Source organism: Vibrio sp. Vb1018, assembly GCF_033338775.1.
Lineage (GTDB): Bacteria > Pseudomonadota > Gammaproteobacteria > Enterobacterales > Vibrionaceae > Vibrio > Vibrio alginolyticus.
The window spans coordinates 267215-382557 of record NZ_JAWOTI010000002.1; the positions used below are offsets into that span (position 1 = coordinate 267215).

The 115343-nt window shown below is 44.4% G+C and carries 102 protein-coding genes and 1 tRNA gene (1 of these 103 cut by a window edge); 32 read left to right on the forward strand and 71 right to left on the reverse strand.

The genetic code is table 11. The features are described from left to right. A partial coding sequence (locus R7Z10_RS03560; RefSeq protein WP_318104127.1) for a retention module-containing protein occupies positions 1-4574 on the reverse strand: 4574 nt, incomplete at its 3' end. An 861-nt stretch (positions 4575-5435) separates the two neighbouring features. Here R7Z10_RS03560 and R7Z10_RS03565 point away from each other — a divergent pair. After that, complete coding sequence (locus R7Z10_RS03565; RefSeq protein ID WP_005376619.1) at positions 5436-5687, forward strand: YgjV family protein; 252 nt, start codon at positions 5436-5438, stop codon at positions 5685-5687. A gap of 88 nt (positions 5688-5775) precedes the next feature. Here R7Z10_RS03565 and R7Z10_RS03570 read toward each other — a convergent pair whose 3' ends face one another. Together R7Z10_RS03570 and R7Z10_RS03575 are read right to left on the reverse strand one after the other, a co-directional pair. Next, positions 5776-6057, reverse strand: a complete 282-nt coding sequence (locus R7Z10_RS03570; protein ID WP_005376622.1) for a DUF2218 domain-containing protein — start codon at positions 6055-6057, stop codon at positions 5776-5778. A gap of 41 nt (positions 6058-6098) precedes the next feature. Further along, positions 6099-8105 carry a TonB-dependent siderophore receptor gene (locus R7Z10_RS03575; RefSeq protein ID WP_005382608.1) on the reverse strand — a complete coding sequence of 669 codons (2007 nt, stop codon included), beginning with the start codon at positions 8103-8105 and terminating at the stop codon, positions 6099-6101. Between the two features lie 116 nt (positions 8106-8221). On the opposite strand from R7Z10_RS03575, the gene R7Z10_RS03580 reads away from it, so the two are divergent. Both R7Z10_RS03580 and cueR read left to right on the forward strand, forming a co-directional pair. Beyond that, on the forward strand, positions 8222-9190 hold the full coding sequence (locus R7Z10_RS03580; RefSeq protein WP_005376626.1) for a helix-turn-helix domain-containing protein: 969 nt from the start codon (positions 8222-8224) through the stop codon (positions 9188-9190). A gap of 87 nt (positions 9191-9277) precedes the next feature. Then, a complete protein-coding gene (cueR, locus tag R7Z10_RS03585; RefSeq protein WP_005376627.1) occupies positions 9278-9664 on the forward strand; it encodes a Cu(I)-responsive transcriptional regulator in 387 nt (128 codons plus the stop codon). 42 nt (positions 9665-9706) lie between these two features. Here the strand turns inward: cueR and vctC are convergent, their stop codons facing one another. The 13 genes from vctC to rbsD form a co-directional block, all read right to left on the reverse strand. Continuing rightward, positions 9707-10462, reverse strand: a complete 756-nt coding sequence (gene vctC, locus R7Z10_RS03590) for an iron chelate ABC transporter ATP-binding protein VctC (protein WP_017635379.1) — start codon at positions 10460-10462, stop codon at positions 9707-9709. A 2-nt stretch (positions 10463-10464) separates the two neighbouring features. Next, the gene (vctG, locus tag R7Z10_RS03595) at positions 10465-11415 is read right to left on the reverse strand and encodes an iron chelate uptake ABC transporter permease subunit VctG (RefSeq protein ID WP_262649603.1); all 951 of its coding nucleotides are present in this window, start codon (positions 11413-11415) and stop codon (positions 10465-10467) included. Beyond that, positions 11408-12343 carry an iron chelate uptake ABC transporter permease subunit VctD gene (vctD, locus tag R7Z10_RS03600; protein ID WP_318103986.1) on the reverse strand — a complete coding sequence of 312 codons (936 nt, stop codon included), beginning with the start codon at positions 12341-12343 and terminating at the stop codon, positions 11408-11410. Before vctD ends, vctG begins: the two co-directional genes overlap by 8 nt. A gap of 22 nt (positions 12344-12365) precedes the next feature. Continuing rightward, on the reverse strand, positions 12366-13274 hold the full coding sequence (locus R7Z10_RS03605) for a siderophore ABC transporter substrate-binding protein (protein WP_005376635.1): 909 nt from the start codon (positions 13272-13274) through the stop codon (positions 12366-12368). Positions 13275-13437: 163 nt separating this feature from the next. Then, entirely contained in the window at positions 13438-14118 is a 681-nt protein-coding gene (locus R7Z10_RS03610; protein WP_318103990.1) for a Crp/Fnr family transcriptional regulator, read from the reverse strand. A gap of 134 nt (positions 14119-14252) precedes the next feature. After that, positions 14253-14984: a nucleoside phosphorylase gene (locus R7Z10_RS03615; RefSeq protein ID WP_017635382.1), complete on the reverse strand. Its 732-nt coding sequence runs from the start codon at positions 14982-14984 to the stop codon at positions 14253-14255. Between the two features lie 10 nt (positions 14985-14994). Then, positions 14995-15726, reverse strand: a complete 732-nt coding sequence (gene pnuC / locus R7Z10_RS03620; protein WP_318103993.1) for a nicotinamide riboside transporter PnuC — start codon at positions 15724-15726, stop codon at positions 14995-14997. A gap of 499 nt (positions 15727-16225) precedes the next feature. Continuing rightward, positions 16226-17248: a substrate-binding domain-containing protein gene (locus R7Z10_RS03625; RefSeq protein ID WP_005373138.1), complete on the reverse strand. Its 1023-nt coding sequence runs from the start codon at positions 17246-17248 to the stop codon at positions 16226-16228. Positions 17249-17283: 35 nt separating this feature from the next. Continuing rightward, positions 17284-18201 carry a ribokinase gene (gene rbsK / locus R7Z10_RS03630; protein ID WP_047101385.1) on the reverse strand — a complete coding sequence of 306 codons (918 nt, stop codon included), beginning with the start codon at positions 18199-18201 and terminating at the stop codon, positions 17284-17286. Positions 18202-18424: 223 nt separating this feature from the next. After that, positions 18425-19303 carry a ribose ABC transporter substrate-binding protein RbsB gene (gene rbsB, locus R7Z10_RS03635; protein WP_005373143.1) on the reverse strand — a complete coding sequence of 293 codons (879 nt, stop codon included), beginning with the start codon at positions 19301-19303 and terminating at the stop codon, positions 18425-18427. A gap of 87 nt (positions 19304-19390) precedes the next feature. Continuing rightward, a complete protein-coding gene (rbsC, locus tag R7Z10_RS03640; protein WP_005373145.1) occupies positions 19391-20374 on the reverse strand; it encodes a ribose ABC transporter permease in 984 nt (327 codons plus the stop codon). Then, entirely contained in the window at positions 20371-21876 is a 1506-nt protein-coding gene (gene rbsA, locus R7Z10_RS03645) for a ribose ABC transporter ATP-binding protein RbsA (protein ID WP_005373147.1), read from the reverse strand. The genes rbsC and rbsA overlap by 4 nt, the downstream gene beginning before the upstream one ends. Positions 21877-21899: 23 nt before the next feature. Continuing rightward, positions 21900-22319, reverse strand: coding sequence for a D-ribose pyranase (gene rbsD / locus R7Z10_RS03650; protein ID WP_005382620.1), 420 nt, complete (start codon positions 22317-22319; stop codon positions 21900-21902). Positions 22320-22792: 473 nt separating this feature from the next. Between rbsD and R7Z10_RS03655 the strand changes: the two genes are divergently transcribed. Then, positions 22793-25153, forward strand: a complete 2361-nt coding sequence (locus R7Z10_RS03655; RefSeq protein ID WP_318103996.1) for an EAL domain-containing protein — start codon at positions 22793-22795, stop codon at positions 25151-25153. A gap of 139 nt (positions 25154-25292) precedes the next feature. On the opposite strand, the gene R7Z10_RS03660 is transcribed toward R7Z10_RS03655, so the two are convergent. Next, positions 25293-25868 (reverse strand): DUF1629 domain-containing protein, encoded by a 576-nt coding sequence (locus R7Z10_RS03660; RefSeq protein WP_318104129.1) that lies wholly within the window; start codon positions 25866-25868, stop codon positions 25293-25295. A gap of 837 nt (positions 25869-26705) precedes the next feature. On the opposite strand from R7Z10_RS03660, the gene R7Z10_RS03665 reads away from it, so the two are divergent. The 3 genes from R7Z10_RS03665 to R7Z10_RS03675 all read left to right on the forward strand — a co-directional run bounded on the left by R7Z10_RS03665 (position 26706) and on the right by R7Z10_RS03675 (position 28544). Next, the gene (locus tag R7Z10_RS03665) at positions 26706-27347 is read left to right on the forward strand and encodes a murein L,D-transpeptidase catalytic domain family protein (protein ID WP_318103999.1); all 642 of its coding nucleotides are present in this window, start codon (positions 26706-26708) and stop codon (positions 27345-27347) included. Between the two features lie 328 nt (positions 27348-27675). Continuing rightward, positions 27676-28134 (forward strand): hypothetical protein, encoded by a 459-nt coding sequence (locus R7Z10_RS03670; RefSeq protein ID WP_017633653.1) that lies wholly within the window; start codon positions 27676-27678, stop codon positions 28132-28134. Between the two features lie 86 nt (positions 28135-28220). Next, positions 28221-28544, forward strand: coding sequence for a hypothetical protein (locus R7Z10_RS03675; RefSeq protein WP_005373158.1), 324 nt, complete (start codon positions 28221-28223; stop codon positions 28542-28544). Positions 28545-28669: 125 nt separating this feature from the next. Here the strand turns inward: R7Z10_RS03675 and R7Z10_RS03680 are convergent, their stop codons facing one another. From R7Z10_RS03680 to R7Z10_RS03690, 3 genes are all read right to left on the reverse strand, one after another. Beyond that, the gene (locus tag R7Z10_RS03680) at positions 28670-29350 is read right to left on the reverse strand and encodes a DedA family protein (RefSeq protein ID WP_318104001.1); all 681 of its coding nucleotides are present in this window, start codon (positions 29348-29350) and stop codon (positions 28670-28672) included. Between the two features lie 50 nt (positions 29351-29400). After that, positions 29401-29781: a hypothetical protein gene (locus R7Z10_RS03685; RefSeq protein WP_318104003.1), complete on the reverse strand. Its 381-nt coding sequence runs from the start codon at positions 29779-29781 to the stop codon at positions 29401-29403. A gap of 144 nt (positions 29782-29925) precedes the next feature. After that, positions 29926-30444 carry a DUF4136 domain-containing protein gene (locus R7Z10_RS03690; RefSeq protein WP_005382627.1) on the reverse strand — a complete coding sequence of 173 codons (519 nt, stop codon included), beginning with the start codon at positions 30442-30444 and terminating at the stop codon, positions 29926-29928. Positions 30445-30815: 371 nt separating this feature from the next. On the opposite strand from R7Z10_RS03690, the gene R7Z10_RS03695 reads away from it, so the two are divergent. Then, a tRNA-Gly gene (locus R7Z10_RS03695) sits at positions 30816-30890 on the forward strand. A 16-nt stretch (positions 30891-30906) separates the two neighbouring features. On the opposite strand, the gene R7Z10_RS03700 is transcribed toward R7Z10_RS03695, so the two are convergent. Both R7Z10_RS03700 and R7Z10_RS03705 read right to left on the reverse strand, forming a co-directional pair. After that, the gene (locus tag R7Z10_RS03700) at positions 30907-31764 is read right to left on the reverse strand and encodes a sterol desaturase family protein (RefSeq protein WP_005373167.1); all 858 of its coding nucleotides are present in this window, start codon (positions 31762-31764) and stop codon (positions 30907-30909) included. Positions 31765-31771: 7 nt separating this feature from the next. Further along, positions 31772-32782, reverse strand: coding sequence for a DUF2804 domain-containing protein (locus R7Z10_RS03705; protein WP_064354710.1), 1011 nt, complete (start codon positions 32780-32782; stop codon positions 31772-31774). Positions 32783-33087: 305 nt separating this feature from the next. Here R7Z10_RS03705 and gdhA point away from each other — a divergent pair, with 305 nt between their 5' ends. Further along, a complete protein-coding gene (gene gdhA / locus R7Z10_RS03710; protein ID WP_318104006.1) occupies positions 33088-34440 on the forward strand; it encodes an NADP-specific glutamate dehydrogenase in 1353 nt (450 codons plus the stop codon). Between the two features lie 76 nt (positions 34441-34516). Here gdhA and R7Z10_RS03715 read toward each other — a convergent pair whose 3' ends face one another. From R7Z10_RS03715 to R7Z10_RS03725, 3 genes are all read right to left on the reverse strand, one after another. Then, a complete protein-coding gene (locus tag R7Z10_RS03715) occupies positions 34517-34984 on the reverse strand; it encodes an OsmC family protein (protein WP_005373176.1) in 468 nt (155 codons plus the stop codon). A gap of 99 nt (positions 34985-35083) precedes the next feature. Next, positions 35084-37441, reverse strand: coding sequence for an ATP-binding protein (locus R7Z10_RS03720; protein ID WP_250654669.1), 2358 nt, complete (start codon positions 37439-37441; stop codon positions 35084-35086). After that, positions 37434-38324 carry a cytochrome-c peroxidase gene (locus R7Z10_RS03725; protein ID WP_225466146.1) on the reverse strand — a complete coding sequence of 297 codons (891 nt, stop codon included), beginning with the start codon at positions 38322-38324 and terminating at the stop codon, positions 37434-37436. The genes R7Z10_RS03720 and R7Z10_RS03725 overlap by 8 nt, the downstream gene beginning before the upstream one ends. Before the next feature lie 576 nt (positions 38325-38900). Here R7Z10_RS03725 and R7Z10_RS03730 point away from each other — a divergent pair. Both R7Z10_RS03730 and R7Z10_RS03735 read left to right on the forward strand, forming a co-directional pair. After that, the gene (locus tag R7Z10_RS03730; protein ID WP_053307604.1) at positions 38901-40277 is read left to right on the forward strand and encodes a nodulation protein NfeD; all 1377 of its coding nucleotides are present in this window, start codon (positions 38901-38903) and stop codon (positions 40275-40277) included. 10 nt (positions 40278-40287) lie between these two features. After that, entirely contained in the window at positions 40288-41070 is a 783-nt protein-coding gene (locus R7Z10_RS03735) for a slipin family protein (protein WP_005373196.1), read from the forward strand. A gap of 41 nt (positions 41071-41111) precedes the next feature. On the opposite strand, the gene R7Z10_RS03740 is transcribed toward R7Z10_RS03735, so the two are convergent. Next, positions 41112-41546 carry a globin gene (locus R7Z10_RS03740; protein WP_017633662.1) on the reverse strand — a complete coding sequence of 145 codons (435 nt, stop codon included), beginning with the start codon at positions 41544-41546 and terminating at the stop codon, positions 41112-41114. Between the two features lie 243 nt (positions 41547-41789). Here R7Z10_RS03740 and R7Z10_RS03745 point away from each other — a divergent pair, with 243 nt between their 5' ends. Further along, positions 41790-42446, forward strand: a complete 657-nt coding sequence (locus R7Z10_RS03745) for an NAD(P)H-dependent oxidoreductase (RefSeq protein ID WP_064354707.1) — start codon at positions 41790-41792, stop codon at positions 42444-42446. A gap of 96 nt (positions 42447-42542) precedes the next feature. On the opposite strand, the gene choV is transcribed toward R7Z10_RS03745, so the two are convergent. From choV to R7Z10_RS03815, 14 genes are all read right to left on the reverse strand, one after another. Further along, positions 42543-43721, reverse strand: coding sequence for a choline ABC transporter ATP-binding protein (choV, locus tag R7Z10_RS03750; protein WP_042523602.1), 1179 nt, complete (start codon positions 43719-43721; stop codon positions 42543-42545). A 2-nt stretch (positions 43722-43723) separates the two neighbouring features. Beyond that, positions 43724-44566: a choline ABC transporter permease subunit gene (choW, locus tag R7Z10_RS03755; protein WP_005392552.1), complete on the reverse strand. Its 843-nt coding sequence runs from the start codon at positions 44564-44566 to the stop codon at positions 43724-43726. Positions 44567-44641: 75 nt separating this feature from the next. Then, the gene (locus R7Z10_RS03760; protein WP_005382646.1) at positions 44642-45580 is read right to left on the reverse strand and encodes a choline ABC transporter substrate-binding protein; all 939 of its coding nucleotides are present in this window, start codon (positions 45578-45580) and stop codon (positions 44642-44644) included. A 36-nt stretch (positions 45581-45616) separates the two neighbouring features. After that, complete coding sequence (gene betA / locus R7Z10_RS03765) at positions 45617-47332, reverse strand: choline dehydrogenase (protein ID WP_005373209.1); 1716 nt, start codon at positions 47330-47332, stop codon at positions 45617-45619. 180 nt (positions 47333-47512) lie between these two features. Beyond that, entirely contained in the window at positions 47513-48973 is a 1461-nt protein-coding gene (gene betB / locus R7Z10_RS03770; protein ID WP_025767886.1) for a betaine-aldehyde dehydrogenase, read from the reverse strand. A gap of 18 nt (positions 48974-48991) precedes the next feature. Beyond that, positions 48992-49591, reverse strand: coding sequence for a transcriptional regulator BetI (betI, locus tag R7Z10_RS03775; protein ID WP_017820329.1), 600 nt, complete (start codon positions 49589-49591; stop codon positions 48992-48994). A gap of 605 nt (positions 49592-50196) precedes the next feature. Continuing rightward, entirely contained in the window at positions 50197-52137 is a 1941-nt protein-coding gene (locus tag R7Z10_RS03780; protein WP_318104011.1) for a diguanylate cyclase, read from the reverse strand. 435 nt (positions 52138-52572) lie between these two features. Continuing rightward, positions 52573-53331, reverse strand: a complete 759-nt coding sequence (locus R7Z10_RS03785; RefSeq protein WP_318104014.1) for an SDR family oxidoreductase — start codon at positions 53329-53331, stop codon at positions 52573-52575. Between the two features lie 9 nt (positions 53332-53340). Continuing rightward, positions 53341-54237: a 3-hydroxyisobutyrate dehydrogenase gene (gene mmsB, locus R7Z10_RS03790; RefSeq protein WP_318104017.1), complete on the reverse strand. Its 897-nt coding sequence runs from the start codon at positions 54235-54237 to the stop codon at positions 53341-53343. Positions 54238-54256: 19 nt separating this feature from the next. Then, complete coding sequence (locus R7Z10_RS03795; RefSeq protein ID WP_171343166.1) at positions 54257-55387, reverse strand: enoyl-CoA hydratase/isomerase family protein; 1131 nt, start codon at positions 55385-55387, stop codon at positions 54257-54259. Between the two features lie 10 nt (positions 55388-55397). Continuing rightward, positions 55398-56174 (reverse strand): enoyl-CoA hydratase, encoded by a 777-nt coding sequence (locus R7Z10_RS03800; protein ID WP_017633670.1) that lies wholly within the window; start codon positions 56172-56174, stop codon positions 55398-55400. A gap of 49 nt (positions 56175-56223) precedes the next feature. Beyond that, complete coding sequence (locus R7Z10_RS03805) at positions 56224-57378, reverse strand: acyl-CoA dehydrogenase family protein (RefSeq protein ID WP_005373226.1); 1155 nt, start codon at positions 57376-57378, stop codon at positions 56224-56226. A gap of 93 nt (positions 57379-57471) precedes the next feature. Further along, positions 57472-58965 carry a CoA-acylating methylmalonate-semialdehyde dehydrogenase gene (locus R7Z10_RS03810; protein ID WP_047101355.1) on the reverse strand — a complete coding sequence of 498 codons (1494 nt, stop codon included), beginning with the start codon at positions 58963-58965 and terminating at the stop codon, positions 57472-57474. 70 nt (positions 58966-59035) lie between these two features. Beyond that, complete coding sequence (locus R7Z10_RS03815) at positions 59036-60214, reverse strand: thiolase family protein (RefSeq protein ID WP_318104021.1); 1179 nt, start codon at positions 60212-60214, stop codon at positions 59036-59038. Between the two features lie 209 nt (positions 60215-60423). Between R7Z10_RS03815 and R7Z10_RS03820 the strand changes: the two genes are divergently transcribed. From R7Z10_RS03820 to R7Z10_RS03850, 7 genes are all read left to right on the forward strand, one after another. Beyond that, complete coding sequence (locus R7Z10_RS03820) at positions 60424-60810, forward strand: MerR family DNA-binding transcriptional regulator (RefSeq protein ID WP_005373242.1); 387 nt, start codon at positions 60424-60426, stop codon at positions 60808-60810. A gap of 45 nt (positions 60811-60855) precedes the next feature. Then, a complete protein-coding gene (locus R7Z10_RS03825; protein WP_213869863.1) occupies positions 60856-62025 on the forward strand; it encodes an isovaleryl-CoA dehydrogenase in 1170 nt (389 codons plus the stop codon). A gap of 115 nt (positions 62026-62140) precedes the next feature. Beyond that, complete coding sequence (locus R7Z10_RS03830) at positions 62141-63748, forward strand: carboxyl transferase domain-containing protein (protein WP_053349203.1); 1608 nt, start codon at positions 62141-62143, stop codon at positions 63746-63748. Between the two features lie 104 nt (positions 63749-63852). Continuing rightward, positions 63853-64635, forward strand: a complete 783-nt coding sequence (locus tag R7Z10_RS03835; protein WP_256900924.1) for an enoyl-CoA hydratase-related protein — start codon at positions 63853-63855, stop codon at positions 64633-64635. Continuing rightward, the gene (locus R7Z10_RS03840) at positions 64628-66676 is read left to right on the forward strand and encodes an acetyl/propionyl/methylcrotonyl-CoA carboxylase subunit alpha (protein WP_318104023.1); all 2049 of its coding nucleotides are present in this window, start codon (positions 64628-64630) and stop codon (positions 66674-66676) included. The genes R7Z10_RS03835 and R7Z10_RS03840 overlap by 8 nt, the downstream gene beginning before the upstream one ends. Next, on the forward strand, positions 66657-67559 hold the full coding sequence (locus tag R7Z10_RS03845; RefSeq protein WP_062731026.1) for a hydroxymethylglutaryl-CoA lyase: 903 nt from the start codon (positions 66657-66659) through the stop codon (positions 67557-67559). The genes R7Z10_RS03840 and R7Z10_RS03845 overlap by 20 nt, the downstream gene beginning before the upstream one ends. 173 nt (positions 67560-67732) lie before the next feature. Then, positions 67733-68053: a DUF1840 domain-containing protein gene (locus tag R7Z10_RS03850; RefSeq protein ID WP_005373256.1), complete on the forward strand. Its 321-nt coding sequence runs from the start codon at positions 67733-67735 to the stop codon at positions 68051-68053. 98 nt (positions 68054-68151) lie between these two features. Here R7Z10_RS03850 and R7Z10_RS03855 read toward each other — a convergent pair whose 3' ends face one another. Then, positions 68152-69018 (reverse strand): mechanosensitive ion channel domain-containing protein, encoded by an 867-nt coding sequence (locus R7Z10_RS03855; protein ID WP_318104025.1) that lies wholly within the window; start codon positions 69016-69018, stop codon positions 68152-68154. A 337-nt stretch (positions 69019-69355) separates the two neighbouring features. On the opposite strand from R7Z10_RS03855, the gene R7Z10_RS03860 reads away from it, so the two are divergent. Then, positions 69356-69904, forward strand: coding sequence for a sugar O-acetyltransferase (locus tag R7Z10_RS03860; RefSeq protein WP_005373259.1), 549 nt, complete (start codon positions 69356-69358; stop codon positions 69902-69904). A 9-nt stretch (positions 69905-69913) separates the two neighbouring features. Here R7Z10_RS03860 and R7Z10_RS03865 read toward each other — a convergent pair whose 3' ends face one another. Continuing rightward, positions 69914-71347, reverse strand: a complete 1434-nt coding sequence (locus R7Z10_RS03865) for a PLP-dependent aminotransferase family protein (RefSeq protein ID WP_318104133.1) — start codon at positions 71345-71347, stop codon at positions 69914-69916. Between the two features lie 136 nt (positions 71348-71483). Between R7Z10_RS03865 and R7Z10_RS03870 the strand changes: the two genes are divergently transcribed. Genes R7Z10_RS03870 through R7Z10_RS03880 form a run of 3 tightly spaced genes read left to right on the forward strand, consistent with a single transcriptional unit; the run spans position 71484 to position 74033 of the window. After that, positions 71484-72848, forward strand: a complete 1365-nt coding sequence (locus R7Z10_RS03870) for a cytochrome ubiquinol oxidase subunit I (RefSeq protein ID WP_017633681.1) — start codon at positions 71484-71486, stop codon at positions 72846-72848. Between the two features lie 28 nt (positions 72849-72876). Continuing rightward, the gene (gene cydB / locus R7Z10_RS03875) at positions 72877-73884 is read left to right on the forward strand and encodes a cytochrome d ubiquinol oxidase subunit II (protein ID WP_017633682.1); all 1008 of its coding nucleotides are present in this window, start codon (positions 72877-72879) and stop codon (positions 73882-73884) included. A gap of 20 nt (positions 73885-73904) precedes the next feature. Further along, the gene (locus tag R7Z10_RS03880) at positions 73905-74033 is read left to right on the forward strand and encodes a DUF2474 domain-containing protein (RefSeq protein WP_005373267.1); all 129 of its coding nucleotides are present in this window, start codon (positions 73905-73907) and stop codon (positions 74031-74033) included. 69 nt (positions 74034-74102) lie between these two features. On the opposite strand, the gene R7Z10_RS03885 is transcribed toward R7Z10_RS03880, so the two are convergent. The 4 genes from R7Z10_RS03885 to R7Z10_RS03895 all read right to left on the reverse strand — a co-directional run bounded on the left by R7Z10_RS03885 (position 74103) and on the right by R7Z10_RS03895 (position 76951). Next, positions 74103-74858: a PhzF family phenazine biosynthesis protein gene (locus tag R7Z10_RS03885; protein WP_318104030.1), complete on the reverse strand. Its 756-nt coding sequence runs from the start codon at positions 74856-74858 to the stop codon at positions 74103-74105. A gap of 134 nt (positions 74859-74992) precedes the next feature. Further along, complete coding sequence (locus R7Z10_RS23790) at positions 74993-75082, reverse strand: DUF6119 family protein (RefSeq protein WP_347879297.1); 90 nt, start codon at positions 75080-75082, stop codon at positions 74993-74995. A gap of 201 nt (positions 75083-75283) precedes the next feature. After that, positions 75284-75940, reverse strand: a complete 657-nt coding sequence (gene hxpB / locus R7Z10_RS03890) for a hexitol phosphatase HxpB (protein WP_318104031.1) — start codon at positions 75938-75940, stop codon at positions 75284-75286. A 129-nt stretch (positions 75941-76069) separates the two neighbouring features. Then, positions 76070-76951: a LysR family transcriptional regulator gene (locus R7Z10_RS03895; RefSeq protein ID WP_318104033.1), complete on the reverse strand. Its 882-nt coding sequence runs from the start codon at positions 76949-76951 to the stop codon at positions 76070-76072. 97 nt (positions 76952-77048) lie between these two features. Here R7Z10_RS03895 and budA point away from each other — a divergent pair, with 97 nt between their 5' ends. From budA to R7Z10_RS03910, 3 genes are read left to right on the forward strand one after another with little or no spacing between them, the layout of a single operon-like run. Then, entirely contained in the window at positions 77049-77834 is a 786-nt protein-coding gene (gene budA, locus R7Z10_RS03900) for an acetolactate decarboxylase (RefSeq protein WP_017633685.1), read from the forward strand. 29 nt (positions 77835-77863) lie between these two features. Continuing rightward, positions 77864-79567 (forward strand): acetolactate synthase AlsS, encoded by a 1704-nt coding sequence (gene alsS / locus R7Z10_RS03905; RefSeq protein ID WP_213869872.1) that lies wholly within the window; start codon positions 77864-77866, stop codon positions 79565-79567. Beyond that, positions 79564-80322, forward strand: a complete 759-nt coding sequence (locus tag R7Z10_RS03910; RefSeq protein ID WP_017820351.1) for an SDR family NAD(P)-dependent oxidoreductase — start codon at positions 79564-79566, stop codon at positions 80320-80322. The genes alsS and R7Z10_RS03910 overlap by 4 nt, the downstream gene beginning before the upstream one ends. A 288-nt stretch (positions 80323-80610) precedes the next feature. Here the strand turns inward: R7Z10_RS03910 and R7Z10_RS03915 are convergent, their stop codons facing one another. The 9 genes from R7Z10_RS03915 to R7Z10_RS03955 form a co-directional block, all read right to left on the reverse strand. Next, positions 80611-81207 (reverse strand): methyltransferase domain-containing protein, encoded by a 597-nt coding sequence (locus R7Z10_RS03915; protein ID WP_318104035.1) that lies wholly within the window; start codon positions 81205-81207, stop codon positions 80611-80613. A gap of 136 nt (positions 81208-81343) precedes the next feature. Continuing rightward, positions 81344-82546: an AMP-binding protein gene (locus R7Z10_RS03920; RefSeq protein ID WP_318104036.1), complete on the reverse strand. Its 1203-nt coding sequence runs from the start codon at positions 82544-82546 to the stop codon at positions 81344-81346. 9 nt (positions 82547-82555) lie between these two features. Continuing rightward, positions 82556-83377: an ABC transporter ATP-binding protein gene (locus R7Z10_RS03925; RefSeq protein WP_005373283.1), complete on the reverse strand. Its 822-nt coding sequence runs from the start codon at positions 83375-83377 to the stop codon at positions 82556-82558. Between the two features lie 80 nt (positions 83378-83457). Further along, entirely contained in the window at positions 83458-84702 is a 1245-nt protein-coding gene (locus R7Z10_RS03930; protein WP_005373285.1) for an ABC transporter substrate-binding protein, read from the reverse strand. 45 nt (positions 84703-84747) lie between these two features. Beyond that, entirely contained in the window at positions 84748-85815 is a 1068-nt protein-coding gene (locus R7Z10_RS03935; protein WP_005382737.1) for a branched-chain amino acid ABC transporter permease, read from the reverse strand. An 11-nt stretch (positions 85816-85826) separates the two neighbouring features. Next, the gene (locus tag R7Z10_RS03940; RefSeq protein ID WP_005373295.1) at positions 85827-86720 is read right to left on the reverse strand and encodes a branched-chain amino acid ABC transporter permease; all 894 of its coding nucleotides are present in this window, start codon (positions 86718-86720) and stop codon (positions 85827-85829) included. Further along, entirely contained in the window at positions 86720-88672 is a 1953-nt protein-coding gene (locus R7Z10_RS03945; RefSeq protein WP_005382741.1) for a long-chain fatty acid--CoA ligase, read from the reverse strand. The genes R7Z10_RS03940 and R7Z10_RS03945 overlap by 1 nt, the downstream gene beginning before the upstream one ends. Next, positions 88672-89472, reverse strand: a complete 801-nt coding sequence (locus R7Z10_RS03950; RefSeq protein ID WP_005373297.1) for an ABC transporter ATP-binding protein — start codon at positions 89470-89472, stop codon at positions 88672-88674. Before R7Z10_RS03950 ends, R7Z10_RS03945 begins: the two co-directional genes overlap by 1 nt. 242 nt (positions 89473-89714) lie before the next feature. Then, a complete protein-coding gene (locus R7Z10_RS03955; RefSeq protein ID WP_318104037.1) occupies positions 89715-91352 on the reverse strand; it encodes an electron transfer flavoprotein-ubiquinone oxidoreductase in 1638 nt (545 codons plus the stop codon). Positions 91353-91507: 155 nt separating this feature from the next. Here R7Z10_RS03955 and R7Z10_RS03960 point away from each other — a divergent pair, with 155 nt between their 5' ends. From R7Z10_RS03960 to R7Z10_RS03970, 3 genes are all read left to right on the forward strand, one after another. Then, positions 91508-92260: an electron transfer flavoprotein subunit beta/FixA family protein gene (locus R7Z10_RS03960; protein WP_054576078.1), complete on the forward strand. Its 753-nt coding sequence runs from the start codon at positions 91508-91510 to the stop codon at positions 92258-92260. Beyond that, entirely contained in the window at positions 92257-93183 is a 927-nt protein-coding gene (locus tag R7Z10_RS03965) for an electron transfer flavoprotein subunit alpha/FixB family protein (protein WP_054576079.1), read from the forward strand. The genes R7Z10_RS03960 and R7Z10_RS03965 overlap by 4 nt, the downstream gene beginning before the upstream one ends. A gap of 87 nt (positions 93184-93270) precedes the next feature. Next, positions 93271-95301 carry an acetoacetate--CoA ligase gene (locus tag R7Z10_RS03970; protein ID WP_318104039.1) on the forward strand — a complete coding sequence of 677 codons (2031 nt, stop codon included), beginning with the start codon at positions 93271-93273 and terminating at the stop codon, positions 95299-95301. Between the two features lie 178 nt (positions 95302-95479). Here the strand turns inward: R7Z10_RS03970 and R7Z10_RS03975 are convergent, their stop codons facing one another. Together R7Z10_RS03975 and R7Z10_RS03980 are read right to left on the reverse strand one after the other, a co-directional pair. Further along, the gene (locus R7Z10_RS03975) at positions 95480-97030 is read right to left on the reverse strand and encodes an alpha-glucoside-specific PTS transporter subunit IIBC (RefSeq protein ID WP_318104041.1); all 1551 of its coding nucleotides are present in this window, start codon (positions 97028-97030) and stop codon (positions 95480-95482) included. 55 nt (positions 97031-97085) lie between these two features. Beyond that, positions 97086-98414 carry a 6-phospho-alpha-glucosidase gene (locus R7Z10_RS03980; protein WP_005373308.1) on the reverse strand — a complete coding sequence of 443 codons (1329 nt, stop codon included), beginning with the start codon at positions 98412-98414 and terminating at the stop codon, positions 97086-97088. 180 nt (positions 98415-98594) lie between these two features. Here R7Z10_RS03980 and R7Z10_RS03985 point away from each other — a divergent pair, with 180 nt between their 5' ends. After that, a complete protein-coding gene (locus R7Z10_RS03985) occupies positions 98595-99302 on the forward strand; it encodes a GntR family transcriptional regulator (protein ID WP_005373312.1) in 708 nt (235 codons plus the stop codon). Between the two features lie 19 nt (positions 99303-99321). Here the strand turns inward: R7Z10_RS03985 and mnhG are convergent, their stop codons facing one another. The 9 genes from mnhG to R7Z10_RS04030 form a co-directional block, all read right to left on the reverse strand. Further along, positions 99322-99615, reverse strand: a complete 294-nt coding sequence (gene mnhG, locus R7Z10_RS03990) for a monovalent cation/H(+) antiporter subunit G (protein ID WP_005373314.1) — start codon at positions 99613-99615, stop codon at positions 99322-99324. Further along, positions 99615-99893, reverse strand: coding sequence for a cation:proton antiporter (locus R7Z10_RS03995; protein WP_005373317.1), 279 nt, complete (start codon positions 99891-99893; stop codon positions 99615-99617). Before R7Z10_RS03995 ends, mnhG begins: the two co-directional genes overlap by 1 nt. Next, positions 99886-100362, reverse strand: coding sequence for a Na+/H+ antiporter subunit E (locus R7Z10_RS04000; RefSeq protein WP_005373320.1), 477 nt, complete (start codon positions 100360-100362; stop codon positions 99886-99888). The genes R7Z10_RS03995 and R7Z10_RS04000 overlap by 8 nt, the downstream gene beginning before the upstream one ends. Beyond that, positions 100359-101855, reverse strand: a complete 1497-nt coding sequence (locus R7Z10_RS04005) for a proton-conducting transporter membrane subunit (RefSeq protein WP_318104042.1) — start codon at positions 101853-101855, stop codon at positions 100359-100361. Before R7Z10_RS04005 ends, R7Z10_RS04000 begins: the two co-directional genes overlap by 4 nt. Then, positions 101852-102205: a Na+/H+ antiporter subunit C gene (locus R7Z10_RS04010; RefSeq protein WP_017633704.1), complete on the reverse strand. Its 354-nt coding sequence runs from the start codon at positions 102203-102205 to the stop codon at positions 101852-101854. The genes R7Z10_RS04005 and R7Z10_RS04010 overlap by 4 nt, the downstream gene beginning before the upstream one ends. Then, on the reverse strand, positions 102205-104874 hold the full coding sequence (gene mbhE, locus R7Z10_RS04015; RefSeq protein WP_017820361.1) for a hydrogen gas-evolving membrane-bound hydrogenase subunit E: 2670 nt from the start codon (positions 104872-104874) through the stop codon (positions 102205-102207). The genes R7Z10_RS04010 and mbhE overlap by 1 nt, the downstream gene beginning before the upstream one ends. Before the next feature lie 164 nt (positions 104875-105038). After that, positions 105039-105230 (reverse strand): hypothetical protein, encoded by a 192-nt coding sequence (locus R7Z10_RS04020; RefSeq protein ID WP_005373328.1) that lies wholly within the window; start codon positions 105228-105230, stop codon positions 105039-105041. 109 nt (positions 105231-105339) lie between these two features. Then, complete coding sequence (locus tag R7Z10_RS04025; protein WP_005373330.1) at positions 105340-106275, reverse strand: universal stress protein; 936 nt, start codon at positions 106273-106275, stop codon at positions 105340-105342. Positions 106276-106668: 393 nt separating this feature from the next. After that, on the reverse strand, positions 106669-107388 hold the full coding sequence (locus tag R7Z10_RS04030; RefSeq protein WP_318104043.1) for an SDR family oxidoreductase: 720 nt from the start codon (positions 107386-107388) through the stop codon (positions 106669-106671). Positions 107389-107523: 135 nt separating this feature from the next. Between R7Z10_RS04030 and R7Z10_RS04035 the strand changes: the two genes are divergently transcribed. Continuing rightward, on the forward strand, positions 107524-108432 hold the full coding sequence (locus R7Z10_RS04035) for a LysR family transcriptional regulator (RefSeq protein ID WP_262649202.1): 909 nt from the start codon (positions 107524-107526) through the stop codon (positions 108430-108432). A 90-nt stretch (positions 108433-108522) separates the two neighbouring features. Here the strand turns inward: R7Z10_RS04035 and R7Z10_RS04040 are convergent, their stop codons facing one another. After that, positions 108523-109296: a helix-turn-helix domain-containing protein gene (locus R7Z10_RS04040; RefSeq protein ID WP_017820362.1), complete on the reverse strand. Its 774-nt coding sequence runs from the start codon at positions 109294-109296 to the stop codon at positions 108523-108525. Between the two features lie 99 nt (positions 109297-109395). Between R7Z10_RS04040 and R7Z10_RS04045 the strand changes: the two genes are divergently transcribed. Continuing rightward, positions 109396-110532, forward strand: coding sequence for a multidrug effflux MFS transporter (locus tag R7Z10_RS04045; protein ID WP_054577797.1), 1137 nt, complete (start codon positions 109396-109398; stop codon positions 110530-110532). Between the two features lie 224 nt (positions 110533-110756). On the opposite strand, the gene R7Z10_RS04050 is transcribed toward R7Z10_RS04045, so the two are convergent. From R7Z10_RS04050 to icmH, 4 genes are all read right to left on the reverse strand, one after another. Then, positions 110757-111404, reverse strand: a complete 648-nt coding sequence (locus tag R7Z10_RS04050) for a hypothetical protein (RefSeq protein ID WP_115386567.1) — start codon at positions 111402-111404, stop codon at positions 110757-110759. Beyond that, the gene (locus tag R7Z10_RS04055; protein WP_262649199.1) at positions 111401-113503 is read right to left on the reverse strand and encodes a hypothetical protein; all 2103 of its coding nucleotides are present in this window, start codon (positions 113501-113503) and stop codon (positions 111401-111403) included. Before R7Z10_RS04055 ends, R7Z10_RS04050 begins: the two co-directional genes overlap by 4 nt. A gap of 12 nt (positions 113504-113515) precedes the next feature. After that, positions 113516-114973, reverse strand: coding sequence for a DUF4150 domain-containing protein (locus tag R7Z10_RS04060; protein ID WP_318104047.1), 1458 nt, complete (start codon positions 114971-114973; stop codon positions 113516-113518). Between the two features lie 147 nt (positions 114974-115120). Beyond that, positions 115121-115343 carry the end of a type IVB secretion system protein IcmH/DotU gene (gene icmH, locus R7Z10_RS04065; protein ID WP_258453783.1) on the reverse strand. Its footprint extends 569 nt past the window's final position, so only the last 223 of its 792 coding nucleotides appear in the window; its start codon lies beyond the right edge, outside the window — the gene reads right to left on this strand; it ends in the stop codon at positions 115121-115123.

Here is a 115343-nt window from a genome sequence, read left to right on the forward strand (position 1 = left end):
GACATAAACGCATCATCGTTCTGGTCTGAGCCAATTGAGGCAAGGTCATCTTCGTCCACCGTAAGTGGGACAACGTTGTCAATGGTTGGAACGTCATCAGTAATCGTGACGGGAATGGTCGCGGTCGTCGTATCGCCATCAAAATCTGTTGCAATGATTAGGAAGTTCAGAACTAATTCATCGCTGTTTAACGCATGATCCACCGGACCTTCTAGACGGAAGTTGTATGTGCCGTATGCATTCACATTCATGGTGAAGACAGGGTTGCCATCCGCGGTAGCCACGTAAGTAAAGCTGCCATCGACATTCGCAGTCTCTACCAAAGTAACAGGCTCACCTTGGGAGGTTAATCCCGAAACAGGATCAGAAGTTGAATCAAGTTGATAGCTCACCACACGGTCTGAACCTTGAGTAGTCGTAAACGCGCCTTCCACAAACACAGCGTCGCTTTGGTCTGAACCAATGCCTGATAAATCATCTTCGTCTACAGCCAGAGGCACAACATTATCGATGATTGGTGCATCATCCGTAATGGTGACTGGAATGGTCGCCGAAGTCGTATCACCATCAAAATCGGTGGCAATAATTGGGAAATCAATCGTCAGGCTGTCGCTGTTAGCTGCATGGTCAATCGGGCCTTGCAGCGTAAAGTCGTAAGTACCATCTGCTGCTACATTCAACGTGAAGACAGGATTGCCATCTGCGGTCGCAACATAAGTAAAGCTGCCGTCGCCATTCGCGGTTTCCACCAAGGTAATCGCCTCACCTTGAGACGTTAGCCCCGCAACAGGATCAGCCGTTGAATCCAGTTGATAGCTCACCACTCGGTCAGAGCCTTGAATAGTGGTAAACGCGCCTTCAACGAACACAGCGTCAGTTTGGTCTGAGCCCACGCCGCTAAGGTCATCTTCATCGACACTCAACGCATCCACCGCTGTGATGGTCGGTACATCATCAACAATCGTGACTGGAATGGTTTCAGTAACGGTGTCGCCATCGAAGTCGGTTGCGATAATTGGGAAGTTGAGTGTCAGCTCATCACTATCCACCGCGTGATCAATTGGCCCTTCTAGCGTGAAGTTGTAAGAGCCATCAGTATCTACTGTCAGAGTAAATACTGGGTTGCCACCCGCAGTCGCTTCATAAGTGAAACTACCATCACCATTTGCGGTTTCTATCAGTGTGACAGCCACGCCTTGCGATGTTAAACCTTCCACTGGTGTTGCTGAAGCATCGAGTTGGTAGCTCACCACTCGGTCAGAGCCTTGTGTGGTAGTAAAGTTGCCATCAATAGAAATTGGATTGCTTTGGTCTGAGCCAATTGACGCTAGATCATCTTCATCAACCGTAATGGTGTCGACGTCGGTAATCACAGGCTTATCGTCCACGATTGTCACTGGGATAATGGCATTTGTGGTGTCGCCATCAAAGTCTGTTGCGATGATTGGGAAGTTGAGTGTCAGCTCATCGCTATCTACCGCGTGGTCGATTGGACCTTCAAGCGTGAAGTTATAGCTACCATCAGTATTCACCGTCAGCGTAAAGACCGCTTCACTACCCGCTGTCGCCTCGTAAGTAAAGCTGCCATCAGCGTTTGCGGTTTCAGTCAGCGTAACTGCCACGCCTTGTGATGTAAGGCCGTCAACTGGTGTTGCAGAAGCATCAAGCTGATAACTTACCACTCGGTCAGAGCCTTGTGTGGTGGTGAAGCTACCATCAATAGAAATCGGGTCAGTCTGGTCCGAACCAATCGTGCCTAAATCATCTTCATCAACAGTAATCGCATCAACATCGGTAATAGTTGGCTTATCATCCACGATGGTAACAGGCAATACGATTTGGCTTGTGTCACCATCGAAGTCTGTAGCAATAACGCTAAAATCAAGGGTTAAGCTGTCGCTATTTGCCGCATGGTCAATTGGACCTTGCAGCTCAAAACTGTACGAGCCGTCGGTATTCAAAATTAATGTGAAAACTGCACTGCCATTTGCCGTTGCGCTGTAGGTATAGCTGCCGTCTGCATTTTGCGTTTCGGCAATGGAGACGGTTTGACCTTGAGATTGCAGGCCATTTAAAGGATCAGCGTTTACATCCAACTGATACTGTACGACGCCATCAGAACCCTGAGTCGTCGTGAACTGACCTTCAACCAGCGTTGGCTGTGATTGGTCAGAGCCTACCGAACTTAAGTCATCTTCATCGACGGTAAGAGCAACAACGTCGTTAATGGTTGGCACATCATCAGTAATGGTAACCGGTAGAACAAGTGAACTGGTGTCACCGTCAAAGTCCGTTGCGACAATAGTGAAGTCTAGAGTTAAGCTATCGCTACCCGCAGCATGATCGATTGGACCTTCAAGGGTAAATGAATAAGAACCGTCAGGGTTCACTTGTAAGGTGAAGATAGCGTCCCCTTCTGCCGTTGCAGAATAGGTAAAGCTGCCATCTGAATTGGTTGTTTCCGTCAGAGAGATAGATCGCCCCTGTGATTCCAACCCATTGAGTGGATCAGTGCCGATCTCTAATTGATAACTTACGACACGGTCTGAGCCCTGAGTCGTCGTGAAGTTGCCTTGCGCGAGCACAGAGTCGCTTTGATCGGAGCCGATGCTTGATAAATCATCTTCATCGACGGCGAGTGCATCAACGCCATCAATCGTAGGAACGTCATCTTGAACTTGAATGACAATTTGCGCCGCTTCTGGTGTGTTCGAACCGTCGGTAATCGAGGAGCGATCACCATCCGCATCTACTGCGTAAACTGGCAGTGAGAAAGTAAGCGAGTCATCGTTAGCACCCGTATGGTCAAGTTGTTCATACAAGTTGAATTGGTATTCGCCCAATGCAGGCGCATCAATCGCCACATCAAATACGGTGATACGCACACCATCCAGCTCGATGAAGCCTTCGTAAGTACGTACGCCGTTACTCTCGGACGCTAGTTCTAGTTGAACAACCTGCCCTTGAGATTGGAGTTCTCCACCAACATTGAACTCTGTAGGTTCCAACTCATAGTGATCAATGATGTCACTTCCGACCGCTGTCGTGATCGACCCAGTACCACTTGTTACTGCCGCGCCTTCCTGTGAACCTTGGTCAACCCCCGCCTCGTCTAAAGACAAGCCCGTCACGTTCTCAATCACTGGATTATCGCCATCGAGGATGGTCATCGTAAAGGTGTTGCTTGCCGTATCTTGGTCGAAATCGACGATTGTGGTTGGCAAAGAGAGCTCAATCGTATCTTCACCGTTTGCTTGTTCTAACGGCTTAAATTGCTCAAATTGGTAGGTACCATCGGTGTTCAGACTGATGGTTAAGACGGTTTCATTCGAGCCAGCAATGGACAAGGTGATAGTACTGCCGTCTTCAGAGAGTACCGCTTCTGTCGCCTGATTATCACTCAGTAGGCCATCAAACTGACTAAGTCCTTCTTGATTAAACGTGACCGTTGCCAATTGATCACTACCAATATCAACAAAGGCGCCAGTGATTGGTGTAGAAGAAGATTCAACGTTTTCAAAAGTAACGTTTTGCGGCGCAGGATCATCGCCATCAATAACGGTTGTCGTAAAATCGATAGGCGCTTGAATGCTATTACCACCAATATCTGCGCCTGTAATGTCAAAAGCGATATTGATTTGATCACCGACGATAGATACTTGGCCATCAGCGATGGACGCCACATGGTCAATACCCTGGCTAATCGTGGTAACGACCTCTAACTCTAAATCACGGCCTAAAGATGTCGCTTCGATCTCGATACGAAGCACTTCGTTACCACCTTGAGTGCCGATAATGGCATTTTGCGCTTCGTCGTAAACGAACGCCACTGGCTGACCACCAGAGGTAATGTCACTATTTAACTCGGTTAACAAAGACTCTAATGAGGACGTTTCAGGTACAAATGAAGCAGTATCAAGTGCGAGATCCCCTGCTTCAACCAGCACACTAGAAGAAATGGTTTGCGGGTAGCTAGATAGAGAAATTGAGCCTTCTGTTACGTTAGATTGCAGTGACTGCCCACCATCAGCAAAGATCGTGACATTCAAACCGTCATCTTCGTCGCGATCATCTTCTCCGCTGCGAGTCGCAGACGTTTCAAAAAAAGTAGACGCGAGTACTTCCGGGTTATTATATTCAACCGTCACGTAGCCAGCATTAGCCGAGCCTTCAGCACCTGTGCCAGCAGCTGTTGCTTCTAAGATAGCGGTAGGGTCAGCTCCGTCTAAAATAGCTTGCTGGATAGCGGCAATATCGTTGGCGTCGAAGTCAGCACTTCCAATAGCCGTTGGGTCAAAAGTCACTAAGCCATTAACTGGAGATTGTACCAATACTGGTTCTAACGGTTCAGAAGAAGGCACAGGAAGACAAGCAACACAATTTGCGTCGACCAGATAAAGCTCATTATTTATCTGTACGTCGAGAGAGGCATTATTTTCTGTGATAATAATCTCGCCAGGTCTTAACTCATCCCCCGCTTTTATGACCTTAACGTTTCCATCCAGGCCCAAAACCAAAACTTCACCTTTGACAGCATTTACAATCGCGCTCTGCGGTACCGTGTGCGTACTCATCTGACCTCCGCTAATGGCTTACGTTTCCCATTAACCTTTTTAGATAATTTCTTATTAATTTAGTGCGGCATACTGCACACCTTTATACGATTAAACTAAGTATTGAATCATTAAACAATCGATAAATACCCTACTACCGAGCAACATAAGTAAAACTTACTCGTAGTCACAGAAATGTGACACATGTGCTGACGCGTAGATATCGAATAATTATATGAAATTGATACCTTATTCTGATTAAGTGTAGTTGTTTTAAGAAAAGAAGATAGATGAAATCATTCAGCTAAACGCCAGACTGCCGGTTGCGATCAATAATGGAAGAAAAGCAATGAGAATGTTGTATACACCGGAGCGTGATGACATCTTAATCAATATCGGTGACGAAAAAAACGTAACGATTAAATATTGAACAACATAAATTGCAGGACAAAATGCAACGATACAAAAGTGGCTTACGATATGAATCCCCGCACACCACGAGTTCGGTTTTGTTCTGATATACAGCAAAAAAAACACGACCAAGCTAATAATAAAATACATAAACACAGCACTTGAAAATAATTATCATTTTCAATCATATGTAAATATTCCCTTACTTTCAATGGTGTTTGAGCTATTAATGTCATCGTTATTATCAATCAACACAATAAGTAAAATTATCAGTAATTCCAGTCCTAAACGTTTGCGTAATCGCTAACCTTCTCTTAACCTTGATTTGAGGCTTTTATCACGGTTTTTCCATTGATATAGTGCGTCCATACAACAAAAAAAGACCATTCGAGGCATGGAGCTTCCTCATTAATCTCAAGATGAGAAGAATTGGTACCGACAAAATTCGGCAGATTTTAAGAGGGTCAAAAAATGGACATGAATATGGTTGAGATTTTAGGTTATGCAGCTTCAATCATGGTCGCTATTTCGCTAACTATGAAAGATATTGTTAAGCTTCGTATCCTTAACTTTATTGGTTGTGCGCTATTTACTGCTTACGGACTAATGATTGATTCTTGGCCTGTAGTACTAACTAACGGTTTTATAGCTTGCGTTAACATCTACTTCCTAGCAAAAATGCAGCAGGAAAAAAAAAGCCTAGAGCCTGAGAAAGCGCAATAGCATTCAAACAATAAAAGCCCGCAAATCATAAGATTGCGGGCTTTTGCTTTTAACATTCCCTTTCTATCACAGCATCCTTAAACGAGCGCTAACGAACCCAGCTAAGTGCTAATGTTTCTCGACGAGAAAACATGTCCACATGCGATGAAATGATCGCCTTAACCGTATTCAGTTTCTCTTCTGAATCCGCCTCACAGGTTATAGTTAGGCTAGATGCACAAAGGTTAAACTCCGCTTTTCCCGTCGGAAATGTCACCAAACCGCTATTTTCATTCCAAGTAGCGGGAACCTTTCGTCCAAAATGCCGACAAAGCGTCACTAAGTATTTGTCAGCGTGTTCACTATCTATTCGGGTGCTTTCTTTAATCATGAACTTACTCGTTACTTTGAAACGTCCTATGAAGAACCTTGTTAGAATTGATAAGCTGCAGAGAGCTTGAAGTTGCGACCCGGCTCGTAGTCATCAAGCGTGAAGCCACGTGCAGTACCCGAACGAGACGCATGAGAGCTGTACAACTCGTCAAATACATTATCAATACCAAAGGTCACCGACAGTCCATCAATATCAGACGGCACCCATTGAGCGTATAGATTATGCACATCATAACTTGCTTTCTTTGGCTGACCATCAAAGACGTTGTCTTCCTCTAGAACAAACATTGAGTTCCACCCGAAGATCGTTTCTAAAGCGTCTGACTGGTAATCCAAAGTTAGAGCAATGCTATCACCCATATCAATGCTACGCCCATTGCCCCCAGCAACAGGACCACCAGTATTCTTGTTTTTGGTGTCCGACTTAGAGTAAGAAAGTTTGCTGTTAAACTTGTCGTAACCATAAGAAGCACTTGCCTCAAAGCCTTTAATCTCAACATCACCTAAGTTGTAAATCAGGTAAGTTTGAGTCGCGTTTTGGTACTGGTCTGCAATGTAATCATCAATTTCCGTTTGGAATACCGTAATATTCGCCCCAAAGAAATGCTTATCAAAGGTTTTATCAAAACGAACACCACCCTGCGTGTTCAATCCCGTTTCTGGCTTTAACCCATCCTCTAAAAATGCAACGTCTTGGTAAGCAATAAAGGTTTCCATTAGCTCTGGACCTTTAAATAGAGAACGTGCACTCGCAAACAACGTCCAATCTTGCGTCACCGCCCACTCTGCAGCTAGAGCCCAAGTCACATCATCATAATTACTGGTTCCTGTCTCAGCTTTGCGTTTGTAATCATCAAAGCGCATACCTGCGGTAATAAAGAAGGCATCAGAGAAGAAGAACTGATCTTCTACAAACAGTGCGGTTGAAATCGCCGATTCGTCCATAAACTTACGACTACCGTAGTAACTCGAAGACGTTTTATCCATGTAGTCGAAGCCATAAGTGACTCGATTATCAAACTCACCTAACATAACATCTGACTGGAATTTGCCATTCAAACCAAAGTTTTGGTTTTTGGCGGTGTTCTTTGATAAACGGTTCGAGGGCCAACGAGGGGCCATCACCGTTTCGTCACGTTTAATTTCTGTCTCGGTATTATAAAGAGTGACGTTTCCTTGGTGTTGTTCGCCTCGCAACTCGTAACTCAAGGTAACGGTATCGCGGTCATAATCCGTAGGGATAAGTAACTTGCTCGACAGGCTATTATTTGCACTACCCGACATATCAGGACGCGGACTGTAATCTCCACTGTCTCGGTACATGTCATAAGAGAGCTCAAAACGATGGATGTCATTTAGTTCATACCCTAGCTTAGCCAGAATGTTGTAAACATCACCTGCAGCACCATAGGTTTTATTGCCATCACCATCTTCAAAATCATCACGCGTAACGTAATGGCCATAGACCATCGCATCAATGTTTTCGGACAAAAGTCCGTACAGTGTCAACGAACCTTGTTGGTTGTCGTTGGATGCATAGCCGCCATAAACACGCGCACCAAACTTTTCATCGTAACGAAGTAAGTCACGAGCGTCTTTCGTTTCAAAGTAGACCGAACCGCCTAACCCGTTTTGAGTCACAGAGTTATTACCTACCTGAATGTCCGCAGATTTGAGAATGTCAGGGTTCAACGTCAAGTTACCAATATGATGGAACATGCTCGCATGCTGAGAAGCACCGTCAAGACGAATGTCCAAATCGGTTTCGCTCAAACCACGAATCGTAATACGTTGATTCACAGAGTGTGTGCCACCAACATCCACACCGGGAATATCGCGCAGTAAATCAGACATATGATCCGCTTGCTTCAGTGACATGTCGTCCGCAAACATCGACTCAGTGTTGCTGGAAACTTTCGTTCCCCATACAACGACCTCTTCAAAATGTGACTCAGTATCTTGAGCTAAAACAGGGGTTGATAGCGCCATTCCCACTGCAAGGCAAAGGCTTGAAAGCTTGATAGGTGAACAAGCAGGGCTTTCCATAACTTCATTCCTAAATATTAATGATAATAATTCTCAGGTATAATAAGCATGAGTTTTATAAATACAAAGGCGATTTGGTTATGCGAAATCGCACAAGTGTTATGAGGAAGTGTCAAATGCAGGAAGTCACAACAAAACGAACTAAAATTGCCAAGATAGCTTTAACCCAAAGACTAGAGGCGACAGAGAAACAATGGATTGTCACGCAAGGCCAACCTTGTCAAACTCAACTGGCCGAAGGTAAGTTCCTATCATATCAGTACAATGATCAAATTTTTGTTCATGGCGGGCGCTGTCTAGAACTTATTGATTCGAATATTGTTTCTACTGCACACGCCTCACTGCTGGTCACTATTCTTTTAGAAGGTAGACTCTCGTTTGGCTACGACGATTTGCAATTTGATTTAGACGCGAGCGACGGCCCTAAGGGTGTAGTGGTGAACTTACTCAAACCTGCAAATTTTCGTCGTTCACTGCTCAAAGATAACCTCATTAATAAGATCAACATATTGGTTAAGCCCCAATGGCTAGAGGCCCGCCTTGAGCAAAATTGTAGCCATCGAGCCTTTTTTAACTCTCATCAGGCGTTTCAACAGTTGGAGCTTAACCAGACGCTATGCGAGCTGGCTGACACGTTAACAAATAGAGAAACACCGCAAGAGTTCCAAGAGAAGCTAGAGGTCGAAAGCTTGATCTATCAAATATTACATCAAGCCACCAAGCAAATTCCTAAGAATTTCAGTGCTAAAAACAGCAGTATTGAACGACACATTGATGGTCGGATTGAGGATATTGTCAGCTATATTGAAACTCACCTTGATCAAGAACTACGCTTGGAAAAGTTGGCGAGCCAATTCTCAATGAGTGTTTCAAACCTGCAGCGCCGATTTAAACAATCACTTAATATGACCATAAACGGCTACATTCGTTTTCGACGTCTTGAGATTGCTAGGCAACATTTGGAACGTGGCCTAGTGACGATAACAGAAGCCGCCTATGAAGCCGGATACCACCACCCTTCTAACTTCACTTATGCCTTCAAAAAGGCATTTGGTGTGCCACCACATGAAGTGATTAAAGAGTAAGGGGACTCTAGGTAACTGACTGTTATTTAGGAGTGTCTTATCCACAACATCGGTATATACTCGCCTTAAACGTTATGGAGGTTAAACATGAATATTGGTGCTGTCGCGAAGCTCACAGGGCTTTCATCTAAGTCGATTCGATTATATGAAGACAAAGGGATCATATCTCCACCAGCGCGTAGCGACTCTGGCTATCGCGAATATTCAGATAATCATATTCAAGAGCTTAACTTGGTATCACGCGCAAAAAGCGCAGGCTTTTCGTTGCAAGAATGCAAAGAGTTCGTACAACTTGCTCATAACCCCAACCGCAAAAGTAGTGAAGTAAAAGCAAGAACCATGGACAAACTGAGAGAGGTTGAAGAAAAAATTGCACACCTCATGGAGATCAAAACGCAACTTGAAGGTTGGGTTTCTTCTTGTCCTGGAGATGCAGAGAGCCGATGCCCAATCATAGACGAGCTCACCAAGTAAGCCCGCCTATCTATTGATCTCGTTAAAAACGAACTAGCTCGCTTAATGATAAGTACACATGCGCTTACCGTTCAATTCTATGATGTTAAATGGCGTTTCGTAGATGTCCTCTAGCGTAGACGCTTGAATAACCTCTTCAACCGCACCACTCGCCACAACCTTGCCTTTCTTAAGCGCCAATATGACATCTGAGTAACACGCCGCGAAATTAATATCATGAATCACGACCACCATGGCTTTATTCATGTCATGGGCTAACTGCTGCACAACTTTCATGATCTGAAGAGAGTGTTTGATATCTAAGTTATTAAGAGGTTCATCAAGAAAGACATAATCTGTATCTTGTGCAATCACCATAGCAATAAATGCAAGCTGTCGCTGACCACCACTTAATTCATCCAAGTATTTGTCTTGAATATCTTGCAAATCTAAGTAGTCGATCGCTTGTTCTATGACCTCATGATCTTCTTTAGTCAGATTTCCTTTAGAGTATGGGAAACGACCAAAAGAGACTAACTCTTTTACGGTAAACCGCATTGTAATCGAGTTAGCTTGGCGAAGTACTGCCAGTTTTTTCGCTAGCTCTTTTGTGTCCCATTCCGCGATTTCCTTGCAATCAATGATAACACTACCGCCATCTCGCTCCGTTAAGCGCGAGGCCATAGATAACAGCGTGCTCTTTCCCGCGCCATTTGGACCGATAATCGATGTTACCTTGCCCTTTTCAAACTGAGTATTGGCCTCGTCTACGACTTTGTTTGAACCGAAAGCCTTCGTTAATTTGTCTATTACTATCATATTTATACAACTTTGTTTTTCAGCAGCAGGTATAAGAAATACGCACCGCCGATAAAGTTAATTACGACACTCAACGTCGTCTCAAAACTGAACACGTTTTCGATTATCCATTGCCCAGCAAGTAGTGAACTTATGGATAGAAACGAACATCCGACCAATAGCGTTTTATGTTGGTAACTTCGGAACATTTCTCGGCTTAAGTTGGTCACTAGTAAACCAAAGAACATGATTGGCCCTACCAAAGCCGTAGAAATAGCAATCAAAACCGCCGAGATAATAAACACATTTCTCGTCACTTTAGGTACATCAACACCCAAACTTTTCGCATTGTCTTGGTCGAGCCAAAACACATCTAAAGTGCGATGCATCCTAAACAACAACCAACATGCAAACATCAAAGCCGGAGCACTAAAGTAAACCAAGTTCACTTTGACATTATTGAAACTGGCGTACAGTTTCGACTGAACAAATGCATATGTGTTTGGGTCCATCAGCAAAGAAAAGAATGACGCCGCATTGGAAAATAGCTGACCAAAAATCAAGCCGACCAATAGCAACGTAATCAGGTTCTTGCTGCCTTTTGAAAAGTAAAACCCAAACAGCAGTAGCGAAAACGACACCATTACAATGACTGCAATCGCGAAATTGACGTACAAGTTAAGCACCAAGGTACTCAACCCACCAAAAATCAACACGATCAATATTTGGGTTAACACATACAGCGCATCAAAACCCATGATACTTGGCGTTAAAATTCGGTTGTGCGTAATGGTTTGAAATACAAGTGAAGACTGAGCAATGGCCACACCCGCTAGCACTATCGCCAATACTTTAGGAACTCTACGAGACAAAAAATATTGGTAGTTGTCAGCCGTTAGCCCAATACCAATAAACAGACACGCGAAAAGAATCGCAATGCCACCTAGCATCAGGATCTTCGTTGAATCACGCATGTTGCTTACCTCGCAACAACATAGCAATGAATACCACGCCACCCAATATGCTGATCACGATAGAGATTGGCATTTCATGAGGGAAAATAATTAAACGACTCACCAAATCGCAACACAACACTAAAATGGCCCCATACATGGCCGTAAGCGGAATGTTCTTTTTGAGGCTATCGCCATAAAAGTGACTCACGAGATTCGGTACAATCAGCCCCAAGAATGGCAACTGGCCAACAATCATCACGACACTTGCTGACATGATGGACACCAATAGCACGCCAATCGTCACAACCTGCTGATAATTCAAACCCAAGTTAATCGCGAAATCTTTTCCGATACCTACGGCAGAGATCCTTGCGGCAAAAAGATAGCTGAGGATAACCATTGGTACCGCGATGTACAGCAGTTCAAAATCACCACGCAAGATGTTGGCGAAGTTTGCGACTGTCCAAGCATTCAGACTTTGAAGTGCATCATATTTGTAAGCGACAAACGTAGTCATGGATTGGATGACATTGCCGAAAATAATCCCGACAAGAGGCACAAAAACCACGCTCTTAAATTGAATGCGCTGAATAAAGAAAACAAACGCTAGCGTCCCAAATACCGAGATGCCGAATACGAGCCAAAGGTGATTATCATTACCAAAGAAAACCACGCTCAGTACGTAGCCCAACATGGCACATTCGATCGTACCGGTTGTAGAAGGTGCAGCAAATCGGTTCTGGCTGATTTGCTGCATGACAAGTCCCGCAATACTCAAGCCAGCACCAGCAAGCAGTATGGCAAATAAACGTGGTATACGGCTGGTAAAGAAAAGCTCTAATGCTTTCTCATCACCTGAAAAGAGTTGTTGGGGCGTCATGTTTGCCACCCCAACAAATAACGAAACCGTGTTTAAAACCACAAGGGTTAGCAATAACTTCTTCAAAGTTAACCTCTGCTATCTTGGATTACAGTTCAACGGTTTGCTTTATCTCACTGACCATTTTTTCTGTTGCTGTCACACCAGACATCGACAAGTACCACGCGTCCACATCTAAATAAGTGATTTTATGATTTTTATATGCCGCAGTAGCTTTGACTAAGTCGTTATCCATGGATTTACGAATATCGTTATCCGGCGTACCTGTCAGAGAATTTCGGTCAACCACGAGAATATTTTTCGGGTTAGCTTCACGAATAAACTCATAAGAAATGACATCTCCGTGAGTGCCCGTTTTCACGTGCTCAACCGTTTCCAAGAAGCCAAAGTCGTTATAAATGACGCCAAATCGCGACTGGGCACCAAACGCGCTGATGTTGTCACCCATGCTCAAAATCGTTAATGCATCATTTTTGTTCGATTGGTTGTAGTCACGGATTGCTTTGAATTGAGCATCTAGCGCTTCAATTTTCTGCTCTACTTTTTCTTCGATATTAAAGATCTTACCAATATTGCGCCATTGCGCTTGCGTGCCTTCCCAATAGCCTTGGTTCTCTTTCGCCGCAAAAACAACTGTAGGGGCAATTTCACTCAGCTCTTCATATTTCGCAGACGCTCGCGGACCAACCAAAATCAAATCCGGTTTTTGCATGTAGATGGTTTCAAAATCAGGTTCAAACAAACTACCCGCAGAGGTGTAGTTATCTTTGCTGTATTTTGAAAGGTAACTAGGAAGATTAGAAGAGTTAGATACTGCAACAGGATCGATACCAAAGTTGTCCAACGCATCTAGCGGGCCAAAGCCAATCACAACCACACGCTCTGGGGATTGTTCTAGCTCTGTTTGACCCATGTAGTGGTCAATCACAACTTTAGCAGCGAAAGAAGGAGAAACAGTAAATAACGACAGCATAGCCGCACCAACGAATTTTTTCATTTTGTTAAGCCTTAATGAGATCTATTATCATACGCGTTCGCAATATAACGCTACTCTTTAATGCATTCAACAAAATTTAAGGTACTTTACATTAGTTACGTTTACTCAAGACTTAGATATATCAAAGACTTATAAAACCCATCAGTTCCAATACCTGGGCGTATCATTCATGCGCTTCAATAAACGCTTTGAGTGCCAGCTCATCAATAATCTCCAAACCGTTGTCCGTTTTTGTAATCAATCCCTTTTCAATCAAGTCCTTAACTGCACGTCGATAGACTCGGCCTGAGGTACCAAACCGCTCAGCCTCTTGGTTCACTTTATCAAAACCACCAAGCAACTTATCCGTCTGATTACGGACGAGAAGATCATAGGCAATGTTGTAAGTAATGGGATGCAACAAACGATTAGTGTAGATATCCATGGAGTCTTGATAATCCTCAGCCAATGCTGAAGCGAAGAACACCATCATTTGGGGATGATTTTGCAGTGCTTCGGTTAGTTTTTGGATACAGATAACATCAACCTGCATATGTTCATCTGCTATCACATTCCATTGACAAGGAGTCTGAGTGAAGAACTCCATTTCACCATAAATATGATAGTCGCAGTTAGCTTCCCCTAATTGAAAACGTCGTCCATTTGCGGCCAATATGTTCATCGAGACTCGACCTACTGGCACAACATACAAGTACTGAAGTTGCTCACCTTGGCGGAGAATTGCTTCCCCAGTATCAAAGTAACGCGAATTTATTTGGCATTGATAAATCAAATCGCGAAAGGTGGCACTCTTTTCTTCAAGGTATGTTTTGAAGCGACCAGTCGGATAAGGGCTGATTTTCATTTTCTGCTCTCTCAGAAAAAGTTACGGACAACTATTTAAGGTGGATTGTACCCCGTAACTCCAAATAAAAAAGCGACAGTGAGCTGTCGCTTTACATCTATTCTGTTTATGTGACTTACTGAGATAGAGACTGGCTAACGCTGAGCAACCAAGGCTTCTAATGCCGTAATCGCGGCACTCTTCTCACCTTGCATCATTACTTTGGCTTCATCAACGTACTGACCAACACCTTCTTTCACATCTTGTTGATACAGCACCACGTTGTTTAATATCGAAGCCACATGAAGGCCTCGTAGTCGACCGACCGTAAACAGCGCAGAGGTTTCCATATCGGCACCTAAGATGCCTTTCTTGTTCCAATGTTGGCATATTGCATCTTCGTCATCGGTATAGAAACTGTCGTGAGAACGCACCACACCAAAATGATAATGCACTTTTTGCATCGACAAGTAACGCTCAACTTCCTTTAACAGTGAAAAGCTTGCGTAGGCTGGATAAGACGAATCGACATACGCTTTAGAGCCGCCCTCATCTCTTACCGCGCCTTCGGCAATGATCAACTCGCCAAGGTGAATGCCTGATTGCATTGCCCCCGCCGATCCAACACGTACCACATGAGTCACACCGCACTGTTTTAGCTCTTCCACTGCGATGATCATCGATGGCGCACCTATACCTGTACTACACACTGAAACAGGCTTGCCTTTGTAGTTGCCGGTAAACACACGGTACTCGCGGTTTTCCGACACCATTTCTGCATCATCAAATAATGCCGCGATACGATTCGCTCGATCTGGCTCGCCGCATACAATAACGAGGGGAGCGATTTGTGTTTCATCCACTCCGATATGAGGTTGTTTGGCCATTTTTCGTTCCTTACGCAGCAGCGTGCGCTAAGGTTTTATAGCCATTGCGCTTAGCGCTACGAGCCCACTCACGCGTGCCATTGGCAGCGATGAACATAAGAATCGCGTACTGAACAGACATTGCGTAAACACCTTGCGTCGCGTAGATACCCACACTGATAATATTAATCACGACCCATAGAATCCAGTTTTCGACGTATTTACGTGTCATCAGAATTTGTGCAACAACAGAAAGTACTGTCATGGTCGCATCCCAGAACGGAAACGCGTCAGGTTCAAGCACCGGTTCAGCCAAGCCAGCACCAAAGAGATTCAAGCTATCAACAGCAATGTTTGCTAGCGCAAAGAAAAATGGGTCGATATAGATCGTTAATAATGCGATACATGCAACGCTAATAGAGGCAGTAGTAATAAGTTTCTGTTTATTTAACCAGCGAACCTCCAGCGTTTCACCTTGTGCGTTTGGACGAGTCCACGCATACCAGCCGTAAATGTTCGCACAGAAGAAAAACAATTGAAGAAGCAATAATCCGTATAACTGAATTTGAAAAAAGATAACGGCAAAAAGCGTGACATTCAGCAAACCGAATAAGTAGTTGATGGTTTTTTCTTGGCTGGCAAACCAAATGCAAAGCAGTCCAAAAACGGTACCGAAAGCTTCGATCCAACTCATTGCGTAGCCGTCGCCAATCGGAATGTTAACGAGAGTATTATTAATATCGAGTAAGGCAAAGAGGTCCATAACATGTCCTTTATTATTTTGTTTGGAATACGCTTATATTAGAGCGTGATCCCCAACAAAAAGGAGGACATTTGTCCTCCTCTTGATGCACTCGATCATAATTCAGTTCAATGTTTACTTGAAAGCAATAAATGATGCTATTGAACGGTGTTGGAAATAGACGTGCCTATGAGTCCAAGCCTAGATAGCGTTTTTTGAATGCAGAAGCTGATGCAAATAAAGCTGACGCCAAAAGTGTAATAATAAAGCCAATTGCGTACTCAAATGCTTCATTAACCAGTAGCTGATAGCAGCTCACAAAAAAAATCAATACAACTGTAATAACATTAACTCGGTGAAACCAAGGGTGTTTTACAGATAACTTAGCGTAACCTTTTGATAACATTTGACTAATCCGCCAGACAACAATTAATAGTTTTATTTATAATCAACGACGATAGTAAGGCTTTATCGTATAAAGAGAAACGACTTTTTTAATTTTTTAGCTCAACATCACACGTCATTCAGTGAGGTTTGACTTTAACCTCTTGACGCTTTTTCGTTCCACTAGAGTCGGCTCTAATTGTACGACCTGTGCCTCTGTTGATTTTTCATCCAACTTTCGGACAAGAGTCTCAACGGCAGCCTGCCCCAAACGGTACTTAGGCTGATGAATGGTAGTTAGCGATGGCGACATAAATTTCGCGATATGGATGTCATCGTAACCAATAATGGATAGGTCGTCCGGCACTTTAATACCGAGCTCATTTGCGGCGTTAATCACACCCATCGCCATCATATCGTTAGAGACGAAAATCGAGCTGGGTAATGCGCCACGCTGAGCCATTTTTTTGAACGCTTGATACCCACCCTCACATTCGAAGTCAGACTCAATGATCCAATTGGCATTAAATTCCAAGCCAGCTTCGTTCATTGCTCGCTTATAACCTTCGTATCGCATTTGCGCTTGGTGTTTAATCAAAGGGCCAGTGATGCACCCAATTTCGGTATGGCCGCAATCAATTAAGTATTTCGCCGCTAAGTAACCGCCACGAAGTGAGTTGTCTTGGATTTTATCGCTTGTAAATAGCATCGGCCCCCAGTCCATTACCACAACTGGGATATCTGGGTAACGCTCAAATACATCGATACGCTCTCCTTCTAGCGACGAGCACATCAAGATCAAACCATCGACACGCTTTTGCAATAGCGTATTAATGGATTGACGCATACGTTCGTTATCACCCTCGGTGTTACATAAAATGAGGCTGTAGCCTTTTTGGTAGCAGCTGCGCTCTACGCCTTTTACGACTTCGCCAAAGAATGGGTTGGTTGAGGTTGTCACGAGCATACCAATGGTTTTGGTACGATTGACTTTGAGGCTACGCGCCAACGCAGAGGGCGCGTAGTAGTTAAGCTCTTTTGCGGCATTGTTAACGCGTTCAGAGATCTCTTCGCTCACAAAACGCGTCTTGTTAATAACATGGCTCACTGTTGAAGTGGAAACCCCTGCCAGTTTTGCGATGTCTTTCATCGTCGCCATGTTACTACTCCTATTTTAATGAGGCGTTGTGCGCCTTATTGTTCAGCGAGAAACGCGTCCACCTCTTCGCGGGTTGGAATCGACGTTTGCGCGCCAAAGCGGGTCACAGAAATTGCAGCCGCCGCATGTGCAAACTTAATCGCTGATTCTAAAGGTAAATCTTCTAGGAGACCAGTGACGAATGCCCCATTAAATGTATCGCCCGCTGCGGTAGTATCCGTCGCTTCAACGCGGAAACCCGAGATGATTTCGCCTCGACCGTTTTGGCTTAACCAAACGCCTTTTGCACCGAGTGTGATCATGACGATTTCTATACCTTTACCATGTAGCACATTCGCCGCTTCTTGCGCGCTTTCGTTGTCTGTTACAGTAATACCTGTCAGAACTTCAGCTTCCGTTTCATTTGGTGTAATCACGTCAATGCAAGACAGTAATTCATCTGACAGTTCGCGAGCTGGCGCTGGGTTCAGAATGACATTGGTTTTGGCATCTTTCGCTACACGCGCAGCTTTCTCAATGCCGCACATCGGCGTTTCCAATTGCATTAGCAAGTAATCTGCTTGGCGAATACGCTCTAAATCTGGCTCAATCGCTTCTGCTGTCAGTTTGGCGTTTGCTTCAGCTGAAATGCAAATGCTGTTCTCACCACTGTCCGACACTTGAATCATCGCGATACCTGTCGGGCAATTTGGCTGCATCTTCACACCAGTGATATCGATGCCGTCCATTTTGAAGTTTTCGCGAATGTTAATGCCAAATGAGTCGTCGCCCACACAAGCGATAAAACCTATGTCTGCATTTAATCGCGCCGCCGCGACGGCTTGGTTGGCACCTTTGCCACCTGGGATAACTTGATAGTTGCGACCATGCAGCGTCTCGCCTGGGCGAGGGAAAGAAGGCACTTGAAGAACATGGTCAGCGTTTACACTACCTAACACCACTAACTTATTCATACGGTTATCCTCGGTTCTGAATGAACCCTTTTTAAAAACTGTTTAGGAAAATACATTAGATGACTTTAACTTCTCTTCCTGACGAAGGAGTCTCGATAAAAAGCCAAAGGCATCTATACCCCACACTTTGCAGTATTTTGGGTAAATTTGCCCTCACCTCCTAAACGACAGATATAAACGGAGGAGAGAGCAAAAATTAGGATGATTTATTGGAACTTGAAACTTACTTAGTGACTACTTTTAGTGGTACTGGGATGTACTCTTCTACTTCTTCACCTTTCAAAACTTTGTCAGCCGTTTCAACACCTAAAGCACCGATAAGGTCTGGTTGCTGAGCAATAGTTGCCGCTAGTTTGCCACGGTTAACTGCTGCAATGCCGTCTTCCGTACCATCAAAACCAACAATAACGACATCTTTGCCAGAAGCTTGAACTGCGCGAAGTGCACCTAGCGCCATTTCATCATTCTGTGCAAATACCGCTTGTACATCCGGGTTAGCCGCTAGCAGGTTTTCCATTACGTTTAGACCTTTTGTGCGGTCAAAGTCAGCTGGTTGGCTAGCAAGAAGATCCATATCGCTGCCCTTCACGGCATTCATAAAGCCTTCACCGCGCTCACGCGCTGCCGATGTGCCCGCAATACCTTCAAGTTGAATGACTTTTGCTTTTTCGCCTACTTTTTCCATGATGTAGTGGCCTGCCATTTCACCACCAATTACGTTGTCCGACGCGATGTGACTCACGACTTCACCACGGCTTGCACCACGGTCTAATGTCAACACAGGGATCTTAGAACGGTTCGCCATACGAATTGCATTAGACACTGCATCAGAATCCGTTGGGTTGATAAGAATTGCTTTTACGCCGCGAATACTTAAATCCTCGATGTTCGACAGTTCTTTACTCGGGTCATTTTGCGAGTCCAGTACAATTAAGTCGTACCCCAATTCTTTCGCTTTTGCTTCCGCACCGTCTTTCATCGTTACGAAGAACGGGTTGTTTAGCGTCGAAACCACAATCGCCATGGTATCTTGAGCTTGCGCCGCTACCGATACGGTTGAAGAAAGAAGTGCAGCAGAGATAAGAGTTGCAAGTTTTTTCATCGTTCTAGTCCTTTGTGTAGGGTGAGCCAGTACACGTCCCCTGACTCGGTTTGTATTCACTGTTTTATATATACAGATTGTTATGAATTACTTGTTTTTGTTGTCTACCAATACCGCAAGCAAGATAACCACTGCTTTTGCAATCATTTGGTAGTAGGAAGAAACATCAAGTAGGTTAAGTGCATTGTTCAAGAAACCGATGATCAGCGCACCAATCAAGGTACCCATGATACGGCCTTTACCGCCCATCAAGCTGGTACCGCCAAGAACAACCGCTGCGATAGCGTCTAGCTCGTAGCCCATACCTGCTGTTGGCTGCGCCGAAGAAAGACGAGACGTTACGATAATACCTGCAAGCGCTGCTAGCATACCGCAGATGGCGTAGACACCAATCTTCACTCGGTCTACATTGATACCTGATAGGCGAGTCGCAGACTCGTTGCCGCCTAGTGCGTAAACATAGCGACCAAAGCGCGTGTGGTTAAGTAAATACCAAGCCGCTGCGAACACAACCACCATTAACCAAACAGGAACCGGAATGCCTAGCGCGTAGCCAGTACCAAACCATGCAAACGCATCTGCGGTGTCAGTAAAGCCTGTCGAGATTGGACGACCTTCGGTGTACACCATGGTCACACCACGTAGTAACGTCATGGTAACCAGCGTAGCGATAAATGCCTGCACCTTACCCTTCGCAATAATGATACCGCTGATCGCACCTAACGCTGCACCTGCGACTAAAGCAGTGGGAACCGCCACCAGCACCGGAACCTCAAGCGCGATCATGCTTGCCGCAAAGGCACCACACAACGCCAATACCGAACCAACACTTAAGTCGATACCTGCGGTTAAAATAACTAATGTCATACCCACTGCGATAATGGCATTCACGGAGGTTTGACGAAGAATGTTGAGAATGTTGTCGACCGTAAAGAAGTTCGGGTTCAAAAATGACACAACAACGATCAGAAAGATCAGAGCTATCAGTGATTTTTGTTCAATCAGCCACTCTTTTGTGAACAACTTCTTGTTGCTCGTTTCGGTTGGTTTGCTCATGGTATTCGTACTCATGCTGCTTCCTCATTGATCTCTTTGCCTACGGCACAGGCGAGTAATTTTTCTTGATCGGCGTCTTTCGCATCAAATTCGCCAGTGATACGACCTTCATGCATCACTAAAATACGGTCGCTCATGCCGAGCACTTCAGGCATCTCGGAAGAAACCAAGATGATGCTCATGCCTTCGGCCTTAAACTTGTTGATGAGCTGATAAATCTCTTTTTTTGCTCCGACATCAACACCACGTGTTGGCTCATCCAGAATCAGAACTTTAGGCTTCGTCATTAACCCTTTCGCTATCGCAACTTTTTGCTGGTTACCACCAGATAAGTTGCCGATGATTTGATCTCGCGTTGGGGTTTTAATGTTGAATAACTTAATAAAATCTTCCACAGCAATCACTTCGTCGCTGTGTTGAATCTGGAAGCCTTTGGTCAGCTGGTTTAGCGAACAAAGTGACATGTTCTCCTTAACCGAAAGACCTAAAACCAAACCATCGCCTTTGCGATCTTCAGAGATGTAAGCGATACCATTTGCCAAACCATCTTGCGGGCTAACCGGGTTAATAGTTTTGTTATCAAGATTGATAACACCATGCTCACTAGGTAATGCGCCGTAAATGACTTTCATGAGTTCAGTGCGGCCTGCGCCCATCAAGCCAGAAATTCCAAGAATCTCACCACGCTTGAGAGTAAAGCTCACATCCTGAACGCCAGACCCAGTCAAACCAATGACTTCAAGACAAGTTTCGCCATGTTGGACATCAATACGTGGATATTGCTCTTCTAATTTTCGGCCAACCATCATTTCAATTAGGCCATCTTCATCAGTGTCGGACACCTTGCACTCACCGATAAACTTACCATCACGAAGCACGGTAATGTCGTCACAGATTTCAAAGATTTCTTTAAGACGATGCGAGATGTATACGATGCCGCATCCTTGCTCGCGAAGCTCATTAATCACTTTAAATAGTGATTCCGTTTCGGTATCGGTCAATGCGTCCGTTGGCTCATCCATAATGATGACTTTCGACTCAAACGAAAGTGCCTTTGCAATTTCCACCATTTGTTGTTCACCAAGGCTTAAATCGCCAAGCAATGTTTTTGATGAGTGCTTTACATTCAGACGTTTTAAAAGCTTGTCAGCTTCGTCATACATTTTGCCCCACTGGATACGCCCTAAGGAGCCAGTGAACTCTCGTCCCAAGTAAATATTTTCGGCAATCGTCAGTTCAGGAATCAGGTTCAGCTCTTGGTGAATAATGCTAATACCAGCTTCCTGTGAATCGCGTGGCCCTTTAAAGGCCGCCGGCTGACCTTGATATTGAATGCTCCCCGCATCCATGTGGTAAATGCCTGTCAACACCTTCATTAACGTTGACTTGCCTGCTCCATTTTCACCCATCAGCGCCATAACACGGCCTGGATAAACATTCAGGCTTGCTTTGTCGAGTGCTTTTACGCCCGGAAACGCCTTCTCAATTTCGCTTAGTTGTAGAATGGCTTGAGTCATAATCTGTCCTCAATATCTCTGGCTTAAAAAACCACGCCCGCTTGGAAAATAACGTTCGCATATGGCGAGCATTCGCCCGTTCTTACGATAGCGCGACTTTGGGCCGTGCGTGCTTTAAACGCTTCATGTGACACGTAGCTCACCTCAATAGATTTGCCCGTTTCTTCACTCTCTTTGCTCAGTTCGTTGAGCAACGCTTCATGCAAAACTGGGCTTGCATCAGAGAACTCTTCCGCAATGATGACCCCTTCGATTTGGGACTCAGATAGAATTACGCGAACAGTATCAAGAAAACTTGGTACCCCATGCGTTAGCGCCAAATCGATTCGCTGAACATGCTCTGGGATTGGTAGACCAGCATCACATATCGTGATCTCGTCGGTGTGGCCTAGCGTCGCCACCAAGTAAGAAATATCTGAGTTAATTAGGGTACTTTTTTTCATCTCATCGACCTTTCGGTTACACGTTCATACAACCATGAGCGCCTGTTTTAAAGTGTTTTCGTTATTAACAGAAAACTCATCGAAACGTTTCGATGAAATAATAATTCGTCATCGCAATTTGACCAGTGTGAGATCGATAAGGTGTGAGAATGATCTGTAATTCAATTGTCATTGAATAGGAAAAGTGCACTTGAGTCACACTTTACCATCGAAACGTTTCGATGACGGTATTTCCCTGTCATTACGGTTAGGTTTTATACAGGGAGGAAGGAAAAGAGACGTCCTACTACTGAGAAAACCTCTAGTTAATAAGCTCGAAACCTTTCACGTCATCACAATTCTTAGATAGCTGCCTGATTTTGGAGAACGCTCACCTTACAATCTGGTTACAATTTGCCAAAACACATCATCCGTTCAGTACCTTACCTGGTACGCGACGTTTGTAGGGACACAAACGGAAACTAAGAACCATAATGAAGTTAAGCAATAGAGTCATTTTGCTTGTCGCGCCAGTGATCTTATTAAGCGCGTTAGTATCTAGCTATATTATTTATAGCATTCAAAAAGTGACGCTCATCAAGCGGGAAGACAGCTATATTCAGTTGCAAATGGAAAAGCTCGCCGGGCAGTTTCGACAAGCGAATATTTTTCTTAATAGTTATGCCTATACGCTCAGTAAAAGTGATGTATTACAAGACTATTTGGTAAATCATAACAACCCCTATCGTGAACGAGTCTTGTTTAACCGATTAGACGAGACCGCTGAAGTATTGAGCCATGGTTACAAAGGCGATGCAAGCATGGCGATCCTCGACGGCAAACAAAACCTTCTCTACTACACAGAAAACAAATATTACGAATCATCAGGCGTGGTCGACCCAAAAGTGTTAGAGTACATATCACGAAGTTTCAATGAGAGAGAGGCTTTCAGTCACACTGGCTTTATTTATAACTCCAGTGGACAAAGCATTCTTCTTCAATATGAGGTCGTCGACAAAAGAACGGGGACTCACCCTTTGAGCTTTGACTCGAAAAATGTGTTTTTTGTGGTAGTTTCCGTATCACTTGAAGCCTTTAACGAGATTAAGCATGACATCGAGTTTGACACGCACAGCGTGATTACTTTCGCCGACAAACCCATTTATCTTGATATTCCTCTCGCTCAAACCATTGAGCTGCTGCCGCACTTTTATGCCGTGCTTTCTCCTGCCGAATATTTAATGTGGAATAAAGTCGATAAAGTGTGGCTAGAACTTGCTTTCTCCTTTGGCGTAGCGGCGTTTTTCACCATCACATTAATCATTTTGGTGTTGTACCGCTATGTGTTGCGCCCTGTTTCTCGCCTTGATAAGCAGCTGAACGAACTTGAATCTAATCAACGTGACAATATTGAAAAGCTAGAAACAAACGATGAAATAGGACGCCTCTCTGCACGCTTTTTTGATATGTATGAGGAACTTAATGTCATCTATAAAAAGACAAAACGCCTAGCTGAAACGGATCACCTGACGCAACTCGCCAATCGCCATCGTTTTCATGAGCTTGCCACTCGTGAACTTATCTCCCCTTCGCAGTTTCTGTGGGTTGTTTACGTCGATCTTGATAACTTTAAATACGTGAATGATAAATACGGGCATGAATTGGGAGATAACTTATTAAAAGTGTTCTCATCACACATCAAGAATGCCTGTCAAAAGTTCTCGCACGATTACAACAGCCCCTGCTTTGCCGCCAGGTTATCTGGTGACGAATTTGCAATTTTGCTGAGCTCAAATCAAGAGGTAAAACGCTTGCCTGATTTGCTTGCATCAGAGCTGCTAAAACCGATTAGTAATCTCAGTTCATCTTGGAGTAATTCATTTCCCGTTACGGCAAGCGTAGGTATTGCACAATATCCTCAAGACGGTACTGACATCGCGAAGTTACTCTCCAGTGCCGATGCGGCTATGTATCAAGCAAAACGGGCAGGGAAAAATCAATACGCCTATTATTCAGCCGCTCTCAATATTGAGTCTCAAAGACGAAGTCAACTTGAACGTGCGCTCCGAAAAAGCAATGTAGAGGAAGAATTTCACCTTGTTTTTCAACCCTATATGAGCAATCGAAGCAACGAAATTGAGGGGTTAGAAGTCTTGTTGCGCTGGGAAGCCGAAGGTATCGGCCCTATCCCTCCAAAGGAGTTTATTCCAATTGCAGAGCAAGCCGGATTATTTGATAAAATTGACCGCTGGGTTTTCGCCAATGCAACGGCGGAATACCATCAATTAAGGAATATTTTCGGTAAGGATATTGTTCTTTCGGTCAATCTTTCATCAGCAGAGCTAAACTCGATAGAAATGGCAAACTACATCCATGAACAAGCGACACTGCACAGTGTTAAACCAGAATGTATTGAGATAGAAATAACCGAAACCTTTGCCGCAGAACAACAAGGCACGGCTCTACTTGATGAGCTATCAAAACGTGGCTACCGTCTTGCAATTGATGACTTTGGTTCTGGTTACACATCGTTAACTCAGCTCGTTCAGTATCCGGTTCAAAAAATCAAATTTGATCGAGAGTTCCTCGTTACATTGATGAAGACCAACAACGGCCATGTGATCAAACCTATTATTGAGCTATGCCATGCCCAGAATAAAACGGTTACAGCAGAAGGTATTGAACACAATATGATGCATGAATGGCTATCGGCATACCGCTGCGACTATATGCAAGGCTATTTATTTGGCAAACCAATGACTAAAGAACAATTGAGCTTGTGGTGGCAATCGGCAAATGACGACAGTCGATTTGATGCGTCCATGGCCAGCTCAATTAGGGTTTCAAGAACATAAGTTAAGGGGAGACGTACAGCTGTCACAACTTTGGCGGCTGTATTTAGTTATATATGAGCTTCATTGATAGATGCTCAGCTTTTGTTCCCCCATACCTATATCTATGACTTTAGTCGAGTAAATCACTATTTATTCGTTTTTAAACCAACACTTCCTTGAAATCCAAACCGGTCAAATTCAGCGCTTTGACGCTATCGTACAAGCCACCTTTTTTGTCCGTGCAAAACGTTCTGAGCCCAGCACCTTTTACTCTGAACAAGTCAGATTCATTAACGGCTTCTCTATTCAAAACGAGTTTCTTAAACGGTCTAACACGACTTAGCTTACCATGACGAAGATTATACTCGGTAGCAGAGGTATCAATGGCATCAATTTGAGTGACAATGTTTAATGCTCGCCAAGGCTTTCCTTGTATATTTAATGGTAAAAATTCGACATTCTCGCTTAACACATTGAGCTTATCCGCAATAGAAGCGGATACAGCAAGAGTAAAAGATCCCCATGCTGCAATATCAGGCCTGGGTAATGGCTTTTCACCCTTAACGTCTAACCATTCAATATCAATACTTTTCCAACTGGCTTTAACAGACTCTCCATAGAGTTGGATAGGTTTGCTTGCCGTTACTTGAAGAGACATTTCCAATGGCGACTCTCGCAACATTGCAAAATCATTAACATTGGGAGTGACAATAAACACTTTATTAAATGCTGTCATAACCGTCCTTAAATCAATTTGAGCGCTTTCAAACCAAACCAAACCAAACCAAACATAATAGATAGAGTTTACTTTCATGTTCAAAAATTTAATGAATTCAGATCTGGCGTTCTTATCTTTTAATTTCTAAGTTTTATTATTTATATATTTTAATCCACACGATAGAATTATTTTTTAAATTTTTACTATGTACCCTTCCTTATGTAATCGAATAAATTAGAGAATAAACAATAGCACGCATCACTTCACTTTTGTCGAGCTCATCACTCTCACTTAAACGATACATTCACAAGTTCAATTTTTGTACGACTTAGACTTGGCTTTGTCAATCGTGAATTAAAAACAACCGATTCACCGCTGTTTTACTGCCTTTTCTTACCACCCTGTTGTTTATTCATACATTATAAATGCACTTATACACATAACGATTCGGCGTTACGATTTGTTACGAGTTAAATCACAAACTTTTGAGGTATTGGATAAAGCGTAGAAAAAGAAAACACATTGAAATAAAAAGAGTTTCTAAAGTACGAAAAATAAAACGCCGTTTTTATAAATTAGCAACTTCACAAATATCCTTAAACACAGTTTTATTAATTACATATATCAGATATTATTTACGCCGAAGCTTATAGAAACCATCGTTAAACTTCATATTTTATATAAGTTTCAATTAGTTAGTTTTTAACTCAAAAACTTATCGTCAACCCAATATCAAGCACCTAAGCGTGCAATAAGAAACATTGGGAATAGAATTATATTGATGTGCATGTTGTTTTAACGAATGCATGAAGCAATCGGTAAATTTGTAACACCATAGAGTTTTATTTAGCCAAGATGAAAAAGTTAATTTTATTATTTACATGTGCGCTGTTGTCTGTCTCACCTTTTGCTTTTGCAAAACAATCAGATAACGAACCCAGGGATCATTTACGACCAAAGCAAGTTGAACATGTGTTTAAACAAGCCAAGCTAGATGGCATAGTAGACTTTAAGTTGTTCAGTGACGCTTACATCGCTTATCAGAAGACACCCGATAGAAAGAAGTCGGTACTAACGATCATCGACTATAGTAAACCATCAACTGAAAAGCGTTTTTATGTGGTTGATTTAGATAAAAAGAAGCTAATCTACAATACGTATGTTTCTCACGGCGTGAACAGCGGAAAGAAAATAGCGACACAGTTTTCAAATGTCGTGAACTCGCGAAAAACATCATTGGGCACTTTTTTGACTGATACCACTTACTACGGCTCAAATGGCTATTCACTTCGATTAGATGGGCTAAGCTCTGGATTAAACGACAAAGCTCGCGAGCGTTACATTGTCGTGCACGGTGCCGATTACGCAAACCCTTCCTTTATCAAGAAGAATGGATACCTCGGACGCAGTTGGGGTTGCCCTGCTTTACCAGAGAAGTTGTCTCGCGAGATCATTGACACTATAAAAGGCGGCAGTGTTATTTACGCAAGCGCGTAATACCGATGCGACACATATGGGGAAGAAAAAAGAAGATTCTATTTCTTCCCCAGTAATAATCCTGTTAGCTTAATCGTCCTTGTGCAACGACTCTCTTTCCATTTTCGCTTACTCGAAAGCGAAAACTATTGTGTTATTCGCTGATATACCTAAGTGCGATCAGAAAACTCTGTTCATCCCCCTTCCATCTCGTTAGTATACGCTGAGTTCATCAGACACTGGCTTTCATCGTTATCATAGTTCCACTAAGATTCCTTAATCATGGTGGGTAACTGTGGCTTTATATGTTTAGGGTTACTTCTTGCGTTATCTACACCGTATATTATTGATGCTTTCTTTGTCCCTGCTCTCAGGGCTCATCACAGCTTCATATGCGCATGAGTGGCACCACACCAAACATTACACTTCCGAGCGCCTACTTAAACTCTCTCAACAAGACGATTTTGAGCTAGCACACACTGATTTTCATGCCTCAGCTTCTCTGAGCTCTTGGGGTTCAGAAAGTTACTACCTACATATAAAGCGCGAGTTGTTCGGGCTTGTCTCCTGTCGCCGAACATCAGCTACTGATGGCGTTTTATCATCAGATTTTACTCCTGATTATTTTTTACTTATTGCTTTCTCTTCTCCACCACTACTGGAGTTGGCAAAACAAGCATCTCGCTTACCTCTAGACAGTTATGGCGGACTCATGAGTCAACGCTCTCTTTATCGCCTCTCTGGAAGAAAGGAAGCGAACTTAATGTACGTCTTTACTCATGGTCGCAACGCCTTCTCTGTTGTTTAACTTTTTATGACATACAGAGAACACGAAAATGTAACGATAAGAGCCAATATGCTCATTGTTACTAGAACCAATTTGAGGTCCATATAATGACAAGAATCGCTACAACCATCGCACTAGCATTACTATTTGCAGCGGGCTCAACCTTAGCAAACACAGAAACTAAGCCAGAAGAAATGAGTAACGACACTCTGTTAGAGTGTGCCAACGTTTCTAACGCACGTATTGCAGTTCCGGAACACAGAGCGATGTTCAGACACTACTTAATGTCTGAGAGAGACTACAGCTTTGACCAGCTATCGTCTGCCGAACTTGAATTTAAAGCAGCAGATAAGAATGAGTCTGAAGTAGAGAACATCTACAAGTCTCAGTGCAAAGAAGTTGGCGAATACCTATATAGCATTGGCTATTAAATTCGAAACCCTAACGACACTCAAAAAGAAAGGCGCAATGTATGCGCCTTTCTTTTTACTGACAAAAACCTGTCGATTAGAGGTCTAATCTGCATACAAGCTTAAAAGTGCAAATCAAAGTAAACTTATTGGGAAAACTCTGACACATCCTTGGGTTTACAGGTCGCTCGACGTGCTTTAACAAACAAGAAACTAAGCACTCCAATCACAAGAGTAATTATTGGTGCCGCCATTAATAGCATTGTGATTGCTTTGCTCATATTTTCTGGTAGCAAAGGAAGTAATGAACCAAAACCGCATAATATCAGCGTCCATAAAATCGCACTCAGCCACGCAAAGTAATGGAATTTACTAATACGTTTCACTCGCAACCCCATCATTAATGGCAATAGGGAACGAACAACCGGAATAAACCGCGCACAAAAAAGCGCAATCAATCCATGTTTACTGAGTAATACGTCGACTTGTTCCAAACGCTTTTGAGGAACCGCACTCACCCAGCCTTGGACCTTAGGTAAGCGATTTAGCCACTTGCCTTGTAAATAAGCCGCCCAACTTCCCAACCCCGCACTAACAGCTATCACCAACATGATCATAATTGGGTCAAGGACGCCAACCGCCGCCAGCGTACCGGATAATACGACGACACTGTCGCATGGGAAAGGTGCAGCAGGAATAAAGCCACTTTCCAAAAAGATAATCACAGCAACAACAAAATAAACCAAACCTGCACTGCCTGGCGCCATTAACGCCGTGAAATCTTGATGCCAAAAAGCACTCAAGACCTGAATGATCGAATCAAACATAAACCGCTCCTAAGCATAATTAACCAAAAGTTGCAAAAACATGGAATGTGTTAGCGAGCATGTATAAAGCGGTATATGAAATTCGATTCTTTTCTCACTCCGATTCTGTATTTAAAGTGAGTAAAAATACTTTCAATACAACAACCTAAAGCCTCATTGCCGATGCGTTTTAGCCGCTTCATCGAGTAAATTGCCGAACGATGCGCCCACCATGCTACATCAAGCATTTCAAACCATTCGGGTTCTACATCGTCGTTCGAGCTCATTTCCTTAGCATGGCTAACCCTCAATACATTCCGGCTGTTTAAACTCGGGTAGTCTAGTTGTATTGGAGAGATAGGATGTTCTGAAAAGTGCTTCGACTTAGCGTCAACAGCAATATTCTGGTTATGAAAGGAAAGAAAATTTGGGTGTGAGTGCGCCAGGCTCATGCTCGGAGCCAACAAGCAGAAAAGTAGTCCGAGTAAAGCAATCAGGGTCGTACGCACAAAGGTAACCAAAACCAAAATAATAAGTTCTTTTAACCCTGTGCGTAACTATTGGCAATTAGTATTCTTAATCGTTAAGAATACTAATTATTTTTCACCGTAAGGGTAGCTTTCAAACATCTTCGCGATTTCTTCTTGGATGAGAGATTCTCTTTTCTCAGAGCTCATTGACTCAGACAGTTTACGACTTGAAACGCCTTTCCAAACGACTTGATTAGCCTTTGCATCAACCAGTTCAACCACCAACTTCCCATACTTACGTTCTTTATATCTTTCTGGGCTTGAAGTGATCACACCAAAGCTATTCCAGCCATAGCCAAAGCTCACCGACGATCCTGAAGAAACAAGCTCGGATTCTTCTACGATATCATGATGTACGTAAAGGTCACCGCCACTATTTACCTTAATTAAACCCTTACCCTCAAGCTGTTCAGCAAGCCCTTGCTCAATACGTCGACCATCAATACTGGTAGGAGCTTCCGCCTGAGCACCGAAGTCAAACGTTCTGTAAGCTGAAAAGTCGGCTTGTTTATCTACATCAGTTGTAACGGTAGTACAAGCAGATACCAGCATCACCACCAGCCCTAATATCAAACCTCTCATCATGTTAAATCTCCTTTGGTTAAGCTGACTGTTTCAGCAGAATTACCCTGTGTTATACATACGCATCAACAGTAAAAAGTAATCATTTCAATATCTAGTCTTGACCATGAAACGTGACTGTTCAATAAACGAGATTAACCTTTACACAGAAAATCTTGAATATCATCAACATCTAAACACCTAAGAATTCGGTGTTTACGACCTAATTGGAAGCCCCTAGGCTTAGTAGCGGAATCGCGAGTGCCACAAAAAACCAGAGACAATGAACACTTTAACATCAGTCCGCTACTTTTTTAGGCAACTGACAAACATTTGATGAGAAAAGACTTTTCTTTTTCGTCCAGTGTGGCATATTAACTGAGTCCTATCGATGCGCGGGCATCGTATAATGGCTATTACCTCAGCCTTCCAAGCTGATGATGCGGGTTCGATTCCCGCTGCCCGCTCCAATCTCTTTATCTCAATTTACTCATAAAAATCCGATGGCGGAGCGAACAAACGGCGGCAGCGTTGTTTCCATGATAAGTTTGGTCGAGTTACGTCATAAAACATGTCTTTCCATTCTGCAAACGTCACGCGGATGGGATTAAAGCTGTTTACAGGTTTAGAAACCCCATACCGAACCGTTTCCACCTCTGGTTCAAACGTTCCGAACATTCGATCCCAAATAATTAATACACCCGCATAATTTTTGTCGATGTACTGACGGTTCACACCATGATGAACGCGATGATGAGACGGCGTGTTAAATACCCACTCTAGTGGCCCGAGCGAACGAATTGATTGGGTGTGAACAAAAAACTGTAAGCCCAGATTAAACAACACAACGAAGACAACCCATTTTGGCTCAAAACCAATAATCACCAAGGGCAACCAAAAAATCCACATCCCCGCTAGCGGATACATTAAACTTTGACGAAAGGCGGTACTGAAGTTCATTCTTTCCGAACTGTGATGAACAACGTGCGCGGCCCACATCCAACGAATACGATGGCTAGCCCGATGAAACCAGTAATAGAAAAAATCTTGCAGGACAACAAGTAAAAGAAAAGCTGAGACGCTCATTTCGATATCAAACAAACGCCAATCAAACCACCACAAATACAACTGAGCAATCAGTAAACCCGTGAGTATGTCTGTCGCTTGGTGTAAGCCCGCAAGAACAAAATTACACGCTACTTCAGGGAAGTAATACGTCGCGCTTTCAGGCAAGCGTCCCCTTCTTTGTCCGAACCAATATTCGGCAAGCATGCAGAAAAAGAAAACTGGAGCCAGAATCATCAGAAGTAATTCTGGGCGGTCCATCAACTGCGTCCAATCCATTATGTTTCTACCATTTTGCATAGTGATCTTCAGTAAGACCCATAACTTCTTCTAACTGATGTTTGATGCCATTTCCATCGATAAGATAGCCAGAGAAATAACCGATGTACTGACGAAAGTTACTTTTGAGAAGCCAAAAATTTTTCTTCTCTGAGCGTCGATTCAAAGGCGTGAACTGTAAGTTAACTCGTTTATCTTCAGACGTAATATGCCACTTTTGCCCTTCATCACTTCGTGAAAACTGAAACTGCACAGGTTGCAAAAAGTGACGCTGACCATTAATCCACAATACATTTTCGCAATAGCCAGTTTCATTAACGCCAGCTGCCAAATTCAACCCCAGACGCCTGTCATCCTCAAAGCAATTGATACTCGCCCAGCGCCAACTTGTTTCTCGCCGCATGTACCCAGCGGAAAAATCGTAACCAGCAGCCACCTCTGAAAGATCTTGCTCTTTTCCTAATATGAACAAGTTACCGTCTACTGCTAACGCATTGTGCTTCTGAGTATATGTCCAACCCGCATAACCTGTTGGCGTACACAACATTAATGGCAAACTCATATTTTCTGGACGTAAATAGAGATCCGCATTGACTGACTCTGTCACAAAGTGGACGTGCCAAATACCATCCTTAATAGAAAACTGAACTCTTTTATTAGCAAGATGGGCAAGACTGCACCAACTGGAAGGCTGAGTTTGATAACCTATATTAAAAGGTTTCAACCATTGTTGCTCAATCAACTTATTCTTTTTAATATCAAACAGGTAGAAAAAGCCGGATGCTAAATACCGTATATCAGCAATCGCTACTCCAATGACGTAATCAGGTGTGACCAAATTGACGAACTGAAACTGCTTATAATCGCGGTAACGGCGCCACTTAGACACTGGCTTATCCATCTCATCAAGGTAGGTAAATTTATCTAGCTGTAACGATGTTGGAATTCCATCAAGGTGGCCAAACGCTGGTAGACCATTCTGCTGAATAAACGAGTTCAGAACCTTAAGCTCATCCATATAGTTGTCTTTTCACAAGTCATCACACACACAAACTTTAACACGACGTTAACATAAACAATTTGCGTAACTGCACAACAACATCGACTAAAGTGATTTCTGCTTGTTATATGTGAAACTGATCACTCAACCACCCGCTTACTTAGCTCGCCCTACCTATCTCAACCAACACTGCCCGGGTTAGAAGCTGCACATTCTCATCCGCAGGAAATACCACTACAACCATTGAATCTTGGTCAAAATCACTATTTAATGGAAATACATTCATATAAACTGATTGCTTATTCACATCAAGGAAGAAACCTATGTCATACACACACGATACTATTGTTGCGTTGCAACACAGTAGCCCTGCGCAAAAAGAATTTTACCAAGCGGTAGAAGAAGTATTAACTTCTCTCGCGCCGGTAATAGAAGGCAATAATAAATATAAGGAACAAGCGATTATCCAGAGGATCGTCGAGCCAGAACGTCAAATCATGTTTCGAGTTCCTTGGGTTGATGATGCTGGAAATGTACAAGTAAACAAAGGTTATCGAGTTGAATTCAACTCTGCTTTGGGGCCGTACAAAGGAGGATTGAGATTCCATCACTCAGTCAATGCGAGCATCATAAAATTTCTCGGCTTTGAGCAAATCTTTAAAAACGCACTGACTGGCCTTCCTATCGGTGGCGGCAAAGGCGGTTCAAACTTCGATCCTAAAGGAAAATCCGACGGCGAGATCATGCGATTTTGCCAATCATTTATGAACGAGTTGTACCGTCATATCGGTCCTGCCACCGATGTTCCCGCAGGCGATATCGGCGTCGGGGCGCGCGAAATTGGCTATATGTTTGGTCAATACAAACGATTGACGGGGCGCTACGAAGGTGTGCTTACAGGCAAGAGTCTTCTTTGGGGTGGATCACTCGCCAGAAAAGAAGCGACAGGATATGGCGCCGTCTATTTTGCAGAATGCATGCTCAACGACCGCAACGATTCATTGAAAGGGAAAACTTGCCTCGTTTCTGGTGCTGGCAACGTGGCTATCTACGCCATTGAAAAACTGTACCATATGGGAGCAACGCCGGTTACATGCAGCGACTCTCGAGGTACGATCTATCATGAGCACGGTATTGATCTTAAGCTCCTAAAACAACTGAAAGAAGTGAAAAGAGCAAGCTTAGAAGAATATTTAGAAACTTACCCTGAAGCAGAATACACACCAGAGGGCGACTATCCTAATGAAGGACATGCTGTTTGGCGATATCAGGCTGATGCTGCCTTCCCTTGTGCGACTCAAAATGAATTAACGTCAGACGACGCACTGGCTCTTATCGAAAACGGATGTATTTTGATTAGTGAAGGGGCGAACATGCCAACCACCCGTGATGCTGCCAATATTATCGTGGACTCGGACATAGCTTATGGGCCTGCCAAAGCAGCCAATGCAGGCGGCGTTGCAACCAGTCAACTTGAAATGGCGCAAAACGCCAGCATGCAAAACTGGACGTTTGAACAAGTGGATAGTCAGTTGCAAACCATCATGAAAAATATTTTCATCAATGCAAACGAAACCAGTAAAGAGTTTGGCCAACCTGGAAATTTAGTTTTAGGCGCCAACATTGCAGGCTTTAGAAAAGTCGCTGATGCAATGATTGAGCAAGGTGTCGTCTAGATGAACGAGCCAGCAGGATGACTGCTGGCTTAATATAACTCCGCAATAGGCCGCGCTTTTTGATAAAGAGCTCCACTTAATTCGCAATAAGCGTTGTCACTTCTGTTTTAACGGAGTTGGCGATAAAGCAATTCTCATGGGCCATGTGGTGCAGTTTTTCTAATTGAGATGGTGTCGGTTGTTTTTCACCTGAGAATGTTATCTTAGGGTTTAACGTTACCTTTGATACCCACTCTTTTCCGTTTTCGCCTTTTTCAAGCTCCCCTACCGCTTCATCTAAGTAACTGTCCACAACGTAACGCCGCTTTGCTGCAATAGACAAGAAAACGAGCATATGACAACTAGAAAGTGCCGCGACAAACGCTTCTTCTGGATCAACATTTTCTTCTACGGATAGTGGTAATGGTACTACGTGGGGAGATGGAGATGCTGGGACTTGCAACCCTCCATCAAATTGCCAAATGTGTGCCCTACTATACTTATTATCACTAAACTCTTCGCCAGCTTTACGATGCCATTTGATTAAAGCGGAATGCTTACTCATTCTAACTCCCTGATTTTCCGACGACGAATCAACACTATCCGTCCTTGCCACAGTAAACCACAACAAAATGAGTTAAGGAAAGCATCGCACTCACAGGGACTATAAAATCTGTTGAGGATCGGCATTGTTCTTCTGGATATCATCCAAAAGTCTATGAGACTGATGGATGTTGACCTGTAACCGATTGATCAGCATCTGCAACTGCTCAATCTCGGGACTTTGGTTGGCTTTAAGTTGAGTTTCCAGGGCCTCCGTTTGGCTCGCCAAAATAGGTAAACTTAGGTTCAGTGCCATCCCTTTCGTTTTGTGCAACGTCAGCTCTAATGAAGCAAAGTCTTCAGCCATAAAGTATTCAATAAGTTCATCAACAGAAGTCTCAAAATCGACAATAATGCTTTTTAGCAACTCGTCGAGCGCTTCTGGCTCATCTCGTAAAGAAGTAAACATGCCTGAACGGGAGAGTTCTTCCTCTGTTAACCTTAAGTTCTCGATTGGCTTACGTTGCAATTGAAGCACATTGCTGTCACTCGTTAGTGGCGGATTCTGTTTCGGTTCGAGTCTGGCGGCAAACTGTTTGAGAGCGTCTGAAAAGCTCTCATGCTGTAGCGGTTTCGTAAGCACATGGTCTGCTCCTGCTTCGATAAAGCTATCGTGAGCTTCACGAAATACGTCTGCCGTGTACGCAAAGAGTAATGTCTTGATACCTAACTCTTGTCGGATAACGCGTGTCGCCTCAACGCCATTCATCTCGGGCATATGGTTGTCCATCAAGATCAGGTCGTACTCGTTCTCTTTCGCCTTTTTAACCGCGATTAATCCATTTTCTGCAACTTCCACTTCATGCCCAAGCTTTTCGCAAAACCCTTTTGCCACAATGGCATTCACACGGTTATCATCAGCAAGTAGTATCTTTAAATGGTGTGATTTTGCGCGAGGTTTCGGTGCTTCTTGCTGCTTTTTCGGAGCAGATTCTACCCAAGGAATCGGCAACTCAACGATAAATTGACTTCCAACGCCTTCTATACTCTTCAGAGTAATATGGCCACCCATCAAATCGGTTAGTTTTTTGACGATGGCTAACCCAAGCCCTGTTCCGCCGAACCTTCGAGTCGTTGATGAGTCTGCTTGCTCAAACGAGTTAAAAATATGCTCGTGCTTGTCTGGCGCAATACCAATACCGGTGTCGCTCACGCGCATGACCAACAACTGATTCGATTCATCTAACTCAGTTCTAACCAGCACATGTCCTTCATTGGTAAACTTCACCGCGTTACCGGCGAGATTAAACAAGATCTGTCGTAAACGCGCACAATCTCCAGTAAATTCAGTATATTCAGAAACCTCGTTTTCCAAGATTAACTCGATATTTTTTTCATCAACAAGTGGTTTTATTGCGCTACACACCGGAGAAAGCACTTGATCGAGCTTAAACTTAGCTTGCTCAAATTCCAGTTTGTTTTCTTCAACTTTAGAAAAATCCAAAATATCGTTGAGGATCGTCATCAGATGCTGGCCAGAATCAAGAATAACCCTAATGTGCTCTTTCGTCGTCGGCTCTTTGGTCTCTTCTGCAATCATTTGAGAAAGCCCTAGTACACCATTCATCGGCGTTCTTAGTTCGTGACTCATTGCAGCAAGAAAATTTGATTTCGCTTTTGCCGCTCGCTCGGCTTTGTTTCTCGCCTCTTCAATTTCAAGATTCAACTGTTTTAAGCTATGCATTCGGTGATGTGACTGATAAACAAACGCGCTAACTAGAAACATCACCGCGATAAATACAAACAACCACGTAAAACGCGCCTCACTTTGAGCAATATTGAGTAACCGATGCTCTGAGCTTTCGACAAACTCAATATAAGTGTGATCAAGCAGTTCATTCGTCAGCAATTCAATTCTTTTATCACTCGTTTGAAGCCGTTTAAGGAAGTTCGCTTCCTTTTCACTCTCAACTTCAGTTTGTGTTAGAAGCAACTGGTTGAGAAATTCAAAATAACGACTGCCACCCAAAGATTGACCGCTCTCGGTAGAAACATCTTGCTGATATAAATTGAACAACATGAGTAATGCATACCGATTTTCTACCTGAACACCAATTAACATATCAAGCTTCAACGTTGTTTGAAGCACTCGCTCCTTAAACTGTTCAAGCGTATCCCTAACTTTTATACGATTGGGTGTCACGGGAAACCAAACTGATGCCTTTGATGATTCCAACAGTGCCTGTACTGCGATTTCTATCTCTACTAAAGATGTTGTTAACTCATAGTTTTTCCTATCTTCAACGGCATATCGGTTCACGATAACATCACGCTCTTCAATCAACTCATGTCCGATATTCATTAGCCCAGCATGAAATTCTTGAGCGTTTTTTGAATTCATATACGACATATACGCCAGTGTGCAGCACGTCAGTATCCCAATAAAAAAGCAAAAGTTGATCAGTTTGAATTTATTCATTTTCCAACACCTCTAAAATTATGGGTCTAGGTGCTGTCAACGACTGCAAGAATGCTTCAATGTCCGCGACATTCTCATCGTTCATCGTTATACCGAGCTGGGTTTTAGCCATGATTTGTATCGCGTCGGATAACTTATCGACTTGCCCATTATGAAAATAAGGACTCGTTAGCGCGACATTGCGTAAACTGGCTACTCTAAAATAGAATCGCTCTTCATCTTCTATCGTAACGAGTTGCCTGCCCGAGTCCTCTACTACTGGCTTATCCTTGAAATAGGCGAACCTTTGGATCATCGCTCCGCCGATATTTTTGCCCTGATGACACTGCACACAACCTGAAGTCTGAAATGTTTTCCAACCTCTGATTTGCTGTTCACTCAGTACATGCGTGTAACCCAATAAGTAAGCATCGAATGGTGCGCCAGGCGTCTGCAGCCCTTCAACAAACTCCACAATAGCGGACTTGATATTATGAACGTTAATCGGCAATTCACCGTCACGATTAAATAGAGCTTGATAATGTTCACTCTCTTTTACATATTGCTCTATTGTTTGCCAGTTTGAATCCATTTCCATTGGATTATGGATTGGACCATCAATCTGAGCCATCAAGGTGTTTTCCGTACCATCCCATAAAAAACGATAATTTAACGCTGCATTAAACACTGTTATAGAATTTCTAATTCCATCACCTTTCACCCCCGTAGAGACAGGTGTATTTTCAGCGCCATTGGTTTGCAGATTGTGGCATGTCGCGCAGCTGACATTACCATTTGACGATAATTGAGGATCGCGGAAGAGATGCCAGCCAATTCTCGCTAGCTTAATATCCACATTAGGATCACCCTGTATGGGCTGAACTAGGGAGATATCACCTAACATCTTCGCGTTTCTTGCGGTTGTTGTTTGGCTCAAAATGAGTGTTACAACAGCTAGTGCGATTGCGCTGAATTGCCTCATCAACTACATACCTTAAACTTATCATTGATATGAATTTAGTTGCATTTTGGCGTTTTTTCCACCGACAGGAAGTTGAAAAAACGAGTTAAGTATTGCTTTGTTTAAGGCTTTGGTTGAAGAGGGAGTAATAAGGCGAATAGGAAGAAACCTATCGCCTTATGAGTAGCTAACGTATTGAAATCTGAGTTTAGTGTAGAAAAGCCAAAAACCGTTGAAACCAAGTCACCTCTCCATACGAGATCAGATCGAAAATAGTAAAGAATACGGCACAGATAACGGCCAACTTAATCAAACGCTGAACAATAAACATAAACATCACAATTACCAATAATTTGCTTTAGTTTACTATCTCACACAGCGTTTATATATAAAAATGTAGTCTCCTAATTAGCCTCGGCAACTTATTCATTAGAACCTATACTCAAGCATCTCTAAGTTATTTGGATATACTTGAATTAGGATTTCAAAAAGTCCCTGTGACCACACAAGGAGGACTGCATGAAACGACTATGGATATGGTTCTTACCTTTACTCTTGATTGCCAGTCAAGCACTGGCGAATACCGTTTGGATTGTTCCTGTCAAAGGCGCTATAGGGCCTGCTACTAGCGACTATTTATCTCGTGAAATAGAAGAAGCTCAACTAAACGGTGTCAGTTTAGTGATCTTAGAGATGGACACACCAGGCGGCTTAGATAGCGCAATGCGAGATATTATTCACGCGATTACCACCTCCTCGACTCCCATTGCAACTTGGGTCGGCCCATCTGGTTCTAGAGCTGCCAGTGCAGGAACATACATCTTGCTCGCTAGTCACGTAGCCGCCATGGCTGAAGCGACAAACCTCGGAGCTGCAACGCCCGTCGCGTTAGGTGGTACGCCTCAACCTCCTTCATCGGATGATGGCAAAGATCAAAACGCGGAAGAAACGCCAGAAGGAACCAACGAAGGTTCAGAGAAAGTTCCCGCGAAAACCGCAATGGAGAAAAAGGTGATTAATGATGCTAGAGCCTATATTAAAGGCTTAGCAAAGCTTCATGGCCGAAATGCAGAGTGGGCAGAGAAAGCAGTGAGCGAAGCAGCGAGTTTGGACGCCACAGAGGCATTGGAATTAAACGTTATTGATTATATAGCCAACTCACCAGAGGATTTAGTCAAAGCCATTGATGGACAAACTGTTAAAGTTAACAATCGTGATGTGACATTGTCACTGGAAAATCCCGTATGGATTGAAAGAACACCCGACTGGCGAGCAGAAATGCTAGCCGTTATAACCAATCCAAACGTTGCCTACATTCTAATGCTCATCGGCATCTACGGTTTACTTCTTGAATTTTACAACCCAGGAATTGGCTTACCCGGTGTGCTAGGTGGGATTTGTCTGCTTCTTGCCATGTACGCACTACAAATGATGCCCGTCAACTACGCAGGTCTTGGTCTGCTGTTACTCGGTATTGCACTAATGATAGCGGAAGCATTCAGCCCGAGCTTTGGTATTTTGGGCTTAGGCGGCGTTGTCGCCTTTGTACTCGGTTCGATATTTCTCATGGACAGTGAGTTACCAGGATTCCAGATCGCCCTTCCTTTGATTTTTGGTATTGCCATATTTTCCGTGGCTCTAATCGTGCTGACCGTCGGCCTGCTGCTCAAAATTCGTCGCCGGCGTGTAACGACGGGTTTAGAGACTTACCCTGGGAAGGTCGCCGTGGTAAGCGATGACTTTATCGATGGCGAAGGACGCGTTCAACTCAACGGTGCGTTATGGCGAGCTAAAGCCAAAGACCATCAACAATTCAAACAAGGTGATCACGTCACCATTGTTAATGTTAAAGGGCTGACCTTAACTGTGATGCCTGATGACCGCCAAAATAAATAGGAGGCGCTTTATGATGCTCTATACCGTTGCGGTGATCGTGGTGCTGCTGTTCGCACTAGCGACCCAAATGTTCAAGGTTTTGAGAGAATACGAACGTGGGGTTGTGTTCTTTCTTGGTCGATTTCAAGAAGTCAAAGGACCTGGTTTGATCATCCTTATCCCATTTATTCAGCAAATGGTGAGGGTTGATTTACGTACTGTCGTTTTGGATGTGCCGACACAAGATTTAATTACCAAAGATAACGTTTCTGTGCGCGTCAACGCGGTCGTTTATTTTCGTGTAGTTGATCCTCAAATGGCGATTAACAATATTGAAAGCTACAGCGATGCTACCAGCCAGTTAGCACAAACCACGCTGCGCTCGGTATTGGGTCAGCATGAACTCGATGAATTGCTATCAGAGCGAGAACGCCTCAATAAGGATTTACAATCCATTCTCGATCAACAGACTGATGACTGGGGAATCAAGATTGCTACGGTTGAAGTCAAACATGTTGATTTAAATGACAGCATGGTCAGAGCCCTAGCCCGTCAGGCAGAAGCAGAACGTAACCGTAGGGCGAAGATCATTCACGCTACTGGTGAGTTAGAGGCTTCAAATAAATTAAAAGAAGCAGCGCAAATGCTCAACGAAGCACCGAATGCATTGCAATTACGTTACATGCAGACACTCACTGAAATCACTACAGACAAAACATCCACTATTATTTTTCCAATGCCGATCAATCTTGTCGAAGCTGTCAGTGATATCGCCGAAGCGGTGAAAAAGAATAAAGAGACACAAGATAAGTAAGATTCTGCCCCTAGGAAGTAACGACCACTCACGTTACTTCCTTATTTGGTACTCGCTTTAAGGATGTGCCCATCTTCTTTATCACATTCTTGTTTCATTACTTCTAAGCCCGTTTTAAAGCATGTTCGCCAAGCGGTTTCAACATCGGCATCGTACCCAGAATCACACTGCCGAACCGTTTCTAACAAACTCTCAAGCCAAACATCAAAATCCTGCGGCTCTATACCAATATCTGCACTTGCATGCTTTTTCCCATACTTTTCCACCATTTTGTGCGCTTCGGTCGAGGTATCTGCCATCATAAAAAATACGATAGACCCTCTAAGCATTCTCACTTGTTGGTGCATGTCTATACCGTCAAACTTCTGTCTAAAGTTGGCACTTTTCGACCATAAATTTTTGTAGAACAAGTCGAAAAACTCCTGATCTGAAGTACAACGTTCATAGCTATCATTAAAAACTTCAATCACGTTCATGTTGCTTTCCCCTACGCCTTAATATGAGTTTAATTTAATATCAAATAAAAGCTTCCAAATAAGGACTTTTAAGTTTCAAACCGATCAACCCACATCGATTTTCAACAAAAAGTAAAAAGTGATTTAAATAAACACCCTCTTATCAATGAAAAAATATCCATTATCATGACCCCATATTCGAGGTACGCATGGTTGTCGATGCTAGTGCATCCTCATCTGTCATCACATAAAGAGGATATAAACGTGTCCCATCAAATCATTACCGATCTAAATAGCCGTTACACTGCAAAAAAATATGATGAAACCAAGCGCGTTTCTCAAGAAGACATGGCGATAATCAAAGAAGCACTGCGCTTGTCAGCGTCTTCTATCAACTCACAACCATGGAAATTCATCGTTATTGAAAGTGATGAAGCGAAGCAACGTTTCCACAATACGTTTGCAAATATGCATCAGTTTAACCAACCACACGCGAAAGCCGCATCACATACGATTCTGTTTGCTTACGATCCTAAATTTACTAAAGAGAAATTTGCGAAGCGTGTGGATGCAGAAGTAACATCTGGCCACTTGCCAGCGGAGATGTACAACAACTTTATGGGTGCTTACGCTTTTGCCGATGCAAATACGGACGAAAATGGCTTCAACGGAAACTGGACAAAAGCACAAGTCTATTTGGCACTAGGCAACCTACTACACACATTGGCACGACTAGGCATTGATTCAACACCGATGGAAGGTGTCGATCCGGCTCTGATTGGAGAAGAGTTTAAAGAAGAGCTCGAGGGCCATATTTGTGAAGTTGCACTGGCGATTGGCTACCATAAGGATGGGGAAGATTATAATCATGGTCTTCCAAAAGCGCGCCTTGCAATGGATGATGTAATTACGACTCTATAGTCGACCATTGTCTTAGCTTAGCGACTTAAGTCATTGTTTAAACTAAAAAGAGCCGCATTAATGTGCGGCTCTTTTTTACTTGGTTCTGCGTCAACTTTACGCTACTTGCTCTGACTTAAAATTACCAAGCAATGCATCGTAAAGCTCATTGTCGCTTAACACACCAACCAGCTTATTATCTTCAACCATAAGCAGAGGCTGATTGCTACGCTGTTTAAGTTCAATCGCTTCTCGCATACTGATTTCTGGGCTAACCTGAACCAGAGAGTTTTCATTAACTTCGTCAAGGTTCGAAGAGTCGCTCTTCCATTGAATCAACGATTTATCTTTATCCGCTAAACTTAACCCCTTGCTCTCTTGTATCACCCAAATATCTTTATCAGGGCAAATCAGAACACGCGTATCTTCGCGAACCAAATCGTCACGCATTAAGGAACGTCCCTTCAGCACATTTAATGGATTAGTGTGAGCAACAAAGTCCGCCACATAATCGTTTTCTGGAGCAAGAATGATCTGTTCTGGCTTGCCATGTTGAATCAGCTTTCCTGATTCCATAATGGCGATGTTGTTACCGATTTTAAGTGCTTCATCTAAGTCGTGACTCACAAAAAGAATGGTTTTGTTTAGCTTTTCTTGAAGCAGAATCAATTCATCTTGAAGCTGAGCGCGAATCAATGGGTCAAGCGCTGAAAACGGCTCATCCATTAACAAGATATCTGTGTCCATCGCGAACGCTCGCGCTAGGCCAACACGCTGCTGCATACCACCAGAGAGCTCGTGCGGGAATTTCGTTTCCCACTCAGACAAACCGACCATTTCGAGCTGTTCACGCGCTTTTTTACGGCGCTCTGCTTTGCCAATGCCTTGCATTTCTAGACCAAACGCAACGTTATCTAATACCGTTAACCATGGCATCAATGCAAACTTCTGAAACACCATGGATACGCGGTGAGTACGAAGGTGGCGCAACTTCTGTTCGTCACAGTTAGAGAGCTCAACCATGTCGTCGCCGTCTTTAATTTTCAGAGAGCCACGAGAAATATCGTTCAACCCGTTAACCGTTCGCAGCAAACTTGATTTACCCGAGCCCGAAAGCCCCATCAAGACACAGATCTCACCCTGTTTCACGTTCAGCGAAACATTATCAACCCCAACCACTTGGCCAGTTTCATCAATGATTTCTTGTCGAGACTTCCCTTGATCTAGTAGTGCTAGCGCCTGTGCTTGTTGCTGACCAAAAACGACATCAAGATTTTTAATAGTAATAGCGTCCATGATTATGCCTCCTTCTGGTTTGGTGCTTTACACAAGCGATCAAGAATGATGGCAACGAGTACAATCGCTAAACCAGCTTCAAAACCTTGTGAAATGTTTACCGTATTCAGTGCACGTACGACTGGCTTACCAAGTCCATCAGCGCCAACAAGCGCCGCAATGACCACCATAGAAAGAGACAACATAATGCACTGCGTAACGCCAGCCATAATACTTGGCAATGCCGCAGGTAACTCCACCTTAAACAGTAGCTTCATACGGCTGGCACCAAATGCTTTACCCGCTTCAAGTAGCTCCTCCGGCACTTTAATAATGCCGAGGTACGTCAATCGAATTGGCGCAGCGATAGCGAAAATGATGGTCGAGATTAGGCCAGGAACAATACCCAATCCAAACAGAACCAAGGTTGGAATTAGGTAAACGAATGTCGGGACGGTCTGCATTAAATCGAGTATTGGCCGCAACAAGGTGTATAACCAAGGACGGTGCGCCGCCATAATGCCCAACGGCACGCCAATTAATACGGAAATCGTTGTCGCTGCAAACACAAGGACAAAGGTTTCCAGCATTTCTTGCCAGTAACCAAGGTTGAGAATTGCGAGTAAGGCCAACACGATAAATACGACAAGAGGAATGCTGCGGTGTAAGAACCAAGCAATTGCCGCCGTCATAATGATTGGCGCTGCAGGTGGCATCCATTTAAAAATGTCCACCACGAAAAGAATGATCGTTTCAAGTGTAATAGAGATTGCATCGAAAAAACCCGATGCATTGATGGTTAACCAATCGACGCCAGTTTCCATCCATTGGCCCAACGGTAGTTTGTTGTCCGTAATAAAATTCAAAATAAAACCTTTGTGTTAATGAAGCGGGCAAAACTGCCCACTTTCTTTTAAAAAAACGAGCTCAAATACTGCTTATTAAGCGTTTGTTTTTAAGTAGTTTGTAATAGCTGTTAGCGCATCTTGGCCATCTACCGTTTTCACGCCCTCTAGCCACGCTTCAATTTGCTCTTGGTTTGCATTCAACCATGCTTGCGCTGCTTTTGATGGCTTCTGTTTCTGGTTAAGAATCGCTTCCATCAGTTCATTTTCCATTTCTAGGTTAAACTCTAGATTTTTCACTAGCTGACCTACATTTGGACACTCAGCGAGGTAATTTTTACGTACGTTTGTGTAGACGTTCGCGCCGCCGTAGTTAGGACCGAAGAAGTCATCACCACCCGCTAGATATTCCATTTCAACGTTACTATTCATTGGGTGCGGCGCCCAACCTAGGTACACAATCCATTGATTGCGGCGTGCGGCACGTGATACTTGAGACACCATGCCAGCTTCACTGGACTCAACTAGGCTGAAATCTTTTAGGCCGAATGCGTTACTATCAATCATTGACTGAATTAAGCGGTTGCCATCGTTTCCTGGTTCAATGCCGTAAATGCGGTCTTTAAATTTGTCGGCATGTTTTACTAGGTCAGCGAAGTTGGTTACGCCTGCGTCATAAACGTATTTTGGAACCGCTAGCGTGTACTTTGCGCCAACGAGATTCGCGCGTACGGTTTCAACAGTACCTGCATCACGGTATTTCGCGATATCACCTTCCATCGTTGGCATCCAGTTACCTAAGAAAATGTCGATATCGCCATTAGCCATAGAGGAGTAAGTTACAGGCACAGACAGAAGATCGGTCTTCGTTTTGTACCCCAACCCTTTAAGTAACTCTGATGTAACGGCAGTGGTCGCTGTGATGTCAGTCCAACCTACATCTGCGAAACGAACCGTTTCACATTGGTTGGCGTAAGCGCCTGTTGCTAAAGTACTTAGTGCAATTGTTGAGAAGATTTTTGTCATCTTAGACATGTTGAATTCCTTGTAATGATTACTGACTTTTTCATTTTATGAGATCGAATCGAGATCTCTTTTTGGCGGATGCATTCGTTGCATCTCTTGCCAGTCCGGTGCAATCCAAACTGGTACGTTGTTCGACGTTTCTAGGGCGTTATCCAAAATCATATCCGCGGCGCGTTCTGCCACCATAATCGTTGGCGCATTTAAATTACCGTTCGGAATGGTTGGGAAAATAGAAGAATCCACCACACGCAAGCCTTGAATACCGCGTACTTGGCATCGCTCATTTAAGACGGCTAATGGGTCATTATCTGCGCCCATTTTGCAGGTACAAGATGGATGGTAAGCACTCTCGACGTTTTGCTTCACCCATTCATCAATCTGTTCATCCGTTGTGATGTTCAGACCGGGTTGGATCTCGTCCCCACGAAACTCATCCATGGCTGGCTGATTGAGGATCTCGCGAGTAAGGCGAATACAATCACGCCAATCCTGCTTATCTTGTTCAGTGGAAATGTAGTTAAACTCAATCTTCGGCTTATCATTCGGATTCGCAGAGACAACTTCGACCGACCCGCGACTTTCTGGCTTGTTAGGTCCGACGTGCACTTGGAAACCATGACCATCAAAAGCAGCTTGCCCGTCATAGCGCATTGCCGCTGGCAAGAAGTGATATTGAATATTTGGCCACTTTAGTCCTTCACGAGAGCGGATAAACGCACACGATTCAAAGTGGTTAGTAGCACCAAGGCCTTTGCGAGTTAATATCCACTCAGTGCCAATCAAGCCCTTGCTCACCAACCCTAATTTGCTGTTGAGCGTGATAGGTTGTTTACAGTGATATTGGAAGTACACTTCTAAGTGATCTTGCAGGTTTTTACCTACTCCCTCCAACGAGTGTTTCACCTCAATGCCCGCTTTTTCTAATACTGCCTTAGGGCCAATGCCTGAAAGCTGCAACAGCTGAACGGAGCCAACCGAACCCGCACTCGAAATCACTTCATTATTCGCAAAACATTGCTGAATTGAACCTGACTTTTCAAATTCAACGCCTACCGCTTTCTTACCTTCTGCACCAGTTTCTTCTAATAAAACTCGATGAACCGTCACCCTCTTCATTAGGGTGAAGTTTTTGCGTTTTTTAGCGCGGCTTAAGTATGCATTAGAGGTCGAAGCGCGTACGCCTTTGTCGACGGTCATATGCATTGGGCCAAAGCCCTCTTGCTGATAACCGTTGTAATCTTTTGTTTCTGGGTAGCCCGCTTCTTTGCCTGCATCAATAAAAGCTTGGTACAGTGGATTGAGCTTCATATCGTTGCCGTTACATGTGCCGACTGGACCGTGATCGCCCCGATATTCATCAGCACCACCAATCCAAGACTCTGCTTTACGGAAATAAGGCAAACACGACTGATAATTCCAGCCTTTCGCACCTTCCTCTTCCCACTGGTCAAAGTCACAAGCGTGTCCGCGAACGTAAACCATGCCGTTGATAGATGAGCTACCGCCCAGAACTTTTCCGCGAGGACAATGAAGTTGGCGACCATCCAACCCTTGCTCTTCAACCGTCTCAAACTGCCACGCGTATTTTTCAGTGTTCATCGGGTAAGAAAGCGCTGTTGGCATTTGTATAAAAATACTTTTATCCGACCCACCCGCTTCGAGTAATAGGACCGAATTTTGACCACTTTCACTTAAGCGATCCGCTAACACACAGCCGGCCGAACCCGCACCGACGATGATGTAATCGTAGTGTTGTTGCATTTTTATTCTCCTAGGAGTTAATACTCATCACCGTAGATAAGTGAACGAAATTAGCGTAGGAAAAATGCTTGAGAACAAGGCGGAAATTTTGATAAGTAGTTAACCTACAATCAAAATTGACAACGTAGTTATCGAGCATTTTAACAAGCTAAAGTGGTCAGTTATCTACTATGAGTAGTATCATTTGTAAGGGCTTTCGAAGTCGCTTAGCTGAACCAAAACACTCTTCGTTTGTGTGTAATGTTTAAGGGTTTCGACTCCGTTTTCACGGCCAACACCTGATTGCTTGTAGCCGCCAACTGGCATTTCCGCAGGTGAGTCACCCCATGTGTTCACCCAACAAATACCCGCTTGAATTTGGTGTATCACACGGTGCGCACGAGATAGGTTTTGAGTAAAGACACCTGCCGCTAAGCCATAATCGGTGCCATTTGCGCGCGCAATCACTTCCGACTCATCGCGGAATTTCAGAACTGACATTACCGGGCCAAAGATTTCTTGTTGAACGTGGCTCATGTCATCATCGCAATCGACAAATACGGTTGGAGCAACAAAGTTACCATTAGCTAGACCATTGTCTGTTACTTTGTAGCCGCCAGTCAGTAACGTCGCGCCACTCGCTTTCGCGGCTTCAATCGCTCCTAGAACTTTCGATTCATGATCTTTAGAGATTAGCGCGCCAATTTGCGTGTTCTCATCAAGCGGATCGCCGACGACTAACAGCTCGGTTCGGGCTTTAAGCTGTGCGATAAAGTCGTCATAAATACCTTCATGGACAAATACACGTGTACCATGCGTACAAACCTCACCTTGGGTGTAGAAGTTCGCCACCATGGCCGCAGAAACGGCATCGTTTAACTTCGCATCATCAAAAATAATCAGCGGAGACTTGCCACCCAGCTCCATCGTTACTTGTTTTAGTGTCTTAGCGCTGTCACTCATGACGACTTTACCGGTGCCTGACTCACCCGTGAATGACACTTTTGCGATATCAGGATGCGCCGTTAGCATCTGTCCTACTCGGTAATCCCCTTGCACGACATTAAATACGCCATCTGGCATGCCCGCTTCTGAATAAATTTCGGCGAGCTTAAGCGCCGTTAATGGTGTTTCTTCTGATGGCTTGAAGATCATTGCGTTGCCCGCAGCGAGTGCTGGCGCCGATTTCCACATCGCAATTTGAATTGGATAATTCCAAGCGCCAATACCCGCGCAAATGCCCAATGGCTCACGACGTGTATAGAAAAACTGATCGTCGCTGAGTGGCTGCTGTTCACCTTGTAGACTTGGAGCAAGGCCAGCGTAGTACTCAAGAACATCGGCACCTGTTGTGACATCAACCGCGATAGCTTCTTGAATGGGCTTACCAGTATCTGCCACTTCCAATGCAGCCAGCTCGTCATTACGCTCACGTAAAATGGCAACGGCTTTGTGTAAAATACGGCTGCGCTCAATCGCAGTCATCGCCGACCATGCAGCAAAACCTTTCTTGGCCGATTCAATCGCTGCTTGAAGATCGTCTTGGTTCGCTTGTTTAATGTTGGCCAATGGCTCACCATTCGCCGGATTGTAAGTGGTGAAGTGTTCATCTGAACACCCGTCGTACATCGCACCATTGATATAGTGTGCTTTCATTTCCATTTTGAAGACCTGTAACTTTTATATTTTTTCAGAATAAAACGTAAGTTGTTTTTCGAGATAATCGTTGATGATGATTCTCGCTCTTTCTGCATCAATGCCTTGCGGGTTGAGCGTTCCGCGCAGCCAAATTCCATCAATAAGTGATGCAATACCATGAGCAACCAATTCAGCCTGCTCTGCATTTAATAATGCTTTGAGTTCTTTTCTTAGATGGGACAATAGACGTCGTTCGTTGACACGCTGCAAACGCTTGAGCTGCTCGTCATGCATTGAGTACGACCAAAACGCCAGCCAAGTCTTAGCAACTTGGTTTTCTGCCTGATAGCCGACAAAGTTACCATCAATGATGGCGTTAATTCTTTGGTGATGAGCATCACTTGGCAACTCACGTAACTTCTGTGTGATAGTGGACGAAAGCTGACGCAAGATTTCTCGCATCGTTTCCTCCAGCAATCCGTGCTTACCACCGAAATAGTGGTTGATAATCCCCGTTGATACACCGGCTTCTTTGCTGATTAACGAAATACTCGCCGCGTGTAAACCGACTCTATCAATCACTGACATTGTCGCTTTCACAAGCTGCGGTTTTCTGATTTCAGGCATCCCCACCTTTGGCATTTTGCGTCCCTGTTATTTTTAATTGAACGGTTAGTTAAATATAAAATGCCTGAAAATTAATTCGAACTCAAATTATTTTTAAAGAAAAATGTTAGTAAAAAAGGATGAAAAGTTGAGGGTGTACGAAAAATCGCTCGGTAAGAACTTGTTGGGATAACTAGATTTCAGTTTAAGAACAAACAAACAAGAAAAACAAAATCAAACACTTAACTCTTTCTCTATTTTTAAAACGATGATGAACGAGTTGATTTTTGAACAACAAAAATCTGTGCCACAAAAAATTTATATCGACCACTAATCATTTCACCTGTACATGGTTTGTTTGTACAAAGAATAGACACACTAGTTTATTATAGTTTTGTATACACAAGTGGCATTCGCACTTTGAAGGTGAAGGAGGCAAAAAGAGAGGTTATATTGAACGCCATGAATATGCGATTCGATATCCTTAAGCCATTTTTAAGTAATATCGCCAAGTGACTTTAAGATGTTAGATTCAGCGTTTTATATTCGAAGCAAGGATCTCAAAGTCACTTGGCTATCAAAGTAAATGGGAGGGATAAGTTCAGATTCATCGTGCGATGAGCCTGAACTTTTGATTTCTGTTACGCTAGCGAGCGACCTTTCACGCAGTTGCGTCCGTTCGCTTTCGCTTGATAAAGCAATTTATCGGCCTGATCGCAAAGTGATTTAAAACTCATCTCATTATCTTCAGTGGTAACGACTCCAAAACTACAGGTCACTCTCACTTCTTCTTTCTGTTCCGTAACAAAGCCATGTAGGGATAAAGCGCTACGTAAACGTTCTGCAGTAATAAGGGCGTTTTTATGGTCTGTATTGGGCATAACAACAACAAACTCTTCACCACCAAAGCGAGCAACAATGTCGTTCTCACGTACAGTTTCCTCCAACACTTTGGCAACGCCCGTTAGTACGGTATCTCCAAACACATGCCCATAGGTATCATTTACCTGCTTGAAATAATCCACATCGATTAACGCTAAAGTTACTGGCCCCGATTGTGGTTTATTTGGCACCATTTTCTGTTTATCGAGTTTGCTATCTACCCATTTATTTAAAGCTAGATAACCGTACTTAACTTGCTCGACTTGCTCAAAAACAAAGTGTTGTATCTTTTCTTGCTTAGATTGAGGTACCGGTTTCTCTTTTCGCTCACGCCTCACTTCTACTGGCTTAGTGAACCAGTCCTCTAAAAAACGGCGATTGAACAACCCTGTCAATGTGTCTGTCTTTGCGAGGCGACGCATTCTCAAACGCGAGCGATTGACGACGAGAAATACTACCGCCATCAAAAATAGAACACCGATGAGCGCAAGTAGCGCTTCACCCAATAAGTAAAAAGTACGACGGTTATTTTCTAGCTCCATACGCTGCAACACATTGTTCCAATTGAGATCTTCGTTCTCATATTCAAGTCGTTCCAACTCAAATAACGTCTGCTGGCGCTCAAGATTTTCAACTTCTCTTTGATTGCTAAATTGGATAAATTTATCGTGATAGTTACCGTAAGTTTCGAATGCTAGTTTAAAGTCATTGCTTCCCGCATAGGCCATAGCGGCGACTTTTAGTAGCTCCATTTGCTGTTGCTTGACGTATCGACTCTCTATAATCTCCGGCAGCATTGGCGCGATCATCGCTAAAAGTATTTCAAATTGCTGCTGCTCTAACATATATTCGGCTTGTAACAACTTAAATGTTGCCAAATACGCGCTAGACGTTTCTCTGTACTGTAAATTCTCCGCCAGCTTTAACGCTCGCTGATATGACGCTATCGCCTCTTCGTATTGGAACTGTGCTTTATGAAGTTTCGCTATCGTCAAAACGCTCAACAACTCATTGAACGACATACGCCTATCCCTAAAGTAGCGATATGCTTGTTCCAAAAGCGCCTCAGATCGGTCGTAGCCCTGAATTTTGACAAGCACGTCACCTAGCTCTAATGCTGCACGTTCGACCAACCCGTGAACACCTGAAGATTCAGCCGCATCCATGGACGACATAAGTGCAGCATAGGATTTTTTAAACTCACCTTGCTCATCGTAATAGCGTCCTTTTAGCAACAGGATTTCTGATTCAAGTTGCTTATCACCATTCTCACGCGATGTTTCCAACAAGCTATCCAACGCAGAAAGCGCGGTATCGATATCGCTCTTTCCAACCATAGTTCGCATCTGAATCAACTTAAACAGGAGATACTCATGGCTCTGTGGACGCACAAGCTCCAATCCTTTTTGAACGACACTCTGACTCTCTTCTACGCGCCCTAGCAGCTCTAAAACCGTGGCCTTGGCAAGCCAGTAACGCACCAACAGCGCTGTTGGTTGGTTTTGTAGTAAAGACTCTTCTTCTAACGCTTCAATCAAAGCTAAAGAACTCTGAGGTAATGCGTAAATTTGATTTTCGATGCCTTCTAACGACTGTAAAAACTTACCTTCCTGTTCCACCTTTTCTGTGGAGGCCTGAACAGAAAAACACAGACACCCCAATAATAGCGGCATCGTCCTAAGCGAATGAAATAGTGACATTATTGCTCTTCCCTAATGGGTAGTTACTTCAGTGTAATTGAGAATTCTGATTATTTATTATTAAGACAACTGAAGGTTATTCAGTCAGCCTCATATTCCCATGTATTTTGCGCTGAATAATAAATCACCATCTTTAGATGCCGAAATAGTTTTCGGTTACAATATGACCAATAAGAGTGTTTTTTACACACCAAGAATGACGATCTCGTTAGTGAGACAAAAGATCGTCTTAGTTGTGAGTTGATACATTTACATGACAAGCAATATAGAACTAACCATTCACATTAGAAATAGAATCAATTTTTATACCGTTCGATGAGATAGCAGTCGACCATGCATCCAATACATTTTTCAGATAGAAGCAATAAAAGAAAGGAGAAAATGGAAGGAAGCGGACAATCAAACTCGCTCCCCTTTTTTATGTTGCAGAAGGGGTTACATTCGCATTCCGCCATCGACTTCGAACACTCTTCCGGTCACGAATTCGTTGGTTAACACGTATTTTATGGTCGATGAAATTTCATCCGCCAAACCTAAACGTCCAACCGGAATCATTCCGATTAAACGTTCCATCGCTTCAGGTTTTATTTGGTCTGTCATGGCAGTTTTGATGACACCCGGAGCAATCGCCACTGAGCGAATTCCGAAACGCCCTAACTCTTTCGCCCACACCGTTGCCATGGTGGCTACCGCCGCTTTAGATGCTGAATAGTTGGTTTGACCAATATTCCCGGCACGCGCAACGCTGGATATGTTGATCAGAACCCCTTTGCTATCGGTGTTCAGCATTACCCTGCTCGCTTCACGGCCACACAGGAAAGTGCCTGTTACATTCACATCTAGAACAGACTGAAATTGTTCCAGCGACATCGTGTTAACCTGACCATCTTTGACTTTAATGAACATACCATCACGCATAATACCTGCGTTATTGATAACGCCATTGAGCTGCTTGAAATCTGCCTCAATTTGCTCAAAAGCAGTGCACACCTGCTGTTCGTCAGTCACGTTCGTCACATAAAAGCGAGCGGTAACGCCGAGAGATTCACATTCCGCTTTCGTTTCAGCCAGTTGCTCTGAATTGAGGTCGATAAGCGCAAGATGAACGCCATTTTCCGCCAGTGACAGTGCCATTTGTTTACCCAGCCCCTGCCCTGCCCCCGTGATCGCAATGACCTTATTTGCTAACTCCATAAGCGCTCCTTAGGCCTGATTTTGCTTTTGGTAGAACTCAAACAAGCTTGAAAAATCTTTTTGCCCGTTGCCCTGACTGTTGTGAAAATTAAACAGATTACGAGCCAAGCTGCCCATTGGCGTTGATGTTTGACTGGCAACCGCCGCTTCCATCGCAAGACCCAGATCTTTAGCCATTAACTGGCTCATAAAGCCGCCTTGATAACCATTGCTTGCAGGCGTATTTTCCATCACACCTGGGCAAGGGTTATAAAGCTCTAGCGCCCAGTTACGCCCTGAACTTTGCAACATGATGTCGGAAAGCACTTTGGGATCGAGTCCGTTTTCCATCCCTAAATTGAGTGCTTCACAGGTGCCGCTCATCAAAATGCCCAACATCATGTTATTGCAGATCTTCGCCACCTGACCAGCTCCAGCATCACCAGCATGGAAGATGTTTTTACCCATGTGGCTAAGCACCGCTTTGGCTTGAACAAAGTTCTCTTGTGAGCCGCCAACAATGAAAGTTAACGTACCTGCTGCTGCGCCCGCAACGCCACCAGATACTGGTGCATCAACAAAACTGATACCAAGTTGCGATGCTTTTTCGCCAACCAAACGAGCAGTCGTAGGATCGATGGTGGATGAATCAATCAGCAAGGTGCCTGATTCGACGCTATCTAAGATGCCATCTTGACCAAGATAAACGCTTTGAACGTGTTGGCTCGCTGGCAGCATAGTGACAACCACCTCCACACCTTGTACTGCCTGCTGAACGGAATCGGCACTTGAAGCGCCCAATGCGGTCAACTCCTCAACTGCGCTTAGGTTCAAATCAAATACTTCGACATTCAAGCCCGCTTTGAGTAGATTCTTAGCCATAGGCGCACCCATGTTACCAAGGCCAATAAATGCAATTTTGTCCATATCGTATTTCTTCCTTGTACTAAAGTGCCGCTATAGCTACCGACGATGCGGTCAGTGGGTATTCTGCTGAGTCAATTGGCGAGAAGAAGCGCTCCAAAACTTGTGGCGTTACGTCAGAAACCGTGCGATGTTGCCAAGTCGGTTGATTGGTTTTATCAATAATCAGCGCACGAACCCCTTCTCTAAAATCACCTTCTAAGCCACAACGTAGTGTTAGGTTAAATTCCATATCAAAACACGCTTTCAAAGAGAGTTTTTGATACTGCGTTAACTGCTGATAAGTGATACTGAGCGACAACGGACTGCCATAGTTCAGTGCTTTTTGCGCATTGACGAACCACTTGCTATCAACGTTAGCACGGCTGATTGCATCAACAATTGACGCTAAGTCACCCGAACATAACTGCTCAATCAATTCCGCATAGGGCATCAACATCCCTTCGGTTGGCTCGTCCACGTGTACCGAACGCAGCGTAGTGGCGATTTTTTCGTTGATGTTCGCTTCACCTTTCCAACTTACCGATGCAAGCAGATCCAGCAGCACTTGCTTGTTTTCTGGCTGTGCAATCCATTGGCTTAACCCCAACGCTTTCATATCTGTTGCGTTAATTTGGCAAGCTGTCAAACTCAGGAAAAGTGCCAAATGTTTTGGCAACTGGTTTAGGAAGTACGTCGCGCCTACATCTGGGTAAAGGCCAATTTTAATCTCTGGCATTGCAAAGCGTGTGGTGGTTTCTGCTACGCGATGGCTGGCACCCATAAACAGGCCAACTCCCCCGCCCATCAAATAACCATGTCCCCACGCGATGATCGGTTTTGGATAAGTATGAATAAGATGGTCACAGCGATATTCGAGGTCAAAGAAGGTTTCCATCGCTGAAAACGCAGAATCAAAGTCTTGCTCTTTGTTTTCAAGTGCACGGTAGATCGCTTGAATATCACCACCAGCACAAAACGCTTTTTCACCTTGAGCATGCAAGAATACCGCGATGACGCTGTCGTCCGTTTGCCATTCATTAAGCTGTTTGTACAACTTCTCAATCATCACGTAACTCAACGCGTTGAGAGCTGCTGGGTTATCAAGCTCTAGCACACCAATAACAGAGCCATCAGCGCACTCAAGTTTTGAAACATTTACTGTACCTGTCATTTGGCCTCCGCTAGCTGTTTGTCCATTGTGGCTTGCGCTTTTGCAAAAACGCATTCACACCCTCAGTCTGATCTTGTGTATTGAACAGCTGCAAAAACAGTTCACGCTCCAAAACCAATCCAGCTGCATGAGTTTGGCTGCGTCGACCTTGAATTAGCGTTTTGCACGCAGACACAGATTTCGGTGATTGACCTGCAACACGCTGTGCTAGCTCCATAGCCGCTTCGAGTGCTTGACCTTTCGCCACCACCTCTTCGACTAACCCAATTTTTTCCGCTCGCTCGGCCGTCACACGCTCGCCACACAGGATCATACGCTTCGCCCAACCTTCACCTACCAACGCGGTCAGGTTTTGCGTCCCACCCGCACACGGCAACAAACCTACCGATGCTTCAGGAAGTGCCATTTGTACTTGTTCTTCTGCGATACGAATGTCACACGCCATCGCCACTTCCAGACCGCCGCCCATCGCGTAACCATTAATCGCTGCGATAGAAACCCCATCGAATGCAGAAAGCGCTTCAAACGCTTCACCAAATGCGAACGCCATGTTTGCTGCTTGTGATTTATCACCCGATGCAAAGTTATTAAGATCTGCTCCAGCAGAAAAGAATTTCTCGCCTTCGCCTGTTAAAACCAACGCATAAATAGAGCGATCATTACTAAGTTCAATTGCCAACTCTTTTAGCTGATTCAAAGACTCAAGCGTCCAAGTGTTCGCTGGCGGATTACTAATCGTGAGCTTGGCAATATGCGCTTCGCGCTCTAATTTGATTTGTGCCGTCATAATCTTTCAGTCCTTTTTAATTTCTTTAGGTAAGGCTGTGTCTCGCTGACTAAAGCAGCTCAACGCCTTCCGTTAGTAATCGTCTTGCGACGATCAGACGCATGATTTCGTTGGTACCTTCAAGGATTTGGTGAACACGAACGTCTCGGAAATGGCGCTCGACTGGATATTCTTTGATGTAGCCATAGCCACCGTGAATTTGCAGCGCCTGATCGCAGACTTTAAAGCCCACATCAGTAGCAAAGCGTTTTGCCATGGCACAGTACGCACTTTTTTCTGCGTGCTGGGCATCGAGTTTAGCGGCAGCGAGTCGCACCATTTGACGCGCAGCGACCAGCTCAGTCGCCATATCAGCAAGCTTGAACTGCAACGCTTGAAATTGCGCCAGTGAACGGCCGAACTGTTTGCGTTCGTTCATGTATTGCTTGGCTTCGTTCAGTGCTTGTTGCGCAGTACCGACGGAACAAGTAGCGATATTGATTCGACCACCATCAAGGCCAAGCATGGCGAACTTAAAGCCTTCTCCCTCTTCACCCAACAGATAGTCAGCCGGAATACGAACATTTTCGAAGGTAATCATGCGAGTTGGCTGGCAGTTCCAACCCATTTTGGCTTCTTTTTTACCGTAGCTAATGCCTTCGCAATCAGCAGGAACAACGAATGCAGAAACGCCACCCGCTCCTTCACCACACGAACGCGCCATCACGACCAATACATCTGTATCACCCGCACCCGAGATAAACACTTTTGCTCCATTGAGGACAAACTCATCGCCATCACGCACTGCGCTAGTCGTTAGAGAAGCGGCGTCAGAGCCGGCATTAGGTTCGGTTAAACAGTAGGAAGCGAGCTTTTCACCCGAAATTAGATCCGCGCTAAATTGCTGCGCCACTTCTGCTTTGGCAAAGCTGGTGATCATCCACGTCGCCATGTTGTGAATGGTCATAAACGCAGTAGTCGCGGTACAACCCATAGCCAACTGCTCGAAAATGATCGCCGCATCCAAACGAGATAACCCTAAGCCACCATGCTCTGGCGGCGTATAGATGCTCAGAAAGCCCAGCTCACCCGCCTGACGCAGTACATCTTTAGGGAAGTGATGGTTTTCATCCCACTCGGCCGCATGAGGCGCTAACATTTGGTCTGCAAACTGCTTTGCTACTTCGGCAAACGCGAGTTGATCTTCGTTTAATTCAAAATCCATCTTGAAGTCCTAAGGTCTAATTCGTTGCATTTGTATCCGAGCCAAGCCCACTTAAACGGTGGCGCTTGGCTAGAGGTGTCGCTAATCCAGTAATTAGCTAAGTTGAATGGTCATGTTTGGACCGCTTGGAATGTCATCTTCAAACCAACGCGCGGTGACAGTTTTCGTCTCGGTGTAGAAGCGAACCGCTTGTTTACCGTAAGCATGCAGGTCGCCGTAGAAGCTGCCTTTCCACCCAGTAAATGAGAAAAATGGCAATGGCACCGGAATCGGCACGTTGATGCCTACGTTACCTACTTCGATATTGTGTTGATACTTTCTCGCGGCAGCGCCGTTCGCCGTAAAAATAGACGTACCATTACCAAAGCGGTTTGCATTGATCAGTTTAATCGCTTCATCTAGGTCATCCACTTCCATAGTTAACAGCACAGGCCCGAAAATTTCTTCCTGATAAATCGACATGTCTGTGGTCACGTTGGTAAACAGTGTTGGCCCCACCCAGTTACCGTTCGGGAAGCCAGGCACTTGGCAGTCTGTTCCATCCAGAACACAATTCGCGCCTGACGCTTTGCCTTCATTAATCAGATTCACCACTCGCTGCTTCGCTTGAGGGCTAATCAGCGGACCATAACCGGCGGTTTCATCATCCCACGCGCCAGGCTGAACCTGAGCTAACGCCTCTTTAAGCTCTGGAATCCATTCTTTGGTTTCGCCGACAAATACGGCAACCGAAATCGCCATACAGCGTTGGCCTGCAGCACCAACTGACGCGCCAACTAGGTTATTGATGACTTGCTGTTTGTTTGCATCCGGCATGATGACCATGTGGTTCTTAGCACCTGCAAATGACTGCACGCGTTTCAGGTTGTCTGTACCTGTTTTGTAGATGTACTCACCAACGGGCACAGAGCCAACAAAAGAGATCGCACGAACAACTGGATCAGTCAGAATGCGGTCGACTTGCTCTTTGGTCCCGTGAACAACTTGCAATACGCCTTTTGGTGCGCCAGCTTGTTCAAACAGCTCCGCCAGTTTCATTGCCGTTAGTGGCACTTGCTCTGACGGCTTCAAAATAAAGGTGTTGCCACAAGCGATCGCCATCGGGAACATCCACAATGGGATCATCGCAGGGAAGTTAAACGGTGTGATGCCAGCACAAACACCGAGCGGTTGAATGTAAGAGTAACCATCAATATTGGTTGCGACATTCTCAACCGTTTCGCCCATCATTGAGCTACAAATGTTCGCCGCTTGTTCTACGACTTCAATCCCACGCCAAATGTCACCCTTTGCATCCGCGAGGGTTTTGCCTGTCTCACTTGAAAGCAGTATCGCCAACTCATCGTGTTGCTCTTTTAGCAAATGTTGGTAGCGCAACATCAATCTAGCACGCTCCGGCGCTGCAACTTCTTTCCAGCGTTTGAACGTTTCTGTTGCGCTGGCAATCGCCGCATTCATTTCCGATTCCGTGGCACAAGGTACTTGTGCAATCACTTCGTTGGTTGCCGGGTTGGTTACATCTAGCCATTGTTTTGAATCGGAGATGGCAAATTCACCACCGATATACTGCTTTACTTGTTCTGTCATGATGACATCCTTGTATTTTTCAGCTTGTTACTAACTACTGTTATGTAAGTGAAACTTTGTTGAGAGTGATTTAGCAGATTTCAATCGCGATAGCGGTAGCTTCGCCGCCGCCAATACAAAGCGATGCAACGCCACGCTTACCACCAGTTTGTTTTAGCGCATGAATCAAAGTGACAAGGATTCGATTGCCACTTGCGCCTATTGGATGCCCCAGCGCACAAGCCCCTCCGCGAGGGTTCACTTTGCTCTCGTCCAGTTCGAGAGCTTTCACCGCGTATTGAGTCACGACAGCAAAAGCTTCATTGATTTCCCAAAGGTCCACGTCTGATTTGTCCCAGCCCGTTTTTTCCAGCAGCGATTCAATCGCGAAGACTGGTGCGATGGTGAACTCATCAGGCTGTCTTGCATGCGTGCTGTACGCGACAATTTTGGCTAGAGGCTGAAGGTTTTCCTGACGACCAAACTCACTATCGACTAAGATCATTGCCGACGCACCATCCGAAATGGAACTAGAGTTTGCTGCGGTTACGCCGCCATCTTTGGCAAACGCAGGGCGTAAGGCAGGAATTTTAGTGACGTCGAGTTTGCTCGGTTGCTCATCATCTACAACCAAGGTTTCGCCGCGTCGACTTTTTACGTTAACAGACACGATCTCTTCTTTGAACAAACCTTGTTCGATTGCTTGCTGCGCACGAGTCAACGACTGTTGCGCCCAGGCATCCATACTTTCACGGCTGAACTGATACTTTTGCGCCGTCTGTTCTGCAAAGACACCCATCAGCTCGCCTTGGTAGGCATCCTGCAACCCGTCATAAAACATGTGATCAAGCACTTGCTCGTGACCTAAACGGAAACCATCACGCGCTTTCTTTAATAGATAAGGAGAAGACGACATGTTTTCCATGCCACCAGCGATGACAGCATGCGCATTACCAGATTGAATAAGGTCATATGCCAGCATCACGGTTTTCATACCCGATCCACAAACTTTGTTCAGTGTCGTACAACCAATCGATTGTGGCATTTCAGCTTTAAGGCTTGCTTGTCTTGCAGGCGCTTGCCCCACACCGGCGGGTAAAACGCACCCCATCAACACTTCGTCTATTTTGTGCACATCGAGTTGGCTTTCGGCTAGCGCCCCTTGAATGGCTTTCGCACCGAGTTCCGTGACATCTGTTGAAGCTAATGCACCTTGAAAAGAGCCGATAGGCGTTCGCTTAGCGGCAACAATCCATGTTTCATTTTTCATTCCATTAACCTTTTGTTGACGTTTACGTCATAACTATACTAACATTTACGTTAACGTCAAGTTTGAGGTTATTGTTTGTTCGAGTGATTCTTTGATTTCGAGTAAATGCGAGTGATATCAAGGCTCAAGAGTGGATGTTGTTTGTTTACTTTAACGTTAACGAATTGTATATTCATGTAAATGTTATACGAAAGTCGTAAGGTTAAGGAATGAACACATTTAAGATCAGCGAGCTCGCGAAAGAGTTCGACATTACTACTCGAAGCATTCGCTTCTACGAAGATTTAGGTCTCCTAACTCCAGAACGTAAAGGCAACACTCGAATCTACAATGGTCGTGATCGAATTCGACTAAAACTGATTTTGCGAGGTAAGCGATTGGGCTTTTCTCTTGCAGATATCAAAGAGTTATTTGAACTCTACGATACCGATCAAAGTACTGAGCAGTTGAACTATATGATTCGGTTGATCGAAGAGAAGAAGGCAGCATTGCAACAGCAAGCAAACGACATTCAAGCGGTAATGATGGAGTTAAATGCTGCGCAGTTGCGATGCCAAAACACACTGAGATCCATGAAAGGCGAAAAAGTCACCTAACACCTCAACTCTGGGATGTAGGTGACGTAAAGGCAAGGACACGCAATGAAATCTACCTACTCTTCCCTGAACTTTGTTTATGACGAAAATACCGATTTGCTTCGCGAGCAAATCAATAGTTTTGCTGCAAGAGAAATTGCGCCGCTAGCGCAATCTATCGACCAAACTAACGACTTTCCAAACCATCTTTGGTCCAAATTAGGTGACATGGGTCTTTTAGGTGTGACCACCAGCGAAGAGTTTGGTGGTGCAGGCATGGGCTATCTCGCCCACGTTATCGCTATGGAAGAAATCAGCCGAGCATCCGCTTCGGTTGCGTTAAGTTACGGCGCTCACTCCAACCTTTGCGTCAACCAAATCCACCGTAACGGCACACAAGCGCAAAAAGAGAAATACCTACCTAAGCTCATCTCCGGTGAACATATCGGCGCCCTTGCTATGAGTGAACCCGGCGCCGGCTCTGATGTGGTCTCTATGCAGCTTAAAGCCGAACGTAAAGGCGATATTTTCCTATTAAATGGCAACAAAATGTGGATCACCAACGGCCCTGATGCACACACCTATGTTGTCTACGCAAAAACCGACCCAAGCCAGCACTCCAAAGGCATCACGGCATTTATTGTGGAACGCGGATTCCCTGGATTTACTCAAGCACAAAAACTCGACAAGTTGGGTATGCGCGGCTCGAATACGTGTGAGCTGGTCTTCCAAAACTGCGAAGTCCCTGCGGAAAATATTCTCGGCGAAGAAAACCAAGGCGTGAAAGTATTGATGAGCGGCCTCGACTACGAACGTGTGGTGCTTGCAGGCGGCCCACTTGGCATCATGCAGGCGTGTATGGATACCGTTGTGCCTTACATTCACGACCGTAAACAGTTCGGTAAATCCATCGGTGAATTCCAGCTAGTTCAAGCAAAAATCGCGGATATGTACACACAAATGAATGCCGCTAAAGCGTATGTTTACGCCGTCGCTGCCGCTTGTGATCGCGGTGAAACCACCCGTAAAGATTCTGCTGGCGCGATCCTCTACAGCGCAGAGCTGGCAACCAAGATGGCACTGGATGCGATTCAACTACTTGGCGGTAACGGCTACATCAACGAGTTTGATACGGGCCGTTTGTTGCGAGATGCCAAGCTGTATGAAATCGGTGCGGGCACTTCAGAAATTCGCCGCATGCTTATTGGTCGCGAATTGTTTAACGAAAGCGCCTAATCATCATACCTAGGCGGTTCGAACTCGAAACAACTTCCTTATTCAATCTAAATCTTATTCAACCTAAATAAAGACGGGTGGTGACACCCGTCTACCGAATGGAGATCGGCTATTTATGGCTTGTTTGACGACCAATATTAATACCCATTCAGAGCAGTATCAGGAAAACTACCGCTCTATGGCGTCACTTGTAGATCAACTTTATACCGTGACTGCTCAAATAGAAGATGGTGGCGGTGAGAAAGCCCGCGAGCATCAGCAGAAGAAAGGCAAACTTCCGGTACGTGAGCGCATTCTTGCCCTACTCGACCCTGGTTCGTCCTTTCTAGAAATTGGTCAATTTGCTGGCTGGGATGTGTATCCAGATTACGTTCCATGTGCTGGAGTGGTTGCAGGTGTGGGTGTGATTGACGGCACTGAGTGCATGATCGTCGCGAACGACGTGACGGTAAAAGGCGGCAGTTACTACCCACTCACCGTGAAAAAGCACTTAAGAGCACAAGAAATTGCAGAAAAATGCCAACTGCCGTGTGTTTACTTAGTCGACTCTGGCGGTGCTAACCTCCCCCGCCAAGATGAAGTCTTCCCAGATAAAGACCATTTTGGCCGTATTTTCTACAACCAAGCCCGTATGTCGGCCAAAGGCATTCCACAAATTGCGGTGGTCATGGGGCTATGTACCGCTGGCGGCGCTTATGTCCCTGCCATGTGCGACGTATCCATCATAGTCAAAGAACAAGGCACGATTTTTTTGGCAGGTCCACCTCTTGTAAAAGCAGCGACAGGTGAAGAAGTCAGCGCGGAAGATCTTGGTGGCGCAGACGTTCACTGCCGTACCTCTGGTGTGGCGGACTATTACGCAGAAAATGATCACCACGCGTTAGAGTTGGCAAGACAAGCGGTTTCACAAATCAACCACTTGAAACCCGTTCAACTCAAGCAAAAAGCACCACAGGAACCACGTTTTCCTGCCCAAGAGCTGTACGGCATCGTCGGAACCGATCTTAAAAAGCCGTTTGATGTTAAAGAGGTCATTGCCCGAATTGTTGATGATTCCCAGTTCGATGAATTTAAAGCCTTGTTCGGCGAAACCTTGGTCTGTGGCTTTGCCCATATTCACGGTATGCCGATTGGCATTGTCGCTAACAACGGCATTCTATTTTCGGAATCAGCACAAAAAGGCGCGCATTTTATTGAACTGTGCGCACAACGCAAAATTCCTCTGCTCTTCTTGCAGAACATCACGGGCTTTATGGTCGGTCAGAAGTACGAAGCCGAAGGCATCGCCAAACATGGTGCGAAAATGGTAACTGCTGTTGCATGTGCAGACGTGCCGAAGTTTACCGTGGTTATTGGTGGATCGTATGGCGCAGGAAACTACGGCATGTGTGGCCGCGCTTATGATCCAACCATGATGTGGATGTGGCCAAACGCACGTATTTCCGTCATGGGTGGAGAGCAAGCGGCTGGCGTGATGGCGCAAGTGACCCGCGATATCAAAACTCGCAAAGGTGAAAGCTGGAGCGCGGAGGAAGAAGAAGCGTTCAAACGTCCAATTGCGGAGCAATATCAGACTCAAAGCCATGCATACTACGCCAGTGCACGCCTGTGGGACGACGGCATTATTGACCCTGCGAAAACCCGTGATGTTGTCGGCATTGCTCTGTCTGCTGCGCTTAATGCGCCGATACCAGACAGCAAATTTGGCATCTTCCGTATGTAGTCGGATGCAAGGCAAACCTTAACTCCTCGCGAATACCGATGTTTAACAAGTAATGGTTAGCGAGCATTGAAATACAGACTGAAATGTCAGACAAAGGAAGTCACATGACCGGACTACTGCTTGAAAAAGACAGCAATGGCGTTGCCTGGTTGAGCCTGAATCGGCCAGAAAAACACAACGCGTTTAATGACGCATTGATTGCCTCACTAATTGAGACACTAGAACAGCTCGAAAAGGACGATTCTCTCCGTGCACTGGTGTTAACTGCACAGGGAAAACACTTTTCTGCGGGAGCAGATCTGGGCTGGATGCAGTCAATGGCAACCAAAACCGAGGGTGAAAACCTGCAAGATGCACAGCAACTAGCAAAACTTTTGCATACGCTGGATACCTTTAGCAAACCAACCATTGCTATGGTGCACGGCGCTGCATTTGGCGGCGCGCTTGGGCTTATCTGCTGCTGCGATATCGCTATTGGTACACCTGAAAGCCGCTTCTGTTTGAGTGAAGTGAAACTCGGTTTGTTACCCGCGACAATCGGACCCTACGTAATCCGAGCGATTGGACAACGACAAAGCCGACGCTACTTTTTAACCGCGGAACTGATTGATGCCGAAACCGCGCTATCGATGAGTATTCTTCATCAGATAGACGCTCAACCACGTGAAGCCGTCAATCGCACCATTGATCACCTGCTCAACAACGGTCCACAAGCCATGCAGGCTGCAAAAGCACTTTGTTTACGCTGTGATAACCAACCTATCGATCATTCATTAATTGAATACACCAGCCAAGCTATTGCAACCGCTCGCGTGTCCAGTGAAGGACAAGAAGGACTAGCTGCATTTTTTGAAAAGCGCGCCGCCAATTGGAGGAATCATGTTTAAAAGAATACTGATCGCAAACCGCGGTGAAATTGCCTGCCGAATCATTAAAACCGCAAAAAGCATGGCTATAGAGACGGTAGCCGTCTATTCCGAAGCGGATCGCAGCAGCTTACATGTTAAACAAGCGGATTTCGCTGAATTCATTGGCCCCGCTCCGGCGAGTGAATCGTATCTCGATATCGATGCGATTATCGGCGCTGCGAAAAAATGGCAAGCCGATGCTATCCACCCTGGGTATGGTTTTCTTTCCGAGAACCCGAAACTGGCGAAAGCGTGCAGCGAAAATGGCATTGTTTTTATTGGCCCTTCCACCAGCGCAATTGAAGCAATGGGTTCGAAGTCGCAAGCCAAAGCCATCATGTCTGAGGCGAACGTGCCCTTGGTTCCCGGCTATCACGGCACAGACAACAGCGTAGAGCACTTATTAGCGGAAGCTGAAAAAATCGGTTACCCAGTGATGCTTAAAGCAACCCAAGGGGGCGGCGGTAAAGGCATGCGAGTGGTCAATAGCGCAGCCGAAATGCCTCTGGCCATCGACGGTGCGCAGCGTGAAGCACTTTCAAGCTTTGGCGATAAGCAGCTTCTAATCGAAAAATGTATATTGCAGCCTCGCCACGTTGAAGTTCAGGTATTTGCTGACCAACATGGCAACTGTGTCTATCTTTCTGATCGCGATTGCTCCATTCAACGCCGTCACCAAAAAGTAGTCGAAGAAGCACCAGCTCCCGGTCTTAGTGATGAACTGCGTAAACAAATGGGTGAAGCTGCGGTTCAGGCCGCTCAAGCGATCGACTATGTTGGCGCGGGCACGGTGGAGTTCTTGCTCGATAGCCGCGGTGAGTTTTACTTCATGGAAATGAATACTCGTCTGCAAGTTGAACACCCTGTTACTGAATTGATCACCGGCGTTGATTTGGTGGAGTGGCAATTAAAAGTCGCAGCTGGCGAGCATTTACCTATTTCGCAATCTGAAATCACCCACAACGGTCATTCAATTGAGCTGCGAATTTACGCAGAAGGTACAGACAATGACTTTATGCCGTCGACTGGCCGCATTGATTACTTAAAAGAACCCGTATCAGACAGTAGTGTGCGCCTAGCGTGCGTACGCGTTGATAGTGGTGTTACCCAAGGCGATAGCATCAGCGAATATTACGATCCAATGATCAGCAAACTGATCGTCTGGGGGCAAACTCGTGATATCGCTCTAAAGCAGATTAAGCAGGCGTTAACTCAATATCACGTACGTGGAGTAACGACAAACATTGGTTATCTGCACAGTATTATTTCGCAGCCAGCCTTTGCCGAGATTGAGCTCGATACAGGTTTCATCGTCACACATCAACAAGGCATAAATGAGCAGCAAGACGTGTCGGATTCAATCTGGCTTACATTGGCGGCGGTTGCTCGCTGGAATGATCTCATTTCAAAATCAGACAGCTCAACGTTACCCGCGCCAACCAGACGAGGTTTTAGACTGTCAGTTGACAACGTTTACCGATTTAACTTCACGGATGCCAATGCCAACCATCAGGTACGTTTGCAACAATCATCGCAAGATACAGGAACTCACTTCACTGTCCGATGTGGTGAGGAGCTGCATCAGGTCATCCTGCTTGAAAGTGACAACCAGTTTATCGTCGATATTGATAATGTGCGTTACACCTTTAATGCACTTAGCAACGAACAAAAGACAACACTATTTTATCTTGGTCAGCAGCGCACGTTCGCTCATCAACCTAACTTTGACTCTGCAAAAGATGTAGATGATGAACTAAGTCCAACCGCACCACTCAACGGCATAATTTCAGCAGTTATGGTGGCTAAAGGTGACGAAGTGGCGGCGGGCGATCCGCTTTTGGTACTCGAAGCAATGAAAATGGAATACACCATCACGGCTCCGGTAGCAGCAAAAGTCGACGAATTGTTTTATCAGCACGGGGACCAAGTACAGCACGGTTCCATCCTGCTGAATTTGTCTTTGATATCGGATAACGTCAGTGAAGATAAGGAGCGCGAATATGCTACCAGCGAAGGTTAATATCGTCGAAGTCGGCGCTCGTGATGGTCTGCAAAATGAAACGGCAGTGACGCTGGTTGATAAAATCCGTTTGATTAACCAACTAAGCAGCAGTGGCTTAAAGCATATTGAGGCTGGATCTTTCGTCTCTCCAAGGTGGGTGCCTCAAATGGCCGATTCCGATCAGGTGTTTGCTGGTATCTCAAAAAAGCCTGAAGTGGTTTATAGCGCGCTCACACCAAATCTCGCAGGGTTAGAACGTGCGCTGGAAAGCGGTGTAAAGCGAATTGCGGTGTTTGGCTCCGCTTCAGAAACGTTCAGCCAGAAGAACATCAACTGCAGCATTACCGAAAGTCTCGCTCGATTTGAACCCGTTATCGAATTGGCGAACCAGCACAACATTCCTGTACGCGGGTACTTGTCTTGTACCATGGTGTGTCCATATGAGGGAGTAATCAAGCCAGAGCAAACTACCAAGGTCGCCAATACGTTGTTTGATATGGGATGTTATGAGATTTCGCTCGGTGATACTGTCGGTAAAGCAACGCCTAATCGCGTTATCGCCATGCTGGATTCGTTGTTAACGCTACTGCCAAAAGACGCGCTCGCAGTACATTTTCATGACACTTATGGACAAGCATTAGCCAATATCTACCAAGCCTTGTTAATGGGCATCAACACCATTGATAGCGCAGTAGCGGGGCTCGGCGGCTGCCCTTACGCGAAAGGAGCCAGTGGCAATGTTGCAACGGAAGATGTACTTTATCTGTGTGAGCAACTTGGGATTGAAACAGGCGTTGACCTTGGCGTCATCAATGAAGCGGGTTGGCAAATTTGCCGTGCGTTAGGAAAGTCTCCTGCTTCTAGGGTCGCATTAGCTCTGGGCGATCCGTATAGCTTGTAAATCATCAACAACCAATCAGGTAATGTATTTCAACGGGCATGCAGACGTACGTGCCCGTTTTTTGTTGTTACTCATAAAAACCTTAACGCTCAACGGTCTTCATCACATTAATTAGTATCTGATTTCAGCTACAATTTAGTTTCAAACCGAACATATAAAACAGGATCAGGTAAATGCTCATAACATTTCGTTGTCGAAGCCACTCAAACGTCACAATGTTTGGTGATATTGCATTAGATATGCTCAAAATGATGGGTCACAGCGGCACGGTGCCGGGATCAATTTCCGCTCAAGATGTTCCTGACGCGCTATCAAGATTAACTTCTGCTCTATCTGCGAAAAATGCAGCTGAAGAAAACCTCCCTACTGATGTAGACGAAGAGGAAGAACAAGCAGAGCCCGCGGTAAGCCTAGGACGCAGAGCGTTTCCACTGATTGAGTTGCTAAAATCAGCAATCAAAGAAGAATGCGAAGTCATGTGGGACAACCAATAACGCCTTCAAACTGGTTTCTAGCGAGGTGAATCCGTGTTGTGACCGCCTCGCTATGGTTACTCGACACCAAGATAAGAACACCAATACCGCTTATCGCCCTATCCGTTTCTCTCCCTAGACAACTTGATTTGCCCATCAATGTGCACATCTCGTTGTGGAAACGCGATTTCAATGCCGTGCTTTTCGAAAGCTTCGTAGATTTCAAAACGCATGGCACTTGCGACCGAGCGAATACCGCCCTCAACCGTTGAGTTAATCCAAAAATAAGATTCGAAGATCAAAGCATTGTCACCAAAGTCTTGAAAAAACACATCTGGCGCTGGCGAACTCAGAACTTGCGCTTGCTGCGAAGTCACTTCCGCCATTAAGGCAGCAACCTGTTTGACATCGCTCCCATACGCGACGCCGACGACGACCGAGCCACGAACTAATCTGTCGCATAACGTCCAGTTGATCACCACGTTCTCAATCAACTGACTGTTGGGTATGAGCATATGAACACCATCGGTTCGTCTGATTCTCGTTGAACGTGTATTTATTTGCTCGACAGTGCCTTTGGCGCCCTCAACCTCTAAAAAGTCCCCAATTCGAATTGGCTTTTCACCAATCAAAATCCAGCCACTTATGAAGTTGTTAATGATGTTTTGCGCACCAAAACCGAAGCCGATAGCGATGGCACCAGACAGAAAGGCAAACGCGGTAATTGGCACATTGATCATCGAAAGTGTGGTCATAAAAATAATGGCGAGAGCGATGACAAATAATATCCGTTTAACCAAATGAATCACGTTTGGGTCTTTCCCCAATGAGGACATTCTTGACGTAACGGTTTTGATCAAAATTTTTGATAACCATAAAGCGACAATCACCCATGTCGGCACCATCAATATCGCCCATAACGTGATAGGTTGTTCGTTAAAGGTAAACAGCGTTGTTTCTAAAAATGAAATGACCCGTTCGAACATAAAGTGCTCACTCTTGATTCATCGTTGCCAGCAAGCCAGAGCGCATAAGTCTTAAATTTTTAGGTCAATCGATAGCGCAAGCGGCTCAACTAAGTTCTTCTTATTAACTATATTGTAATCTACGTAAAACGCTTCGAGTGGTTTCCCACTTTGGCTTCAACCGATTAAGCCATTTAGGGAGCACGTCTTTGTGAACTAAACGAGCCAATCAACCAACTGGATACGCAAGGCAAACCAGTGATAACTTTCTGATTTTTAAGCGTCAAATTTTCACTTCGAATCACTCTCACTTATTATTATGCACCTTATTGCAATTTATATTGATGGAATGATTGTTATGTCAGAACTGACTCGGATGCGCTCTGGAGAAACCTATAATTGTCTGGATGAAGAACTAAAGCTAATGCGCGCCAAAACTGCGCAGCTTGTCTTCCAGTTTAACCACGAACCAAACCCAGATATCCGTAGACAGCTATTGGCGGAAATGGGCGTCCAATTAAAAAATAGCGCCTGTATAGAGCCACCGCTACAACTTACCTACGGTTGTCACTTGTCCATCGGAGAAAACACCTACATCAACTGGGATGCCATTATTCTGGACAATGGACAGGTTGAGGTTGGCGCGAACGTCATGATTGGGCCTAGAGTACAAATTTACACAGCCGCTCATTCACTCGATACGCAAAGACGCTTAGCCGGAGATGAGATCGCCAAACCGGTAAAAATCGGCAATAACGTTTGGATTGGTGGGGGCGCTATCATACTGCCAGGCGTGACCATTGGTGATGAGGCCGTCGTCGGCGCTGGCTCTGTCGTAACCAAAGACGTTGCGCCGGGCGATCGAGTTGTTGGAAATCCGGCGCGCTCCATTAAACCAAAAAACTGAAGAAAGTCGCTATTTCGCCAAATGATCGCGAATAATATTAGCGAGCAGATTGAGAGCATGAACATATTTGTCATTGAGCTCAAAAGAAGCGTTAAGACGAATACAGTGATCGTATTGTTCTGTCAGGCTGAACATCTTTCCCGGTGCGATGCTGATATTACCTTTTAGTGCTTCTCGATATATCGGCAAGGCATCAATATGCTTGGGGAGCTCTAACCAAATAAAGTACCCACCGCTTTGGCTTAACACTTTGACTGCTTCAGGTAACAGCTCACTAAGCAGAACCGTCATCTTACTTTTACGTTCAAACAGCTTTTTCCGTAACTGCTTCAAATGCGATTCATAATTGCGGCTTGTTAAATAGTGCACCAATGTCATTTGCACTGGTGCACTCGTCGCTAATGTACTCATTAGCTGTAACTTTTGTACCTCTAGCGCCCGCTTTCCCGCCGCAACCCAACCAATACGTAGCCCTGCGATTAATGATTTTGAAAACGAGGAGCACAACATGGTATTACCCGTGTCATCAAACATTCTTAGTGGGTAAACCGAGTCATTCTCGGCATGCAGTTCGCTGTACACATCATCTTCAATTACTGGCACGTTATATCGCTGTGTCAGTTCAATCAGCTTTTGTTTTTTCTCGTTGGAAAGCGTAAAACCCAGAGGATTCTGGAAGTTCGACATCAGCCAACATGCTTTCACATCGTGTGTTTGCAGCGCTCGTTCCAATGAGTCTAGGTCAATGCCCGTGACTGGGTCTGTTCTTACTGAGAGCGCTTTCAAACCTAACCGCTCTAAGGATTGCAAAGCGCCATAGAATGCAGGCGACTCCACAACCACCCAATCTCCCGGTCTTGTACAAGCTTGCAAACTGAGCGTTAACGCCTCCAGCGCGCCTGCCGTAATGACAATTTCATCGGGTGAAATTTCAATGCCTTTCGCAGCATAACGCTTCGCGATGATGGTGCGTAATTGCTCGTTTCCCGGCGGTAAGTTATCAAAGGTGGTGGAAATCGGCATATTGCGAGCGGCTGCGCTCATCGCCCGATTCACGTGATATCGTGGGTACAAACGTGGGTCTGGATAGGCAAAGCCAAAATTGATCATGGATGGATTTTTACTCGCCTGCAGAACATCAAAGATAAACTCATTGATGTCTACCTGCTCAGTCCACGAAACCGCGGCTGGCGCTTGGGGTTCATTTGAGCTCTTAATATTGGGCGCGACTCGATAACCAGATCGCGGCTGTGACGTGACCCAGCCTTGAGATTCCAGAATTTGATACGCGTGCAACACCGTCATCAAGCTCAAACCCGAGTGTTCAGATTGGCGACGCAGCGAAGGCAGCTTGTCACCCGGATGCCATATCCCCGATTTTATCTGCCTTTTAAGCTGTTCCACTAACTCTTGATACTTCGCCAAACGCAAATCCCCTTCCATAAAGCCGAATTCAAAATAATAACACTTCAATATTTAATCTGTTATAGGTTTATAGTCACTGTCTGTACCTACTTCCCTCATTCCGCTCCTTTTAAAATAGCTCTCTCATAAAACTTAAAAGATCAAAGGAAGTTTAATGTTTGGCCTCGACGCATTTATGCTTGCACGGATACAGTTCGCCTTTACGGTATCCTTTCATATTATTTTCCCCGCTATCACCATAGGTTTGGCCACCTATCTCGCCGTGCTGGAAGGCTTATGGCTAAAAACACGTAATCCCGATTACCAAAAGCTCTATCACTTCTGGTCGAAAATTTTTGCGGTTAACTTTGGAATGGGTGTTGTATCTGGTCTTGTCATGGCCTATCAATTCGGCACCAACTGGAGTGGTTTCTCCGACTTCGCTGGTTCTATCACAGGCCCATTACTGACTTATGAAGTGTTAACGGCTTTCTTTCTCGAAGCCGGATTTCTTGGAGTAATGCTGTTTGGGTGGCGTCGCGTCGGCGAAAAGCTGCACTTTTTTGCAACCTCGATGGTGGCGTTAGGAACGATCATTTCGACGTTCTGGATTCTCGCCTCCAACAGTTGGATGCAAACGCCACAAGGCTATGAAATTGTCGACGGACGTGTGGTGCCAACCGACTGGTTTGCTATCGTTTTCAATCCTTCATTTCCTTATCGTTTGGCGCACATGAGCGTCGCGGCTTTCGTCAGTTCAGCACTCTTTGTAGGCGCGTCAGCCGCTTGGCATTTATTGAGAGGCAATCAATCGACTTCGGTAAAAACCATGTTTTCGATGTCGCTCGGGATCTTAGTGTTCCTTGCGCCACTCCAAGCCGTGATTGGCGATGTGCACGGGCTAAACACCTTGGAATACCAGCCCGCCAAAATCGCCGCCATCGAAGGACATTGGGATAACAGCGATGGCAAACCAACCCCATTGATATTGTTCGGCATGCCAAACATGGAACAAGAACGCACAGACTATGCCTTAGAAATTCCTGTTTTAGGAAGTTTGATCCTACGCCACAGTTTAACTGAGCCAATCCCGGCGCTGAAAGACTTCCCGAAAGAGGAACGACCGAACTCACCTATCGTCTTTTGGTCATTTCGAATCATGGTCGGGCTAGGACTTCTGATGATTTTTCAGAGCTTCTACAGCATATGGTTACGAAAAAAGAACACGCTTTATACCTCGCGTTGGTTCCTCAAGTTTTCATTGTTTATGGGGCCATCTGGTCTTATCGCAATACTCGCTGGCTGGTTTACGACAGAGGTTGGTCGGCAACCTTGGGTCGTGTATGGCGTACAAAAAACGCGTGATGCGGTTTCTGCACACGGAGACCTACAAATGAGCATCAGCCTGCTGTGTTTCCTTGTTGTATACAGCTTGGTGTTTGGTTTTGGGTATTACTACATGATCCACCAAATCAAGAAAGGCCCCGATGCAATCGAACACGATGAGCACGACATGACGACCGTTTCAGGTCGCATTTAGAATTTGTCACAAAGTGAAGGTAGAAAATATGCATTTTGATTTATCCGTGATTTGGTTCGCGATCATCGTTTTTGCCACTTTGATGTACATCATCATGGACGGCTTCGATTTGGGTATTGGAGTGCTGATGCCCTTCATCAAGGATGAAAAGCAAAAAGACGTCATGGTCAACAGTGTCGCACCTGTTTGGGACGGTAACGAAACTTGGATTGTACTTGGAGGCGCATCTCTATTTGGCGCTTTTCCGATGGCTTACGCGGTGATTATTGAAGCGCTAACCATCCCTTTAACGTTGATGTTGATTGCTTTGATCTTTCGTGGCGTCGCGTTTGAGTTTCGCTTTAAAGCATTGGAAAGCCACTTAAAGTTCTGGGATCGCTCTTTTATGGTCGGCTCGATTTTAACCACGTTTTTCCAAGGCATCGTTGTTGGCGCGGTAATTCAAGGCTTTGCGGTGGAAAACCGCGTCTTCGTAGGTAGCCAACTCGACTGGCTCAGCCCTTTTCCCATCTTTTGTGGTTTGGGTTTAGTCGCAACGTACGCGCTGCTTGGTAGCACATGGCTCATCATGAAGACGGAAGGTGAACTGCAAAACACGATGTACCGCTTCACTAACAAAACACTACTGGCGATGATCTCCGCATTAGTCATTGTGAGCGCTTGGACTCCACTTGCTTACCCTACCATTGCGGAAAGATGGTTTTCTCTGCCTAATTTGTTCTACTTACTGCCCGTACCAGTCATTACTGGACTGGTATGTTTGAAGATTGCTGACTCCGTTAAAAAGCGTAAAGAGCGCAGCCCTTTCGTGATGGCGCTAGTGATCGTGATTCTCGGGTTCGCTGGGCTTGGCATCAGTATCTGGCCAAATATCATTCCTCCTAGCATATCAATATGGGAAGCAGCGGCTCCTGCAAGCAGTCAGCGCTTTATGCTCGTTGGAGCAGTGATCATCATCCCGATCATTCTGGCTTACACCTTTTGGAGTTACTACGTCTTCTCCGGAAAAGTAAAAGAAGGTGAAGCGTACCATTAACGAGTTGATAAGGAGTGAGTATGAAAATCAAAAATTGGTGCCGCCAATGGGCTTGGATGGTTGGAATTTGGGTCGTTAGCGTCGCTGCATTAGGGTTAGTGTCTATGTTATTTCGCGTCATGATGACCGCTGCAGGGTTAAAATCTTAGCTCGACACGTTTAAGTCAATAAAAAATGGATGCCTCTAGATCTTGTGTAAGAGCTAGAGGCGTTTGCATTCAAGTCCGACTTTTCACGTGTGCAGACAATACGATCGTAGATTCTAAACCGCGAGCCACTTCAAAATAACCACCAGCACGAGATAGCTGACGAGCCGTCAATTTTTCTTTGCCTAGCTTTTCAAACCAATAAGGCGCTAATGAGCACTGAGCCGAGCCTGTGGCAAGATCTTCTGAAATACCGATTTTAGGTGCAAAGTAACGCAGCACATAGCTACTATCAGAACTTTGAGCCGTCACGATGACCGCATGAAACTCATCAATTTTAATCAGCTCATCAAAGTTAGGTTGATAGCGAACAACATCATCTTCGGATTCGAGAACAACAACCAAATCACGCGTTGTAAAAGCATCTACGGGGTGATTGGAAAAGCCTGAAATACCCAAGGGGATGGCATGAGGCTTGGCTTGCCAACTTGGCATCACGATCCTGTACATTCCATCCAGTCCAGTAACGGTAACATGACCATACTGACTTTGTAGAATGACCTCGTTCTTATGATAGTTGGAAATGATTGCAGCGCCTGCGCCCAAACTTCCGTGTCCGCATAGGTTGATCTCTCCTTCTAGGCTAAACCAGCGAATGTAGTAGTCACTACCAGACTGAACCACAAATGATGTGACAGGTTGAGCGACCTGATGAGTGATTTGAAGTAACTCAGAATCACTCAGCCAGTGATTTAGTTCGACAACGCCACAAGGGTTACCTTTAGCCAATTCATCACAAAATACATCATATATTTGCGCTTTAATCATCCATCATCCTTGCTGTTTAACGCCGCATTAAGTTGTAAACAACGCTATCACTAACCCGAAACCACTACACTGCAAAAACGAAACCTAAAAATGACAAGCCTCGGGAGTTCCTCTTAAATGCTTTGTTAGTCTTTTTATGCATCTATCTTGGCTAGTTCAACCGTAAAACCCATGTTTTGTAACCGTCTACTGTGATGACGCAGGTTTACTTTTGAAAAAAAAATGGCAAGTGCACTTCACCTTTCTTCTTGTTTCTTAGGGTTGATTATATCGACCTCTTCGTAGCCTTCTTTGATCAAATATGCAACGACATTAAGCTTCATTTCATCCCTCACCACTCCTACACATAAGCAACTAACATCTCATCAAAGCTATCTATATGGTATGACATCTGTCATAAATATTACCAATCGTAATGAATAGCTTTATCCTATTAAATCCACTAAATGGCTTTCATTAAACTCTGATAGCTTTTGCAGCTTTAGACTGGCTTCATTAAACTCTTGGTAGAACTTATCAGGTTGAGGTATCACGACTGTTTTTATGTTTGCTCGTGTTGCCGCAAGCATGCCCGAATAAGAGTCTTCAAAGGCAATACAGTTACTTGAATCTACACCTAGTTTATTGATTGTTGAAAGGTAGACATCTGGCTCTGGCTTACCCTGCTCTACATCGTCTGACGATGATATCGCGTCAAAGTAACTGGCAATACCGAGTTTGTTCAAAATGATGGGAATGAGTTGATAAGGTGAATTAGTAGACAACCCTATCTTAAACCCTTTTTCCTTAAGCAATTTGAGTGTTTCTGTAACACCCTCTAATTCGCATCCTTTTTCAATTATTAATGCCTCCACTTTATCCACAACAGCATTCTCTACTTCCTCTAGGCTCTTTTCTTGCCAAGGATTACGTTCATACCAAAACCTTGTTACTTCACCTGTCGTCATAGTTGCAGTCTGCTTTGACAGCACTTCGGTCACTTGGACACCAACTGATGAAAACACCAGCTTTTCCGCTTCCTTCCACAAAGGTTCTGAATCAATCAGCAACCCGTCCATATCAAAGACCGCAGCGTATATCATTGGTACATCCTCAGTAAGTTCTATTCGTGGAGTAAGATTTGTCTATTCAACCAAAGCATAGCTTTGCATATAACGAGTGAGAGTATCACATTTGCCTGTGGCTATCAGAGCCAGTTCGATGACTCATCTTTAAGCCTCAACATGACCGATGTTCGTGGCTACTTTTAACGCTTGTTTATTGAGATTAGATGCCTCCCAAGCAACAACAACACGACTAGTGAGAGGGATATCCTCAATCTCGGCGACTGTCGCGGAATCATCGAGATGTTCAGCCAGTGAGCGCGGAACGAGAGCAATACCTAACCCGGCCTGCGCCATGGCAATCGTCGTACGAAGTTGCGGTGCTGCGAACTGTGGTGCGAGCCTTACTCCTGCGTCGGCAAAAAGTGTGCTCATGCCATCAAACAATGCGGGGCCCGTCTCTCGTGGAAACAGTAAAATTTTATGGTCTCTCAACTGTTTCATCTGGATACAGGGATATTTTGCCAGTTCGTGGCCCGCCGGAATCACTGCGACAAACGGGTCGTTAAACAACACCTTGTGCTCAAAAGGCTCACTGGCGTAACAGGGTAGCCGCATGATTGCGAGATCAAGTTGTTTGCTTTTTAACTGAGTGGCAAGCTCTGGCATTGACAGTTCCGCCGTCTGTAAATGAACCCCATTCTCTTGAATACGCCCAATCCTCTCCAATACCTTAATGCAGGTTGATGTTGACGTCGCGAACCCAATTTTAACCTGCGTATTTTCACCACGGGCAATCTGTCGGGCTTTTGCTTTAGCGCGTTCCACATCAGCAAGAATATTTACCGCATCCATATAAAAGACTTGCCCTGCATGGGTCAGTTCTACTCCTCTAGACAAGCGCTTAAATAAGTCCACGCCAAGCTCGTGCTCTAGCTTTTTGATTTGTTGACTCAAAGGAGGTTGCGCAATCCCTAGCTGTTCAGCCGCTCGGGTAAAGTGACGAGTCTCGGCGACCGCGACAAAATACTTCAGGTAGCGAAATTCCATATATTTTCCATATCAAAATAAATCTTTTTTATATTGGATTTAGCACCGTGTAGAAGTCAATCTAAATATACTCTTCATTGCATAACTGGTCTTACTCATGCGTGGATTTTATAACCCTCTATGTGCTTGTTCGCTTGAAGTAGCGAAAGAATTTTCTGAATACCATCATGTTACCGGAGATGGTGAGATTTATCAGACTTCGTTAATGAGTGCTTTGATCGCTGGTGTTTACGAAGGCTCGACAACCATAGAAGAACTGCTGAAACATGGGGATTTTGGTTTAGGTACCTTCAATGAATTGGATGGTGAGTTGATTGCGTTTGATAAGGAAGTTTTTCAACTCAAGTCGGATGGCTCCGCAAACCCGGCAGACCTGGCGCAAAAAACGCCCTTTGCTGTCATGACTTTTTTTAAGCCTGATATCGAGCTGCCACTGACATCGCGCATGTCACGTCATGAAGTCCATAGCATCATAGACGAGATGGTTCCAAGCGATAACCTATTTTGCGCAGTGCGCATTGATGGCGTTTTCGATTCAGTTCGTACTCGCACCGTACCTAAACAAACACGCCCTTATCGGCCAATGCTTGAAGTGGTCAAAGAACAACCAACGTTCCGCTTCACGCATAAGCAAGGCGTGGTCGCCGGCTTTCGCAGTCCTAAATATACGACTGGCATCAATGTGCCCGGCTATCACGAACACTTTATTACCGATGACCGCCAAGGAGGTGGTCATATTCAGGATTACAGCATTTCGTCAGGGTTCCTCCAGATTGGCAAAGTCTCGCGGCTAGTGATTGATACCCCGGTATCGACAGACTTCCTCAACGCCAATTTGGCTCCGGAAGATATAAATACCGCCATAGAAAAGGCGGAAAAGTAACAAAGTCAGGCAAATAATAAGGACAACAAATGCAATCCAAACCTTCAAATAAAAATGGATCTCAGTTGATCGCTCAACAGCTAGAGTCTCTCGGCATTAAGTACATTTTCGGTATTCCCGGTGCAAAAATCGATCGACTGTTCGATGCGATTGAAGACACTAACATCCAAATGATTCCGGTACGCCACGAAGCTAACGGCGCATTTATGGCGGGCGTTATGGGAAGACTAACCGGCAAAGCAGGCGTCACCATGGTTACGTCAGGCCCTGGCTGTGGAAATCTAGTTACGGGAGTGGCAACAGCAAACTCCGAAGGCGATCCGCTGATTGCTATCGGTGGTGCGGTGAAACGAACTGACCAGCAAAAACAAACACACCAGAGCATGGATACCGTCAGTATTTTTCGCTCTATAACTAAGTTCAGTGCTGAAGTGCAGCATGTGGACGCCGCAAGCGAGATCATGGCGAACGCATTTCGTATCGCAGAGTCAGGTCGTCCTGGGGCTTGCTTTTTGAGTCTCCCCCAAGATGTTTTATCCGAGCAAACCCAAACGGACATTATTGTCCCCTCGCCTTACACACAGCCTGGTTGCGCAGACATCGCAGCAATCGAAGAAGCGGTCAGTCGAATCAGTAAAGCAAAGCGCTGTGTGGTTTTACTTGGCCTTCACGCGAGCCGCAGTAAAAACGCTGCTGCTATCGCCCGATTTCTTCAAAATACGCAGCTACCCGTTGTCGGCACTTACCAAGCCGCCGGCACGGTAGACATCAATTACTATCATCACTTTGCTGGGCGTGTCGGTTTGTTTAATAACCAACCTGGCGATGTTTTACTGCGGGACGCCGATTTAATTCTCACCATCGGCTTTAGCCCAATAGAGTATGACCCTGAGCTTTGGAACAGCCACCGCAACCCAGTGATTCACCTCGATATTGAACCGGCAGAATACCAACTTAATTATCAGCCTTGTGTTGAAATCGTCGGAAACATTGCGCAGTCATTAGACAAGATGGGCAGCTATATCTCTGAATATGCCCGCCTTTCCCCAACGGCACTTTCAGTACTGGAAGAGGTAGCACTGCAACGGCAAGTGATCAAAACCTATCCCAATGTCTATCACAAGCAAGGATTTCATCCACTGGCACTGATTAAAGCCATGCAATCTATCATCACACCAGATACCACGCTATGTCTTGATATGGGGAGCTTCCACATCTGGATCGCTCGTTACTTAAGTTGTTTTCGAGCTCGCCAAATGCTGGTGTCTAACGGCCAACAAACAATGGGCGTTGCACTACCATGGGCCATTGGTGCCAGCCTACTAAAACCTGGTAGCAAAGTGGTATCGATATCAGGAGACGGCGGTTTTATGCAATCGAGCATGGAGTTAGAAACCGCGGTTAGACTGAACTGTAATATCGTCCATATTGTGTGGGTTGATAACGCCTACAACATGGTAGAAATGCAAGAGATCAACAAATATCAGCGCTGCTCTGGTGTGAAATTTGGACCAATTGATTTCAAGGCGTACGCCGAATCATTTGGCGCGAAAGGCTTCGCAGTGACTAGTCAACACGAATTGCTACCGACATTGAATAAAGCCATGGACGTTGAAGGACCAGCAGTGGTGGCTATCCCCGTAGATTACAGCGACAACGACAAACTGATGTTGCCGCGCACAGAGAAAAATCAAGATCCCGTTTTTGTAAGTTTCGAAGGAGAAATCGCATGAGAGGATTAAAAAATAAAGTCGCACTCGTCACTGGTTCTGCCAATGGTATTGGTTTGGCCATCGCAAAACGTTTGTATGAAGAAGGCGCAAACGTCGCTCTTGCCGATTGGAATGAAGAGCAGTTGGCAAACGCCGTTGAGGGCTTTGATAAACAGCGTGTGTCTGCGCATTCTATTGATGTTTCTGACCCAGAAAAAGTCGCAGCACTGATTTCTGATGTTGTTACCCGTTTCGGTAAACTGGATATTTTAGTAAACAATGCTGGCGTACATGTCCCTGGTTCCGTGATTGAAGGTAGTGTGGAAGACTGGAAGAAGATCTCAGGTGTAAACATTGATGGTGTTGTTTATTGCGCGAAGTTTGCTTTGCCTGAACTCTTAAAAACGAAAGGTTGTATGGTAAATACCGCGTCCGTTTCCGGTTTGGGTGGTGACTGGGGTGCCGCATTCTATTGCGCGAGTAAAGGTGCAGTGGTGAACCTTACCCGAGCGATGGCATTGGACCATGGTGCGGATGGGGTAAGAATTAACGCCGTATGCCCAAGTTTAGTAAAAACCAACATGACAAACGGCTGGCCGCAGGACATCCGCGATAAATTCAATGAGCGCATTGCGCTTGGCCGAGCAGCCGAACCTGAAGAAATTGCGTCTGTCGTGACTTTCTTGGCAAGTGATGACGCATCTTTCATTAATGGCGTAAACCTACCTGTAGACGGCGGCGCCACCGCATCAGATGGTCAACCTAAAATAGTATAAGCATGAAATAGACAGATCAGTAAGAGACGTTCTACTACCTTTCGGATCGATGCTGATCTGTCGCTTTACGCTCTGAGCACATAACCCGTGCCAGCAATAAACTCAACCACTCAACCGCTGTTAGAGATATCTCAACAACTTAAACCAGCAACGAGAAATTAATGTTTCACACAAACCGACAAACTATGTGAGCATTCCATCAGACATAGAGTGAAGACTTATGTATCAGCGATTCACAAAGAACCAGACAGTTTCCGCAAATACTTTCTAAAGAAGTCTCAGTGACGACTAACGTTTCTGCCACACCATCCATTGCTCTCTGCCTTTAAAAACCTCAACACTGTTTGCCACCACTGAGGACTTCACAAGTTCAAACGTGGGCTCTAGAAAAGCTGCCAACTCCCCACTTCGCAAACAAAATGGAGGGAAGCGAGAGTGGTAATCATCATCTATAACGAAATAACCAATTAACAAACCGTCTCTTGGCAGCAATTTATCCACCATCGAAAAGTATTCTGACCACATGTCTCTCGGTAGTGCTGCGAGAAAGGCCCGCTCGTAAATGACATCAAACGAGTGAGAAAAATCGGCATTAAATACATCACCCAATACGACTTTATCTTTGTAGTTACCTAACGCTGATTGCGCCATTTTTACCGCTTCTTGGCTGTAATCCATCGCGATCACGTCATGCCCATATTGAATAAAAGTGCTCAGTTCATAAGCGGCACCACACCCAGGAATAAACACTGACTGGCCTACATGAAGTGAATTGTCGAGATAGTCCTTGAGTTCTTGAGGTGTCGATTGGGCATCCCAAGGCATAGTGCCTCGGATAAACAAATCATCCCAGAATTGTGTGTTAATCATTGGTGCCTGTTTCATTTACCCGCTCCCTGATTGCGGTAGTAAAAAATAAAGGGATACGCAGCGCAATGTGGTATCCCTTTTCTAGCCTTTTGTCTGACGTTGTTAGTTTTTTATGACAACCACTTTCTACTGCACTTATGCCACCAATGAGTTAACTGCGAAGATCATTGATTAACGGCTGCTCCGCTTGGTTCGGTACAAACTGGACATTGCCTTTCAGTTTAGTGACAGACTGGAGTGTTGCTTGAATGTCCTCTGCTGATACATGCACATCATGACAACAGAAAGTAATGGCATCGTTGAAGCCATCGCGTTCAATTTTCAAGGAGCCTTTAATATCGTGGCGACGACAGACTTCTTGGATCTGATGCGGATAAACAAACAGCCCTTTTACTTTCACCGCAGAGTCTGCTCGTCCCATCCAGCCCTTAATTCGTGCATTCGTGCGTGAAGAATCAGAACTAATCTCTAGATATGCCGATAAATCTCCCGTTGCGTAGCGAATCAGCGGGAACTTCTCATCAAGCGACGTTACAACGACTTCACCGACTTCTCCCGGTTGTACAGGAACACCATCAGGATCAACGATTTCAACAATAATATCTTCGGCAATCACTAATCCTTGTTCACCAGACACTTGATAAGCAATCAAACCAAGCTCTGCACTTGCGTAGGCTTGAAAGACTGCAATGCCTTTTTCCTCAAACATCTGTTGCATGTCTGCTGTAACCGCTTCACCAGAGACCAGAGCTTTCTCAAAGCTAGGCAGCTCATCGTATGTCTCTTGGTACTTTTGTAGCAACGTCAGCAAATACGAAGGTGTGCCAGTGTAACCATTAGGTTGAAGCTGTTTAATTGCCTCTATTTGCGCTTCGGTATTGCCTACTCCAGCCGGAAATACAGCGCAACCACAAGCTCTTGCGCCACCATCCATAATAAATCCGCCAGGTGAGAAATGGTAAGAGAGCGTGTTATGCACTAAATCACCCGCACAAAACCCAGCTGCGTGAAACGCACGCCCCATACGCCAGAAATCGGCCTCATCCGTTTGAGCCTCATATAAAGGCCCAGGAGACTGAAAAACACGCGCCATTTGACCAATGGCAACGCTATTTAAACCACCAAACGGCGGTTCAAGTTGCTGCTGATTAGGTACATTGAACTTACGTGTAATCGGGAACTGAGCAAGCCCTTCACGATTGTTTGCCAATGTAGGATCTAACTCAGAAAAATGCGCTGCGTAATGTTCGCTATTGGCTTTCGAATTCTCAATCAGCGCTGGCAAACGTTGAAACAGCGACTCTTCTCGCGCCTGTAGAGACAACGATTCTTTCGCATCAAATAGTTCGTTCATCCTTGCTCCTTACAACCAACGCTTACGACGTTTGTAAGATTTCAGATTCTTAAAGCTCTTGCGATCTTCATCGCCTCCGCCAAGGTAGAATTCTTTTACGTCTTCATTGTTTAACAGTTCGTGCTTGCTGCCATCTAGTACGATTTTGCCTGATTCCATGATGTAACCGTAATCGGCCGCTTGAAGAGCGAAGTTGGCATTCTGTTCAACCAAAAGCATGGTAATACCTTGCTCTTTGTTGATCTTGTTAATAATGCTGAATACTTCTTTAACTAGCAGTGGAGAAAGCCCCATAGACGGTTCGTCCAACAAAATCATCTTCGGTCGAGCCATTAAAGCTCGGCCAATCGCTAACATTTGTTGCTCACCGCCAGACAAATAGCCCGCCAGGCCAGTGCGCTCTTTGAGTCGCGGGAAATAGTCAAACACCATTTCGATGTCTTGTTCAACTTCGTTGTCAGTGCGTGTATAAGCGCCTAAGCGAAGATTTTCTATTACCGTCATATCTTCAACAATTCGGCGCCCTTCCATAACTTGGAAGATGCCCGAACGGACGATCTCTTCCGGGCTTTTGTTGTCTATACGCTCGCCCATGAAGTTGATTTCGCCGCGCGTCACTTCACCATCTTCGGTTTTCAATAAACCAGAAATGGCTTTCAACGTTGTGGATTTACCCGCACCGTTGGCGCCCAGTAAGGTCACAATCTGCCCTTTTGGAACTTCTAAACTCACACCGCGAAGTACTAGTATTACTTCGTCGTAGACGACTTCAATGTTGTTCACTGAAAGCAGTATTTCTGCCGGTTCGATATTCGTTGCTAATTCAGCCATCAAGCTACTCCTTGCTAGGGTGAGAGTGTTCTCTCACCCATCCTTATTTTCAGTAAGCTTTGTTATTAATAAGTCGTAGATTAGTAACCTAGCCAATCGTCACGACGTGACAATGTCACCTGAGATACTTTCTTAATATCAACTGCGCCGCCATCGTTGTTGCCCATAAAGACGTTCACGGTTGTTGTGCCTCGGTGATCTTCCGGTTTCCAGTTCGCAGGGACACAAACACCTTCTAAGCCTTGTGGTACCCAGTTGTCATGGACATACATGCCCTTCTTGATGTTTTCACCTGTGATACCACCGTTGTCTTTCGCCCACTCCATCGCTTCTTTCATATAGAACGCAGAACAAATACCGCGAATGTAATGGTGAGTTCTGAATTCGCCCGGCTCTGATTCAGACTGCTTAGAAATCTCACGAACCAGCTTCATGCCTTCGTTATCGTCTCCCCAAAACGCCGTCATACCTGGGAAAACGTAATCTTTAAGGCCATCGCCTGCTGCTTCAAGCACTGGCTTGTCGCCGCCCCAAATGTTTGCCATGTACTGGAACTCTGTCCCAACCGTGTTACAAGACTTCACTAGTGAGATAACCGAGCTACCGATATTGGCAATGTAACCGTAGTTGGTGCCTGACTCTTTCAGCGACAAACATTGCGCTTTGAAGTCCCCAGGTTTTAGTGACACAACGACTGGGTTTTGCACATCAAAACCAAGCTCTTTGGCGTACTCTGCACACGCTTCTTTTGGCGCATTCGGGAATGGATGGTTATCGCCAATGTGCGTAAATTTCGGCGCACCTTGATTGCCCTTAGATTCCCAATCTTCTTTCGCCCACTTAACTAGCGCACGGCACGCATCTGAGTACGACGCACCATAAAAGAAATTATAAGGCGCTGGTTTCGCGGTTTTTGGGTTTTTGCCAGTTGGGTCAGTTAAGTGACCAGAGTAAGAAGCAGAGAACACCGGCACTTTGTCTTTGGTAACAAACGAAATAAGCGCTTCGGTATCCGCCGTACCCCAACCTTGCAGCGCAACCATGTCTTTACGCGCAACCCAACGTTTATAGTTAGAAATCGCCACTGGTACTTTGTACGCCATGTCTACTGTTTCAAATTCGAGCTCGGTACCGTTAATGCCACCGTTTTGGTTAATCCAACGCAATGCGTCTCGCACGCCAGAACCATAAGGCTTGCTCACATAGGCAGTTGGTCCAGAAAAGTCGACTAATTGCCCGACAAACACAGAATCTTTTGCCCAAGTTGCGGTAGTAAACAGTGCAGATGACAGCACCAACGTTGTCGCTAAATGTCCTTTGTTCATAACTCGTTGTCCTTGTTATTGAGGTATATTCCACTTAATTCCACGTTAATATGAGAACGGATAGTGTTTCCAATATGCTCGAATCTGTTGCCAGCGATGTGATAATCCTTGAGGTTCGAAAATGAGGAACAGCATGATGACTAGACCAATCGCCATCTCTTTGAAGTAAGCCAGACCATCAGTGAAAGCGGTGGTATCACCAAACGCTGAAAGCCCCGTTACGCCAAACTCCAAAACTTCAGGCAGCAATACGATAAATATCGTCCCCATCAATGTGCCTTTGACTGAACCCAAGCCACCAATGATGATCATTGCCAAGAACTGGATAGACATCATGATGGTGAAGCCTTCTGCTGATACAAACCCTAGATAATGTCCGTAGAGTGCACCCCCGATGCCCGCATAGAATGCACACACTCCAAATGAGAGCAGACGATACTTGGTTAGGTTGATGCCCATGATCTCTGCTGACAGATAGTGATCTCGTACTGAGACAAACGCGCGACCGTCACGAGAACGGATTAAGTTTGATGCCCACATATACATGAAGATCAGCGCAAACAGAGCGATGTAGAAGAAGCTTTCGTCAGTCGTAAACTCAAAGCCAAACAAATTAATTGGGTTCGCGCTTGCACCGTATGAGCCGCCACTGAACCAATCTGCGCGAGCAAAGAAGTCCTCTAAAATAAACTGCGCCGCCAACGTTGCGATAGCTAGATATAAACCTTTAATTCGAGCGGCTGGCAGACCAAACAGCATCCCCACAATCATGGTTAAGTAACCCGCAAGCGGAATCGCAAACACGACTGGAATGTTAAACTGGTTATTTAGCCAAGCCGATGCAAAGGCGCCAAAGCCAAAGAACGCACCGTGACCTAGCGAGATTTGTCCGGTAAAACCAACCAGAATGTTTAAGCCCAATGCCGCGATACCGAGGTATGCAATCTGAATAAACAGGTTTAGGAAGTAAATATCCAAGACCAGCGGTGCTGCCAGCATGGCGATGACACCAGCAATCGCAAGGCTTCTGATGGTTTTGGTTTCAAAAATTGGCGTATCGCTTTTGTATGTGGTTCGAAAATCCCCACATGGGCGCATGCTAAGTTGAGCCATGTTATTTCTCCTTAAATACGCTCAATATCTTTGGTACCAAACAGGCCATATGGCTTGAAGGCAAGAATGATTAACAGCACATAGAATGGTGCGATGTTGTACAGGTTACCCACTTGCAGGTATTGGCTATCAAAAAACTCAGCCAAGTTTTCTAGCACCCCGATGGTAATACCACCGACAATTGCGCCAACTACTGAATCTAAGCCACCCAAAATAACGGCTGGGAAAACTTTGATACCAATAATGGATAGCGCGTCAGATACGCCGTTAACGATACCGATAACAATCCCTGCTGTTGCAGATACCATTGCCGAAATGGCCCAACTGATGGCGAACACTTTCTTGATGGAAATGCCAAGACTCTGGGCTACTTGCTGGTTGAATGCCGTTGCGCGCATTGCCAGACCCATTTTGCTGAATTTGAAGAACCAGTAGAACGCGCCCATGATGAGCATTGAGAAGATCAAGCTCAGAATGTAAGCAAACTCAACATTCAAACCTCCGATATTTACCACGTTGGTTTCGAACACTTGCGGGTACGACACAGCAGAGACACCGAATATCCACTTCATCAGCGCTTGGAAAAACATCGATAGACCGATAGTCACCATGATCACAGAGATAATCGGTTCACCAATCAACGGTCTGAGCACAATGGTTTGCACGGCGATACCAAAAATCATCATGAACGCGAGCGTGAGTAAAAAGCCGATAAAAAACGGTAACTGTAGGTGTACCAATGCCGCCCAACATACCCATGCGCCAATCAACAAGAACTCCCCCTGAGCAAAGTTGACCACCTGGGTCGATTTGTAAATCAATACAAAGCACATGGCGACAACGCCATACAACATGCCAACGATCACGCCATTAATGACGAGTTGCAGTAATAAATCCGTATTCACTATGCGATCCTCCGTTGTTCGCTATCCACTAGTGTTGGCTCATGCTCAATAAGCGTTTCAATAACTAGCGACGTTTGAATGCGTGTTTTGGTGCCATCTTGATAAGTGATCACTGTATCGACATCGACTTTTGGATCGTCGCTGTAGATGGTTTCGATGATGTCTCCGTATTTCTCTGCAACCACACCACGGCGTACTTTACGTGTGCGAGTTAGCTCTCCATCGTCGGCATCCAGCTCTTTGTAAAGTAGAATGAATTTGCTGATCTTCTGTGCATCCGGTAGGGATTCGTTCACTTTTTGAACTTCTTCACGAATCGCTTGGTACACTTCTGGTTGAGCAGATAAGTTGGTGTAGTTGGTAAATGCCAAGCCGCGTTGCTCTGCCCACTTCGCGACGATCGCATAGCGAATACAGATGATGGCAGACAGCCAAGGTCGACCTTTACCTACCACCACGGCTTCTGCAATAAACGGCGAGAACTTGAGTTTGTTTTCGATAAACTGTGGCGAATAACGGTCGCCATGGCTGGTTTCCGACATATCTTTCAGACGATCAATCACCACCAAGTGACCGGAATCTTTAAAATAGCCCGCATCGCCTGTGTGCATCCAACCATCTTGAACATCTTCATCATATGCTGCTTGGTTGTTTAAGTAGCCAGTAAACATGCCTGTACTTTTCGCGATGATTTCACCAACGCCATTGCTGTCTGGGTTGATGACTTTCACTTCTGCATTATCAAACGCAACACCAACGGAATCGTAATCCACATCATCCGCTTGGTGCACGGTGTATGCGCCACACATTTCGGTCTGACCATAAAGCTGCTTAAGTGGCACACCAATAGCTTGTAGGTAACGGAAAGTATCCGGTCCCATCGCCGCACCGCCGGTTGCCGCAGATGTCAGGTTCGAAAACCCTAAACGATCACGCAGAGCACGCAGAAGAATCCATTCGGCGAGTTTAGAACGTTTTCCCTGCTCTAACGCTTTGTTGGCTAAGCTCATGCCCAGTTTGTACATCTTTTGCTTAAACGGTGTCGAATCCATCATTCGTGCAGACACGTCTGCCACAATGTTTTCCCACACTCGCGGCGCTAAAAGCACAAAGTTTGGGCCGATTTCACGCAAGTCGGACATCATGGTTTCTTGTTCTTCCACAAAGTTAACGATTTGACGAGAAATCAACGCCTGACCAACCACGTAAACCTGCTCCATAATCCAAGGCAAAGGCAGAACAGAAACGTAGTTGTCGCCTGGGGAACGAGGGTCTGCACGCAAGTAAGCCGCACAGTGATCCAAGAACGTGCCACTGTGTAGCTGAGCCAATTTTGGTTTAGAAGTCGTACCCGACGTTGTACAAAGAATTGAAAGATCGCTGCCTTTGGTTTCAACAACCATATTGAGATATTTGTCTGGGTCCGCTTTATCAATCAGCTGACCTTTTTTGTAGACCTGTTCAACATCAATCAATCTTGGATCATCGTATTTACGCATTCCACGAGGATCGCAGTAAATAATGTATTCGACGCTAGGAATTTCATCACCAAGCTCAAGCAGCTTGTCGCATTGCTCTTCATCTTCGGCAATCACGACTTTTGCTTTGGCATAGTTGATAAGGTATGCCACCTCTTCGTGCATGGAATCTTGATAGATGCCCAGCGAGAAACCTTTGATCGCATGTGCCGCTAACTCGCCCCATACCCATTCAGGGCGGTTATCACCTAGCAAACCAACGACATCTTGTTCGCCAATACCTAAATCTTGTAGTGCCAGTGCCATCCACTTGACGCGGTTTTCATAATCTTTCCAAGTGAACTCTCGCCAAATACCAAACTCCTTTTCACGCATTGCGACTTGTTCGGGCCAGTTCTTGGCATTGTGTTGCAACACTTTTGGAAAGGTATCTAAGCGGGTTATATCTGCCCAATCATTATGTTGCTGTGCCATTATGCACTCTCCTCTAATGTCGGTAGCTCTTCGCCTAAGTACGCTTGTTTCACATGTGGGTTGGCCATCACTTCTTCAGGCTCACCCGTAGCAATGTGTTTACCGAAATCCAAAACCAAAACGCGATTAGAGATGTCCATGACCACGCCCATGTCGTGCTCAATCATAATGATCGTGATATCTAATTCTTCATTCAGATCCATGATGTAACGTGCCATGTCTTCCTTTTCTTCCAAGTTCATACCTGCCATTGGTTCATCAAGCAGCAGTAACTTAGGTTTTAAGGCAATGGCACGAGCAAGCTCTACACGCTTACGTAAGCCGTAAGATAGGGTGCCTGCAGTCGCTTTTCGGATGTGCTGGATTTCTAGAAAATCGATCACGTCTTCCACATATTTGCGGTGCGCCATCTCTTCTTTCTGCGCATTGGAGAACCAATAGAGTGGCCCCGTGACGAAGTTATTTTTCAGTAGGTGGTGTCGGCCAACCATGATGTTGTCCAGTACCGACATATGAGAAAAGAGCGCCAAGTTTTGGAAGGTTCTTCCCAACCCTAACTCAGCTCGTTGGCTAGGTGTCCGTTTAGTTACGTCATCTCCAGCGAAGATTACAGAGCCTTTATTTGGTGTGTATCGACCAGAGATGCAATTGAGCATTGAGGTTTTACCTGCACCGTTTGGGCCAATGATTGAAAAAATTTCCTTTTCATTCACATGGAAGCTCACGTCAGTTAAAGCTTTCACCCCACCAAAAGCCAATGAAATATCGTTTACCTGCAACAGAGGCGATTCCGATACCATAGTTGATCTCCCTTTCGTTATTTTAAGTGCGTTCCATTGAGCACTATTTGATCAAACCTAACTTTGATACTGGTAACCGCTTTTACACCTATGCATCAACTTTGTATTCAGTTTACGTAAACGTCAATTTAAAATCAGAATAGTGCCTGAAAGATTAAGTTGCAATCGAGTTCATCGAGAAAGATTTGAACTAACGCAAACTTTAAGTAAATAAATTGTTAATAAAAATTATTCTCAAACGCTTACATATTTGGATAGTTCGGACCACCACCACCTTCTGGCGGAGTCCAGGTAATATTTTGACTTGGATCTTTGATGTCGCAGGTCTTACAGTGGATACAGTTGGCCGCATTTATTTGCAGCTCTGGCTGCTGCTCCCCCTGTACGATTTCATACACGCCAGCCGGACAATAGCGCTGTGCTGGCTCTGCATATAATTCAAGGTTCTGCTCAATAGGGATCCGCTGGTTCTCCAGTCGTAAGTGGCATGGTTGATCTTCCTCATGGAAGATATTGGATAGATAAACGGAAGAGAGGCGATCGAAACTTAACACGCCATCAGGCTTCGGATAGACAATTTCATTGCTGTTTTCCGCCAATAACAGAGACTGATGATCAGGCTTATCACAGCGGATATGCCACTTAGCTTTACCTTTTAACACGTTATGTTCCAGCAGCGCTAAACCACCGCCCAGCCACGATCCAAAGCGGTGGATTCCACTTGAGAAGTTACGTGCTTGATAAAGCTCTTCATACAGCCAAGACTGTTTGAAATGCTTTTGATAATCAGCAGTAACTGACTGACTCTCAAGGGCTTCACATACTGCTTCAGCGGCAAGCATTCCAGATTTTATTGCGGTGTGTGTGCCTTTGATTTTAGCGCCGTTAAGTGTTCCTGCATCACAGCCAATTAACAAGCCACCAGCAAACTGCTGCGTGGGAAGCGAATGAAAGCCGCCCTTGGTAATCGCTCTCGCGCCATAGCTAATACGCTTCCCATTTTTGAGGTATTGCTCAATCAACGGGTGGTGTTTAAAACGTTGAAACTCATCAAATGGACTCAAGTGCGGATTCTTATAACTCAAGTCAACAATCAACCCGACGGCAACTTGGTTTCCCTCTAAATGGTAGAGATAACTGCCACCTGTAGCTTCATTTGATAACGGCCAACCTAATCCGTGCACTACTAAACCTTGCTGATGCTGCTCTGATGGGATTTCCCACAGCTCTTTAAAACCGATAGCGTAGTGTTGAGGCGTTTTCTCTTCAGCAAGATTAAATCGGTTAATCAACTGCTTACCAATATGCCCCCGTGCGCCTTCAGCAAATAAAGTAAACTTCGCTCGCAGTTCAATACCAGGTTCGAAATTTCCTTTTTGTTCACCATTTTTATCTAATCCCATATCGCCCGTGATCACGCCACAAACACGACTATCTTCATCGATGATCGCTTGACTGGCGGTAAAACCTGGGTAGACCTCCACCCCCAAGTTCTCAGCCTGCAACGCCATCCATCGGCATAGACTGCCCAAGCTTATGATGTAATTACCTTTGTTATGTAACGTATTAGGCACCGCCCAAGAAGGCAGTTCATGACCATTGATGTCATTGCCTAGATAGTAGGTTTTATCTTGGTTTACTTTGGTATTGAGCGGAGCGCCTTTCTCTTCCCAGTCGGGAAAAAGCTCATCCAAACTCCGCGTTTCAAACACCGCACCCGATAAAATATGCGCTCCAACTTCAGAACCTTTTTCTACCACGCAAACAGAGAGGTCTTGTTTTTTTTCTGCTGCTAATTGTTTGATTCGGCATGCCGCAGACAAACCTGCGGGACCAGCGCCTACAATCAGAACATCAAATTCCATGCAGTCTCTTTCCATGATTGCATTCCTTTTTCTTTGCATGTTGCCAACTTGTTAATCAACAATATATTTAAAGTTGACGCAAACGTAAAGGTAAATTAACATCATTTTAAAGACGTCATCACATCGTCTTCACTGTTAACACATAGTCTTCACTGTAAAAGGAATCTAACGTGAAAATACTAGTGCCAATCAAAAGGGTCATTGATCCCTACGTTAAAGTTCGCGTGAAAGCGGACCATAGCGATGTTGAAACCAATAACGTCAAGATGACAATTAATCCATTTTGCGAAATAGCCGTTGAAGAAGCCGTACGACTAAAGGAGCAAGGTATTGCAGATGAAGTCATCGTTGTCAGTGCCGGCGGTAGCCAGTGTCAGGAGCAACTACGTACCGCGCTTGCATTAGGCGCCGATCGCGCTATTCATGTCGATACTGAAGACAAAATAGAGCCATTAGTTGTTGCTAAGCTGCTCAAAGCTCTAGTTGAGCAAGAACAAGCACAGCTTGTGATTACGGGTAAACAATCCATTGATACGGACAACAACCAAGTGGCTCAGATGCTGGCCGCCCTACTTGACTGGCCTCAAGCAACTTTCGCTTCCGACGTGAAGATTGAAGATCAAAAAGTTCAGGTCGTGAGAGAAGTGGACGGCGGCTTGATGACGGTCACGATGAACTTACCTGCGGTGATCAGTACTGACTTACGCCTGAATGAACCGCGTTTTGCCTCTTTGCCTAATATCATGAAAGCTAAGCGCAAGCCGTTAGATACCATCACACCTGACAGTCTGGGTGTTGAAGTGGTATTTAGCCAAACCATTCAAGAAATCACACCGCCAGCGCAAAGAAAAGGTGGCATCAAGGTTGAATCTGTCTCAGAGCTTCTCGATAAGCTGCGTAACGAAGCGAAGGTGATTTCATGAAGAACTTAATCATAGCAGAGCATGACAATAACCAATTGCATGCGGACACACTCAAAGTGGTTAATGCAGCAAAACAAGTCAGCCAAGACAATGTTTTGATCGTAGTGGGCCACCAGTGTGAAGAAGTCGCTCAGCAAGCTTGTCGCGTTGATGGTATATCAAACGTAATTTGTGTCGATGATGAGCAACTTAAGCATCAATTTGCCGAGAGTATCGCACCTATTGTAGTGAGTATTGCTGAAGGTTTTGACGCAATCTGGGCTAGCTCATCATCAAAAGGGAAAGATCTTGCACCGCGAGTAGCAGCGAAGTTCGGCGTTGGGCAAATTTCCGATATTGTCCAAGTTATCGATGAAAACACTTTTATCCGCCCTATTTACGCAGGAAACGCATTTGCCAAAGTGACCACCTGCGACAAGGTTCGCGTCGTCACCGTGCGCGCGTCTGCGTTTGAGCCGGTTACTTGTCACAACCAAGCCGATATTAAGCATCAGCAGGTCACTATCTCAGCTCCAATGGTTGAATTGGTTTCTGTCGATAAAACCGTGTCAGAGCGCCCTGAATTAAGCGCGGCAGAGGTGGTTGTGTCAGGTGGACGCGGGGTCGGTAGCAAAGAGAACTTCGCGTTGATCGAACAAGTGGCCGATAAACTAGGTGCTGCCATTGGCGCTTCTCGCGCGGCGGTTGATGCCGGGTTTGTTGCCAACGACTTACAAGTGGGTCAAACCGGTAAAATCGTTGCACCTAAGCTTTATATAGCGGTTGGGATTTCCGGAGCTATCCAGCATCTTGCAGGAATGAAGGAATCCAAAGTGATTGTCGCGATCAACAAAGATCCAGAATCTCCTATCTTTGAAGTTGCCGACTATGGATTGGTTGGTGATTTATTTGAGGTACTACCTCAGCTTGCCGAACAACTTTAAACGATCAGATAAGGGGCGAACACTGCTATGTTCGCCCCTTTATTTTGTTTTTGGTCATATTCAAAAGAATTGAAATTAGAGGGACCTATGCCAAATTCTGCACCTATTTGGTCACCATCTGCTGAGCGCGTCAGCAATAGCAACTTATTACGGTTCATCGAAAAGGTTAATAAAGACAAAGCCGAAGGTACCGTAATCAACAATTACACGTCTCTACACCAGTGGTCCATTGAGCACAATGATGAATTTTGGCGACATACTTGGCAGTTTTGCAACGTAATCGGAGATATAGGTTCGCAAATCAAGAGCCTTGGCAGTCCCAAATGGACACAAACAGGTTCTAATCATCACCATGTAAATAGAGACACAGTATGGTTTGCTGACGCCACGCTGAACTACGCAGAGAACCTCCTATCTCAGGCTGAACAAGCACCAGAGCGTGAGTTTATTGTTTTTAGCAATGAAAGCGGTGAACACCGACAACTCACCGGTAAACAGTTGCTTGAACAAGTTTCCGCCATTCAACAATGGCTACTCAATTGTGGTGTCGGTAAAGGCGATGTCGTTGCGGGTTATTTGCCCTACCTTCCTGAAACCGTTATTGCCATGCTGGCCACCACCAGTCTTGGTGCCATTTGGACTTCAACCTCTCCTGATTTTGGTATCGATAGCGTCGTAGAGCGTTTTGGTCAGGTCAAACCGAAAGTTCTTTTTTGCTGTGATGGCTACCAGTTCGGAGGCAAAGCTTTCGATATGACGGACAAGAACACCACTCTTAGTAGTAAGTTAAGCAGTGCCTCCGAAGAGACTACTATTAGCGTATGCCAAATCGAATATTTACAAAACGCTGAGAGTGCTAGCACTTCTGAGTTTGTTTCTTGGTCCGATATTACTCACCACTTTTCTCCACAATCAATTCAATATCAACCAACGCTGTTTAATGACCCGTTATTCATTTTGTATTCTTCTGGTACAACAGGTCAACCTAAGTGTATTGTCCATTCCGCAGGCGGTACCTTGCTCAATCACCTCAAAGAACATCAACTGCATTGCGACATCAAATCGCAAGACAAGATTTTCTACTACACAACATGTGGTTGGATGATGTGGAACTGGCATGTTTCCGCTCTTGCGAGTGGAGCAACCTTAGTGATTTACGACGGTAGTCCGGTTTATCCTGATCACTCCGTCTTATGGCGATTAGCAGAAGAACATAACGTGTCGCTGTTTGGTACTTCAGCGAAATACTTAGAGGCACTGGAGCATGCGAACTGCTCTCCAAAACTAGAACATAACTTGAAGTCACTCAAAACTCTGTGCTCAACTGGTTCGGTGCTTTACCCAGAACAATTTAATTATGTCTATCAGCACATCAAGCAGGATTTGCATCTCGCTTCTATCGCTGGCGGCACAGATATTTGCGGATGCTTTGTACTTGGAAACCCTATTTCACCAGTTTACAAAGGTGAATGCCAAGGCGCAGGGCTGGGAATCGACGCACGTGTTCTAGAGGATGATGGACATACTATTACGCAAAAACGCGGCGAACTGACTTGTAATAACTCGCTACCTAACTTCCCTATTGGCTTCTGGCACGACAACGGCGAACGTTATCACAACGCTTATTGGAGCAAGTTTACCGATATCTGGCACCATGGCGACGATGTGATGCAAACCGAACATGGCGGCTTTATTTTTTATGGCCGTAGTGACGCAACCTTAAATCCAGGCGGCGTACGAATCGGTACCGCTGAAATCTACCAGCAAGTGAACGCGTTACCCGAGGTTGAAGACTCCATCGCTGTCGGCAAGTTAAACCAGCAGTCTGAAGAAATCTGGTTACTAGTAAAACTCGCTCACAACGTCGAGTTAACCCAACAACTCACCGATTCAATTCGCCAAACATTGAAAACAAAATGTTCACCGCGCCATGTCCCACGACAAATTTTTGCTATCAGTGATATTCCTAAAACGCGCTCAGGCAAATTGGTTGAGCTAGCAGTGAAACAATTGGTAAACGGACAAGCTGTAAAAAACATTGGTGCTATTGCTAACCCAGAAGTGCTGGAAGAAATTAAAACGCTTTTCAACATAGAAAGTGGCGCCACTGTCACTTAGAGACTCAACAAGTCTTCCAACAATACAGACGGGTATAACCTAACTGTATTTTTAGCTCGCTCGATAACTCCTCCCCACTTTCGTGGAAACTGCGCGAAATATGCTTCATGTACACAAAAAAGGTGAGATAATTCTATCTCACCTTTGAGCCATATGAGCTGGAGCATTAGTTTGGGGGTTAAGCTTTTATCAGTTGGCTCATATCTTCGCGAACTTGTGGCACCGTTAAACCAACGATGATTTGAAGGCTCTCTTGATTTCTAACAATATTCACCGCTCCGTGCTGTGTGAAAAATGCGTTCTCCTTTACAAGAGAGACATCTTTAACTTTAACACGCAGACGCGTCGCGCAATTAGTTAACAAGTCAATGTTTTCTTTTCCACCCAAACCTTCAATAAAGGCACTAGCTTGTGACGGACTTGCGCTACTGTTATGGACCGCTTTCGCTTCTTTGTAGTCAGCTTTGGAATACAACTTACTATCTGCACCTTCACGTCCCGGAGTAAGTATGTTGTATTTTAAAATAAGCGCGCGAAACGTAACAAAGTAAACACCAGTAAACATGAGACCAATAATAATCTGAATCACGTATGTTCCTGCATGGTTACCAGCCAAAGGCAACCAGTTTTGGAAAATGAAGTCTATCAAGCCAGTCTGAAAGTTACCGGAAACACCAAACATAAAGGCGATCGTTGCCATTGTCGCAGATAACAACGCATGCAAAGCAAACAGCGCAGGTGCGATAAATAAGAATGTAAACTCTATTGGTTCGGTTATCCCTGTAAGAATTGCTGTGATTGCGGCTCCGAGCACTAACCCCATCACCATCTTTTTATTTTCTTTTTTCGCAACTGAATAGAGTGCTAGTGCGATACCCGTACAACCAAACACTTTACCCATTCCCGTCAACATCAAACCACCCTGAGGAAATTGTGTCGTTAAACTTTCCGAGCTCTGGGCGAATGTCTGTATATTTTGAATCCAATAGGCAACCGTTCCGCCATCGACTGCAACTGGCCCATAAAAAACGGGACCATATACGAAATGATGCAACCCCGTTGGTATCATGATTCGCTCTAAAAACGTAAATAGCCATACCCCTAACGATCCAGCAGAAACCAAAAATGATTGCAGATTGTTAATACCATGCTGAATACTTGGCCAAGTCAAACAAGTTAGAATTGCCATCACGACCATAATGGGGAAACTAATGATCACAACCAATGGCGTTCCGCCAAATACAGCCGCCCAATCCGGTAGCTTTTTATCAAAGAATCGGTTGTGAACCCAAACAGAGAGACTTGCAATTAAAATGGCACCTAGTAAGTTGGTATCAAGCGTTAGAATGCCACCAACTTCAGTCAAACCTCGCTCACCTTCCGTATAGTTCACGCCCAGTTCTGGTCCCCAAAATTGAAGGATTCCACCAATAACGTAGTTAAACGTAATGTAGGAAACGAGTGTTGCAAGTACAGCGCGACCAGATGCTTTTTTAGCTAAAGCGATAGGTAACCCAACGGCAAAAATAAGTGCCATATTTTTAAATACAGCGAGAGATGCCTGTAAAATGATCGTCGAGACTTTAAACCAAGCACTCCCCTCTAGTGCCCAAGGAAACACTTCTTGATTTAACAGCACAACAGAGAAACCCAATAACATGCCCGCTGCTGGAAATAATAGAACGGGAACAAACATCGCGGCTCCGAACCTTTGAATAATGTCTTTCATATAAACCTCTTGTTTCATTCACGGAGCCTACAAGTAGGCCCCGAACGTCCAGTTGTTATTGAAAAAATTGAGGAAGGTAGGCTTTATTTTCTTCTAGTAATTGTTTTGTTATTTCTTTAGCTTTTGGCACATTAACCACGGTACGGTTAAGTGTGAGTGCATTAATCAGCTTTTGCTGACTTCCTTCGTACCAAGCATCCACAACTAATTTCTCGTAACCAAGTTGGCTCTCAATCATGGCTTTTTGGAAGGTTGGGATTTTTCCTACAGTAAAAGCTTTCGGTCCATCACTAGTTAGCGCAGCTGGAACTTCTACCATGGCGTCATTTTGTAAATTTGTAATAGCACCATTATTCGGTACGATGACGAGATACACATCGCTCAAGTTGTAGGCTAGCGAAGCCGCGACTCTCACCATGTATCGACCATGGATATCGGCATGCAGTGTTTCGTGCTTCGTGGTGCCCGCTTCAATTATTCTTGCGTTCAATTCAAACACTCGTTTCTCACGGCCGTTAATTACCTGCCTTGCGCGAGTATTATTGATATCCTCTTTCGCTACCATTTTTTCAGGGTACAAATAGTATTGAAGATACGTATTCGGCAAAAACTCTGGATTATCAGCAAGCATTGTTCTCATGTTTTTGAATGTGGCTTGCCACGATGGGTCATCCGCTATTTCCGCATCAACCGCACTGATCCCTTCTTTTAGGATGATATTTTTAATTTTATCCGTTAAGTCTTCACCCTGTTTATTACGAATTTTGGTAAACCAGCCATAGTGATTAAGCCCAAAATATTCAGGAACAAAGTCCCAAATTTCACACCCTAACAATTGCGCATAGCTGACCATAATCGCTGCTGGCATATCACAAATATTTAGAATTCGCTTATCATGCGGAAATTCACGATTTAAAGCTTCAGCGACAATTGCCGCCGGGTTGGTGTAATTAAGAATCCACGCATCTGGACACGTTTGTCGGATCTCGTTCACTAGCTGGATCATATCGCCGATAGAGCGAAGTCCATATGCCATTCCTCCCGCGCCACATGTCTCTTGCCCAACACAAGAGTTGGATAGCGGGATTTGTTCATCGCGCTCGCGCATGGCCAACCCACCAGTGCGGATCTGAATAAAGAAAAAGTCCGAATCTGCGAATGCGACAGATTTATCCGTTGTATAAACAAACTCTTCAACTTCTGGATAGTGTTCTCGCAATAGAATTTCAGTAGCTAATGCATTCGATTCTTGGCGTTTCTCATCTATGTCGTAAAACACGACTTTTGCGAGTGGAAAGTTATCTTTTTCGGCAATAAGGCTGTTCATCATACCAAGTGTGTATGTACTGCCAGCACCAACAATCGTTAATTTTTGACGTTTCATTTCGCTACCTCAAATGTTTATCCTGAAAATGTATAAAATAAGTATTAATACTTTTATGATACATTTAAAGTGTAAGCACAAAGATACGAGATAAAAATCACACAAAGATCCTAAGGAAAAGTATTAACTACATCTCAGATCACATTCTTGCTATCATGATCCAAGACTTAGCGAGGTATTATGAAACCCAAATACATAGACATTGCGGAACGATTAGAAAAAAAGATCAAAGATGGGGAACTACAACCTAAATCGATGCTTCCAAAAGAGAGTGATTTGCAAGAAGAGTTTTCCGTAAGCCGCGTAACCATCAGAAAAAGCTTACAAATTCTGGTCGACAATAATTTAATTAGTCGGACAAGAGGTAGTGGAACTTATGTAAACGATCTAAAAGCCCAACATGATGCCTTACATTTGCTGGGTTTTATCGAGGAAGTCAGTAAACAGGGGAAAACGCCTAGCTCTCAAGTCATAAAGTTCGAACTTAAAAAACCGAATGAACAGGTTGCTAAGCAGTTAAATCTCTCGCCCAATGATGATACATATGAAATACATAGACTCAGATGTATTAATGATGAGCCTGAAATTTACGAAGTCACTCATATGCCAGCAGTGTTATTTCCAGACTTGAGCATAGCCATAATGAATGGTTCTAAATATGAGTACATTGAAAATAGCAAAGGATTGAAAATTGCGAAAAGCAGTCAGTCTGTCAAACCGTATTTGTTAGATGCAGAGACGGCCTCATACCTGAATGAATCAGAAGCTTCCCCTATTCTAAAAGTTGAGTCCACTGGTTACCTAGAAGATGGTCGTGCATTTGAATATACCGTCAATTACTTCCGACTTCATCAATACAGCTTCGAGTTTATTTCAACTAGGACGTAGTACTATTCGACGCTAATGGTTAATCATTGCGCCAAATCTTATATCCGACCTCTCGCATTGCTCTGCCGAGCAGGTGGGAGGCGACTGGCGCAGTGAGAACGATAAACAACATCGTACCGATAACCCGAGAGATCACGGTAACTTCAGGGAGTGAGAAAGCGACCGCTAATAACAAGCAGCTCACTCCGACAGTTCCAGCTTTGGTCGCTGCATGCATTCGGGTATACAAATCAGGAAGCCTCAGGACACCTAGACTTGCAACCAAGGTCAACAATGTTCCTAAGCATAAAAATAGTCCAATCAACACGTCCATTATTCTTTCTCCTTTCTTTTAACGATCAAACGTGCAAATGCGATCGTGCCGAGAAATGCGACCAAACCTAATGTAATGGCGATGTCTAACAGAGCGTCCTCACCGCTGTCTAAGGTGTAAACCGTAATAAATCCGATAGTGATAAATGAAATCAGATCTAACGCCACAACTCGATCAGCTAGCGTTGGTCCTAGAATTAAACGAGCAAAAGCCATAACAAAGCTGAGTAGTAGCCCAGAATAGGCAAAAGTGACCGTTATTTGCAGCCAACTATCCACGCGTCACCTCCAAAATTCGATGCTCTAACCCATCTTTAATTCCGCGAATAACCTCTTCATGTTCAGGTGCAAACATGGCATGAACGATAAGATACTTTTTATCAGCCGTAACATCCAAACTAAGCGTACCCGGTGTTAAAGAAACCATGTTCGCCAGTAATGTGATTTCTAGGTCAGAATCGACCTCCAGAGGGACATAAACGATATCAGGCTGACTCAAATGAGTAGGTGTCACGACGTCCCACACCACTTTCGCAACCGATATAACCATTTCATAAGCGAAGTACACCAATAACTTCAATGCAGATGCAAAACGTTGAAAATAGCTCGTTTTCAATCCAAATGGTTGACTCAACCTTAAAGCAAAAAAGCCGACCGTAAATCCGACAACAAAATTCAGACTCGAATAGCTGCCATTAAGCATCATCCACGCTAACGCTAAGAAAAAATTGAGGAATAGATAGATCATGCATTTCCTCCTAACACCACTCTGATGTATTCAGTCGGATTTAACAGTTGTTCTGCAGCTTGAACGGAAAATTGATAAAAAGGCTCCGCCACTAAGCCAATGATTAGCGTCAACGTTGTCAATACAATAATTGGAACGCAGTACAACCAATGTACTTTGGCCTGCAGAGTCTGTTCTGGCTTCTCTCTAAATGGCTTTTTCCAAAATGCCTCACTCCAAATTTTCGTCATCGAGTAGACAGTAAGCAACCCCACCAATAACGCGGTACCTGCTAACCAGTAATACTCAGCCTGTATGCTCGACTTGATGACCAATAGCTTTCCCCAGAAACCCGATAGCGGTGGGAAACCGGCCAGAGAAAACGCAGGGACAAGAAACAAGAACGCTAACCAAGGCATAGCTTTGTATACCCCACCCAAATGTTCAAGTTGACTAGAGCCATATTTGCGCTCGATGAATCCACCTATTAAGAACAAATTCGCTTTTACAATGATGTGATGAACAATGTAGAAAATGGCACCGGCTAAAGCTAAGGGAGTGTAAATAGCCAACCCCATGAACATATAGCCTATTTGGCTAATAATATGAAAAGAAAGAATTTTCTTAATGTCGAATTGGCTAGCCGCTCCTAAAACGCCCGTTAACATGGTTAGCCCTGCGACCCAAATTAACGTCGGTTGCCAACCACTCTCGGCGAGCGGAAATACCAAGGTAAAGACTCTTATCAACGCGTATACACCGACTTTAGTAAGCAACGCGGCAAACAGTGCCACCACACCGCTTGGTAACGTGTGATAAGAAGCTGGCAACCAAGCAAATAAAGGAAAGAGTGCCGCTTTAATAGAAAAGGCAAACAAAAATAGCGCGGACAGCATCATGTTGATGCTCAATTCATTTTCCCCTACTTTGGTGTAGAGATCGGCCAAGTTCAAGGTGCCCGTTGCTCCATACAATAAACCGATAGCAAGCAAAAATACCAGCGTCGAAATCAGGTTCAACATCACGTACTTTACTGCACCATCAACTTGAGTTTTCGTTGCATCTAACACCATTAAACCAAATGATGAAATGAGCATGACCTCAAACCAAACATACAGATTAAAAATATCTCCAGTCAGGAAAGCACCATAAACGCCAGCAAGCAACACGTGCATTAACGCATGGTAATTGCTATAGGAGGGCTTTCGGTGAAGGTCCGCCATCGCGTAGAAAACACATATCGCACCAATCACCGCCGTTATCATCACCATAGCAACGCTGAGGTAATCTGCGACAAACACGATACCAAATGGCGCACTCCACTGACCAAAAGCAACGGCTTGAATACCATTACTTATGATGTTTTCTGTGAGAAAGCCCGCAACGAAAAGGTTCGAAATCGCACTTACACCGCTCAACCACTCAACACTTTTTGTTGAGCGACGGACGAAGAAGATAGTCAACGCCGTACTCAGCGAGAGAACAACCGGTAACGTAAGCAAAATCGAACTCATTGACCCTCCTCAGAACGTTGCATTTCATCGACGTTTGCAGTTCCAGTGTCTTTATAAGCTCGATAGAACAGCATTAAAGCAAAAATAAGTAGTCCAAAACCGATGACTATCGCAGTTAAGATAAGCGCTTGAGGTAAAGGATTTGCCGCGCTATCTGGTGGTAAAAGAGCATTATCGCCAATCAATGGCGGCTCTCCGGGCGTCAGCCTTCCAGCGGTAAAAATAGCAAGGTTAACCGCACTACTGAGTAACATGATGCCGAACAAAAGGCGCAAGATATGCTTTTCAAGCATTAAATAAACACCTGCTGCGACAAATACTCCAACGACAACACTCCAGACTATTTCCATCACTCTAGCTCCTCATTAATACGAAGCAGCATACCCATCACGCCACCTATAACGGCAAGGTAAACACCAACATCAAAAACCAATGGCGTCCCTAGTGGTATCACGTCTTTCCACCACAGTCCGGTCAAAAACGGTTTATCAAACGCAAAGCTCAAAGCACCAGAAACTAAGCTCAATGCGATGCCAGATAACGCAATGAGAAACGGTTTGAAATACAACCTAGAACGAACGTATTTCGGTGATTCCGCGAACATGAGAAGTGATAAACCAATAACGGCAATCAACGCACCAATAAAGCCACCACCCGGTTCGTTATGACCACGTAACAACAGATACACTGAAAATACGAGCATGAGTGCCGAAACAATGTGTGCCGTGGTTGCAAAAATTAATGATTGGATACGATTTTGCTTTTTCGCTCTTGTCTTAAGCAAACTCACTGCAGCAATCCCTGCAATAACAACGACAACAACTTCTCCCAATGTATCAAATGCGCGAAAGTCGACCAGAATAACGTTAACAATGTTTCGCCCATGTCCACCCGGGACACTGTTTTCTGCAAAGAAATCTGACACCGAAGAGTCCATCGGCTGAGACGTGATTCCTAACAAAAGTAAAGTAACCGAAACACCTATCACACCTGCTATGCAAATATTCGCTACTTTACGTTTTATTGAATGCTTGGGCACGGTGGTTAGACGTGGCATATGACGCATTAACAATGCAAGAAAGACCACCATTAATGTTTCCACTAACAGTAAAGTCTTCGCAACGTCCGGGGCGCTATAAATCATAAAAACAAGCGTGGTCATGAAGCCAATCATACCAAGCGCAGAAATCGCAAGAAGTCTTGCGTGGGACAACGTACATACGAGCGCAGCACCAATCAACAATAAGGCAATACCAATCTCATAGAAAGTGACACTTGAAAGTTCGCCAACCAAAGGCAGAGGAATAAGCGCTACCTGACTCAGTAACGCAACGGCAAGTACCGTGAAAAATAATAGGACATAGCGACTCAATTTCTTTTGCTGTAACCGCGCCGTTTGCCACTTCGCCACTGTCATCATGCCATCTAATAGTCGTTCAAAAATATTCTCCGCTTTGGGGACGAATAGATGTAGCCGCTGAAAAAATGCAGACACAGTAGGATAAACACGGTACACCACATACCCCAACGCTAGCGTAATAACGCTTAACACTAACGGTACATTCACGCCATGCCATAGTGATGTCTCTTTAAGAGTTGCTGTGGGCAGAATGTCAGCAGAGCCCGGAAAAATAATATTGCGATCTAACCAATTCAAACCGAATAACGGAACTAGGAGGCTGCCAACTGCCAAGAGCAAAGGCGAGATCCACATGGCTTTTTTTGTCTCAACTGGCTTAGTTTCAATCGGCACGAGATCACGGCGAGCAAAGAATGGTCTCGCAATAAGCATAATGGTTAGCGCGACCATCAGTATATTCACGATTAAAAGTACAAAGGCGATCCAGTTATTGAGCTCTACTGCGGACTTGTACATGTATTCTTTGCTCAAAAAGCCTAACAACGGCGGGAACCCCGCTTTAGACAATGCAGCCAAACTCCCCGCAACCATGCTGATGACGAGAACTGACTTCAGGCCGTACAATTGATCAATATCTCGTGTTCCTGTCGCTTTGTCGATATTACCCACCACCATAAACAGCGCAGCTTTATAGAAAGAGTGAGCGAGAATAAACATCAATACTGCACTAACGGCCAAATCTGTGCCCATACCTAGTAATAATGTTAATTTACCCAAAGCAACATTCGTGCTGTAGGCTAGCATCAGCTTCAAGTCAGTTTGTTTTAATGCGACAAATGTGCACCAAATGGCCGTGATACTCCCAGTGATGACTAAAGCATAAAACCAGATCTCGCTGTGGGCATAAACTGGCGATAAACGTGCTAATAGGTAAATGCCTGCCTTTACCATTGTTGCCGAGTGTAAATACGCACTGACCGGAGTGGGAGCTGCCATCGCGTTAGGTAGCCAAAAATGAAACGGGAATTGCGCAGATTTAGTAAATGCACCGAGTAGTATGAGCACTAGAGATGGGATAAACCATTCATGCTGCGCAATAGTGTCTGCCTGCTCGATAATGGTATTTAGCTCATAACTCCCTGCCATTGCTCCCAGCAAGATAAGACCAGCTAGCAACGCTAGTCCACCAGCACCAGTAACAATCAGCGACTGCAAGGCGTTTTTCCGAGACGTTTTATTTTCGTGATTAAACCCGATCAGTAAATAAGAAGTGATGGTGGTGAGTTCCCAGAAAACAAATAACAACAGAATGTTATCGCTCATCACAATCCCTAGCATGGCAAGCATGAATAGGGTTAGATACAAATGAAAGGAAAACCGGCTATCACTTTCTCGTAAATAAGCCAAAGCGTAGATTTGAATCAGTGCGCCAATCCCACTGATCAGTCCCGCAAAAAGAAATGAAAGACCATCTAATCTAAAGCTAAGGTTGATATCGAGGCTTGGTATCCATTCCGCATTCCAGCTCACGCCTGCAGGAGTATAGATATAGAAGAGAAAAGAGAAGATTAAAACTGGCAGCGCAGGGAAAATCAGTAAGACCAACTGATTATCTAGGTTTTTCGGCAGGTTTTCTTTACCCGTTATGTTATTCAACATCGCAGCCCATTCGTTATTATAAGAAGGTACGCCCTATTCGGCGCAAATGACAAACTCCACTGTATTGTTTTAACCCAAGCGCTTCAAAAACGATCATGAAACCAAGGGAAAAGTAGCAAACAGTAATCACTGAGTGCTACTTAGAGGAACGCCGATACAAACCGCTATTTGCTGTCTGCTACGGCATAAGAACGTAGGTCACTACTTACGTGTTCTTGGCTGAATGTATATGGATTATCGTCATCAGCTAACTCGAATGCATCGTAGGTGCAGTCACCGATATCATTTCTCGGACAAACATAAACATTCGAACGTTCTATCATTTCTGTGTGGCATTTCGGGCATAGGTTTTTCATGTCACTCTCCTCTGATAACTTATTGATACATTGATAATTCCATGTTCTAGAGATCCATCTCCCTCCTTTACCTAAAACATCACTTAAACCCAACTTTGTTACACCCCAATTACTGAATCGGTGAGACAAAGCCATCGGGCTTAAGAGCGACCAAACTACAGTTAATCGATTGCAAAATATTTTCAGCCGTATTACCAATGACATAGCCAGATATACCAGTTCTCGCTAAGGTTCCCATTACCAGCACGTCTACCTCAATACTCTCTACGTAATCTGGAATCTTTTCGTCGGGTTTTCCATGCAGGTGGTGAATCACAATTTCACCTGTAATCCCAGACTCCTCCAACAGCTGTTGCAGAGCTTGTTTATGATCGGCTTTTGCTTTGTCGAGTTCATGTTTCAACTCAGCATCATCGACTTGAATCCAAGCGTTACCATTAAGGTAGTTTTCTAAGTAATACTCCCAGCAAGAAATCACGTGTAAACGACTATCGCAGGTGTCGGCTATCGAACGCGATAATTCGAGTAAACGCACGGCTAATGAGTGCTGTTCATCGCTTGCCGTTAATGGGTCGATAGCCACAGCAACACGGCGCTTATCTCTTGGCTTATCAATTGGTCGGTGCAACCAAAGCGGACAAGGGCATTTTCGTAACAGAGTCATATCAATAGCTTTGAAACCCTCAGCACCTTCACCGAGCGGTTCAGCTTCTTTGATGATGAGATCTTTGTTATCAGCTAATGCTTCTTGAATAATACAGACAGCGGGCTTTTCACTGCTTTTCACAGTAAGAGGAAATGCGAGATCCTCTTCAGAGAGTCCCAGCTTCTGTCTGTATTCGTGAATACTTTGTTTGAGGGAGTCTTGCAGCGATTGCTCATAACTTTGCTGATACTGGATCATGTCTGTTGGGAAATCAGGACACGCTATTAGCCCTGAGACAGGCACTTTGTTGCTAGATGCAATCCTCATCGCTTGTTCGAGGGCGTCACTATGGCCTGGCAATCCTTGTGTTGCAAAAAGTATGTTTGCGAATCGTTTCATACACACCTCCTTGTTTGGTTAAATATTAACCATCCACAAAGTATAATACCTAACGGATAATTGTAACGGCTTGTGACGTTGATGAAATCAATTCTCATTAAGAGACGGATATTGCTTCATTTTGTTTTACGTCACACTCTCCTTTCTTCACAACTATCGCCTTCGACCTAAATAAATTCCGCTACCTAAAATTGAGACCAAATAAAAACCCAAATTACTCAAAGTTTTTTCTCACCTTGAGTAACTTGGGTATAAGCAATAACACACTTAGTGTCCGGATTTAAATGGATGACCTAAATTTTCACGCAACTTAGTTTAAAGATGCCATCTCAATCACGAATCGATATGCAAAGTTTTACGGCTTTAGTGACCTAAAATCGCCGTAACTCAATGTTAAGGTTGTTGTTTTGTCGGTGCCAAAGCAATTTCACGAACACATACACCTTGCGGTTGCTGATAAGCAAACAGCACTGCTCGTGCAATGTCGTCTGCGGCCAACACACCGCCCATATCCACCTTCCAGGCGTCATAACCATCTTTAATATCTTGAGACGTTGTATGTGAAAGTAATTCCGTTTCCACTGCACCAGGTGCAATCGTGGTAGCGCGAACATTTGATGACGCAACTTCTTCACGTACGTTTTCAGAAATAGCATGAACCGCAAATTTGGTACCGCAATAAGCAGCATGATCAGGGAATGTTTTCTTGCCCGCAATAGAGCTGATGTTAATGATCGTACCACTGTTACGTGCTTTCATCGGTGCTAGGACGGACTGCATGCCATTGAGCAAACCAATTACGTTCACATCAAACATGCGCTTCCACTCCGATGCTTCCTGAGTATCTATCTGACCTAGAAGCATAACGCCTGCGTTATTTACAAGTGCATCTACCGGACCATACAACGCTTCAGCTTTCTCAATTGCAGCCTCAAAAGAAGCTTTGTCGGTCACATCTACCTTTTCACAAAGCGTATTTGGTAAGTTTAATGCTTCCAAACGTTCTACACGTCTTGCTAACAAAAGAAGAGCATGGCCCTGTTCACTGAAGTGACGTGCAATCGCTTCACCAATGCCTGAACTAGCGCCTGTAATAACAATTAACTTTTTCATTTTGAATCCTTAATCGAACGGTTTACATCAGTGGCGGTAAGTTTAAGAAAACTTTGTTTGTTGATATATACCGACCTAGTTGAAACACTGTTGTTATACTGCAACAATACTTTTTTGAATTATGAAGAAATCATCATGCAAACACACATCAACCTTGCGGATATTCGCTCTTTCGTCCTAATCGCTCAACTAGGAAACTTCACGAAAGCAGCAGAGCAACTTGGCGTTTCTCGCTCACACGTTTCACGTCAAATAACAAATCTGGAGCAACAGATTGGTGTCACTTTGCTACAAAGGACCACTCGAACACTGAACCTCACCGAAGCAGGCAAGGTTCTGTATAAACAGTGTGAAACTGCCCTTCACAATATTGATCAAGCTGTTATGGCAGTGGTTGATGATGTAGAAGACTTAAGAGGTGACATTCGTATCAACTGTGTGGGGGGCTATTTAGGAGAAGACGTTGTCGCAGATATCGTTGCTCAGTTTCTAATCCAACACCCACAAGTGAGCATTAACTTAGATTTTAGTAGCCATCGTGTCGATTTAATCGCGGATGAATTCGATATCGCTTTTCGAATGGGAAAGTTAGACGACTCCAACTTTATCGCTCGCAAACTGATCGATGTGGAAATGGGGACATACGCAAGCCCAAACTATTTAGAAACATATGGCTATCCTTCGCATCCAAAGGACTTAGAAAAACACGTTTGTTTGACAGGTAGTGTGACACGGTGGGCATTTGAGAACACGAATACAAAGCAGTCAACGGAACACCAGATACGTGGACAGTTACGATGTAAGAGTGGCAGAGTAATGATAAAAGCAGCCTTGGCGGGAAATGGCATCATCCGTGTGCCAGCACTTTATTGTCAACAAGAACTCCAGACAGGCAAGCTAAAAGAAGTGTTTACCAATTGGAGCATTCCGAGTGTGGAATTTTCACTCCTTTATCATCACGACCGACATCAACCAAAACGCATCCGAGCCTTTGTTGATTTTACCACGCAATACTTTCGCAAACAGCAGAGTAAAGACAAGTAACCTGCACGTTGGTACCTGTCTATGTATGCTTTATAGGCTGAGCCTGTGAACCTGGGGGTTGTTCTAGAAAGAGTGTGAGCATTTTGACTCTTAAGGCTTGGTTTTCATAAACGTCAGAGGTGTTTGTCCAGTTTGCTTTTTGAAAAATGCAATAAATGCACTGTCTGACGAAAACTCCAGCCAATCGGCAACTGCGCTGACTGGCATGCCCGTTGATAACAATTCAACTGCTTTTAAAAGCCTCCACTGTTGCCGCCAATCTTGATAATTCATACCCGTTTCCGACTTAAATAATCGTGTTACAGTCTTGGTGCTTGCCCCAACTTTGCTTGCAAGAGTAGTAAGCGAAGGAGCTAGAAATGAAGGTTCAACCAACTCTCGACGAAACGTTGTTAAGCGCCGATGCGATGGCAAAGGCAACTGAAACGAATAACGTTTCGCAGCATAAAACTCCTCCCAAAAAAGCGCCGTCGTATTTACCATCTCGCTGCTAGGCTTATCCCACTCCCAAAATGACATTTTATCAATAAGAGCTTGGAGTAAATTATTCACTTCTATCATCGCGATCTTACTCGGACAGGCAAACTCCTCACAATCAAAATACAAAGATCGATACGCCACCACATTCGTCATTAGTGCACGATGCGGCGTATTAGGTGGGATCCAAACCGCCTTTGTCGGTGGCAAAATACAAATCGAGTCTTCCAGAGCAAAACTCATACAACCTTGAGGTGCGTACAATAACTGCCCTTTCTTGTGCATATGCATACCTGAGTCGTGCTTGCCAATATCCGCAGCAATTCCCACTACATAATTAGTAATCTTGTCTGCATCAAATTGTGTTTTTTCGTTAATAAGCGCCATTTTGTCCGAATATTGATGTATTTGGTTTTTATGTTGTTATTAGATCAATCATAGCCTCATTTATACTGCCCGCCAACTTCATTAACGATGGGTAACAATATGAATACTAAGCCCTCTTTATGGCTCATGCTGGTTATGTTGATGTTTCCGCAAATTGTAGAAACCATCTATAGCCCAGCGTTGAGCTCAATCGCTCTATCATTTGATGTAAACCACGCACAAGCAGCCCAAACATTGTCGATTTACTTCCTAGCTTTTGCCATTGGCGTTGTAGTTTGGGGAGTTCTCGCAGATAAACTGGGAAGAAGGCCCACCATGCTTATTGGGCTCTTTATCTATGGTTGCGCATCTTTACTCGCAACTCAAACCGAAAGCTTTGCTGTTGTCATGGCCGCGCGAGCCCTAAGCGCATTTGGTATCGCGGTAGGATCCGTTGTCACACAGACCATGCTTCGTGACGCGTTTGACGGTCAAGAACTGAGTAAAGTCTTCAGCTTAATGGGGATGGGTATATCAATCAGCCCGGTAGTTGGCATGCTATTAGGCGGGCAGCTTACAGCGCTTGGTGGATACCGTTATGTATTTTTTGCCTTGTTTTTAATCGCGTTAGTATTGTTCGCTTATAACGTTATTAAGCTTCCTGAAACACAGAAGGAACAGACACCAGTACGGTTGCATCAACTTAGCTGGAAAATGGTAAGAGACGCGCGAATTTGGCGCTCAGGATTACTGGTTGCTTTGTATAACATTGCTCTATTTTCTTATTACCAGCTTGGCGCATTTACTTTCTCAGCACTTGGGTATAACTCCGAACAATTTGGATACAGTGGCATGGTACTGGGGTTAGGCACTCTGCTTGGGAGTTATTTAAACAAATCCCTAGTGTCCAAAAATGTTCAAAAAAGCCAGCTACTTTGGTTCTCAGCAATATTGATTAGCGTTGGATCAGTCGGTGTGTTGATTCTGAACCAATCAATCTGGTTTGTTGCTCCAATGGTGTTAGTCGTCATGTCTTACGGGATTGCGATACCCAACATACTCAGTGATGCACTCGTTAATTATAAACAACAGGTTGGCAGCGCTGGCGCTTTATTTGGGCTCATGTACTACATCATGATCGGGACGGGATTAGCGATGGCTGGAACAGTACAAAACTTAGGTGTCGTTCTATTATCATGTAGCTGTTTAGCGATTTTATTAGCGTTTTCTAAAAGGCAAGTTCATACCAACTTGTGACCAGATACTACGCATTGCTTGCCTAATCTTCCGAAGATTGGTCTACATCTTTTCTAACGGTTAACTAAAACGTAAATAAAAAGCGCCTGTCGGCGCTTTTTTATAAATGTGTCATAAGGGCTAGGCGATTGTAAAGTAAAAAAATTTGACTATTTTTCAATGAAAGTACTAGGCTTATCTTTAAAAAAAAAACTATGTACCTCCCTCTATCTCGAGTGATATTGTCAATTAATACTAATTTTATTCCATGAATTTTCAAGATAAAGAATGTGATTCAACTTGTAATTAACATCATAAACAAAATAATAATATTTATATTTACCACGATGCCCTTTTATATCAAATTTAACAACAGGGCTAGAGTTTATAAAATCATCCAAGGAATAATAAATGATATTTGCATAATAATCATTTAATTTATACTTTTCTATTTCCAACCCACTACCATTATCAAAGACAGACAGCTTATCTTCAGAGAATATAAAATTATTTTCTTTATCACTTACTTTATCAATAATATTAGAGTAGTTATCCAATGCATCAACTATGTCAATGAAAAGACCACAAACTGCATTTCTATTTAGTATGCCATTCATTGGGTTTCGGCTATTATTATAAATGCAGTTTATTTTATCAACTTGACGCTCACTAAAAGTAAATATAGCATTGACACCATTTACATTGGTTAGTTCTAATGCAGGTTGACCGTTAAACTTAATAAGATCAACACTCCTTGAATAGCCATTTTTCAGAATATCATTGTATGGTTTATCTAAAATCAATAGGTCACCATCGTCTTCTTTATAAACTGTGCTCGCATGAGCACAACCATAAATAGCTATGGAAAGCACAAATAGAAATAATTTTTTCATATCGAATCACCTAATATACTTTCAAATTCTTTTGCATAAGAAGCTATCAAATCTGCTTGATCTGAACCATTAATTATCTTTCTAGAATTTATGTAATCTGTATTTTTACCAATGTAGTCATCTAAGCTCTTACCAGTAAAAATACCTTCTTCCATCCCCCACAACATTATCATAAAAGAGTTGTGAAGCGTCATTGCCAAATCGGGAGAGTTAACAAAGTCAATACCAAATTTATCCTTAGCTCTTTGATAATTATTTTTCCATGTTAAATGTACATATCCTCTTCCTCGATACTTAAATCCATCACCTTCTTTTAAATTACCATTTAGTTTTGCCCTTTCTCGATACTCATCTGTATCCGCCAAAACGGGATCATATTTATTAAAGTAGTCTTTGCTTCCTATTTCGGGTTTTAAGCTAAAATATTCACCACTTAAAAAGTGGTAGGCTTCATGTTGCGCCGTAGCCAACATATACGCCACTTTTCTAACATCAAACTTGTATTCATTACTAGATTCAGAATAGTATTCGTTTATAACTTTTAACAAATTCCTCAAGTTTCCCTCTGACCGAGAGCCGAAAATAAATGGTTGACGTAGCTTAGGAAACCTAAGCTTATACTGTGTTATAAAATATTCAATATCGATACTAAAACCGTAACTATGAGGCGTAAAAGGCCAATAATGCCAAAGGCTCTTATCATCGCTTAGTTGCAAATCACCTTGTAAATCTTGCATCCATGAGAACTTATCTGCTCTTTCCAGTTCGAATTGCGAGAAAAGATCAAAGCTATCCATCACTTGATCGCGCCATGGGGAGTTACGGTAGTCCTCTATAGTCACAAAACCAGCGGAGCACTTAATATCTAGAGCTTCCTTTGCGGTCTGATGGATTGATTCATAAAGACTTTGTGACGACTCTGTATGCCAATCTGTAGGATGTTTCACAATAAATCGCTCAAAGTGTTTACGCTTACCGTCTAAGTATACTTTGGCATCGCGAGCAGTGAACGAGGAGAAGTCCGTTACTTGATCTTCTGTCACAGATTCAAGTAATTGCTGAATAAACGAATTACTCATATCAACGGCACCGCTACTATCGGCCCCATCGAGAACAACAAGTGGATTTTCTTCCGCATTTTTGGGAGAAATCTGTTTTTTGAAAAATTCGGGCGGCTCCTCAAAAGAGAACATCTCGATATGCACACGATTATCTTCTTTCTTAGTTCCAATTGCATCGTTACTGTACTCATGCAGTCCCATGTAACCGATATCTTCCCCAGCTGAAACCTTTATCCCCTCTCTAAATAGGAGTGGGAGTAAAGAAACCACACTACCGTCCCTAATCATTGCCGCCTTGTCCGACATCCATTTAGGTTCTGAAACTGGTTCTGATAGGACAGCAGAGGAATCTTCTAAAATGTCAAAGTCACTATTGAGACCCGAAGCAAACCAAACAATCTTGTTTAACAGTGCTTTTTCGCTACCACTTGCCGATTTACCATTCTCTACCACACGGCACTTTATCATTTTGTAGGTATTTTTGTCGATCTGGTATGGATGGGTCTCCTTCTCTTCTGCATACAGGTATTCAAGTAATGTTCCTTTAGACATCGACTGTTTTTTTTCACCAGAATTAGTAGGCACATCACTATGTTTGAAAGTGCGTACATTTCTCGCTTCTTGTAAACGGTAACGCGTGGTTATAGATGAATTGGCGCCAATATCTGAAGGTGGCGCAAGGTGCATATAAAGTGTATAGAACTTAAATACATCTTCATTATCTTCGGGGTTTACAGCCTCATGCTCGATAAGCACAAAGTTATTACTATACTTAAACTCTTGCTCTTGGTACGTTGATGTTAGGTAATCAGGATTTATGCGAAATGCCACTATTTTTCCATCAAGCATCGCTTGAATAGGTCTGAGCCCTTTCCCCCACGGTAACATTTTTGATGTTAAGTGAATGCCACTATGCCAACCGTACCCTTGTCCTATTAAATAACGACCGCTCTTAGCTTGATCAAACAATTTCGTAAAATCACTGAGCGTGTAGTAAGCGTCACCTTCTCGTTGCGCTATCGGAAAAACTGCATCCATGATTTAAATGTCCTAGTCAGAAAAGTTATCGTCAAAAGTGACAAATGATGGGCGGTTCAAGTTGTTTGACTTCGTGTACACCACCGCATTAACCCTACCTAAATTAGTAGCAAAGCTAGATTGGCTCGCTATGTTAACGGTACTCCCAAGGGCCATTGCCGATATAGAAATTAGGGTGTCATTTTTGGTTTCGAAAATTTGGCTAATGACGTCAGGAAGTGCTTGTTTGAAGTGGTTAAGTGCTTTTTTATAACCGTTTATACCCTCTTCAACAGAACTCAACGACCTTGCAGAAGCTTGGCTTTGTATGAAATCTAAACGACCGATGATTTCACTGTTTAGCTCATCGATGTATGAACAGATTTGATTGTTTATCAACGTCCATAAAACAAACTGCAAATACTTCACAGTATTCCCAGTCCCTAAAAAGCGAAGCTTCGCTAATAATTCATAGGGAGGCTCAAACACATCAGCTTGATATAAGACTCTCAATATATCGCCATTTTCGTGCACTTGCTCCAAGAGCAGTTCAACTAAAGGTTCATATTTCTCTAGCGCAGTAGTATCAGTTTGGATGTGATAAAGTGCCGAAACATAAGCATCAGAAAAATCTTTAGAGTGATTTTGACTAATCGCATAAGGAGACGATATACGGCTTTGCTCTAACACAATATCTTTAAAGTCATCATCACTGAAGGATGCGGACATCAATATCCCCCAGTCATTAGCAACCCCAACACGATCCTCCCAAAATGGCGAGCGGCGACCTGCGACAAACGTACAAAAATCATTCGGATCAGGGTAAGTTTCCGTCACAATATTTTCAGCTAAAGATTGGTTCGGCGTATAAGAGTCTTGAGTTTCGCTGAGCACTAACTTGCATTCTTTTAGAGCGAGACCATTAACAGTTGCTTTTCCGCTAGAATCCAGCGCTCCACTCCCAATGACAGCACCTGAAGGTTCGACTAAAGAAAATTGTGCATTAGAGTAAGGGAGCCCATTTGGATATTTGCATTCTATATCCAACGTATACGTCCCTTCCTGATCTTCCGTAACAGAAACCGATGGGTTTTGTGCCCCACCCAAACACATGGTGTTGGCTTTGTTCATGGTCATTTGATCGGACAGGCGACATACGCCCTTACCTTCAAATTTAACCGTTGGTGAGGCTGAAATGAATTTTGCTTCAGCTTCTATCGTGCCAGAGGAAACGCCTTTTCTGTCACCGCCCGCATCGCCGGTACTTTTTGAGAACGTACTGCCCTTGATAGCGACACTGTTACCGCCATCCATAGAGACTGTCGTAGTCCCACCAGCAAGGTCTGCTGATTTAGCATTGTTGCCATAAGGGATAGGGACGACTGGCTTGCCGACCTTAGTTAAACAAACATCTGGGAGCGTTGCATTCGCTTCACCACCTGAGCCTTTATGAACTATCGAAAGTCCATTCGCACCAACTGTTACGCCCATAACCAATCCATTTGAATTTTATTGATTGAATGATAAAAGAGATCGCAAACTGCAATCTCTCTAAATAACTAGTGAATTTCACTAAAAGACCAGTGATATTCACAATAAGCCCTAAAACTGGCAGAAGATCTCATTTTAGATCTCTGGTTATCTATACATTTCAAGCAGTTGCTGAAATTTTAAGTCTATGACGATGTAGGTTGCCGCATACATAAGCACAAACGTCATCGCACTAAGACTTAAGATCAGCTTGGGTGAAATTACCCTTTTTAACGGCTTCTTTAGATATTTAGCTTTAAGGTTGATTAAAGAAACTTTTTCTTGTTCTGCTAGGCGGTCATCTCGCACTAATCGATAAATGGTGCTGCCA

Bases quoted from the DNA above. Each gene is read 5' to 3' on its own strand.
- R7Z10_RS03740 (WP_017633662.1), bottom strand. From the start codon at position 41,546: ATGAACGTGATTGAAGTTTTTAATGATAGCTATGAACGTTGTACTTCA.
- pnuC (WP_318103993.1), bottom strand. From the start codon at position 15,726: ATGGACCTCTTTGCCTTACTCGATATTAATAATACTCTCGTTAACATT.
- cueR (WP_005376627.1), top strand. From the start codon at position 9,278: ATGAATATTGGTGCTGTCGCGAAGCTCACAGGGCTTTCATCTAAGTCG.
- R7Z10_RS03720 (WP_250654669.1), bottom strand. From the start codon at position 37,441: ATGAATAAATTCAAACTGATCAACTTTTGCTTTTTTATTGGGATACTG.
- betB (WP_025767886.1), bottom strand. From the start codon at position 48,973: ATGGAAATGAAAGCACACTATATCAATGGTGCGATGTACGACGGGTGT.
- R7Z10_RS03885 (WP_318104030.1), bottom strand. From the start codon at position 74,858: ATGATTAAAGCGCAAATATATGATGTATTTTGTGATGAATTGGCTAAA.
- R7Z10_RS03565 (WP_005376619.1), top strand. From the start codon at position 5,436: ATGGACATGAATATGGTTGAGATTTTAGGTTATGCAGCTTCAATCATG.
- R7Z10_RS03805 (WP_005373226.1), bottom strand. From the start codon at position 57,378: ATGGATTTTGAATTAAACGAAGATCAACTCGCGTTTGCCGAAGTAGCA.
- R7Z10_RS04060 (WP_318104047.1), bottom strand. From the start codon at position 114,973: ATGGGCGTAACAGTTGGTGCGAATGGACTTTCGATAGTTCATAAAGGC.
- R7Z10_RS03860 (WP_005373259.1), top strand. From the start codon at position 69,356: ATGTCAGAACTGACTCGGATGCGCTCTGGAGAAACCTATAATTGTCTG.
- R7Z10_RS03610 (WP_318103990.1), bottom strand. From the start codon at position 14,118: ATGAAAATCAGCCCTTATCCGACTGGTCGCTTCAAAACATACCTTGAA.
- R7Z10_RS04055 (WP_262649199.1), bottom strand. From the start codon at position 113,503: ATGGATGCAGTTTTTCCGATAGCGCAACGAGAAGGTGACGCTTACTAC.
- hxpB (WP_318104031.1), bottom strand. From the start codon at position 75,940: ATGATATACGCTGCGGTCTTTGATATGGACGGGTTGCTGATTGATTCA.
- R7Z10_RS03950 (WP_005373297.1), bottom strand. From the start codon at position 89,472: ATGGTATCGGAATCGCCTCTGTTGCAGGTAAACGATATTTCATTGGCT.
- R7Z10_RS03840 (WP_318104023.1), top strand. From the start codon at position 64,628: ATGTTTAAAAGAATACTGATCGCAAACCGCGGTGAAATTGCCTGCCGA.
- R7Z10_RS03715 (WP_005373176.1), bottom strand. From the start codon at position 34,984: ATGAGTAAGCATTCCGCTTTAATCAAATGGCATCGTAAAGCTGGCGAA.
- R7Z10_RS03845 (WP_062731026.1), top strand. From the start codon at position 66,657: ATGCTACCAGCGAAGGTTAATATCGTCGAAGTCGGCGCTCGTGATGGT.
- betI (WP_017820329.1), bottom strand. From the start codon at position 49,591: ATGCCAAAGGTGGGGATGCCTGAAATCAGAAAACCGCAGCTTGTGAAA.
- R7Z10_RS03930 (WP_005373285.1), bottom strand. From the start codon at position 84,702: ATGAACAAAGGACATTTAGCGACAACGTTGGTGCTGTCATCTGCACTG.
- R7Z10_RS03680 (WP_318104001.1), bottom strand. From the start codon at position 29,350: ATGTTTGATTCGATCATTCAGGTCTTGAGTGCTTTTTGGCATCAAGAT.
- R7Z10_RS03605 (WP_005376635.1), bottom strand. From the start codon at position 13,274: ATGAAAAAATTCGTTGGTGCGGCTATGCTGTCGTTATTTACTGTTTCT.
- R7Z10_RS03570 (WP_005376622.1), bottom strand. From the start codon at position 6,057: ATGATTAAAGAAAGCACCCGAATAGATAGTGAACACGCTGACAAATAC.
- R7Z10_RS03835 (WP_256900924.1), top strand. From the start codon at position 63,853: ATGACCGGACTACTGCTTGAAAAAGACAGCAATGGCGTTGCCTGGTTG.
- R7Z10_RS03580 (WP_005376626.1), top strand. From the start codon at position 8,222: ATGCAGGAAGTCACAACAAAACGAACTAAAATTGCCAAGATAGCTTTA.
- R7Z10_RS03915 (WP_318104035.1), bottom strand. From the start codon at position 81,207: ATGAAACAGGCACCAATGATTAACACACAATTCTGGGATGATTTGTTT.
- budA (WP_017633685.1), top strand. From the start codon at position 77,049: ATGCGTGGATTTTATAACCCTCTATGTGCTTGTTCGCTTGAAGTAGCG.
- R7Z10_RS04025 (WP_005373330.1), bottom strand. From the start codon at position 106,275: ATGAAACGATTCGCAAACATACTTTTTGCAACACAAGGATTGCCAGGC.
- rbsC (WP_005373145.1), bottom strand. From the start codon at position 20,374: ATGAGTACGAATACCATGAGCAAACCAACCGAAACGAGCAACAAGAAG.
- R7Z10_RS04020 (WP_005373328.1), bottom strand. From the start codon at position 105,230: ATGAAAAACCTATGCCCGAAATGCCACACAGAAATGATAGAACGTTCG.
- R7Z10_RS03730 (WP_053307604.1), top strand. From the start codon at position 38,901: ATGAAACGACTATGGATATGGTTCTTACCTTTACTCTTGATTGCCAGT.
- R7Z10_RS03895 (WP_318104033.1), bottom strand. From the start codon at position 76,951: ATGGAATTTCGCTACCTGAAGTATTTTGTCGCGGTCGCCGAGACTCGT.
- R7Z10_RS03795 (WP_171343166.1), bottom strand. From the start codon at position 55,387: ATGACAGGTACAGTAAATGTTTCAAAACTTGAGTGCGCTGATGGCTCT.
- betA (WP_005373209.1), bottom strand. From the start codon at position 47,332: ATGCAACAACACTACGATTACATCATCGTCGGTGCGGGTTCGGCCGGC.
- R7Z10_RS03705 (WP_064354710.1), bottom strand. From the start codon at position 32,782: ATGGATGAGCTTAAGGTTCTGAACTCGTTTATTCAGCAGAATGGTCTA.
- R7Z10_RS03955 (WP_318104037.1), bottom strand. From the start codon at position 91,352: ATGGAAAGAGACTGCATGGAATTTGATGTTCTGATTGTAGGCGCTGGT.
- R7Z10_RS03865 (WP_318104133.1), bottom strand. From the start codon at position 71,347: ATGGAAGGGGATTTGCGTTTGGCGAAGTATCAAGAGTTAGTGGAACAG.
- R7Z10_RS04030 (WP_318104043.1), bottom strand. From the start codon at position 107,388: ATGAAAAAGTTAATTGTTATTACAGGCGCTAGTTCAGGCATTGGTGAA.
- R7Z10_RS04010 (WP_017633704.1), bottom strand. From the start codon at position 102,205: ATGGAAATAGTCTGGAGTGTTGTCGTTGGAGTATTTGTCGCAGCAGGT.
- gdhA (WP_318104006.1), top strand. From the start codon at position 33,088: ATGTCATACACACACGATACTATTGTTGCGTTGCAACACAGTAGCCCT.
- R7Z10_RS03625 (WP_005373138.1), bottom strand. From the start codon at position 17,248: ATGGCGACGATGAAAGACATCGCAAAACTGGCAGGGGTTTCCACTTCA.
- R7Z10_RS03975 (WP_318104041.1), bottom strand. From the start codon at position 97,030: ATGAAAGACATTATTCAAAGGTTCGGAGCCGCGATGTTTGTTCCCGTT.
- R7Z10_RS03850 (WP_005373256.1), top strand. From the start codon at position 67,733: ATGCTCATAACATTTCGTTGTCGAAGCCACTCAAACGTCACAATGTTT.
- R7Z10_RS04000 (WP_005373320.1), bottom strand. From the start codon at position 100,362: ATGATCTATCTATTCCTCAATTTTTTCTTAGCGTTAGCGTGGATGATG.
- mnhG (WP_005373314.1), bottom strand. From the start codon at position 99,615: ATGGACGTGTTGATTGGACTATTTTTATGCTTAGGAACATTGTTGACC.
- rbsA (WP_005373147.1), bottom strand. From the start codon at position 21,876: ATGACTCAAGCCATTCTACAACTAAGCGAAATTGAGAAGGCGTTTCCG.
- R7Z10_RS03575 (WP_005382608.1), bottom strand. From the start codon at position 8,105: ATGGAAAGCCCTGCTTGTTCACCTATCAAGCTTTCAAGCCTTTGCCTT.
- choV (WP_042523602.1), bottom strand. From the start codon at position 43,721: ATGGACGCTATTACTATTAAAAATCTTGATGTCGTTTTTGGTCAGCAA.
- R7Z10_RS03735 (WP_005373196.1), top strand. From the start codon at position 40,288: ATGATGCTCTATACCGTTGCGGTGATCGTGGTGCTGCTGTTCGCACTA.
- vctC (WP_017635379.1), bottom strand. From the start codon at position 10,462: ATGATAGTAATAGACAAATTAACGAAGGCTTTCGGTTCAAACAAAGTC.
- R7Z10_RS03780 (WP_318104011.1), bottom strand. From the start codon at position 52,137: ATGTCACTATTTCATTCGCTTAGGACGATGCCGCTATTATTGGGGTGT.
- R7Z10_RS03855 (WP_318104025.1), bottom strand. From the start codon at position 69,018: ATGTTCGAACGGGTCATTTCATTTTTAGAAACAACGCTGTTTACCTTT.
- R7Z10_RS03925 (WP_005373283.1), bottom strand. From the start codon at position 83,377: ATGGCTGAATTAGCAACGAATATCGAACCGGCAGAAATACTGCTTTCA.
- R7Z10_RS03820 (WP_005373242.1), top strand. From the start codon at position 60,424: ATGAACACATTTAAGATCAGCGAGCTCGCGAAAGAGTTCGACATTACT.
- R7Z10_RS04045 (WP_054577797.1), top strand. From the start codon at position 109,396: ATGAATACTAAGCCCTCTTTATGGCTCATGCTGGTTATGTTGATGTTT.
- R7Z10_RS04050 (WP_115386567.1), bottom strand. From the start codon at position 111,404: ATGAAAAAATTATTTCTATTTGTGCTTTCCATAGCTATTTATGGTTGT.
- alsS (WP_213869872.1), top strand. From the start codon at position 77,864: ATGCAATCCAAACCTTCAAATAAAAATGGATCTCAGTTGATCGCTCAA.
- R7Z10_RS03760 (WP_005382646.1), bottom strand. From the start codon at position 45,580: ATGTCTAAGATGACAAAAATCTTCTCAACAATTGCACTAAGTACTTTA.
- R7Z10_RS03725 (WP_225466146.1), bottom strand. From the start codon at position 38,324: ATGTTAGGTGATATCTCCCTAGTTCAGCCCATACAGGGTGATCCTAAT.
- mbhE (WP_017820361.1), bottom strand. From the start codon at position 104,874: ATGTTGAATAACATAACGGGTAAAGAAAACCTGCCGAAAAACCTAGAT.
- R7Z10_RS03675 (WP_005373158.1), top strand. From the start codon at position 28,221: ATGACAAGAATCGCTACAACCATCGCACTAGCATTACTATTTGCAGCG.
- R7Z10_RS03700 (WP_005373167.1), bottom strand. From the start codon at position 31,764: ATGGATTGGACGCAGTTGATGGACCGCCCAGAATTACTTCTGATGATT.
- R7Z10_RS03615 (WP_017635382.1), bottom strand. From the start codon at position 14,984: ATGGCCAAACAACCTCATATCGGAGTGGATGAAACACAAATCGCTCCC.
- R7Z10_RS03660 (WP_318104129.1), bottom strand. From the start codon at position 25,868: ATGACAGCATTTAATAAAGTGTTTATTGTCACTCCCAATGTTAATGAT.
- R7Z10_RS03965 (WP_054576079.1), top strand. From the start codon at position 92,257: ATGAAGAACTTAATCATAGCAGAGCATGACAATAACCAATTGCATGCG.
- R7Z10_RS03920 (WP_318104036.1), bottom strand. From the start codon at position 82,546: ATGAACGAACTATTTGATGCGAAAGAATCGTTGTCTCTACAGGCGCGA.
- R7Z10_RS03970 (WP_318104039.1), top strand. From the start codon at position 93,271: ATGCCAAATTCTGCACCTATTTGGTCACCATCTGCTGAGCGCGTCAGC.
- vctG (WP_262649603.1), bottom strand. From the start codon at position 11,415: ATGCGTGATTCAACGAAGATCCTGATGCTAGGTGGCATTGCGATTCTT.
- R7Z10_RS03815 (WP_318104021.1), bottom strand. From the start codon at position 60,214: ATGAAAAATGAAACATGGATTGTTGCCGCTAAGCGAACGCCTATCGGC.
- R7Z10_RS03830 (WP_053349203.1), top strand. From the start codon at position 62,141: ATGGCTTGTTTGACGACCAATATTAATACCCATTCAGAGCAGTATCAG.
- R7Z10_RS04005 (WP_318104042.1), bottom strand. From the start codon at position 101,855: ATGAGTTCGATTTTGCTTACGTTACCGGTTGTTCTCTCGCTGAGTACG.
- rbsD (WP_005382620.1), bottom strand. From the start codon at position 22,319: ATGAAAAAAAGTACCCTAATTAACTCAGATATTTCTTACTTGGTGGCG.
- R7Z10_RS03665 (WP_318103999.1), top strand. From the start codon at position 26,706: ATGAAAAAGTTAATTTTATTATTTACATGTGCGCTGTTGTCTGTCTCA.
- R7Z10_RS03690 (WP_005382627.1), bottom strand. From the start codon at position 30,444: ATGATGAGAGGTTTGATATTAGGGCTGGTGGTGATGCTGGTATCTGCT.
- rbsB (WP_005373143.1), bottom strand. From the start codon at position 19,303: ATGAAAAAACTTGCAACTCTTATCTCTGCTGCACTTCTTTCTTCAACC.
- R7Z10_RS03945 (WP_005382741.1), bottom strand. From the start codon at position 88,672: ATGGCACAGCAACATAATGATTGGGCAGATATAACCCGCTTAGATACC.
- R7Z10_RS03800 (WP_017633670.1), bottom strand. From the start codon at position 56,174: ATGACGGCACAAATCAAATTAGAGCGCGAAGCGCATATTGCCAAGCTC.
- R7Z10_RS03670 (WP_017633653.1), top strand. From the start codon at position 27,676: ATGCTTTCTTTGTCCCTGCTCTCAGGGCTCATCACAGCTTCATATGCG.
- R7Z10_RS03980 (WP_005373308.1), bottom strand. From the start codon at position 98,414: ATGAAACGTCAAAAATTAACGATTGTTGGTGCTGGCAGTACATACACA.
- rbsK (WP_047101385.1), bottom strand. From the start codon at position 18,201: ATGAATAAGTTAGTGGTGTTAGGTAGTGTAAACGCTGACCATGTTCTT.
- cydB (WP_017633682.1), top strand. From the start codon at position 72,877: ATGCATTTTGATTTATCCGTGATTTGGTTCGCGATCATCGTTTTTGCC.
- R7Z10_RS03880 (WP_005373267.1), top strand. From the start codon at position 73,905: ATGAAAATCAAAAATTGGTGCCGCCAATGGGCTTGGATGGTTGGAATT.
- R7Z10_RS03825 (WP_213869863.1), top strand. From the start codon at position 60,856: ATGAAATCTACCTACTCTTCCCTGAACTTTGTTTATGACGAAAATACC.
- R7Z10_RS03785 (WP_318104014.1), bottom strand. From the start codon at position 53,331: ATGGAGTTAGCAAATAAGGTCATTGCGATCACGGGGGCAGGGCAGGGG.
- R7Z10_RS04035 (WP_262649202.1), top strand. From the start codon at position 107,524: ATGCAAACACACATCAACCTTGCGGATATTCGCTCTTTCGTCCTAATC.
- R7Z10_RS03685 (WP_318104003.1), bottom strand. From the start codon at position 29,781: ATGAGCCTGGCGCACTCACACCCAAATTTTCTTTCCTTTCATAACCAG.
- R7Z10_RS03810 (WP_047101355.1), bottom strand. From the start codon at position 58,965: ATGACAGAACAAGTAAAGCAGTATATCGGTGGTGAATTTGCCATCTCC.
- R7Z10_RS03655 (WP_318103996.1), top strand. From the start codon at position 22,793: ATGAAGTTAAGCAATAGAGTCATTTTGCTTGTCGCGCCAGTGATCTTA.
- R7Z10_RS03985 (WP_005373312.1), top strand. From the start codon at position 98,595: ATGAAACCCAAATACATAGACATTGCGGAACGATTAGAAAAAAAGATC.
- R7Z10_RS03935 (WP_005382737.1), bottom strand. From the start codon at position 85,815: ATGGCTCAACTTAGCATGCGCCCATGTGGGGATTTTCGAACCACATAC.
- R7Z10_RS04040 (WP_017820362.1), bottom strand. From the start codon at position 109,296: ATGGCGCTTATTAACGAAAAAACACAATTTGATGCAGACAAGATTACT.
- R7Z10_RS03870 (WP_017633681.1), top strand. From the start codon at position 71,484: ATGTTTGGCCTCGACGCATTTATGCTTGCACGGATACAGTTCGCCTTT.
- R7Z10_RS03910 (WP_017820351.1), top strand. From the start codon at position 79,564: ATGAGAGGATTAAAAAATAAAGTCGCACTCGTCACTGGTTCTGCCAAT.
- mmsB (WP_318104017.1), bottom strand. From the start codon at position 54,237: ATGGACAAAATTGCATTTATTGGCCTTGGTAACATGGGTGCGCCTATG.